Consider the following 115,343-nt stretch of genomic DNA (forward strand, 5'->3'; position numbering starts at 1 on the left):
ACAGGGCCGCCAGCGCCCGCAGCGCCGCCGCCGCATCGGCCGATCCGCCGCCGATGCCGGATGCGACCGGCAGCCGCTTGTCCAGCCGCAGGGCCGCGCCCGCCGTCACGCCGAACGCGTCGCGCAGCGCCACCGCCGCGCGCAGCACGAGATTGTCGGCCGGATCGTCCCCGGCCAGCGCCGCCGCGAACGGGCCGGTCACGGTCAGCTCAAGCCCGTCGGCGGGCGCCGCCGTCAGCCGGTCGCCGTCGGCGGCGAAGGCGAACAGCGTCTCCAGCGCGTGATAGCCGTCCGGCCGGCGATGGCGGACGTGCAAAGCGAGATTGATCTTGGCGAAGGCCGTCTCCTCGACGGTGCCCGGTTCGTCCATCAGGGCGCCGCCACCGCCTGGCTCCACCCGGTATCGATCTTGGCGCGGATGCGCGCGGCATCCTTCTCCTCGGCGAACACCAGCGCCGCGCGCCAGGCGTAGCGCGCCTCGTAACGGCGGCCGATCGTCCAGTAGGCGTCGCCCAGATGCTCGTTGATCGTCGGCTCGGAGGGTTCGGAGGCGACCGCCGCCTCCAGGGTCGCGATCGCCTTCGGCACGTCACCGCGCAGGAAATAGGTCCAGCCGAGCGAATCGGTGATCGCCGCATCGTCCGGCCGCAGCCGGCTCGCCCGCTCGATCAGCTGCTCGGCCGCCGGCAGGTTGATCCGCCGCTCCAGCTGCGCGTAGCCGAGGTAGTTGAGCGCGGATGCCTGGTCCGGCGCGATCCGCACGGCCTCCTCCAGCAGCGCCTTGGCCTGCGGCCAGTCGCCGGCGCGGTCCAGCGCGCCGCCGCGCTGCAGCAGCAGCGACCAGCGATCCTTGTTGCCGGCCGCGTCGTTCAGCGCCAGCGCGCGGCCAAAGGCATCGGCCGCCTCGGCATGATGCTCCAGCTCGTTCTGCAGCTGGCCCACGCGCACCCAATCCTCGGCCGTCGCGTCCGGCGCCTTAGCCTCGACGAGTGCCTCGCCCAGCGCCTTGTCGGTCTCGCCGCGCCGCACCAGCAGCTGCACGCGGGCGAAGCGGGCCGCCTCGGCGAAGGGATCGGTCGGCTTCACCTCGGCCACCGCGGCCAGCGCCGCATCATATTGCTCGGCCGCGCTCAGTATCTCGCTCGTCACCAGCCACGTCTCGGCATTTTCGGGCGCGAGGAAGGTGGAGAGCCGCGCCAGGGTTAGCGACACCGGCGTCACCCGCTCGCGATTGATGTCGATCGCGGTGCGTGCCAGCAGCTCGGCGATGCCGCCCGCCGCATCGGTGATCGCGCCGGGCAGCGGCCGGCCCGCCGCCAGCAGCCGGCGCGCGGCGGTGAGGGCGGTATCGTCGCCGGCGAGCAGCGCCTGCGCGCCCGCGCGGTCGCCGCGCTTCGCCAGGATCGCCGCGGCCGCCAGCCGCAGCCGCACCGCCCGCCCGCCGAGCCCGCCCGCCTGCGCGCGGATCGCCGCGACGCCGTCGGCCGTCCGCCCCGTGGCCAGCGCGATCAGCGCGCGATGCTCGGCCGCATAGGCGATGGCGATGGCGCCGCCGCGCTGCGCCGCATCCAGCGCCGCCACCGGGTCGCCGCTCTTGCTGCTCTGGGCGATCCAGGCGCGCAGCACCGGCACCGCGAAGCCGTAGACGCCCTCCGCCTCGATCCGGTCGATAGCCTGCGTCGCGCCTTTCCAGTCGGAGAGCAGCACCGCCTCGCTCAGCAGCAGCAGCCGCCCGTCGGACGGCAGCAGCCCCTTGGCGTCGAGCATGCGCGCGGTGCGGACCGCGAGCGGCCTGTCGCCGGCCGCGATCGCCTGGCGGAAGGTGCGCAACGCCAGCACCGTATCGTCCGGAGATTCGGCCAGCACCGCCGCATAGCCGCGCGCCGCCGCTTCGGTACGGCCGGCAGCGTCCGCCGCCCGCGCCCGCATGTAGCGCGCATAGGGCGAACCCGCCTCCTCGCGTACCGCCGCCTCGCCGGCGGACGCGATCAGCGCCACGGCGATCAGCCCGAGACCATAAGCCCGCATCGTCACACTCCGTGCCCCGGCGCGGCAGGATAGAGAGGCGCCCGCCTGCCCGCCAGCGCGATGTTCGGGCGCTCGCATGTCCACTCGATCCCGCGTCGGCGGCGATCACATGTTAGGATAGTTCGGCCCGCCGCCGCCCTCGGGCACCACCCAATTGATGTTCTGGGTGGGATCCTTGATGTCGCACGTCTTGCAGTGGACGCAGTTCTGCGCGTTGATCTGCAGCCGCGGATCGCCCGCCTCCTGCCCGACGATCTCGTACACGCCCGCCGGGCAGTAGCGCTGCTCCGGGCTGTCGTAGAGCGCCAGGTTCACGTCCACCGGCACCGAGGCGTCCTTCAGGGTCAGGTGGATCGGCTGGTCCTCCTCGTGATTGGTGTTCGAGAGGAACACGGAGGAGAGCCGGTCGAAGCTGATGACGCCGTCCGGCTTCGGATAGCGGATCGGCTTCACCATGTCCTTGCGGTACAGCTGCTCGCTGTCGCGATGATGCTTGAAGGTGAACGGCAGGCCGATCTTGAAGGTCCGCATCATCATGTCGACATAGGCGATGCCGGTGCCCACCGTCTGGCCGAACTTGGCGACGGCCGGCTCGGCGTTGCGCACCACCTTCAGCTCGGTGGCGATCCAGCTGTCGTGCAGCGTCTCGGAATAGCGCGTCAGCTCGTCGCCCTCGCGCCCGCCCGTCACCGCCGCATAAGCCGCCTCGGCCGCCAGCATGCCCGATTTCATCGCCGTGTGCGTGCCCTTGATGCGCGGCACGTTGACGAAGCCGGCCGAGCAGCCGATCAGCGCGCCGCCCGGGAAGGTCAGCTTCGGCACGCTCTGCCAGCCGCCCTCGTTGATCGCCCGCGCGCCGTAGCTGATGCGCCGGCCGCCCTCCAGGATCGCGCGGATCTCCGGATGCTGCTTCCAGCGCTGGAACTCCTCGAACGGCGAGAGATGCGGGTTGCGGTAGCCCAGGCCCACGACGAAGCCAAGCGCCACCTGGTTGTTGGCCTGGTGGTAGAGGAAGCCGCCGCCCACCGTATCATTGTCCAGCGGCCAGCCCTGGGTGTGGATCACCCGGCCCGGCACGTGCTTGTCGGCCGGGATGTCCCACAATTCCTTGATGCCCAGGCCGTACACCTGCGGCTGGCACTCCGCTTCCAGGTCGAAGATGCGCTTCAGCTCCTTCGTCAGATGGCCGCGTACGCCTTCGGCGAAGAAGGTGTATTTGGCGTGCAACTCCATGCCGGGCATGTAGTCCGGCTTGTGGGTGCCGTCGCGCGCCACGCCCATGTCGCCGGTGGCGACGCCCTTCACCAAGCCCTTGTCGTCGAACAGGATCTCGGCGGCGGCGAAGCCGGGGAAGATCTCCACGCCCAAAGCCTCGGCCTGCCCGCCCAGCCAGCGGCAGAGATTGCCTAGCGAGCCCGTATAGGTGCCCTTGTTGTTCATGAAGCGCGGCATCACCGCGTGCGGCAGCGCGATCTTCTTGCGATCGGTCAGCATCCAGTGGTGGTTCTCCACCACCGGCACCGTGAGCGGGCAGTCCTGCTCGCGCCAGTCCGGGATCAGCTCGTCCAGCGCCTTGGGATCGATCACCGCGCCGGACAGGATGTGAGCGCCCACCTCCGATCCCTTCTCCAGCACGCAGACGGAAATCTCGGTGTCTGTCTCCGCCGCCAGCTGCTTCAACCGAATCGCCGCGGAGAGGCCCGCAGGTCCGGCACCGACGATAACGACGTCATATGCCATCGATTCGCGCGTACTCATGCCGTTTGGTTCCCTTCGATTCCGCAGCGTGCCATCCGGTCGTCGCACGCAGCCAACGGTCCGCCACGTCGCCGATGCCTGTTGATTGACCCGATCGTCAACATCGCAGTCTAACCATTTGAGTGGGGCCGGGGAATATCTTGAACGCGGGCGACGCGGCCGAAGCGGCGACCAGCGCGCTCGACTGGTGGCGCCTCGCCGGTGTCGACATGGTGGCGGCGGACACGCCGCGCAACTGGCTCGCCCGCGCCGCCGCGCCACCGCCACCGATGGTTTCGCCTGCGGAGCCGGCGGATAGCCTGCCCGCCGATCTCGCCGCCCTGCGCCTCGCTCTCGCCGCCCTGCCGGTCGCGGGCGCCGGCGAGGAGCGGCTGATGCCGGAAGGCGATCCCGCCGCGGGCCTGATGCTGCTGCTCGACATGCCGGACGGTGACGACGCGCTCGAAGGCCGCCTGCTCGCCGGGCCGGCCGGTCGCCTGCTCGATCGCATGCTCGGCGCCATCGGGCGCGATCGCGCCTCCGTCTACCTCGCCACGATCCTGCCGGCGCGTCCGGCCGGCGGCCAGCTGGACCGGGTCGACGCGGCGCCCGCCATCCGCCTCGCCGCCCGCCACGTCGCCCTTGCCGCCCCGCGCGCGCTGCTGCTCTGCGGGGATGGGGCGACGCGCGCGCTGCTCGGCACCTCGATGCTCGCGGCGCGCGGGCGTATACACAAGATTAACCATGACGGGGGCACGGTCCCCGCGATCGCGACCTTCCATCCCTGCCGTCTGCTCGAACAACCGGCGCAGAAGGCTGGGGCCTGGGCGGATCTGCGCCTGTTGCTGGGGGAATTCGGATGATTCGCATCCTGTTGACGGCCACGCTGCTGCTCGGCACCGCCCTGCCCGCGCTCGCGGCGACGCCCGCACCCCTCGCGTCGGCCGTCCCCGCCTTGCTCGATGCCAAGGCGCGCGACGATTATCGCGCGGTGTTCGCCGCCATCCGCTCCGGTGACTGGAGCGCCGCCGCCGCCCGCCTCGATGCCCTGCCGGACGGTCTCCTCACCCCGTTTGCCCGCGCCGAGCTGTTCCTCGCCAAGGGCTCGCCGCGGGTGGAGGCGGATCCGCTCGTCGCCCTGCTCGGCCAGGCGCCGGATCTGCCGCAGGCCGCCCAGCTCGCCGGCCTCGCTCGCAAGCGCGGGGTCGAGACGCTGCCGGACCTGCCGGCCGAGAACGCGCTCAAGCGGATGAGCGCGGCGCCCCGCCGCCAGTCCGCCCGCTCGATCCGCAGCGATGCCGCCGCCATGGCGCTCGGCGCGCAGGTGATCCCGCTCATCAAGGACGACCGGCCGAGCGACGCGGAGGGGCTGCTGATCGCCGCCGAGCCGCAACTCTGCGCCGAGGCGCAGACGGAGTGGCAGCAGCGCATCGCCTGGTCCTACTTCCTCACCGGCGACGATGTCTCCGCCCGCCGCCTGGCCGATCGCGCCCGCGTGGGGCTGGGCGAGTGGGCGGTGCAGGCGGATTGGGTCGCCGGCCTCGCCGCCTGGCGCCAGAAGGATTATGACGCCGCCGGCGCCGCCTTCGCCAACGTCGCCGCCCGCGCTCGCGATACGGAGATGACGGCCGCCGGCCTGTTCTGGGCCGCCCGCGCCGATCTGGCCGCCGGCCATCCGGAAAAGGTGCAGGCGCGCCTGCGCACCGCCAGCCGCCTGCCCGAGACCTTCTACGGCCTGCTGGCGGGCGGTGCGCTCGGCCAGGCGCTGCCGGCGCGGCTCGACGGCCCGCAGTTCGTCGCGGCGGACTGGTCCGTCCTCTCGCAGCGGCGCAACATCCGCGTCGCCGCCGCCCTCACCGAGATCGGCGAATATTCGCTGGCCGATACCGCCCTGCGCCACCAGGCGCGGATCGGCGACGCCCGCGATCACGAGGCCCTGCTCCACCTCGCCGCCCGCCTGAACCTGCCCTCGGCGCAGATCTGGCTCGCCCAGAACGGCCCGGCCGGCGCCAGCATGTCGGCCGGCGCGCGCTATCCGGCGCCGGCGTGGAGCCCGCGTAGCGGCTGGCGCGTCGACAGGTCGCTCGTCTTCGCCCACGCCCTCCAGGAATCGCAGTTCCGCGCCGATGCGGTGAGCCCGGCCGGCGCGCGCGGCCTGCTACAGCTGCTGCCCGGCACCGCCCAGCTGATCGATCGCCATCGCGGCTCCAGCTTCGGCAGCAACCTCAACGATCCGCAGACGAACATCGAATATGGCCAGGCCTATCTGGAGGAGCTGCGCGACGGCGGCGGCACCGGCGGCCTGCTGCCCAAGGTGATCGCCGCCTACAATGCCGGCCCCGGATCGGTGATGAAGTGGAACGACCGGCGCCGCGACGGCGGCGATCCGCTGCTGTTCATCGAATCCATCCCCTTCGCCGAAACGCGCGGCTACGTCGCCGTCGTGCTGCGCAATTACTGGATGTACCAGCGCCAGGCCGGCGTGAAGTCGGAGAGCCTGCGCGCCATCGCCCAGGGCATGTGGCCCAAATTTCCGGGCCTGCCCGGCCGCACCGCCGTCCGCTTGGACAGCATCGGCGGCGTCGCCGCGGCGGACTGACGCTACGCCGCGACAGCGGCGGCGTGGCGCATCTTACCCGAATCCGGTTCAGGATGACGGCCGATCCGGCTATCCCGTCCTCATGCCGCTAGACAAATCCCGCATGTTCCTCCCCGTCCGCATCGCCGCGCTCACCGTGTCCGACACGCGCGGCCCGGCCGACGACCGCTCCGGCGACACCCTCGTCGCCCGCCTCGAAGCCGCCGGCCACATCCTCGCCGATCGCGCGATCGTGCGTGACGACGTCGCGCTGATCGTCGCCCGCCTCCGTGCCTGGATCGACGACCCGGCGGTCGACTGCGTCATCACCACCGGCGGCACCGGCGTCACCGGACGGGACGTCACGCCAGAGGCGCTCGCGGCCGTGTGGGACAAGGAGATACCCGGCTTCGGCGAGCTGTTCCGCTGGCTCAGCTACCAGACGATCGGCACCTCCACCGTCCAGTCCCGCGCCACCGCCGGCGTGGCGCGCGGCACCTACATCTTCGCCCTCCCCGGCTCCACCGGCGCGGTGAAGGACGCGTGGGACGGCATCCTCGCCAGCCAGCTCGACAGCCGCCACCGCCCCTGCAACTTCGTCGAACTCATGCCCCGGCTGATGGAGCGGTGATACCTCGGATCGGCGCCGACTGCGGTTCCCAACATGCTCGCTCGCAACAGCAGCCCCGCCTCACCTCTCACTGATCACCCCGCCCCTTGCGGATGATGCGGCACCAGCACCAGCGTCCGCCCCTCCACCCGCCACGATTGCAGGCGCGAGAGGAAGTTCATGCCGATCACGTTCGTCTCGCCGAACGCGGGGGAGACGACCACCGCCAGGTCGCGCGCCACGATGTTGCCCAGCCGCATCTCGCCGATCTCGGAGGATTGCGCCGCGATCGTGCCGTTGGCGGTGCGGATCAGCAGCGGGAACGGCTCCTGCCGCACGGCCAGCCCCGCCTCGCCCGCCGTGGCGGACGAGATCGCGGTGAAGGTCGCGCCGCTGTCCACCAGCATCCGCCGCTCGATGCCGCCGAAGCGCACGTTCGCCCAGAAATGCCCGTCTGGCGCCATGCGGATGCGCAGTTCCCTGCCCACCACCTCCTGCTTGTCGAACAGGCCGGCGATCGATCCGAGATACGGGTCCAGCCGCGCCCGCTGGTCGAGCGCGAAGTAGAGGCCCGCGCCGATCGCCAGCCACACGGCCAGGTTCACCACCGGCCCGACGATCGGCAGGCGGCGCAGCACCAGCAGGACGATGAGCCCGGCCGGAATGAGGATGGCGAGCGGAGCCTCCGCCCAGAGTTTCAGGATGCTGTCGAACATGATCCGCTGATCGCAAGGAAGCGCCTTCTCGGCACAACCCCATGTATGGATGCCGGCCGGCCGATCCAATGGCGTTGGACAGCAGTCATGTTCCTGTTATGTTCGCTCCATGGCGACTCATGGCAGAGGTGCGACGCAGAACGGCGCCAGCCGCCGCTTCAACCTGCCCGCGCGAGGAGGATGGCGACTGGCAGGACGAGCGCGACGCCATCGATGGAGCGGCGCCGCGCCTGCGCACCACCGTCACCATCGAGCAGCCGCGCACGATCATCACCCGCAACCAGTCGCCCGACATCGGTTTCGATCGCTCGATCAACCCGTATCGCGGCTGCGAGCAGCCCCGCAACGGTTGTGCAATGTCTAACTTGAGTGAGAAGCGGACGTTAGCGCCGGTCAGTAGTGTCGGAGTTGAGCCGTTGACGCATCCACAAGCCCCATACGAACTGAACCAGATTGATGGCACCTACGACGCCCAGCAAGGGCCAGAGCCACCGGTCCCATGCAGTGGGGATGCCTCCGAAGACATCGAAGTGGAGAGCCGCCCAGAGCAGTCCGAAGAACGTAAGTCCACCGACCCACAGTTGGATGGAGTTGCGTGTGTCCGTTGTCACTCCCTGCGCTCCCTTCCAGAGCGTTAGGCTGCACAATCTGGGGAATGTCCGCAAGTGGGGCGATAGCTGCAGAACGGCAATTTCGCTCCATTGCGAGTTGGTTCCTTTTATGTTCTGGTCCACGCCATGTCCAAGATCGCTGGCAGAGGCGCAACTGCAAACGCAACGAGCAGACGATTCAACCTGCCCGAGCGAGAAGCTGATGGTGACTGGCTCGATCAGCAGCAATGCGTAGATGGGCTACAGCCGAAGCCTCGCACTACGGTCGGAATTATCACGCCCCGGAAAATTATCACTTATAATCAGTCACCTGACATCGGATTCGATCGTTCGATAAACCCGTTTGCAGGCTGCGAGCATGGCTGCATCTACTGCTTCGCCCGGCCGACCCACGCCTTCCACGATCTCTCGCCCGGCCTCGACTTCGAATCCCGGCTGTTCGCCAAGCCCGATGCCGCCGCCCTGCTGCGCGCCGAGCTCGCCACGCCCTCCTACCGGGTGGAGCGGATCGCCCTCGGCACCAACACCGATCCCTATCAGCCGATCGAAGGCGAGTGGCGCATCACCCGCGCCGTGATCGAGGTGCTGGCGGAATCGCGCCACCCGCTGACGATCACCACCAAGTCCGATCGCGTCGCGCGCGACGTGGATCTGCTCGGCGACATGGGGCGTAGCGGCCTCGCTGCCGTCGTCCTGTCCGTCACCTCGCTCGATCCGGGCACCGCCCGCACGCTGGAGCCGCGCGCGCCGCACCCGCGCCGCCGCCTCGCCGCGATCCGCCGGCTCAGCGATGCCGGCGTGCCCACCTTCGTGTCGCTCGCCCCCGTCATCCCGGCGATCAACGATCATGAGATGGAGGACATCCTCGCCGCCGCGGCCGAAGCTGGCGCGATCGGCGCCTTCTTCCTCCCCGTCCGCCTGCCGCACGAGGTGGCGCCGCTGTTCCGCGCGTGGCTGGAGGCGCACCACCCCGATCGCGCGGCCAAGGTGATGGGCATCATCCAGTCCCTGCGCGGCGGCCGCGACAATGATCCGGATTTCCACACCCGCATGAAGGGGCAGGGGCCATGGGCGGACCTGCTGCGCACGCGCTTCACGATCGCGCGCCGCAAGGCGGGGCTGGCCGGCGCCGGCATCATGCTGCGCACCGATCTGTTCCGCCCGCCCGAGAAGCACGGCCAGCTGCGCCTGCTCTGACCCCGCAGACATACCCTCCCTTCCCCAAGCCCCCTCCCTTTCCCCAAGCCCCCTCCTTCCCCCGAGCCCCTCCCTTTCCCCGAGCGAAGTCGAGGGGCGCGGAGCGAGCGAAGCGTAGCCGGGAACCCTCGCTCTCACACGGCAGCGCAAGGCGTGTCTCGACTGCGCTCGACACAAGGGGTGCATCCCGTGCAGCCAGTTCGCATCGAGGCCGCCGATCAGACCAGAACGACTCGGCACATCCCGGCAGACACCGGCCGCGCCTTCCCCTTACCCCGCCACAGCAGGCGGTCGGGCGCGCCTCAGGCCACCAGTTCCAGCTTCGCCTTCACCGTGGCCAGCCGCGCCATCACGCCGGGCACCCGCTCGATCCGCGCCGCCAGTTCCGCGTCCAGCAGAAAGTCGCGACCCAGCAGCACCGTCGCCTCGCCGCCATCCGGCAGCAGCGCCTTCAGCCGCATCTCGCCGCGCCCGCCGCGCGCCTCGCCCACGATCGCGGCGATCCGCTCCACCGCCGCCGGATCGCGCGTCTCGATGTCCAGCCGCAGGCGGGCGTTGCTCGCTAGGCCCTCGAACGGCTGCACCCGCCGAACCGTGACGCGCGGGGTCTCGTCGCCGTCGCGCCGGTCGAGCTCCACCGACAGCAGGGCGCAGCCACCGAGCTTGGCGGCCACCTCCAGGTCGGCCGAGACATCCTCGTCGAAGCACGTCGCGACGAACTGGCCGGAGGCGTCGCTCAACGTCGCCATCAGATAGCGCCGGCCCTTGGCCGATGCCCGCCAGCGCGCCTCCTCCACCAGCACCGCCATCGTCGCCGTGGGGGAGGCGGGGCGCCCGCTCGCGCTCCACTCGCCGCGCGGCTCGGGCGCGGGCATCGGCAGCGCGCAGATCGCGCCGAAGGTGAGCGCGCCGTGGCTCGCCGCCAGATGCGCGTAGCGATCGGTGGGATGGGCGGAGAAGTAGAAGCCGAACGCCTCCTTCTCCGCCGCCATCCGCTCGGCGATCGTCCAGTGCTGCACCGCCGGCAGGCGTACATGCGCGTCGGCACCGGCATCGCCGCCGAACAGGCCGCCCTGGCCGCGCTCGCGATCGCCCGTCACCCGCGCCGCTTCGGAGAGGATCGTCTCGGCCCCGGCCAGCACCGCCGCCCGCTCGGCGCTGATCGCGTCGAACGCGCCCGCGCCCGCCAGCGCCTCCAGCTGGCGCCGGTTCAGCAGCCGCGGATCGACCCGGCCGGCGAAGTCGTCCAGATCGGCGAACGGCCCCTTCGCCCGCCGCTCCTCCACCAGCTGCTCCATCGCCTTCTCGCCCACGCCCTTCAGCGCGCCCAGGGCGAAGCGCACCGCGCCGTCCTGCACCGCGAACTCCGCCTCGCTCGCATTGATGCACGGGGGCAGCACCGTCACCTCGGCGCGGCGCATGTCGTCCACCCAGATGGCCAGCTTGTCGGTCAGCGCCATGTCGTAGCACATCGATGCGGCGAAGAACTCGGCCTTGTGGTGCGCCTTCATCCACGCGGTGTGATAGGCGACCAGCGCGTAGGCGGCGGCGTGGCTCTTGTTGAAGCCGTAGCCGGCGAACTTGTCGATCAGGTCGAACAGCTCGTTCGCCTTGCCCGGCGCGATGCCGTTCGCGCTCTGGCAGCCCTCGACGAAGATCTGGCGCTGCGCGTCCATCTCCGCCTTGATCTTCTTGCCCATCGCGCGGCGCAGCAGGTCCGCGCCGCCCAGCGTGTAGCCGGCCAGCACCTGCGCCGCCTGCATCACCTGCTCCTGATAGACGAAGATCCCGTAGGTCTCCTTCAGGATCGGCTCCAGCAGCGCGTGCGGGTAGGCGATCTCCTCCTGCCCGTTCTTGCGTCGGCCGAACATCGGGATATTGTCCATCGGCCCCGGCCGGTAGAGCGAGACGAGGGCGATGATGTCCTCGAAGCAGGTCGGCTTCACCGCCGCCAGGGTGCGCCGCATCCCCTCCGATTCCAGCTGGAACACACCCACCGTGTTGCCGCTCTGGAGCAGTTCGTAGACGGCCGGATCGTCCCACTCCAGCCGGTCCAGCGCCACCGCCACGCCGCGCCGCGCCAGCATCTGCACCGCCTTCTGCAGCACGGAGAGCGTCTTCAGGCCCAGGAAGTCGAACTTCACCAGTCCGGCGCCCTCGACATATTTCATGTCGAACTGCGTCACCGGCATGTCCGATCGCGGATCGCGGTACAGCGGCACCAACTTGTCCAGCCGCCGGTCGCCGATCACCACGCCGGCCGCGTGGGTGGAGGAGTGGCGCGGCAGCCCTTCCAGCTTCATCGCCAGATCCAGCAGGCGCGTCACCTGCCGATCATTCTTATATTCGGTGTGCAGCTCGGCCACGCCGTCGATCGCGCGCTTCAGGGTCCACGGGTCGGTCGGGTGGTTGGGCACCAGCTTGGCCAGGCGATCGACCTGCCCGTAGCTCATCTGCAGCACCCGGCCCGTGTCCTTCAGCACCGCGCGCGCCTTCAGCCGGCCGAAGGTGATGATCTGCGCCACCTGGTCGCGGCCATATTTCTCCTGCACGTAGCGGATCACCTCGCCGCGCCGGGTTTCGCAGAAGTCGATGTCGAAGTCGGGCATCGATACCCGCTCCGGGTTCAGGAACCGCTCGAACAGCAGTCCCAGCTTCAGCGGGTCGAGGTCGGTAATGGTCAGCGCCCAGGCGACGACCGAGCCCGCGCCGGAGCCGCGGCCCGGCCCCACCGGAATATCGTGGTCCTTGGCCCATTTGATGAAGTCGGCGACGATCAGGAAGTAGCCGGGAAAGCCCATGCCGACGATCACGTCGATCTCGAACTCAAGCCGCGCGAAATAGGCGGCGCGGTCCACCGCCGCGCCGATCGTCGCCAGCCGCGCCTCCAGCCCGGCACGCGCGTCCCGCCGCAGCAGGTCCGCCTCGGCGTCGCGATCGCCGGCGAGGCTCGGCAGGATCGGCTTGCGGCTGGGCGCCGCGAAGGCGCAGCGCTGCGCCACCACCAGCGTGTTCGCGATCGCCTCCGGCACGTCCTCGAACAGGGCGGCCATCGTCTCGGCCGGCTTCAGCCACGCCTCGGGCGAGGAGCAGGTGCGCCCCTCGGTCTCCAGGTAGGAGGAGCTGGCGATGCACAGCATCACGTCGTGCGCGGCGTGGAAGTCAGGCTCGGCGAAGCAGGCCGGGTTGGTCGCCACCAGCGGCAGGTCGCGCGCATAGGCCAGGTCGATCAGCGCCGCCTCCGCCCGCTCCTCCGCCTCCATGCCGCGCCGCGCCAGCTCGACGTAGAGACGGCCGGGGAACAGCCCCTCCAGCCGGTCGAGATAGGCGCGGGCGGCATCGTGCTGCTCCTCGGCCAGCAGCCGCGTCACCGCGCCCTCGCCGCCGGCGGTCAGCGCGATCAGCCCGTCCGTCCGCCCCTCCAGCGCGGCGAGCGGCACATGCGCCTCCTCGTGGACCGGCCGGTCGAGATGCGCCGCCGAGACCAGCGCGCACAGATTGTCGTAGCCGGTCGCATCCTGCGCATAGAGCGCCAGCCAGTCGAGCGTCAGCGCCTTCGCATCACGGTCGCCGCCCTCGCGCTGCGGCCGGGCGATGGCGAGCATCGTGCCGACGATCGGCTGCACGCCATCCTTCCTGGCCGCATCGGAGAAGGCCATCGCGCCGTAGAGCCCGTTGCGATCGGTGATCGCCGCCGCCGGAAAGGCGAGCGCCCGCGCCTGCTTGGCGATCGCCTTGGGATCGATCGCACCCTCCAGCATCGTATAGGCGGAGAAGATGCGCAGGGGAACGAACGGGGCGTAAGGCATGTGGTGATTATGGGGCGGGATCGGGCGGAGGGGAAGCGTCCGCTACCGCGGCGCCGCTACGGCCGCGACGTCCGGAGCCGGGCGCGGGATGATCCAGCGCAGCTTGCGCGCATAAGTCGATTGCACCGGATTTCCCGCCGCGTCGACCGCAGGCTTGAACTGCCCCGTCCTGGTCAGTTGAACGCAGGTCTGACGATCCAGGTTGACGTTGCCGCTCGTCTCGGTGATCCTGCACCCGACGACCTTGCCGCTCTTGGCGACCTTGACCTCGAAGCCGACCACGCCCTCGATCCCGGCCTTCAGCTCGGCAGGCGGATAATCGAGCTGCACGGACACGAGCTGCGCCAGCGCCGGGGAAGCGATCATCAGCAGCAGCACGCCACCCACCGACCTGATCCAGCGCATCGATCCCTCCCCCCTACCGCAGCACCACCCAGGTCGGCACATGGTCGCTGGCCTTCTCGCGGCCGCGGATCGCCTTGTCGACGCCGGCGTCCGCCAGCCGGTCCGCCGCCGCCGGGCTCAGCAGCAGATGGTCGATGCGGAAGCCGGCGTCGCGCGCCCAGGCGCCGGCCTGATAGTCCCAGAAGGTGTAGAGGCGGCCGCTCGGGTGGCGCGCGCGGATCGCGTCCGTCCAGCCCTGCGCCAGCAGCGCGCGGAAGGCGGCGCGGCTCTCCGGCTGGGTCAGCGCGTCGCCGGCCATCGCGCGGACGGAGAAGGTGTCCTCGTCCTGCGGGATCACGTTATAGTCGCCGGCCAGCACCACTGGCCGCTCTCCGGCGAACAGGCCCTCGGCGTGGCAGCGCAGCCGCTCCATCCAGGCGAGCTTGTAGTCGAACTTCGGCCCCGGCTGGGGATTGCCGTTGGGCAGGTAGATCGATCCCACGGTCACGCCGCCGACCACCGCCTCGATATAGCGGCTGTGGGCATCCTCGGGATCACCCGGCAGGCCGCGCCCGGTCTCCTCCGGATCGCACCCCTTGGCCAGGATGGCGACGCCGTTGAACCCCTTCTGGCCGTGCCACACCGCGCCGTAGCCGGCGTCGCGTATTTCCGCCTCCGGAAAGATCTCGTCGGCGCATTTCAGCTCCTGCAGGCAGGCGACGTCCGGCTTCGCTTCCTCCAGCCACTCGATCAGGCGAGGCAGGCGGCTGCGGATGCCGTTCACATTATAGGTGGCGATCTTCATGGCGCCGACGTTAGCGGCTGCCGGCCGCCGCGTCATCCCGGCGGGGGAGCGACCGCGCTCCGTCAGATCGAGAAGCTGGATCCGCAGCCGCAGCCGGACGCCGCATTGGGGTTCGTCACGCGGAAGGCCGCGCCGCCTAGCGATTCGACGAAGTCCACCGCCGCGCCCTGCACCAGATCGAGGCTCATCGGATCGACCACCAGGGTCACGCCGTCGCGCACCGCCACGGCATCGTCGCCCTCCACCGTGTCGGCCAGGCCGAAGCGGTACTGGAAGCCGGCGCAGCCGCCGCCGTCCACCGCCAGCCGCAGGATCGCCGGCTTGCCCTGCTTCGCCGCGATCGCGGCGACGCGCCGGGCGGCGGATGGGGTCAGATCGATCGGGTGCTCGGACATTGCGTGAAGATAGGCGCTCAGGCGTCCGCCGACAATGGCGGCGGCACCCGCCCGGCCTGCCGCTTCCGCCGGGTTCAGCTCTCCGGGCCGCCCAGCGCCAGCGGCGCGCTCACGCGCGGGCCGGTGCGGTTCTGCATCGCCACGAGATAGTCGGCCGACTGGAGGAACGGCACCGGGTTCACCGCATGCCCGTCCAGCCGCACTTCATAGTGGAGGTGGCTGCCGGTCGATCGCCCGGTCGAGCCCATCAGCGCGATCAGGTCGCCGCGCTTCACCCGATCGCCCGCATGGGCGATGATCCGGGAGAGGTGGCCGTAGCGCGTCGCGATACCGCGGCCGTGATCGATCTCGACGAGGTTGCCGTAGCCGTTGGCCCACTCGCCGCGCGCTACCACGCCGTCGGCCGTGGCGTAGATCGGCGTGCCCTGCGGCCCGGCCAGATCGATGCCGGCGTGCATCGCCGCGCCGCCGCGGAACGGATCGGAACGGACGCCGAAGCCGCTGGTGAAAGCCACGCTCGTGCGGATCGGCTTGGCCGACGGTACGGAGATGGTGCCCTGCTGGATCATGCCCGGCTGGAAATTGTCCTGCTTCTTCCAGGAGAGGAACAGCGAGCGGAACTGCGGATCGGCATCGTTCACCGGCGTCGCGGAGAGCGGCTCGTACGGGCCGCCCTCGGCCAGCATCGGCTTGGCGGCGGACTTCGCCGTGGCGTGCACCCGGCGGCCGCGCGCCTCGGCAGGGTCGCTCATCGCGGCGAAGGGAACGGCGCCCAGCAGCATGGCGATCAGTGCCGGCGTGCCGATCCGGCGGAACCTTTCCGCCACCGCCGACTTTATCCTGTTGATAGCCAACGTCATCAAGTCCCCCAGCGACCGGGTCGGTTCGGCCCATCGCCGGATCCGGCTAAGGCCATGATTATTCGGCCGACTGCGAGACTTGCCTCTCCCGCTACGACGCGGGCTCTTGGTGCTTAACGATGTTCGTCTCAGCAACCCCAAAGTAGAAATCCCGGGTTAGACCGGCTGTCTCGCGCGCTGAGTCGTTGAACGGCGGCTTAACCGCGCCGCGAAAGCCCTGTGCGACGAGGCGCCGCCACGTCGCCGCGGGCTCCTCGCGCTGCACCGCACAAATCGAGTCGAACCAGCGTACCCCGCACGCCACATGGCCGATCTCGTCCGCCAATATCCGTCGCAGGATGCGGCCGGATCGGCTGTCGCCCGCCGCCTCGAAGCGGGCGATCATCGCCGGCGTCACATCCAGCCCGCGCGCCTCCAGCACCATCGGCACGATCGCCAGCCGCGCCTGCGCATCGCCCGCGGTGGCCGCCGCCGCCTCCCACAGCCCGTCATGCGCCGGCAGGTCGCCATAGGCCGCGCCCAGCGCGTGCAGCCGGCGGGCGATCAGCGCGAAGTGCATCGCCTCCTCGGCGCCCACGCGCAGCCACTCGGTCGTGAAGGCGCGGGGAAAGCGATCGCCGAACCGCCCGACCAGATCGAAGGCGAGGTCGATCGCGACATATTCGATGTGCGCCACCGCGTGCAGCATGGCGATGCGCGTGCGCGGGCTGCCCGCCCGGCCGCGCTTGGGCATGCGCGCCGGCGGCAGCAGCGGCGGCCGTGCGCCCCGCGCCGGCGTGATCGGCATCTCCACGTCGAACGCCCAGGCGATCCGGCCCGCCCGCCACTCCCGCGCCGCTGCCCGCGCCGCCTTCACCTTGGCGAGCGGATCGGCGGCGAGCAGCACGCCGCGCGCCGCCGCCGCCACGCTCCTGCCCGGGGCCGGCTCAGCCGGCATGCGGCTCCTGCGATCCCTTCAGCGCGCGCGCCGCCGCCAGCACCTCCTCGGCGTGGCCCGGCACCTTAACCTTGCGCCACGCCCGCGCGATGCGGCCCTCGCCGTCGATCAGGAAGGTCGATCGGTCGATGCCCATATATTTGCGGCCGTACATGCTCTTCTCGGTCCAGGTGCCGAACGCCTCGCACACGCTGTCGTCGCTGTCGGTCGCCAGCGCCACCTTCAGGCCGTGCTTGTCGATGAACTTGCTCTTGCCCTTCGACGTGCCCTTGGAGACGCCCAGTATGTGCGCGCCCTCCATCTCGAACGCCGCCTTCAGGCTGGAAAAGTCGAGCGCCTCGGCGGTGCAGCCGGACGTGTCGTCCTTCGGGTAGAAGAACAGCACCAGCGTGCCGCCGCGCATGGCCGAAAGCGGCAGGCGGCCGCCATCGGGCGTCTCCAGGGTCACGTCCGGCGCCAGATCACCTTCGTTCAGCATCCCGTCCTCCGTCATCGCAGTTCCTCACCGGCCGCCACCCGTGCCCACTCGGCCGAGACGACGGCGCGCGCCGCCTCGTAGTACGAACGCAGCGCGTCCCAATCCGCTGCACCGCAGGCCCGCGCGACCAGCGGCCGCGCCACCGCCGGCGGCTCTGCGGATCCGGGCGCCACCAGCCGCAGCGTCACCAGCATCCGCACCAGCAGCGCATAGGCGCCGGGCAGCGCCGCCGCCGCCAGCCCGGCATCCGCCAGCGCCGCCAGTGCGCGCGGCAGATGCGGGTCCAGCCCGGTGCCGGTCGAGAGCTGCAGCACGTGCGCGGCGAACTCGCAGTCCACCAGCCCGCCTTCCACGAGCTTCACGTCGAACGGCCCGGCCGCCGGCTTGTGCCGCGCCATCTCGCCGCGCATCTTCACCGCATCGGCGCGCAGCACGGCCGGGTCGCGCGGCCCGCGCAGCGTGTCCGCCACGATCGCCGCCACCTCGGCCCGCGCCGCCGCCGATCCGAACACCGGCCGCGCCCGCGTCAGCGCCATATGCTCCCACGTCCAGGCGCTCTCCGCTTGGTAGCGCGCGAAGCTCTCGGTCGATACCGCCAGCAGCCCCTGCCCGCCGGACGGGCGCAGCCGCGTATCCACCTCGTAGAGCGGGCCGGATGCGGTCGCCACGCTCAGCGCGCCCGTCAGCCGCTGGCCCAGGCGGTTGAAATATTGGGTGGCGCCCAGCGGCCGGCGACCGTCCGATTCCGCGCGGTGGTCGCCGGTGAACAGGTAGACGAGATCCAGGTCGGACGCGTGGGTCAGGGCGCCGCCGCCCAGCCGGCCGAGCGCCAGCACCACCAGCTCGGCCCCCGGCACGCGGCCGTGCGCCGTCTCGAACTCGGCGACGGTCGCGGCGCCGAGCGCACCCAGCGCGGCCTCCGCCACCCGCGCATAGCCCTCGGCCACCGCCAGCGGGTCGCTCGCCCGCTCGATCAGCTGCACGCCCAGGGCGAAGCGCCGCTCGCCGACATGCTGGCGGATGCGATCGAGCAGCGCCTGATAGTCGTCGCCCGCCTCGCCGGCGGCAAAGGCCGCCGTCAGCGCCGGCACCGGCTCCGGCGGATCGAAGGCGGTGGCGTCGATCAGCCCGTCCAGCAGCGCCGGTTGCCGCGCCAGCGCCTCGGCCAGCGCCGGCGCGTGGACCAGCACGTCGCCCACCGTGCGCGCCAGCGCGGGCCGCGCCTCCAGCAGGCGGAACAGGTTGATCGCGCTCGGCAGCCGCGCGACGATGTCGTCGAAGCGGTTCAGCGCGCCGTTGGGGTCGGGCGCCGTGCCCAACGCCGCCATCAAACGCGGCAGCACCGCCTCCAGCGCCTCCATCGCCGCCGGCGTGCGCAGCGCCCGCATCCGGCCCGCGCGCCATCCCTCGATCCGCGCCCGCGCCGCGCCCGCATCGGCGAAGCCGGCCGCCGCCAGCGCCTGCTCCAGCAGGTCGGGATCGTGCGAGAGGCCGCCCGGCTGGTCGGCGTCTAGCGCATCGTAGATGCCGCCGATCCGCTCCACATGCGGCCGCAGCAGCGCGATCAGCGCCGCACCGTCCGCCAGCCCGTGCAGCGCCGCGACATTGTCCAGCGCCGCCGGATCGCGCGGCAGGCTGTGGGTCTGCTGGTCCTCCACCATCTGCAGCCGGTGCTCGATCGTGCGATAGAGCTGGTAGGCATCGCCCAGCGCCGCCGCTTCCTCCGCCGGCACGCGCCCCGCCGCCGCCAGCGCCGCCAGCGCGTCCAGGGTGGCGGGCGCGCGCAGCGCCGGTTCGCGCCCGCCGTGGATCAGCTGGTGGATCTGGGCGAAGAACTCCACCTCGCGGATGCCGCCGCGACCCTTCTTCAGGTCGTATCCGGGGCCGAGCCGCTGCACCTGCGCATGATGGTCGCGAATCCGGCGGGAGATCGCCCGCACCTCCCGCACCGCGCCGAAATCGAGCGCCCGCCGCCACACGAACGGCCGCACCGCATCCAGGAACCGCCGGCCCAGCGCCACGTCGCCGGCCGCCGCCCGCGCGCGGATGAACGCCGCCCGCTCCCACGGCAGCGCCGAGGATTCATAATAGGCCACCGCCGCGTCGAACGGCAGCGCCAGCGGCGTCGCTTCCGGCGAGGGCCGCAGCCGCAGGTCGACGCGCAGCACGTAGCCGTCGCCGTCGCGGCTCTGCAGCAGTTCCACCACCCGCCGGGCGATGCGCACCGCCGCCTCCACCGGCTCCTCGCGCGCGCGGCGCGGCAGCGTGTCCGGATCGAAGATCAGGATCGGATCGATATCGGAGGAGTAGTTCAGCTCGCGGCTGCCATGCTTACCCAGCGCCAGCGCGGCGAAACCGCGTGGCTCCGCATCCGGCGCCCGCTCGGCGATGGCGGTGCGGATCGCCAGATCGAGCGCGCGGTCGGCGAAGTCGGAGAGGGCGGCCACCACCGCCTCGAACGGCATCAGCCCGGCCAGGTCGCCCAGCGCGACCGTCAGCGCCAGCGCCTGCCGCTCCCGCCGCAGCGCCCGCGCGACGGGCGCGTCCGCCTCGCGCCCTTCGGCCAGCGCGCCGGCCAGATCGCCCGCCGCGATCCGGTCCAGGATGTCCGGCCGCTGCTCCATCGCGCGCCGCAGGAACGGCGCGTGCGCTCTCGCGCGATCGATCGCGGCGGCCATGGTAAGGCGGGCGTCCATCGTCGCCGCCATAGAGACGCTACCGGACGACACAAGCCGGCAACGAAAACGGAGGAAGGGCAACCAAGCCACGTCTCGGGCGTTCGGACCCCCATGCAGTGGCAGGCCCCCTCTCTACCCCGCGACGGGTCTCCGGCGATTACGGCCCGGCCCGTGCTGGCGCCGCCCGATCATCAGGGCGTCGGCAATGCCTTGCGCAGCGCCTACCTGCCCCGCGTGTCGGACATGCCGCGCGATCTGGCGGACCTGCTCGACAAGCTCGATTGAGCGGCGCGGGTTCCGCGCCGTTTCCACTCCGCCATAATCCGCACTCAAGGCAACGGTGGCACGTCCCAGGCGACGCCCGGCTCGAGTGCGCGGAACCGGCCGGCCGGGATACTCCGCCGGCGCAACGTGTCCGCCAGCAGTAGCGGCGCTTCGTTCAAGCCCTCGTCGGCCAGCTGGAAGGTGCCCCAGTGGATCGCCAGCGCGTTCCGCGCCCTCAGCCGCCGGAACACCTCCACCGCTTCTGCCGGCCCGATATGGTTGCGCCGCATCAGCTCGGCCGGCTTGTAGGCGCCGATCGGCAGGATCGCGAGGCGGATCGGCCCGCCCGCCGCCATCCGGTCGATCCACCTGCCGTCGCCGAAGCCGGTATCGCCGGCGAACACGATGTCCCCGCCGGGCAGGCCGACGCGAAAGCCGGACCAGAGCGCCCGGTTGCGATCGGCGAACCAGCGCGATCCCCAATGGTGGACGGGCAGGACGATGACGTCGATCGGCATGTTGGCGAAACCACCGCAATAGTTCACGCGGTGGCTGACGCGCACACGCTGACCCCAATCGCGCGCCACGGACGAGATACCCGCCTCGCGCAGGATGGCGTCATTGCCGAGGCTGGTTACGATCAGCGGTCGATCCCGTAGCCACAGCCGGCGAAGCGTCGGCAGGTCTAGATGGTCGTAATGATTGTGGCTGATGAGAACGAGATCGATCTTGGGCAGGTCGTCCAATCGAATTCCGGGCGCACGCACGCGCTTTGGCCCGCGCCCGAACGGCCCGGTGCGATCGGACCAGACCGGGTCCGTCAGGATGCTAAAGTCGCCGCTTTGTACGAGCGTCGTAGCATGGCCGATCCACGTCACGCGGAGCGTCAGGTCTTTCAATTGTAGGGGTGACAAAGCGGTATAAACGGGAGGGGGCAGGCAGACCCATCCTGGAGGCAGGTCATCTGCAAATTGCTCCGGCTTCATCTGCCGCACCGCCACGCTCGCTGGCCACGGCGTGCGCCCCGCGCCGGTCATGAAGCGCAGCATCCGCCCTATGGGCAAGCCGCCGCCGTTCCACCCCGCCTCGCCGTCCGGGTTGAAGAAGCGGGTGCCGTCGAAATGGTCGGACACCGGCCCGCGATAATAGATGCGGTCGAGGAACGGGGGCGCCACCACCGGCACCAGCAGCACGCCGATCAGCAGCCAGTAGAGGATCGCGCCAAGGCGACGGAGAGCGGGTTTCACGCGGGCATCAACGCGGCGCGATCACAGACGCACCCGCAATCCCCCCCGGTACGGGGAGGGGGGCCGTCCGCAGGATCGTGGAGGGGGAGAGCGGCGTTGCGCCACTCCAGCAACGTGCGTCCAGCATCGCGCCTCCTCCCCCTTCGGGCAGGGATCAGGCTTTCTCCAGCAGCCGCTCGCGCGCGATCTTCTCGCGCCATACCAGCGGCGCCGTGTGGTGCACGCTCTCGCCCGTCGCATCCACCGCCACCGTCACCGGCATGTCCTGCACGGTGAACTCGTAGATCGCCTCCATGCCGAGATCGGCGAAGCCGACGACCTTCGCTTCCTTGATCGCCCGCGCCACCAGATAGGCGGCCCCGCCCACCGCCATCAGATAGGCCGACTTGGCCTCCTTGATCGCGGCGATCGCGGCCGGGCCGCGCTCCGCCTTGCCGACCATCGCCAGCAGGCCCTGGTCGAGCATCATCCCGGTGAACTTGTCCATCCGCGTCGCGGTCGTCGGGCCCGCCGGGCCGACCACCTCGTCGCGGATCGGATCGACCGGGCCGACATAGTAGATCACTCGGCCCGCGAACTCGACCGGCAGCGGCTCGCCCTTCGCGAGCATGTCCTGGATGCGCTTGTGCGCGGCGTCGCGGCCGGTGAGCATCCGCCCGTTCAGCAGCAGCCGGTCGCCGGGCTTCCACGTCGCCACCACCTCCGGCGTCAGCGTGTCCAGATCGACGCGGATCGACTCCTTCGATGGCGTCCATTCCACCTTCGGCCAGTCGTTCAGGTCCGGCACCGGCAGATAGGCCGGCCCCGATCCGTCCAGGTGGAAATGGGAGTGGCGGGTGGCCGCGCAGTTGGGGATCATCGCGACGGGCTTCGATGCGGCGTGCGTCGGCCAGTCGAGGATCTTCACGTCCAGGATCGTGGCGAGCCCGCCCAGCCCCTGCGCGCCGATGCCCAGCGCATTGACCTTGTCGAAGATCTCGATGCGCAGCTCCTCGATCTTCGTCTGCGCGCCGCGCCGCTTCAGCTGGGCCATGTCGATGTCGCCCATCAGCGATTCCTTGGCCAGGCTCATCGCCTTTTCCGCCGTGCCGCCGATGCCGATGCCCAGCATGCCGGGCGGGCACCAGCCGGCGCCCATCTGCGGCACCATCTCCAGCACCCAGTCGACGATGCTGTCGCTGGGGTTCAGCATCTTGAACTTGCTCTTGTTCTCGCTGCCGCCGCCCTTGGCCGCCACCTGCACGTCGACATGGTGGCCGGGCACCATCTCCACGTTCAGCACGGAGGGCGTATTGTCCTTGGTGTTCACGCGGGCGAAGGCGGGATCGCGCAGGATGGAGGCGCGCAGGCGGTTCTCGGGATGCAGATAGGCGCGGCGCACCCCCTCGTCGATCACCTCCTGCAGCGAGAGGTCGCTGTCCAGCACGCACTGCTGGCCCCATTTGACGAAGACGGTGACGATGCCCGTATCCTGGCAGATCGGCCGATGGCCCTCCGCGCACATGCGGCTGTTCGTCAGGATCTGGGCGATGGCGTCCTTGGCGGCCGGGCCCTGCTCCGCCTCATAGGCGTCGCCCAGCGCGCGGATATAGTCCATCGGATGATAATAGCTGATATATTGGAGCGCATCGGCGACGCTCTCGATAAGATCCGCTTCCCTGATCACCGTCATCGCCATGTACCGAGCCCTTCGCCCATCCGCCTGTGCCTTCGCGCCTTACGCCGATGCGGGGCGCTTTCCAACGGGGCGCGCAACCGCGGCCGCGCTCGCCGGTTGTCCGCCGCATGACAGACCGATCCTCCTCCCGCGCCATCCCGGAATCGAGCATCGTCCTGGGCTTCGGCCCGATGCTGGTGCTGCCGGTGCTGGCGGTGCTGGCGTGGAGCACGGGCGGGTGGTGGGGCGCCTTCTTCGTCGGCATTGGCCAGCTGTGGGCGGGCGTGCTGCTGATCTTCATCGCCGGCGTGCGTCGCGGCCTCAGCTTCGGCATGGCGGATGGGCCGCGCCCGCTGCAACTCGCCACGATGATGTGGCTGTTCGTGCTGGGCCTCGCCGGCGTGGCGCTGCCGTGGCTCGCCGGCTTCTGCGCGCTGCTGATCGGTTATGGCAGCGTCGCGATCCTCGATCCCCGGGCGGCGAAACGCGGTGAGGTGCCGGCCCACTTTGCCCGCCTGCGCCCGCCGCAGATGGCGGTGGCGATCCTCGGCCTCACCGGGCTGCTGCTGCGCGCGCTGACGCTCTGACGGTGGCCCCGTGCAGGAATGACCACGCGCGGAACTGCGTTTTCCGCCGCGCGCAACAGGCGATTCGTCGGAGCAGGTGAAATATACCTCTAGACGACATGAATCCGGTTGAGGCACTAACGGTGGTGTCGGCGCGGGGCGGCCGGCACAAGATTGAGTTTGCACCTGCCGATCCCATATGGGTTTGGCGGCGTCGGTCGACCTGTTGAGGCGGCGGCGTGCGTTCCCGATCGGCCGCTCCTGGTGCTAGGCTGGGGCCATCGCCCGAGTCGAACAGAGCAGGAACGAGGGCTTCATGGATTTCTCCGGCGACAGGGAAGCGGGCAGCGACGTGGCGACAACTCTCGACTCCCCCACCGATACCGCGACCGGGCGGCACGCCCAGGGCGCGCGGCCACAGCCCTACCCGGTCGAGGTCGATCACGGCCGCGACGCGCTCCTCACCGATTTCGGGAAGGAGACGCTGAAGGACCGCTATCTGCTGCCCGGCGAGAGCTACCAGGATCTGTTCGTCCGCGTCGCCTCCGCCTATGCCGACGATGCGGCCCATGCCCAGCGGCTGTACGATTACATCTCCCGCCTCTGGTTCATGCCGTCCACCCCCGTGCTGTCGAACGGCGGCACCGGGCGCGGCCTGCCGATCAGCTGCTATCTCAATTCCGTGCCCGACAGCCTGGAAGGCATCGTCGATACCTGGAACGAGAATGTGTGGCTCGCCTCGCGCGGCGGCGGCATCGGCACCTACTGGGGCGCCGTGCGCGGCATCGGCGAGCCGGTCGGCCTCAACGGCAAGACCAGCGGCATCATCCCGTTCGTCCGCGTGATGGACAGCCTCACCCTCGCCATCAGCCAGGGCTCGCTGCGGCGCGGCTCGGCCGCCTGCTATCTCGACGTGTCACACCCGGAGATCGAGGAGTTTCTCGAGATCCGCAAGCCCAGCGGCGACTTCAACCGCAAGGCGCTGAACCTGCACCACGGCGTGCTGCTGACCGACGCCTTCATGGAATGCGTGCGCGCCGGCGGCGAGTGGCAGCTGCTCAGCCCGAAGGACGGCAGCCCGCGCAACACGGTGGACGCCCGCTCGCTGTTCCAGAAGCTCGTCGAGACGCGCCTCGCCACCGGCGAGCCCTATATCGTGTTCGCCGATACGGTGAACCGCGCCATGCCCCGCTTCCAGCGCGACGTTGGGCTGAAGGTCTCCACCTCCAATCTCTGCTCCGAGATCACCTTGCCCACCGGCAGGGATCAGCACGGGCGGGATCGCACCGCCGTCTGCTGCCTCTCCTCGCTGAACCTGGAAACGTGGGACGAGTGGCACGGCGACAAGCGCTTCATCGAGGATGTGATGCGCTTCCTCGACAACGTGCTGCAGGACTATATCGACCGGGCCGAGCCCGGCATGGAGCGCGCCAAGTACAGCGCCGGCCGCGAGCGGTCAGTCGGCCTCGGCGTTATGGGCTTTCACAGCTTCCTGCAGGCGCGCAACATCCCGTTCGAGGGCGCGATGGCCAAATCGTGGAACCTGCGCATCTTCCGTCACATCTCGGCCCAGGCGAACGAGGCGTCGATGATGCTGGCGCACGAGCGCGGCGCCTGCCCCGATGCCGCCGATCAGGGCGTGATGGAGCGGTTCAGCTGCAAGATGGCGATCGCGCCCACCGCCTCGATCAGCATCATCTGCGGCGGCACCTCCGCCTGTATCGAGCCGATCCCCGCCAACATCTACACCCACAAGACGCTGTCGGGCAGCTTCTCGATCCGCAATCCGTATCTGGAAAAGCTGCTCGCCACGAAGTCCAAGAACTCGGATGGGGTGTGGAACTCGATCCTGGAACAGGGCGGCTCCGTCCAGCACCTCGATTTCCTGTCGCAGGACGAGAAGGACACGTACAAGACCAGCTTCGAGATCGACCAGCGCTGGCTGATCGAGCTGGCCGCTGACCGCACGCCCTATATCGATCAGGCGCAGTCGCTGAACCTGTTCATCCCGGCGGACGTGGAGAAGTGGGATCTGCTGATGCTCCACTTCCGCGCGTGGGAGCTGGGGATCAAGTCGCTCTACTATCTGCGCTCCAAGTCGATCCAGCGCGCCGGTTTCGCCGGCGGCGTAGAAGCGGACAACACCCCCGACCTGCGCCGCATCGAGGTGGAGGCGACCGACTATGACGAGTGCCTCGCCTGCCAGTAGCCCAACGGGCAAGCGGCACGCTCAGCACTCTCCCAAGCCGGCAGCCTGCTGGGCTGTCACCCCGCCCGAACGTATGAGCCGTCATCCGGAACTGGATTCAGGATGACGGGATGGCGAGGTTGCGTTCGGCCCCGCCCGGCGCGACAATCGCGGCCGGCGACGCAGGATCGCCACGCGACAGGAGAATGGATCATGGCCGTCGCGCGGCCGGACGGCTACCAGCCCGGCTTCGGCAACCACTTCGCCACAGAGGCGGTGGCCGGCGCGCTGCCGGTCGGCCGCAACAGCCCGCAGCGCGTGCCGTTCGGCCTCTATGCCGAGCAATGGTCCGGCACCGCCTTCACCGCGCCCCGCGCGGAGAACCGCCGCTCCTGGCTCTACCGCCTGCGTCCGGCCGCGAACCATCCCGCCTTCCGGCCGTATGGGCGCGACAGCCTGATCCGCTCCGCCCCGTTCGGTGAGGTGCCGCTCTCGCCCAACCGGCTGCGCTGGGATCCGCTGCCGCTGCCCGCATCGCCCACCGACTTCGTCGACGGCCTCGTCACCTATGCCGGCAACGGCGACGCGGCGGCGGGCGCCGGCGTCGCCGTCCACCTCTACGCGGCCACCGCGTCGATGGTCGATCGTGCCTTCTTCGATGCCGATGGCGAACTGCTGCTGGTGCCCGAGCGGGGCGCCCTGCGCATCGTGACCGAGCTGGGCGTGATCGAGGTCGCGCCGTTCCAGGTCGCCCTGCTGCCGCGCGGCCTGCGCTTCCGCGTGGAGCTGATCGACGGGCCGGCCCGCGGCTATGTCTGCGAGAATTACGGCGCGCCGTTCCGCCTGCCCGATCTCGGCCCGATCGGCTCGAACGGCCTTGCCAATCCGCGCGACTTCGAGGCGCCGGTCGCCTGGTTCGAGGATCGCGACGGCCCTCACGAGATCGTGCAGAAATTCCAGGGCGGGCTGTGGACGACCACCCTCGGCCACTCGCCGTTCGATGTGGTCGCCTGGCACGGCAATCTCGCGCCCTGCCGCTACGATCTCGGGCGCTTCAACACGATCAACACGGTGAGCTTCGATCATCCCGATCCGTCGATCTTCACCGTGCTGACCGCACCCGGCGACACGCCCGGCACCGCCAATTGCGACTTCGTGATCTTCCCGCCGCGCTGGATGGTGGCGGAAGGCACGTTTCGCCCGCCATGGTTCCACCGCAACGTGATGAGCGAGTTCATGGGCCTGATCCACGGCACCTACGATGCCAAGGAGGGCGGCTTCGCCCCCGGCGGCGCCTCGCTCCACAACCAGATGAGCGGGCACGGGCCGGATCGCGCGAGCTACGAGAAGGCGATCGCCGCCGATCTCGCGCCGCACCGCATCGCCGACACGATGGCCTTCATGTTCGAGAGCCGCGCCGTGCTGCGCCCCACCGCCCATGCGACAGAGACGCCGCTCGCCCAGCTCGACTATGACGAGGTCTGGGCGGACTTCGCCAAGGCATCGCTGCCGGGCTGATCGCGCGCCGCGTCAGCGCATCGGCGAGACGTGGTCCTCCACCCGCCACATGCGCGTGTAGCTTGAATCGAGAAAGTGGCGCTCGTCCTCGCGGATCTGGCGGATGATCTCGGGGTCGGCGAGGTCGCCCAGCCAGCGATCGTAGACGGCCTCGCTCTCGAAGGTCAGCTCGGTCACGACGTCGAAGTCGCTCGTCACCCCCTCGGGGTAGAGGCCGTCGGTCAGGTAGATCCGCCGATAGCCGTAGTAGCGGCCGAGCAGCCGCTCCGCGAGAGGGACATGATGGTCCTCATAATAGCGGATGAACGCCTCGCGGCTCAGATGCGGCAGCCTCCTGATGAACACCAGCACCTTGATCATCGCACCCTCCCGAACGCCCGTTCCGCTTCATCAGGCGCGGCGCGGCGGCCGCCAAGCCGCCGTTAATGCCAGTAGAGCGCGCGGCTCAGGCCGGTGCCCAGAAGGCGGAGAACAGCAGCACGCCGCCGCGCGGCATCACGCCGCCGCCGCCGCCTCGTCGGCCGGCCCCGCCGGCGCGCGGCCGGCGTCGACGGCCCACTCGCCCAGCGTGACATAGTCGGTCTTGCCGGTGCCGAGCACGGGGATCGCCGCCACCACCCGCACGTCGCGCGGCAGCGCCAGCTCGGCCACGCCGTTCGCCCGGCCCCAGGCGCCGAGCGGCCCGGCAGCGGCGTCGGGCCGGGTGGTGAACAGCACCAGCTGCTCGCCCTTGCGCGGATCAGGCCGCGTCACCACTGCGTGGGCGGCATCCGGCCACAGGCTCGCGGCATAGCCCTCCACCGCCGGCAGCGAGACCATCTCGCCGCCGATCTTGGCGAACCGCTTGGCGCGCCCGCGAATGGTGACGAAGCCTTCGCCGTCCAGCTGCACGATGTCGCCGCTGTCGTGCCAGCCTTCGGCCGGTGGCTGCAGCCGGCCCGGCGCATCCACCTTGTAATAGCCGGCCATCACGTTCGGCCCGCGGATCGCCAGCCGGCCGACCGTGCCGCCCTCGTCGTCGATGCCGGGCACCGGCTCCAGCCGTGCCTCAATCGCCGGCATCAGCCGGCCGACCGATCCCGCGCGATAGTGCATCGGCGTGTTGACGGCGATCACCGGCCCCGCCTCGGTCGCGCCATAGCCCTCGAAGATGCGCAGGCCGAAGCGCTCGGCATAGGTCGTCCGGGTCGTGTCGCGCACCTTCTCGGCGCCGGCGAAGATGTAGCGCACGCTGTAGAAATCGTACGGATGCGCCATGCGCGCATAGCCGGCCAGGAAGGTATCGGTGCCGAACAGGATCGTCGCGTTCGCATCATAGGCCATCGCCGGCACGATCCGGTAGTGCAGCGGGCTCGGGTACAGCAACGTCCTGATGCCGTTCAGCACGGGCAGCAAGGTGCCGCCGGTCAGGCCGAAGCTGTGGAACACCGGCAGCGCGTTCAGCACGATGTCGGTCGGGTTGAAGTCGATCCGCGCGGCCAGTTGCAGGCAGTTGGCCAGCAGGTTGCGGTGGCTCAGCGCCACGCCCTTCGGCAACCCCTCCGATCCGGAGGTGAACAGGATCACCGCCGGCGCATCGGGCGAGAGACGCAGCCGCCCGTGCGCCGCTCGCGCGAAACGGGCCGCCACCAGCGCGCGCAGCCTGGCGAACAGGCCGATCTCCGCCGCCAGATCCTCCAGATACACGATCCGCCGCGCGCGCCCCAGCGCCGCCACCAGATCGCCGAGCTTCGCCTGCTCCACAAAGGCGCGCGCCGTCACGATCGTGTTGATCTCGGCGGCGGTGCAGGCCGCCTCGATGTTGGCGGCGCCGGCCGTGTAGTTCAGCATCGCCGGCACGCGGCCGCCGGCCTGCAACGCGAAGAAGGTCGCCACCACGCCGTTCACGTTGGGCATCAGCACGCCCACCGCCTCCCCCGCCGCCGTCCGCCGGGCGAGCGCCCGGCCGAGCGCGAGCGAACCCGTCACCAGCCGCCCGTAGGAGAGCGGCACGCGCTTCACGTCTTCTACCACCTTCGCGTCGCGGCCGTGCAGGTCGGCGGCGTCCAGCAGCGCCGTGAACAGCGTGCGGCCGGTGTCGGAGGTGGCGAAGATCATCGCGCTCATCTCGTCGTACAGCCGCCGTCCGGCGATCGCCCGCCGCTCCCGCGCGGACATTGCGCCCTTGATGGCGAAGCGGCGCGGCGGCAGCACCGTCAGCCTTATCTTGGGGAACCACCGCGTCCGCACCTTGCCGCCCAGCCGCGAGAAGGGGGTGAACTGCGCGCCGTCGATCCGCACCGGGATGATCGGCGCGTCGGCCTTGTCGGCCACCATGCCGGGTCCGTCGAACACCTTCATCAAGGCGCCGGTCACGGTGATCCGCCCCTCCGGGAAGATCACCAGCGTGCGGCCCTCGCGCACCGCGCGCACCATGGCCTTGGCGGACATCGGGTTGGTCGGATCGACCGGGAACACGTCGAACAGCTTCAGGAACGGCCGCAGCCACCATGCCTCGGCGATGCGGGTGTGCACCGCGAACGTGGGCTTGCCGGGCAGGAAGGCGCCCAGCAGCACGCCATCCAGGAAGGAGACGTGGTTGACCACCACCACCGCGCGGCTGCCGGCTGCCGGCATGTTCTCGGCGCCGGTCAGCTCCACGCGGTAGAGCAGTTGCAAGGTCATGCGGATCAGCGCCTTGAACACCGTTTCCGGCAGCAGCACGCAGGCGACCAGCGCCACCGCCAGTCCCAGCACGCCCAGCACGACGAACAGGGTGGCCGAACCCGCGCCACCGCCCAGGATCACCGCGACGACCAGCGAGACGCCCACCATGCCGATGGCGTTGACGATGTTGTTCGCCGCGATGTCGCGCGATCGGTTGGCCGGATCGCCGAGCGTCTGGAGCAGGGCGTAGAGCGGCACGATGAACACGCCGCCCGCAATGGCGATCACCAGCAGATCGACCACGAGGTGCCAGCTGCCGGCGCTGCGCAGGAAGCCGCCGATGTCAACGGTGGCGGCCGCCGGCGCCAGCCCCGCCACGGTGAAGCCCAGATCGATCGTGGCGCCCGCCATCACCAGCGCCGCCGCCGGCACGTAGCGCGCCGAGATCTCGCCCGCCAGCAGCCGGCCGACGAGCAGCGAGCCGATCGCGACGCCGACCGAGAACAGGCCGAGGAACAGCGCGCCCACATCCTGCCCGGCGTTCAGATGGCCGACCAGCGGCACGAACTGCTGGGTGAGCACGGCGCCGAGCGAGAAGAACCAGGTGATGCCCAGGATGACGAGGAACAGCGATCGGCGGGCGGCCGCGCCGCGCACGATCGCCAGGGTGGATCGCACCGGGTTGGGGTCGATCGCGGCACGATCCGCGGCGGGCGGCGCGGCGGGGATGAACAGGCTCGCCGCCAGTCCGATCGCGGCCACGCCCAGCATCGCCCAGATCGCCTGTGACGGCGCCAGCAGCCCGCCGGCGAGCTGGCCGGAGAGGATCGCCAGGAAGGTGCCCGCCTCGATCAGGCCGGTGCCGCCCATCAGCTCGGCCGGCGCCAGATGCTGCGGCAGCAGCGCGTATTTCACCGGGCCGAACACCGTGGAGTGGGTGCCCATGGCGAACAGTGTGACGAACAGCAGCGGCAGCGATCCGCTGGCGATGGCGGCGGCGCCCACCGCCATGATCGCCACCTCGGCGACCTTCACCAGCCGCGCGATCCGCGCCTTGTCGGTCGCGTCGGCCAGCTGGCCGGAGACGGACGAGAACAGGAAGTAGGGCAGGATGAAGACGCCGCCGGCGATCACCGCCACCATCGCCGCGCGGTCCGCATCGCCGGCGAACAGGCGGAACGACACGAGGAACAGCATCGCCGAGCGATAGAGATTGTCGTTGAACGCGCCCAAGAACTGGGTGGCGAACAGCGGCAGGAAGCGGCGGCGGGCGAGCAGGCTGAGGTTCGGCGCGGTCATGCCCCTTCCCCTGCCACATAAAGATTAATCCACGGTCCCGCGACCGGGCCGTCCGTAGCGGCAGAAACAGGCATGGCACGACTCCCCGGAGCTTGCGAGGCGTGGCGTAGCGCGATACTGAGCATCGTTCAATTGTTTTCTGAACATCGCTCAATTAATGCGAGGGGGAATGTCTCGTGGGCCGCCGATCCGATCACAGCCGCGCCGATCTGGAGGCGCTGATCGTCGCCGAGGCGCATCGCCACATGGCGGAGGTGGGCTTCGCCCGCTTCTCCGCGCGGGAGGTGGCGAAGCGGATCGGCTACTCGGTCGGCACGCTCTACAACGTGTTCGGCAGCCTCAACCGCCTGCTGCTGGCGGTGAACGCCCGCACCCTGACGCTCTGGACCGAGGCGATCGAGGCAGCGCTGGCGGCCGCGCCGGACGATCGCCTCGCCACGCTCGTCGCCAGCTACTTCGCCTTTGCCGAGGCGCACCCGCAGAGCTGGTCGGCGATCTACGCGCACCGCTCGCCGCCGGGCGAGACCCTGCCGGAGTGGTACGCCCGCGCCCTCGCCCGCCTGCTCGGGCTCGTCGATGGCGAGGTGGCGGCGGCGCTGCCCCCGCATCGGCGCGGCGAGGCGGCGCGACTCGCCCGCTCGCTGCTCGCGACCGTGCACGGCCACTGCACCTTCGCGATCGACGGCACCTTCGCGCTGCTCGGCGAGCGCGATCCGATGGACGCCGTGCTCGCGCGGATCAGGGAGGCGATCGCCGGGCCGGCCGCCTCATAGGGCCGGCCGGGGCTGGACGCCGCGCCCCGCGCCACTATATACCGCTTGGTATGGATAGCGTCGACACCCTGCCCGCCCCGAAAGGCCGCCCGCGCGAGTTCTGCGTCGATGCCGCCCTGGCGGCGGCCTTGCGCGTGTTCTGGCGCAACGGCTACGAAGCCGCCTCCATGGCGGAACTCACCGCCGAGATGGGGATCACCAAGCCGAGCCTCTACGCCGCCTTCGGCAACAAGGAGGCGCTGTTCCACAAGGCGCTCGATCTCTACGAGCGCGAGAAGCTCGCCTACATGATGTCCGCGCTGGATGCGCCCACCGCGCGCGGCGTGGCCGAGCGGCTGCTGCGCGGCGCGCTCGGCATGCAGACCAGCACCTGCGATCCGAAGGGCTGCCTCAGCGTCATCAGCGTGGGCGCGTGCGGGCCGGAGGCGGAGGGGATCAAGGCCGAGGTGATCAAGCGGCGCGCGTCCTCGCTAGCCGCGCTCGTCCGCCGCTTCGAGGAGGCGGAGGCCGCCGGCGAGCTGCCGGCGGGGATCGATGCCGCCGCGCTCGCCCAGTATCTGCTCACGATAACGCAGGGCCTGGCCGTGCAGGGCGGCGCCGGCGCATCGTGCGACGATCTCAAGCGGCTTGTCGACACCAGCCTGGCGGTCTGGCCGACAAAATAATTACCAAGCGGTACAGAAGCTGGTTGACGCGATGAACGCCAGCTTTATATACCGCCTGGTATCGAAGCTCCCCGCTCAGGTTCGGCGGAGCAGCGGGGAAATGCCCATGACCGGGACGATCACCTGAGCCCACGCGGAAGGCCCGCACCTTCCGCCCTCTCGCCTTCGTGGAAAAGCTGCGGCGCCCCGGCATCGCAGGCGTCTCCGCACATCTCTTCGCGATCCGTTGCACGCCGCAGGCCATTCGCCGGCGGGGCGGATGCGCGCCCGCGCCAAAGGGGATCATCCATGGCCTATCTCGATTCAGACACGCTGTTCGCCGCCGCCGCCACCCGCGCCATCGCCGCGCCGCAGGCGGTGCCCGCCGCCTTCTCCGCCCTGGAATGGAGCGTCATCGCGCTGGCCCGCAACGAATCGCTCGGCAGCCTCAGCCAGCCCGGCCGCATGTCGCGCGCCGTCCGCAGCCTGTTCGGTCTCGGTGAGGCCTCGCCGCTCGCCGATCCCCGGCTGGAGGCGCTACGGCGGATGGCGGTGTGGGCGTGGCATCGCGGCTTCGCCGTGCCGCTGTCCGAGATCGACCGCTTCCTCGCCGCCGGCTTCACCGAGGCGGATATCGAGACGCTCGTCGTCAGCGTCACCGGCATCCGCGTCGGCCGGCGCGAGCGGAGCCTCGCCGCATGAACATGGTCACGACCATCGAGCGACCGGACGAGCAGCGTTCGGCGCCACAGGCGCAGCGCCATCGACGTCCGCTCTGGCAGCGGGGCGGCGTCATCCTGGTGCCCGCTCTACTGCTCGCCGCTGGCGGCATGAAGCTGCTCGATCGGCCCGAGGCGGCCCACGCCGCGCCGCCGCCACCGGCAGTGACGGTCGCGACGCCGCTGGTGCGCGAGGTGAGCGAGTGGGACGATTATGTCGGCCGCTTCGCCCCCAGCCGCACGGTCGAGATCCGCCCGCGCGTGGCGGGCGAAGTCACCGGCGTCCACTTCCGCGATGGCGAGATCGTGCGGCCGGGGCAGCTGCTCTTCACCATCGATGCCCGCCCCTTCGCCGCCGCTTTGGCGGAAGCGCGGGCCAACGCCGCCAGCGCCGCCAGCACCCTCGCCCTCGCCCGCACCGATCTGGCCCGGGCGGAACGGCTGATCGCCGACGAGGCGGTTTCCGCCGGAGAGGTGGATGCGCTGCGCGGCCGACTGAAGGCCGCACAGGCCGCCGTCGCGGCGGCGGACGCGCGGGTGCGGGCGCGGGCGCTCGATCTCTCCTTCACCCGGGTGCGCGCGCCGATCGGCGGCCGCATCTCCGATCGCCGGGTCGATGCCGGCAACCAGGTGGCGGGCGGCGAGGGCACCGGCGGCACGGTGCTGACGACGATCAACGCGCTCGATCCGATCTACTTCACCTTCGACGGGTCGGAGGCGCTCTACCTGAAGGCGCAGCGCGCGCGACAGCCGGGCGCCGCCCCCGCCGCCGTCGAGATCCGCCTGCAGGACGAAACCGCGCACCGCTGGAAGGGCCGGCTCGACTTCACCGACAACGGGCTCGATCAGCGATCCGGCACCATCCGCGGCCGGGCGGTGCTGGCCAACCCGGACTATTTCCTCACCCCCGGCCTGTTCGGCAACATGCGGCTGGCGAGCGCGGGCAAGGCGAAGGCCATGCTGGTGCCTGACGAGGCGGTGATGACCGATCAGGCACGCAAGGTGCTGCTCACGGTGGATGCCGCGAACGTCGTCACGGCGCGGCCGGTGGAGCTCGGCCCGGTGGTGGACGGACTCCGCATCGTCCGCTCGGGCATCGGCCCGGCCGATCGCGTCGTGGTTGAAGGCGTGCAGATGGCGACGGCCGGCGCGAAGGTTTCGCCGCACCCCGGCCGCATCGCCGCCCGCGCCGCCACGGCGCCGGCGGTCGCCATGGCCGCCCCGCCGATCGCCGGCGAAGCGACGCTCGCCGCCAACTGACCGGCCCCGGCCGGTTCCTGCACCCCGCCCAGCCCCGCGCCGGGCGGCGGAGCCCCGCGCCTTCCGCTTTCGAGGATCATCGCCATGCGCTTCTCGCGCTTCTTCATCACCCGGCCGATCTTCGCCGGCGTGATCGCCGTGATGATCACCATCATCGGCGCGATCGCCTATCTGGCGCTGCCGGTCTCGCAATATCCGGATATCGTGCCGCCCACCGTCACGGTGACGGCGACCTATCCGGGCGCCTCGGCCGAAATCGTGGCCGAAACCGTCGCCGCCCCGATCGAGCAGGAGATCAACGGCGTCGATCACATGCTCTACCAGTCCTCGCAATCGACCGGGGACGGGCAGGTGACGATCACCGTCACCTTCCGCATCGGCACCGATCTCGATGCCGCGCAGGTGCTGGTGCAGAACCGCGTGGCGGTCGCCGTGCCGCGCCTGCCGGAGGAGGTGCAGCGCCTCGGCGTCGTCACCCGCAAGACCTCGCCCGATTTCCTCATGGTCGTGAACCTCGTCTCGCCCGATCGCTCGCTCGATCGCGGCTACATCTCCAACTACGCGCTCACCCAGGTGCGCGATCGCCTGGCCCGCATCGACGGCGTCGGCGACGTGCGGCTGTTCGGCGCGCGCGACTATGCGATGCGCGTGTGGATCGATCCCGGCCGCGCCGCCGCGCTGGATCTGACGGCGGGCGAGATCGTGGCGGCGCTGCGCGCGCAGAACGTGCAGGTCGCCGCCGGCACGCTCGGCCAGCCGCCCTATTCGCAGGGCAATGCCTTCCAGCTGAACGTGGAGACGCAGGGGCGGCTGACCGATCCCGCCCAGTTCGCCGACATCGTCATCCGCACGGATGGCGCGGGGCGGCAGGTGCGCGTGGCCGATGTCGCGCGTGTGGAGCTCGGCGCGCAGGATTATGCCACCAACACCTATCTCAGCGGCGAGCCGACGGTGATCGCCGCCGTGTTCCAGCGCCCCGGCTCGAACGCGCTGGCGGCGGCACAGGCGGTGTCGGCGGAGATGGCGGCGATGTCCGCGCGCTTCCCGAAGGGCCTCGCATACCGCGTCATCTACAACCCCACCGAGTTCATCGCCCAGTCGATCGACGCGGTGAAGCACACGCTGGTCGAGGCGATGATCCTGGTCGTGCTCGTCATCCTCGTCTTCCTGCAGAAATGGCGGGCGGCGATTATCCCGATCGTCGCCATCCCGGTCTCGCTGATCGGCACCTTCGCTGTGCTGGCGGCGGCCGGCTACTCGCTGAACACGCTCTCGCTGTTCGGGCTGGTGCTGGCGATCGGCATCGTGGTGGACGATGCGATCGTCGTCGTCGAGAATGTCGAGCGCAACCTGGAGCACGGCCTCTCGCCGCTGGAGGCGGCGCGCACCTCGATGGACGAGGTCGCCGGCGCGCTGGTCGCGATCGTGCTGGTGCTGTGCGCGGTGTTCGTGCCGACGATCTTCCTCAGCGGCCTCTCCGGCGCCTTCTACCGTCAGTTCGCGGTGACGATCTCCACCGCGACGGTCATCTCGCTGCTGCTCTCGCTCACCCTCTCGCCGGCGCTCGCCGTGCTGCTGCTGCGGCCGACCGCCCAGTCCGGCGGCGGCAACCGCGTCACCCGGCTGCTCCGCGCCCTCGGCGAGCGCTTCAACCGCGGGTTCGAGCGGATGAGCGACGGCTATGCCCGCCTCACCCGCCGGCTGGTGGGGATGCCGCGACGCATGATGGCCGCCTATGCGGGGCTGATCGCGCTCACCGCCGCGGTGTTCGTCGCGACGCCGACCGGCTTCGTGCCGGCGCAGGACCAGGGCTATTTCCTCACCGCCATCCAGCTGCCGCCCGGCGCATCGGTGGCGCGGACCGACGCGGTGATGCAGCAGGTGGCCAGGCGCATCCTGCCGCTGGCCGGGGTGAAAGGGGCGGTGATGCTCGCCGGCTTCGACGGCCCGTCGCAGACGCTCGCGCCCAACACCGCCGCCGCCTACATCCCGCTCAAGAGCTTCGAGGAGCGGGCGAAGCTCGGCGTCACCTATGCCGGCATCATGGATGCCGCGCGTCAGGCCACCGGCGACATCCGCGAGGCGCGCATCTTCGTGCTGCCGCCACCCTTGATCCAGGGGCTCGGCTCGGCCGGCGGCTATCGCCTGATGGTGAAGGACGAGGGCGATCGCGGCTATGCCGCGCTCGATCGCACCGCCACCGGGCTGATCGGCAAGGCCAACGGCACCGATGGGCTGGCGCAGGTCTACACCTTCTTCGAAACGGCCACGCCGCGCGTGTTCGCCGATGTCGATCGCGCCAAGGCGAACATGCTGGGCGTGCCGCCGGAAAGCGTGTTCGAGGCGCTTCAGGTCTATCTCGGCTCCGCCTTCGTCAACGACTTCAACCTGCTGGGCCGCACCTACCGGGTGACGGCACAGGCCGACGCGCCGTTCCGCAACACCACCGCCGATGTCGCCAACCTGAAGACGCGGTCCAATTCCGGCGCGATGGTGCCGCTCGGATCGGTCTCCACCTTCCGCGACAAGACTGGGCCGTACCGCGTCACGCGCTACAACCTGTTCCCGGCGGTGGAGGTGAACGGCGATACCGCGCCCGGCTACTCATCCGGCCAGTCGCTGGTGGCGATGGAGCGTCTGGCCGACGCCGCCTTGCCCGCCGGCTACACCCACGAATGGACGACGATGGCCTATCAGCAGAAGGCGGCCGGCGGCACGGCGGCGATCGTGTTCGCGATGGCGGTGCTGTTCGTCTTCCTGGTGCTGGCCGCGCAATATGAGAGCCTCACTCTGCCGCTCGCGATCATCCTGATCGTGCCGATGTGCCTGCTCGCCGCGATGACGGGGGTGAACCTGCGCGGCATGGACAACAATGTCCTGACGCAGATCGGCCTCGTCGTGCTGATCGCGCTGGCCGCCAAGAACGCGATCCTGGTCGTCGAGTTCGCCCGGCAGGCGGAGGCGCAGGACGGCCTCTCGCCGGCGGAGGCGGCGGTGCGCGCCGCCAGGGACCGGCTGCGGCCGATCCTGATGACCAGCCTCGCCTTCATCCTGGGCGCGGTGCCGCTGGTGATCGCCACCGGCGCGGGCGCGGAGCTGCGCCAGGCGCTCGGCACCGCGGTGTTCTTCGGGATGATCGGCGTGACCGGCTTCGGCCTGCTCTTCACGCCCACCTTCTACGTCGTCACCCGCGCGCTGGCGCAGCGGTTCGAGCGTCGCCGGCCCGCGACGGCCCCTGCGCTCCAGCCCGCCGAATAGGAGCGATCCGCATGAAGCCCGCCTTTCTCGCCACCCTTCCCGCGCTCGCCCTGGCCGCCTGCGCCGCCGGGCCGGACTATGTCGCGCCGGTGGCGCCGCCGGCCGCGACCGCCGGCTTCGCGACGGCGAACCCCGCCACCGTCGCCGCGCCGGCCGACGATCGCTGGTGGCGGATGTACGAGGATCCGGTGCTCGACGGCCTCGTCGCCGACGCGCTCGCCGCGAACACCGATGTGCGCGTCGCGGTCGCGCGGCTGGACCGTGCCCGCGCCACCCTGCGCGAGGCGAAGACCGATCGCGAGCCGCAGGCCGCCATCGGTGCGGGCGGCAGCTACGGCCGGACCGCGCAGATCCAGTCGCTGCCCGGACTGGATCGGGAGCGGGCGACCTACGATGCCGGGCTGGACGTGCGCTACGAGGTGGATCTGGCCGGCCGCGTCCGCCGCAACGTGGAGGCGGCGCGCGGCGACGTGGGCGCGGCGGCGGCCGATGCCGATGCCGTGCGCGTCGCCATCGTCGCCGCCACGACCCGCGCCTATGTCGACGCCGCAGCGGCGGCGGAACGGCTGGCGGTGGCCACGCGCATCGTGGCGCTGCTCGATCGATCGGCCACGCTCACCATGAAGCGGGTCGAGGCGGGCCGCGCCGCGAAGCTGGATGCGGTGCGCATCGCCGCGCTGCGCGATCAGCGCGCCGCCCTGGTGCCGGCGATCGCGGCGGAGCGGCAGGCCGCCCTGTTCCGCCTCGCCACCCTCACCGGCCGCACGCCGCAGGATCTGCCGCCGCAGGCGGCGATGCGCGCCACCACCCCCCGGCTGGCACGGCCGATCCCGATCGGTGACGGCGCCGCCCTGCTCGCCCGCCGGCCGGACGTGCGCGCGGCCGAGCGCCGCCTGGCCGCGGCCACCGCGCGGATCGGCGTCGCCACGGCCGAGCTCTACCCGCAGATCTCGCTCGGCGGATCGATCGGCGCCACCGCCACCGGCCTGAGCGATATCTTCACCGGCGGCGCGTTTCGCTGGCTGCTCGGCCCGCTGCTCAGCTGGACGGTCAACCAGTCCGCCGCCCGCGCCCGCATCGCCGGGGCAGAGGCGGACATGCGCGGCGCCCTCGCCACGTTCGACGGCAGCGTCCTGATCGCGCTGGAGGAGACCGAGACCGCCCTCTCCACCTACGCCCGAGAGCTCGATCGGCGCGCCCGCCTGCAATCCGCGCGGGACAATGCCGCCAGCGCCGCGCGCGTCACCCGCGCCCGCCAGCGCGAGGGGCAGATCGACTTCCTTGAGGTGCTGGATGCCGAGCGCACCTTCGCCGATGCCGACGCCGATCTCGCTTCCGCCGACGCCCGCATCGCGGCCACGCAGGTCGATCTGTTCCGCGCGCTCGGCGGCGGGTGGCAGGCGGCGGGTGGCGGGGCAGGCGACCTGTCCGGATCCGCCGGTCAGAACCGCAGCCTGGCGCCCACCTGAACCGAACGCGGCGCACCGGGCGCGTAGAAGGTGGAACCCAGCAGCGGCCGCTCGCCATCCACCACCGGCCCGGCGAAGGGCCGCGCCACGAAATTGCCGGCGGCATCGAAGCCGGTCGATCCTAGCTGCGCGGCCGTCTCATACGCCTTGTCGAACAGATTGTTCACCTGCGCGAACAGTGTGACGCGCCGCACCGGCCGCACCTCCGCGCCCACGTTGAACACCGCATAACCGCGCGTCCGGCCCCGCCCGAGATAGTAGACGCCGTCGGGCTCGTGCGCGCCATTCTCGTTACCGCGGGCGTACACGCCGGAGACGGCGATCATGTCGAGGCTCAGCGACACGCGCTCCACCGGATCCCAGCCGATCGTCGCCTTCAGCAGGTGGCGGGGGATCAGCGGGATGCGATCGCCCTTGGCGATCTCGATGTCGCCCTCGAAGCCGGGCGCCGGCCCGTCGTTCGCGCTGTTGCCCTGTCCGCCCACGCTCTCCTCGCTGCGATAGGTCGCGTCGAGGAAAGTATAATAGAGCGACAGCCGCAGCGTGGCGGTGGCGTAGCGCGCGTCCAGATCGACGCCCTGCCGCCGGGTGCGGCCGAAGTTGCGGAAATAGCCGAAGCCGGCCGTATCGTCGGCGACGAAGAGGATGTCGTCGCGATTGTCGATGCGGAACGCGCCCAGCCGCCACGTCAGCCGCCCGGCGCCGCCATGCACGCCCGCCTCGAAGGTGGTGGCGACCACCTGGTCCAGCGGCGGATCGCCGGCCAGCGCGTTCGGCAGACGGCACGGGCTCTCCGGATCGGCACAGCCGAGCTCGATCGCGGACGGCGCCCGGCTGGTCTGCGCGACCGCCGCGTCCAGCCCGATCGCGCCGGCGGGATCCCACGCGATCGAGACGGCCGGGTTCAGCCGATCGAAGCGGTGATCGCCGTCCAGCGAGCCGGTGCCGCCGCCGGGCGTGATCCCGTCGCGATTATGCACCGTGGTGCGATCGTAGCGGGCGGAGAGATCGATCCGGAGCGTGGCGGTGGGGTGCAGCGTATCCAGCCCGTAGAGGCCGAAGCTGGTCGTGCGTCCGGTGAGATCGACGCGCGCGTCGAACGCGGTCTCCGAATCCTGGCTGCCGTCGGCGAACGCGCCCGGCCCCGCCACCGGCACCACGCCGCGATCGGCCGTCAGGTAGCCGAACTGGGAGGTCTGGCCGAACACGGCCTTGCTGCGGACGTAGCTGCCGCCCAGGGTCAGGCGATTGTCCAGCCCGCCAAGGGGCGCCGCCAGCGCCAGTTCCAGCGTGCCGCCGGCTTCGTGCTGGCGGGTGGCGGAACGGTTGATCAGGCCGTTGCATTTCTCGTTCGGCTCGCTGTTCAGCAGCACGTTGGCGATGCAGCGGACGCGCGGAAAGGGCGTGTCGGCCTGGCTCTCGCCGCTCGCCGGAACGCCGGTGATGCCGGCGGCCGCCAGCGCGGCGCGCTCGGCCGCGCTCGGCTGGTAGACATTCTCGCCCAGCGCATCCTCGTTGATGTCGCCGTTGAAGGTGCGCGTGCGGATGCGGCGATAGAAGGCGTTGCCGGAGAGCGTGAGCGCCCCAGACAGATCGTGCGTGCCGGTGAGGTTCACCAGCACCGCGCGGTTCCGCGTGGTGTCGGGCTGGGTGTAGACGCTGTCGCGGTCGCGTTGCAGCAGGCGCTGCTCCTGCAGGCCGTTGCCGTTGAGATCGGTGTCGGCGAAGCTCGTCGAGAGCGCGATCCGCGTGCCCGCGGCCGACCAGCCGAGCTTGCCGAACAGCTGGTAGGCCTCGGACGGCGAGAAATCGCGCCAGCCCCGCTCGGCGAAATAGTCGCCGCTCGCGAACCAGTCGAACGCGCCGGCCTTGCCGCCCGCCTGCCCCTCGAAGATGCGCCGCCGGAACGAGCCGTAGCTGCCCTCCAGCGCCACGCCCGGATCGGAGAGGCCGTCCTTCGTCCGCACCGAAAGCGCGCCGCCCAGCGAATTGCGCCCGAACAGCGGGTTCGATCCCGGCACGAGGCTGACCGATCGGATCGCCGACTTCGGGATCAGATCCCAGCTCACGACGTCGCCGAACGGCTGGTTCACCCGCACGCCATCGACGTAGACGGACAGGCCCTGCGGCGTGCCCAGCAGCGGCGACGCGGTGAAACCGCGATAGTTGATGTCGGGCTGCAGCGGGTTGTTCTGCACGTCGTTGACGAAGATGCCGCCGGTCATCCGCTTCAGATAGTCGGTCAGGTCGGTCGCGTGCGCCGCCTCGATCTGCTCGTCGCTCGCCGCCTGCGCCGGGAAGGCCGGCGCACCCGTGCCCGTGTCGCCGAGCGGCGTCTGGCCGATGACGACGATGTCGGCCGGCGCGGCCCGCGCCGGCCCCGCGCCGGGCGCCGCCATCGCGGCTACGCCGGCAAGCAGCACGCTGCGGATCATCACCGTCTCCCACCCGTTCACTATGCTTCCCTATGATCGTGCGCCGCCGGCCCGAGAGGAGGCCCGGTACGGCCCTCGCCATCGCGGGGCCACCCGGAGCGTTCCGCGCAACGGCATGGGCCGGGGCCGGGTGCGCGGCAATTATCCCTTTGTGCAATGGCCGGAGCACGCGGAGGGCATGGAGCGGCACCGATGAGAGGGCGCGGGCGAGCGATCGTCCAGGTGCGCGCAGCATTGCCGGCATGGTTTGTGATCCACGCGGCGCTACCCGACGGCATGCGAGGCATGGCCGCCGGCTGCGCCGCATCGCCGGCGTGCCGCTGATCCCGATGGTGCGAGCGCAACGCCCGCCCCGCGCCCTGATCGCCGTGTCCGGCCACGAAAAAACCGCCGGAGCGCGAAGCTCCGGCGGCCTTTTACATGGTCAGCGGCCGGAAGTGCCGGCCCGGGAGACCCATGCTACCACAAGGGCTAAGCCCTCAGGCGCGCATCCCCCGAACGGACTGAACCGACCTCATTACTGAACCATGAGACATCGGATCACCTCCTTTCGCTAAGTTGTCGACACGACGGAATGTGCGTGATCGCGCTGCGCTGCGCAAGAGTCCGCGATCATTTTTTCGCCCGCGCCTGCTCAGCCGCGGCAATCCTCGATCACCCGCGCGAATTCGGGCCATGACGGGATCACCAGGCGGGCCGTGCCGCTCACCGCGACGACGAAGCGGCCGCGGCTGAACGCCATCCTATCGAAGAAAGGGTCGCGCGCCGGCACCGCGATGCCCAGCGCCGCGCCGCCATCGGGTGCGACCGCGAAGGCGCGGTTCCCGGCGGAGGTGGTGATCGCCATCGTCGCGGCGGCCACGGGCGTGGCGACGGAGCGGGCGAGCGTCACCGTGCGCGTCGCCGTCGCGCAGCGCACCGTGAAGTCCGCCGTGGCGCCCGCCCGGCCGAAGCGTGCGGCCGATCCGCCTGCCTCCGCGGCGTAGCGCCAGTCGCCGGGGGTCAGCGGAATATCGCGCCAGTCGGTGGTCGCCGGCGGCGGCGGCGCCACCACCGGCACCGGCACGCGCGGCGGCGGGGCCTGCACCACCTTCGGCGCCACGCAGGCCGAAGCGAGCAGGCCTGCCGCAAGCGCGAAGCGACGGCGGGCGGAGCGGGCGTCTGTCATGCTGCCGGGCATGGTCGATCCGACCGCGAGAGGAAAGGGCCATCCGTCGCGGCGCGCCGTGAGCGGGACGGATCGGCGGATGCGCATGCGCGCGCGACCAGCGTGGCGGCGCGGCGCCACATTGGCCGCCGCGACTTACGGCACCAGCGCGATACGGGCTGCCCGGCGCGTCGCAATCCACCAAGCGCAGGCGGAGAGACGTCCGGCGCGTCCGGCATCCCCGTCCCGCGACCGCCGCACTTTCCGCTCAGCCGCGTCCCCGCGCGCGCTTCTCCGCCCGCGCGGCCTTGGCCTTGCCGTAGCGCGTGGTGCGCGTGCCGGGCTTGCCGCTGATCGCATGGCCCTTCACCGGCGCCCTGTGCTCCTTCACCGGCAGGCCCAGCTCCTCCTGCTCCAGCTTGCGGATCTCGTCGCGCAGCCGCCCGGCCTCCTCGAACTCCAGGTCGGCGGCGGCGGCGCGCATGCGGCCCTCCAGCTCCTCAATATAGCCGCGCAGATTGTGGCCCACCATGTGCGGCCGGTCCTCGATGCCGGTCTCCACCGTCACCTGGTCGCCCTGCGAGAGATGGCCGACGATGTCGGAGATGTTGCGCCGGATCGTGGCGGGCGTGATGCCGTGCTCGGCATTATACGCCTCCTGCTTCTCGCGCCGCCGCTCGGTCTCGGCGATCGCCCGCTCCATCGATCCGGTCATGCGATCGGCGTACAGGATCACCCGCCCGTCCACGTTGCGCGCGGCGCGGCCGATCGTCTGGATCAGCGACGTTTCCGACCGGAGGAAGCCTTCCTTGTCCGCATCCAGGATCGCCACCAGCCCGCACTCGGGGATGTCGAGGCCCTCGCGCAGCAGGTTGATACCGACCAGCACGTCGTACACGCCCAGCCGCAGATCGCGGATCAGCTCGATCCGCTCCAGCGTCTCCACGTCGGAGTGCATGTAGCGCACCTTCAGGCCCGCCTCGTGGAGATATTCGGTCAGGTCCTCGGCCATGCGCTTCGTCAGCGTCGTCACCAGCGCGCGGTAGCCGGCCTTCGCCGTCAGCTTGCACTCGTGCACCAGATCGTCGACCTGGCTCTCGATCGGGCGGATCTCCACCGGCGGATCGATCAGCCCGGTGGGGCGGATCACCTGCTCGGCAAAGGCGCCGCCGGTCTGCTCCATCTCCCAGTCACCGGGCGTGGCGGAGACGTAGACGGTCTGCGGCCGCATCGCCTCCCACTCGTTGAAGCGCAGCGGGCGGTTGTCGATGCAGCTCGGCAGGCGGAAGCCATATTCGGCCAGCGTGATCTTGCGGCGATGGTCGCCGCGCGCCATGCCGTTGATCTGGCCGATCGTCTGATGGCTCTCGTCGACGAACAGCAGGGCGTTCTCGGGCAGATACTCGAACAGCGTCGGCGGCGGCTCGCCGGGCAGGCGGCCGGTGAGGAAGCGGCTGTAATTCTCGATGCCGGCGCAGCTGCCGGTCGCCGCGATCATCTCCAGGTCGAAGTTCGTGCGCTGCTCCAGCCGCTGCGCCTCCAGCAGCCGGCCCTCGCCCACCAGCTCCTTCAGCCGCTCGGCCAGTTCGAAGCGGATCGCGTCGGCCGCCTGCTTCATCGTCGGGCCGGGCGTCACATAGTGCGAATTGGCGTAGATGCGCACGGAGGGCAGGGTCGCCACCTTCTTGCCCGTCAGCGGATCGAACTCGATGATCTCCTCGATATCGTCGCCGAAGAAGCTGATGCGCCAGGCGGCATCGTCGTAGTGGGAGGGGAAGATCTCCAGCGTGTCGCCGCGCACGCGGAAATTGCCGCGCGCGAATGCCTGGTCGTTGCGTTTATACTGCAGCGCCACCAGCTTCCTGATGATCTCGCGCTGATCGGCGCTCTGCCCCTTCTTCAGGTCGAAGATCATCGCCGAATATGTCTCGACCGAGCCGATGCCGTAGAGGCACGAGACCGAGGCGACGATCAGCACGTCGTCCCGTTCCAGCAGCGATCGGGTGGCGGAGTGGCGCATCCGGTCGATCGCCTCGTTGATCGAGCTCTCCTTCTCGATATACGTGTCCGATCGGGGGACGTAGGCCTCCGGCTGGTAGTAATCATAGTAACTGACGAAGAACTCGACGGCATTGTCGGGAAAGAAGCTCTTGAACTCGCCGTATAGCTGCGCGGCCAGGATCTTGTTCGGCGCCAGCACCAGCGCCGGCCGGTTCAGCGTCTCGACCACCTTGGCCATCGTGAACGTCTTGCCCGATCCGGTGACGCCGAGCAGCACCTGATCGCGCTCCCCCTCCTCCGCCTGCGCCACCAGTTCGGCGATGGCGGTCGGCTGGTCGCCCGACGGGTCATAGTCCGATACGATGCGGAAGGCCTTGCCGCCCTCGCTCTTGGGCGGCCGCGCCGGGCGATGCGGCACGAAGCCCTGACCGGTCTCGGGCTCGTCTAGGCTGGTGCGAATCTGGATGGCCATCGCCTTTCGATATGGGAGGCCTGCCCGCATGGCGCAACGCCGCGGAGCGTGGCGATGCCGTCTAGGTCAATGCCCAAGGGTCGTAGGGCAGAGCCCGGATCCAGCGGGTCGCCAGCCACTTGGCGCCGCGCGTCACCGGCAGGCCGGCATGCTGCGCGGCGGGATCGGGCGCGCCATCCGGCCGGACATTGGCGAACATCAGCACGTCGCCGGCCCGGCCGCGGACGATCGGCCCGTTAGGCGTGAACCGGGTTTCGCCACCTTCATAGCCCTGGTTGAGGTAGGCCAGCATCGTCAAGACACGCTGGTTGCCGCGGGCGATCTGCGGCGGCAGCGCATCGTGATGCGGGCGATATTGCTGGCCCGGCGCATAATGCAGCACCGTCAGCGGCTCGCCCTGGGTCACGTCCGTGCCGCTCGCCGCCGCCAACCGCCGGTTGATCGCCTGGACGACCAGCGTCTCCCGCGCAGGGCCGATGACAGCGCTGTGCGACGTGCGCACCGGATGCGCGACGAAGCGGCCGGTGGCGGGATCGACGACCGAGGCGGGCTCCAGCATGTCGCGCGCCGTCGTGGCGATATGGGCGCATTCGGCAGGCGTCAGCAGCGCGCGGAACAGCCGCGCGTCGGGCGACGCGGAAACCGGCTCGGCTGTCGCGCCCGCCATGGGCGCGCCGCACGCATCGAGCGCCATCGCCTCGATCAAAGCGAGATGCTCGGCGGCCAGCGGATCGTTGGCAGCCGCCATGCGCAGTAGCGCCACCGCGCGCCCCCAGTCGGCCTGGCCGCCGCCGCCATTGGCGGTCAGCGCGATCTCCATCAGCGCGGCATCGACGTGGCCGATCGCGATCGCCTGTCTCAGATAATGCCTCGCGGCGAAGAGATCGCGCCGCACCCGCTCGCCGATTAGGTGCCAGACCGCGAGGGCATAGAGCGCGTCCACGTTCCCGCGCCGGCCGGCATCCTTCAGCAGGCGCAGCGCATCCTGCCGCCGCCCGCTCGTGGCAAGGCCTTCCGCCCGTTCGGCGATCGTCCCGGTCATGTGCCGGCTATACCTGCCCCGGCGCATAAAAAAAGGGCCGGCGCATCGCGGCGCCGGCCCTTCAGTCAAAGACGGAGTGCGATCAGAACTTGGCCCGCACGCCCGCGTAGAAGGAACGGCCCTTATTCTCGTACAAGCCGGTGTTGCCGATATTGTCCGTGCTGGCGCCGATGCCGGTCGAGCCGAACGGACCGAAGCGGTTGGTCAGGTTGTCGACGCCGCCATAGATGCCGAACTGGTCGTTGACGGCATATTCGCCGCGGATGTCGTGATAGAACACGTTACCGTAGAAGCGCGGATCCGAATAATCGGGATTCTGCGGATCCTGCCCATTCACCGAATAGGTATTCTCCGCAGCGCCGAATACCTGCTTGCCCACCCAGCGGAGCTGATAGCCCAAGGTGAATTTGCCGGCGGTCGCCTCGGCATTGGCGGTCAGGCGGTTCTTGGGCGTGCCGGCCTCGCTCAGGCGACGGTCCGCGAAACTGGCATCCGTCGGATCGGTGAAGTCGTCACGCTGCAGCACGCGGGTGTAGTTCGCCCGAAAGCTGGCCGCGACGGTGCCGAACGTATGGCGATATGCCAGCTCCGCATCAATCCCGCGCGCCTTCAGCTTGGCGAAGTTGAAGGTGGACGCCAGCAGCGACCCTTCGAGCACCTGGAACGGGATCTCGCCCTGCGGGCCACCCGCCGCACCGGCACGGGTGAAGAGGTTGCAGAACGGATTGTTCAGGTCAGACGAATCGTAGCAGTTGTTCAGGATGGTCTGCGCATCGATCGAGGAGATGACCTTGTTCACGGTGATGTCGAAATAGTCGACCGTCAGCGACAGGCCCGGCACGAAGCGCGGCGTCAGAACGCCGCCGATCGTGTAGTTGTCCGACGTCTCCTCGGTCAGGTCTGGGTTGCCGCCGGACAGGATCGAGAGCGATTGCGTGTAGACGAAGTCGTAATTGGACGGGCGGCCGGCGGCCGCGCAATTGGCCGGGCGCGTGGACGAACCGGCGTTCAGGTTGCGGGCGGCGCAGGGATCGTTCGGCGCGGGTGCGAAATTCTGCCCCTGGGCCTGATAGAGTTCGAGCAGGTTCGGCGCGCGGATGGCGCGCTGGTAGCTGCCACGGAATTTGATGTCGTCGATCGGCCGCCACTCGACCTGGCCGCCATACGAATAGACGGTGCCGGTCGCACCCTTATAGTCGGAAATCCGGCCGGAGCCCGTGAGCGTCAGCTCCTTGAAGAACGGCCGGTCCTTGAGCAGCGGGATCAGCAGCTCGCCGAACGCTTCCTTCACCTCGAACGCCGGCCCGCGGAACGATGGGATCGCGTTGTAGAAGGCGTAACCCTGCTGGGTCAGGTCATCCAGCTCGTACTTCAGCGTCTCGCGGCGATATTCGCCACCGAGCGAGAATCGGACCGGGCCACCGGGCAGCTCGAACAGCTGGCTGGAATCGCCCGAGACGAAGCCGTTGGCGACGAACTGGGTGATCTTGCCGCTCGCCCGCGAGTTGACCTGCACATAATCGCGCGCCGCCTGGCTGCTCGTTCCGTAACCGAACGGATTGATGGGCACGCAGGCCGCGATGTCTTGCGCCAGATAGGGATCGTTGGCGACAGTGCGAGGATCGCCGTTCGCATCGGTGAGCGCGCCCAGCGCGGCGGCCGGGTCGACCTGCGAGCGGCAGACGATCTGCCCGGCGCTGTTGCGCACGGTGTCGAGGCCCAGCAAATAGCGCTGGACGTTCACGTTCGAGATGATGAGGTTCTTCTCGTGATGCTCGCCATAATTGGCCGAGACCTCGTAGTTCCAGTCGTCGTTGAAGTCGCCGCGCACGCCGATGACGCCGCGATAGGTCTCGCGGGTGATCTTCTCGTCACGGATGCCGAAATCGAGCCAGTTGTGCCGCACGATCACGCGGGTGGCGTCCGTCGATGCCTGGCCGTTCGCCGCTCGCAATGCGGTGATCTGCGCACGCGCCTGGGCGGTGAGGAAAGGATTGTCCAGACGGACGGCTTCACGGTTGCCGATGGCCGTGGAGGTCGCCGGATCGCCCAGCGTCGTTCCCGACGAGAAGAAGGGGCCGCTCTGCGAACCCTGAGCGACCGAATGGACGTACTTCGCCTCAAAGAACGGCACGAACGCATCGGAGACGTCGAAGTGGCCGAGCAGATTGACCGAATACCGCTCAAGCCGCGGCGAAAGCAGGCTAAGTTCGCCCTCTCGGCCCGAATAGCCGTTGCCGCCGAGGAAGCTGCCGTTCGGCGCCAAGCCGACGCGCTGCCCGGTCTGCGGTATCAGCGTTCCGTCCGGCTGGAAGAGGTACACGCAGTTATAGGCCGCGCCCACCCCATCGCGGCCGCACGCGCCATTGCGGCTGCCGACCGTGTAGAGGCCGCCGAGGGCCGTCGTCGTCGACCGGGTATTGCGCAGGAAGACGCGATCCGGGATGCCATCCGAGCTGACGAGTGAGTCGGAATCGACCGTCACGATCCCGTCGGCGTTGCGCAGCTTTGGCCGGGCAGCCGAGAAGAACTTGCTCTGGTGCGCATATTCGACGTTTGCGGCGATGTTGCCGCGACCACCGGCAAAGTTCGTGCCGGCCAGTGCAGAGATATACTGGTTCCCGCCGTCGCCATACTGGCTGACGCCCGACTGGCCGCGCACCTGCACGCCCGAATAGTCCTGCTTCAGCTTGAAGTTCACCGCGCCGGCGATCGCGTCCGAACCGTAAACAGCCGAACCGTAGCCGGTGATGACGTCCACGCTCTCGATCAGGTCGGTCGGAAAGGTGTTCACGTCGGGCGAGACGCCGGTGTTGAGCACGTCGCCGGCGACATGACGCCGGCCGTTGACGAGCACCAGGGTACGTTGCGTGCCCAGATCGCGCAGTTCGAGAAGGTTCAGGCCGCGCGTGCCGAGAAAGCGGGTCGACTGCTGCTGGCTGAAGGTGGTGGAGAGCTGCGGCAGCTCGTTCAGGATGTCGCCGACCGAGACCTTGCCGGTCTGGAAGAATTCGGCGCCTGACACGGTGGTGATCGGCGCGCCGGAATCGATGTTCGGGCGACGGATGCGCGAGCCGGTGACGACGATCGTGCCGTTGTCGCTCGCCTCGGCGCCGTCCGCGCCCACTTCCGGCAGGTTGTCGGCCGTGGTGGTGACGGACGGACCGGCCGGCGGCGGGGTGCCTGCCGGTGCGGTCGTCTGCGCGAAGGCAGCCACCGGCAGGAGCGCAAGCGAGCCGACGAGCGCGCTCGCGGCGAAAAGACTGTTTCTGGACATGGAGTTCCCCACAAAGCGATCGTGCGCATCCGGTGCGCTCATGGAGCCATGTTTTCGCCGGAGTGGGCTGTTGCACAATGTTAATGTGACGTTCAGTCCACCAGGGTGCGCGTTTTCATATCAGTGTAACCGATAAGCCACACCGCTTAGGCCCTCCCCTCAGCGCCGCAGCACGAAGCGCACGCGGCGGGCGCGGAAGTCCAGGGATACGCGGCGGAACGCCTGCAGCGTGTCGCTGCCCAGCAGTAGCGCGGGCTGTCGGTCGAGGCCGAACAGGGCGAAGGGCGGCACGTCGGCGAAGGCGGCTGGCACGCCCCTCAGCGTCACCGCGCCGATGCGGATCTCCGGCAGCAGCGCCTGCTGCGCCGCGATCGTCTGGCCGGTCACGCTCACCAGCGTCACCGGCGTCGTCGGCCGGTGGCGGCCCAGCCTTGCCAGCAGCGCCGAATTGCCGATCGTCACCTGCGATCCGGTGTCGATCACCGCGTAGATCGGCCGATCGGCCACGCGCACCTGCGTCAGGATGAGCTGGCCGTGGCGGCGGCGGGCGGTGACGACGATCTCGCCGGCGCTCGCCGGCGGCGGCTTGCGCGCATCCTGCACGGTGATCGTGCGCTTCTCGAAATCCAGCATCAGCCGCTGCTCGGCCAGCGCGTCGATGCCCAGCAGCCCCTGCGCGCCCAGGTGCCGCTCGGCCAGAGCGGGCGCGACGATGTCGGGTATGTCGCTGGCGCCAACGGTCAGCCGGTCGATCCGCACGGTGGCGACGCGGCTGGCGCCGGCCATGCCGTGCAGCGTCACCGCCGCCTCGGGCGGCAGGGCCAGGCGGCGGGCGAGGTCGGCGCCGATCACGCTGCGGTCGGCGCCGCTGTCCACGACGAAGCGGTAGGGGCCCTGGCCGTTCACCCGCACCGCCACCGTCATCCGCGTCTCGATCTGGCGCGCGTCGATCGCGTCGCCGCTCACCTCCAGCGTGTCGTCCAGCGCGGCGGGGGGGATCGTCGGCGGCGGCATCGGCACCGGCGCCGCCGCCAGCAGCAGGGCGAGCGCGTGCGGACTCATCCCGCCCGCCGCCATCGCGCGCGGCCGATCGCGTCGACCGCATCGATCCGTCGTCTCGCCATGGCGCCTTCATAGCCGCGTTCGCGCGTCGGCGGTATCGCGGCCGCGCGCTTGGCGGCGGCATCGGCGGTGGCTAAGGCTGGGCCATGAGCACCCCCGTTCCGGTCGCGCGGATCGTCCGCGATCCGGCGTGGCTCGCCCACCGCTACGATCCGCCGGCGGATGCCGTGCATTTTCGCTACGTGCCGCGCGTGACGCACCGCGCGGCGACCTTCCTCACCGACGAACATCTGCCCGCCGGCGATCCCGTCGTGCTGCCCTTGGCGGACAGCATCGCCGCGATGCCGCCGCCGGCGCCCGTCCACTTCCTGTTCCACTCCGCCTTCTGCCTCTCCACCCTGCTGGCGCGCGCGTTCGACGTGGAGGGGCTGGCGACCGGCGTGCCGGAGCCGGTGATCCTCAACGACCTCGTCGGCTGGAAGCGGCGCGGCGCCGATCCGCGCGGCGTGGCGCGCGGGCTTGACGGGGCAATGGCGCTGCTGGCGCGGCCGTTCGCCGCCGGCGAGGCGGTGATCGTCAAGCCGTCCAACATCGTCAATCCGCTGGCGCTGGCCATGCTGGCGATGCGCCCGCAGGCGAAGGCGCTGCTGCTGCACGCGCCGCTGCGCACCTTCCTCGGCTCCGTGGCGCGCAAGGGCATGTGGGGGCGGCTGTGGGTGCGGGAGCTGTTCGTCGGCCAGCTGCAGGACGGCATCGTCGATCTCGGCTTCGCGGCCGACCGCTATCTTGAGCAGACCGACCTCCAGATCGCCGCCCTCGGCTGGCTCGCCCAGCAGGCGCTGTTCGCCCGGCTGGTGGAGCGCGTCGGCCCGGCCCGCGTCCGCACGCTGGACAGCGACAGGCTGCTGGCGGCGCCGCGGGATGCGGTGGCGGCGCTCGCCCGCCTGTTCGGCCTCGCCTGCGATGCCGGGGCGATCATCGCCGGCCCCGCATTCACCCGCCACTCCAAGACCGGCGCGTCATTCGGCCAGGATGCCCGCGCGGAGGAACGACGCACCGGCGAGCAGCCGCATGCCGACGAGATCGAGAAGGTGGCGATCTGGGCGGAGGCGGTGGCCGCCGGCGCCGGCGTACCGCTCCGCCTGCCGGCGCCGCTGCTCGGCTGAGACATTCCGCTTGTCTGCCACCCGGCCTTGTCTATCGTCCGGCCCCCCGGCCAGCTGATGGCGCAACGAGAGACGGCATGACCCTTCCGCAGATCCTCGCCGGCCGGCTCTCGGTGCCCATCGTCGCCTCGCCGATGTTCATCGTGTCGCAGCCCGAACTCGTCATCGCGGAATGCCGGGCCGGCGTGGTCGGCGCCTTTCCGTCGCTCAACGCCCGGCCGTCGGGCATGTTCGAGCAGTGGCTGCTCCGCCTGCGGGCTGCGCTGACCGAGGCCGACGCGCCGTTCGCGGTGAACCTGATCGTCCACCGCACCAACACGCGGCTGGAGGAGGATCTCGCCCTCTGCGTGCGCTACCAGGTGCCGATCGTCATCACCTCGCTCGGCGCCCGGGCGGACGTGAACGCCGCGATCCACAGCTATGGCGGCATCGTGCTGCACGACGTGATCGACGATCGCTTCGCCCGCAAGGCGATCGAGAAGGGAGCCGACGGGCTCATCGCGGTGGCGGCGGGCGCCGGCGGCCATGCCGGCACCCTCTCCCCCTTCGCGCTGGTGCAGGAGATCCGCCGCTGGTTCGATGGCCCGCTCGCCCTGTCCGGCGCCATCGCCACCGGCGGCGCGGTGGCCGCGGCGCGGGCGATGGGGGCCGACCTCGCTTATATCGGCTCCGCCTTCATCGCCACGGAGGAGGCGAACGCCGCCGCCGCCTACAAGCAGATGATCGTGGACGGGGTGGCCGGCGACATCGTCTACACGAACCTGTTCACCGGCGTGCACGGCAACTACCTGAAGCCCAGCATCGCCGCGACCGGCCTCGATCCCGATGCGCTCGCCACGGCCGATCCCTCGAAGATGAACTTCGGCGGGGACGAGGCGAAGGCGTGGCGCGATATCTGGGGCTGCGGCCAGGGCATCGGCGCGGTGGAGGCGGTGGTGCCCACCGCCGATCTCGTCGCCCGCCTGCGCCGCGAATATGACGCCGCTCTCACGCGGCTGGCGGCCTGAGCGCGCTCACTCGCCGCGGAACACCGGCGCCCGCTTCTCCAGAAACGCCGCGACCCCTTCGGCATGGTCGGTGGTGCGGCCGGAGACGCGCTGGTTCGCCCGCTCCAGCGCCAGCGAGTCGCCGAAAGAGGAATCAAGCCCCGCCGCGATCGCATGGCGCATCAGCGCGTAGGTCGTCGTCGGTCCGGCAGCCAGCCGCGCGGCGATGGCGCGGGCCGCCGGCATCAGCTCGGCATCGTCCACCGCGCGGTGGATCATGCCCCACTCTTCGGCCTGCTCGGCCGGCACCCGCTCGCCCAGCATCATCATCGCCGTCGCCCGCGCCTTGCCGATCAGCCGCGGCAGCAGCCAGGTCGCGCCCACATCGGGCACCAGCCCGATATTGGCGAACGGCTGGAGGAAGTAGGCGGATCGCGCCGCCACCACGATGTCGCCCGCCAAGGCGAAGCCGCAGCCGCCGCCGGCCGCCACCCCGTTCACGGCGTTCACCAGCGGGATGGGCAGCGCGCGCAACCGCTCCAGCACCGGGTTGAAGCCCTGCTCCAGCCCCGCGCCGCGATCGTTCCCGATCGTGCCCCCGGGCGAGAAGGCGGCAAGGTCCGCGCCGGAGCAGAAGGCCCGGCCGGTGCCCGTCAGCAGCAGCACGCGCGCCGTACCGCCGTCGCGCACCCGGTCCAGCGCGACGATCATCTCGCCCAGCGTGTGCAGGGTCACGGCGTTCAGCACCTGCGGCCGGTCGATCGTCAGCGTGGCGATGCCGTCCGCCTCGTGCAGCAGGATATCGGTGAAGGCGGTCATGTCACTCTCCCCGGCGGGGCATCGTGCCGCCGTCCGCCCCTTCTTGGCGGAGAGAGCCGGCGTTCGACAAGCTCAGCCACCCGTCCCCTCCTCCAGAAACCCTCGCAGCGCCGCCAGGAACGCCGCGAAGCGATCATGGTGCAGCCAGTGGCCGGCATCGTCGAACAGCATCACGCGGGCGTTTCGGAAGTGGGCGGCGCGGCCGTCCTCGGCGGGGTTGGAGGCCCAGCTGTCGCGCCCATAGGCCAGCAGCACCGGGCATGTCACGGCGTGCCACAGCGCATGCAGTTCGGCATCCGTCACCTCCAGCGGCGCGGGCACCCGCAGGTGATTGTCATATTTCCACACGAAGCCGCCATCCTCGGTCCGCCGCAGGCCGTGAACGGTCAGGTGGCGGGCCTGCTCCTCGCTCAGCTGCGGGAACTGCGCCCGCATCCGGCCCAGCGCCTCCTCCACATCGCCGTAGCGGCGCGGCGTGCGGCCGCTCAGCGCCCGCCGCTCGGCCATCCACTCGCGCCACCGCGCATCGATCGGGCGCGCCGCCTGCCTCAGCGCCTCGTCCGGGGCGTAGCCCAGCCCCTCGATCACGACGAGTTTCACCACCCGCTCCGGATACAGCGCCGCGTAGCGCAGCGCGATCGCGCCGCCCAGCGAGTGGCCGACGATCGTCACCGGGCCATCGCCCAGCTGGTCGATCAGCTGCGCCAGATCGCAGGCATAATAGGGCATCAGATAGGCGCCGTCGGGCGACCAGGCGCTGTCGCCATGGCCGCGCAGATCGGGCGCGATCACGTGCCAGTCGCGCCGCAGCGCCCGCGCCGTCCAGTCCCAGCTGCGCGCATGGTCCAGCCCGCCATGGACCAGCACCAGGGTCGGCGCGCCGGGATTGCCCCAGTCGAGATAGTGCAGCCGCAGCCGCTGCGACACGAAGACGCGCGATTCCGGCACGTGCGGTTCCGGCGCGGTTGCGTCACTCTCGTCTGCGGGCATGATCCCTCCTGGCCGGTTTGCGGAGATCCGCATTATCTTCCATCCTCGCGGCGACAAGGGAGCATCGGATGGCGGAGCGGGTGACGATTGCGGTGGAGGCCGGCGTCGCGGACGTGCGACTGAACCGGCCGGACAAGATCAACGCGCTCGATCCCGCGCAGTTCGCGGCGATCGCCGCGGCGATCGATCGCCTGTCCGCCATGGCCGGCGTGCGCGCGGTGGTGCTCTCGGGCGAGGGGCGCGGCTTCTGCGTCGGCATCGATCTGGAGAGTCTCTCCGCCGGCGGCGATCTCGCTCGTCTCGGGCCGCGCACGCACGGCGATGCCAATCTGGTGCAGCAGGTGGCGTGGGGCTGGCGCACGCTGCCGATGCCGGTGATAGCGGCCGTGCACGGCTTCGCCTTGGGCGCCGGCTGCCAGATCATGCTGGGCGCCGACATCCGCCTGTGCGCGCCCGACACGCGGATCGCGCTGATGGAGGCGCGGTGGGGTCTCGCCCCCGACGTCGCCGGCATCGCCCTGCTGCGCGGGCTGGTGCGCGACGATCTCGCCCGCGAACTCGCTTATACCGGGCGGCAGGTCGGCGGCGGGGAGGCGGCGGCGATCGGCCTCGTCACCCGCGTCGCCGCCGATCCGCGCGACGAGGCGCTGGCGCTGGCCCGCGCGATCGCCGCGCAGAGCCCGGCGGCGATGCGCGCCGACAAGCGCCTGTTTAACCTGGCGCGAGAGGCGGACGCACCCGCCATCCTGCGCGCCGAATCGGCCGAGCAGGAGGCGCTGCTGGCCGGCCCCGACCATGCCGAGGCCCTGCGCGCCGCGCGCGAGAAGCGGCCGCCCGTGTTCCAGGATTAGCCCGGCGGGATCGGCGCCGCCGCGCCCGATCGCTCAGCGGCCGGCGAAGTCCGGCGCGCGGCGGTCCAGGAAGGCGCGAATCCCCTGCTGCGCATCGTGGGTAGCCATCGCGCGTTCGATCGTCTCGGCCTCGGCATCGAGATGGTCCGACAGGGTGGCACGATCGGCACCGGCGAGCAGGCGCTTGATCGCGCCATAGGCCGCGGTCGGCCCGCGGGCGATGCGCGCGGCGAGCGCGCGCGCCTCGTCGGCCAGCGCCGCATCGTCGACCACGCGGGTGACGAGGCCGTACCCGGCCGCTTCCGCCGCGTTCAAGCGCCGGCCGGTGAAGGCCAGTTCCTGCGTGCGGCGCAGGCCGATCACGCGCGGCAGCAGCCACGTGGCGCCGCCGTCCGCCGTCAGGCCGATCGCAGGATAGGCGAGGGTGAAGGTGGCGCCGGCGCCGGCCAGCACCACATCGCCGCTCGCCACCAGGCTCAGCCCCGCCCCGGCCGCCGCACCCTGCGCGGCGACGATCACCGGCGCCGGATGGGCGACGAGGTGCCTGATCCCGTCATGCAGCCGGCGCGCGAGGCGGCCGATGAAGGCGGCCGGATCGGCATCGCCGGCGAAGCTGCGGATATCGCCGCCGACGGAGAAGTTGCGGCCTTCCGCCTCGATCAGGATCGCGCGCACCGACGGATCGGCCGCCACCCGCTCGGCGCCGGCGGCGAATGCGTCGAGCAGCGCCCAGTCCATGGCGTTGCCGGCCTCTGGCCGGGCCAGCGTCAGCGTGGCGACACCATCGGCGATGGCAAGGCGAACGGGCGGGGCGGGTTGATCGGGGCTGGTCATCGGTCCTCGCTTGCAGGGGAGTCGGGTGGCGATCGGCCTGTCACGGCAGCAGCACGATCGATCCGGTCGTGCGCCGCGCTTCCAGATCGGCGTGGGCGCGCGCCGCCTCCGCCAGCGGATAGGTGGCGGGCGGCGCGATCCGCACCGCGCCGCGCGCCACGGCCGCGAACACCGCCTCGGCCGCCGTCCGCAGTTCCTCGGGCGTGCGCGTATAGGCGGCCAAGCTCGGCCGCGTGACGTACAGCGATCCCAGCGCGTTCAGCCGCTGCAGGTCGAGCGGCGGGATCGGGCCGGATGCGGCGCCGAAGGCCACCACCAGCCCGCGCGTGCGGGCGCAGGCCAGCGATCCCTCGAACGTGTCGGCGCCCACCCCGTCATAGACCACGGCGACGCCCTCGCCGCCGGTCTCCTCGCGCACGGCGGCGACGAAGTCCTCCTCGTCCGTCACGATCACGCGGGCGCAGCCGCAGCGTTCGGCGATCGCGCGCTTGGCGGCGCTGCCGACGGTGCCGATCACGCGCGCGCCGATATCGGCCGCCCACTGGCAGGCGATCTGCCCGACGCCGCCGGCCGCCGCATGGACGAGGATCGTGTCGCCCGCCTGCACCGGATAGGTGCGGCGGATCAGATATTCGGCGGTGATGCCCTTCAGCAGGATCTGCGCGGCGGTCACGCTGTCCAGCGCGTCTGGCAGCGCGATCAGCTGCGCCGCCGGCCGCACCAGCCGCTCGGCATAGGCGCCGGGCGGCCCGACATAGCCGACCCGGTCGCCGACCGCGAAGCCGGCGACATCCGGCCCCACCGCCTCGATCACGCCCGCGCCCTCATTGCCCGGCACGAACGGCAGCGGCGCCTTGTAGAGGCCGTTGCGGAAGTAGACGTCGATGAAGTTGAGGCCGATCGCCTCGTTGCGCACCACCACCTCGCCGGCGCCGGGCGCGGCGACGTCGATCTCCTCCCAGGAGAGCGCCTCCGCCCCGCCCGTCGCATGCACGCGCATCGCCTTCGTCATCTCGCCCTCCACGGCCATTGGGCGCGTGTAGCGCAGCCGGCGACGATGCGCGACAGGCGCCGTGTCAGCGCGCCTGCCACACCGGCGCGCGCTTCTCGGCAAAGGCGCGCGGCCCTTCACGCGCATCCTCCGATCGCATGACGACGGCGATCTCGGCCTGGGTGCGCGCCCAGAAGAAATCGTCGGCGGCGATGCGGCCGTCCTCCATGCCCAGCGCCATGCGCTTGGATGCCTGGACGGAGAGCGGCGCGTTCACTGCGATCCGCTCGGCCAGCGCCAGCGCCGCCGCCATCAGCCCGGCACGCGGCACCACCTGGTTGACGAGGCCCAGTTCCTGCGCGCGCCGCGCATCGATGGGATCGCCGGTCAGCAGCACCTCCATCGCCACCTTCTTCGGCAGCTGCTGCGCGATGCGGAAGGCGCCGCCGGCGCCGGCCACGATGCCGCGCTTCACTTCCGGCAGGCCGAAGCGCGCCTCCTCCGCCGTCACCACCAGATCGGCGGCAAGCGCTATCTCGGTGCCGCCGCCCAGCGCGGTGCCGTTCACCGCGGCGATCACCGGCTTGCTGATCGGATGGCTGACGAAGCCGGCGAAGCCCCAGGCCAGCTGCTCCGGATCCTCCGGCATCAGCGGCTCCCCGCGCGAGAGCGCCTTCAGGTCCGCGCCTGCGCAGAAGGACTGCTCGCCCGCGCCGGTGATGATGACGACGCGGACCTCGGGATCCTTGTCGGCCGCCTCCAGCGCATAGCCGACGCCCAGGTGGGTCTGCAGGTTCACCGCGTTCCGCGCCTCCGGCCGGTTCAGCGTGATGATCATCACATGGCCGTGCCGCTCGACCAGCACCACGTCGTTGCCCAGTTCCGTATCGTTCATGTCCGCTCCTTCTGATGTCATGCGACGGCGGCGACCGCCGGCCGCTCCGTTCCGATCACGCCGGCCTGCGCCAGCGCCGCGATGTCGTCCTCCGGCAGATGCAGCCAGTCGCGCAGGATCTCGGCGCTCTGCTCGCCCAGCATCGGCGCCGGCCGCTGCGGGGGATCGGGCAGGTGGCGGGAGCGGACGGGCCGCGTCTCCTGCAACAGCGGCTCCGCCACCATCGGGTGCCGCACCGCCGTCAGCAGGTCGCGCGCGCGAAAATAGGGCGATCCGGGCAGTTCGGACACGCGCCGCATCGCGCCCGCCGGCACCCCCGCCGCCTGCAACCGCGCCATCGCCGCATCGGGCGCGAGTTCCTGCGTCCAGGCGGAGACGGCGGCGTCGATCCGCCCGCGCGCGGCGATGCGGCCGGCGCGGTCGGCCAGCGCCGGATCGCCGGCCAGGTCGTCGCGGTCGATCGCGGTGCACAGCCTTGCCCAGTCCGCATCGTCGCGCACCGTGACCGCGCACCATTCGTCGTCGCCGGCGCAGGGGAAGGCATCCCACGGCGCATCCGGCTCGCCGCCGGCAACGGCGTGGCCAGCCGCCTCCAGCGACAGCGCCGCCACCTCCGGCGCCATGTGGCTCAGCATGATCTCCGCCTGCGCCACGCTCACGGTGCCGCCCGCGCCGGTGCGCCACCGGCGGATCAGCAGCGCCAGCACCCCCACCACGCCGATCCGCCCGGCGGCATGATCGGGATAGACGGTGATCGCGTCGGAGAAGCTCTCCGCATCGTCCGGGTAGCGCCAGCGCTGGGTGAGCCCGGCGGAGGCGCGCACGAGCGGCCCGTAACCGAGCCGCCGGCTCCACGGCCCGCTCGCGCCGAAGGCGGAGCTCTCCGCCACGATCAGCCGCGGGTTGATCGCGCGCAGCATGTCGGCGCCCAGCCCCAGCGACTCCATCGTGCCGGGCTTGAAGTTCGAGAGGACGATGTCGGCCTCCGCCGCCAGCTTCAGGAACAGCGCCTTGCCCGCCGGCGCGCGCAGGTTCAGCGACAGGCCGCGCTTGTTGCGGTGCCCGGCGGCGAAGGTGATCGAGAGCGGCACGTTGCCGCGCGTCTGCCGGCTGCCGTCGGGGAAGTCGGCATTCTCCAGCTTCACCACGTCGGCGCCGTAATCGGCCAGCAGCCGGCTCTGCTCGGCACCGACGACGATCACGCCCAGATCGAGCACCCGCAACCCGGCGAGCGGCGCGGCGCCGGCGGCGAGGTCCGGATCGGGGAAGGGCGCGCGCGGCTGCACCGCCGGCTGCGGCACGCCGGCGCGCGCGCCGTCCAGCTCCAGCGCGCCATCAGGGAAGGGCGCGAAGATGCCGCGCGCGATCTCCACCGGGCGGAACGCCCCGCGCGCCGCCATTTGCGGGCTGTGCTCCGCCTCGGCCAGATCAAGCAGCCCGGCCGCCGGCACGCCGTGGCGCTGCCCCTCCGCCTCCAGCTCGGCCCGCGTCCGCCCGGCGAACAGGCGGGCGATCGCGGGCACGAGCGTGGGGGAGGAGAAGCGCGTATCCAGCCGGCTGTAGGCGGGATCGGCGAACGCCTCGGGCCGGCCCATCCACTCGAACATGCCCTGCCACTGCCGCGGCGAGAGCACGCAGAGCCGGACGAACCCGTCGGCGCACGGGATGATCGGATATTGCGCGCCCACCGTCGGCCGCCCGCGCGGCAGCTGGCTGGCGGGGATGCCGGCGGTGGCGCTGCCGGCGATGCCGTAGCCGGGATCGAGCGCCAGCGACGCGCCGTCCAGCACCGAGAAATCGAGGTGATCGCCGGTGCCGCCGCGCAGCCGGGCGTAGAAGGCCAGCAGCAGCACATAGGCGCCTTGCGCGACCGCGCAGTCATAGGCGAGATCGCCCGGCGGCAGCAGCGGCGGCCGCCCGGCGATGCCCGATCGGGAGAGTTCGCCGCTCAGCGCGTGCAGCACCGGATCGGTCGCCTGCCAGCCGGCGAACCCCTCGGTACGGCCGAAGTCGCTGGCGGAAAGGATCACCAGCGCCGGATGGCGGGCGGAGAGGCCCGCCGCATCGAGCAGCGCCGCCGCGTCCGATCCCGGCGCCGTCGTCTCAATCAGCATGTCGGCATCGGCGACGAGATCGTCGAACGCGGCGCGATCGTCCGCATCCGCCAGGTCCAGCCGCGCGCTCCGCTTGCCGCGATTGGCGGCGAGATGATCGAGGCTGACGCCGGCCACGATCCGCCCCTGGCGCCGGTCGGCCGCGCCGTCGCGCGGCTCCACCCGCACCACGTCCGCGCCGAGCTCCGCCAGCAGCCGGCCGATCGCCGCCAGCGGCCCGACCGCGAGATCCAGCACGCGAACGCCGGCGAGCGGCGCCGGCGGTTGCGGCGTTTCCGCAGGCTGCTCGCTCATCCCCGTCTCTCCCCTCATCGGGCGCGCCGGCCCGCTTGTTTCCATGTCGCGACGCTGAGTCGCGGATGCGGCGGATACGGTCAACCTGACCTTCTGGCTGGCGCCGGAACCGGCTTTGCCGCATCGCCGGCTGGATGCGACGCGACGTCGATCGGGCGGAAACGGAGGGAGAGGCGCATGACAGGATCGGGCAGGGTCGCCGGCAAGAAGGCGCTCGTCACGGGCGCGGCGCAGGGGCTGGGCGCGGCGATGGCGCGCATGCTGGCCGCGCACGGCGCCAAGGTGGCGCTGGCCGACATCAACCGCGCGGGCGCCGCAGAGATCGCCGCCGAGATCGACGCCGCGCACGGCGCCGGCACCGCCACCGCTTTGACCCTGGACGTCACCGATGCCGATGCGTGGCCGCACGCGATCGACGACGCCGCGCGGGCGATGGACGGGCTCTCGGTGCTCGTCAACAATGCCGGCATCGCCACGCTCGGCTCGATCGAGGACATGCCGGTCGAGGCATGGCACCGCATCATGGCGGTGAACGTGGACAGCGTGTTCCTGGGCAGCAAGGCGGCGCTGAAGGTGATGCGCGATCACCAACCCGGATCGATCATCAACATCTCGTCGATCGCGGGCATCGTCGCCAGCCACGCCTTTGTCGGCTACAACACCTCAAAGGCGGCGGTGTGGATGCTGACGAAATCGATCGCGCTGCACTGCGCGCGGGAGAAGCTGGCGATCCGCTGCAATTCCGTCCACCCGAGCTTCGTCGATACCCCGCTGATCGAGGGGCTGGCGCGCGGCACGGCGGAGGAGCGCAATGCCAAGCTCGCCCGCCAGATCCCGCTCGGCATGATCGCCGCGCCGGACGACGTCGCCTACGCCGTCCTGTACCTGGCCTCGGACGAGAGCCGGATGATGACCGCGTCGGAACTGAAGCTGGATGGCGGCCTCTCCGCGATGTGAGAGCCGTTGAAATGGACCAGTGGATGGTCTACTTCGAATGTCGGAGGAGCTTGACGATGGACGTCTCCGTCACCGCCGCCAAGGCGCAGCTTACCGATCTGGTCCGCCGAGCGGAGGCAGGGGAGGATGTGGTGCTGACCCGGCATGGTCAGCCGGCAGTGCGCCTCGTACCCGTCGCCGCCAAGGTTGATCCGGAACGGCGCGCGGCGCTGATGCGACAACTGGCCCGCGAGGGTGGCGCGAAGGCGTTGCCCGGGCCGTGCGCGGCGAGAAGCCAAGACTTTCTCTATGGCGACGACGGTCTGCCTGCGTGAAGGCGATCGACACGTCGGCCCTGCTTACGATCGCACTCGACGAGCCAAGGGCATCCGATTGTATCGAGGCCATCAAGGCGGAAACGCACTGGATCATATCCGCCGGCACGGTGGCCGAAGCACTGATCGTGGCGCGGAGACGGGATGTCGGCGACATCGTTGAGGGGGTGATAGGCGCCGGGGGCGTCGAGATCGTTCCCGTCACCGCCGCCTCCGCCCGTCTTGCCGCGGACGCCTATGATCGCTGGGGCAAGGGCGTTCACCCCGCTGCGCTCAACCTCGGCGACTGCTTCGCCTACGCGCTGGCCAGGGAGCGCGCGTGCCCGCTGCTCTATATCGGCGACCATTTCACCCGGACCGATATCGTACCCGCGCTGTCGGCCGGCTGAGCCTCAGCGCGCCCCCGCCCGCTCGGCCTGCTCCCAGGCCAGCCGGGCGAGCGCCGGGAAGGCATCGGCGCGCAGCTTGGCCTCGGCATTGGCGGCGGTGCCGCGCAGGTAGCGGCCCTTGATGCCGTGGATGATCGCGGCGAAGCGGAAGAAGTTGAACGCCATGTAGAAATCGTAGCCGGGCACGGAGTCGCGGCCCGTCCGCCGGCAGTAGGCGGCCAGATACGCCTCCTCGCTCGGGATGTTCAGCGCCGTAAGATCGGCCCCGGCGAGGCCCGGCACCACCAGCGGCGGCATCCGGTACATCATCGCATGATAGGCGAAGTCGGCCAGCGGATGGCCGAGGGTGGAGAGCTCCCAGTCCAGCACCGCCAGCACGCGCGGCTCGGTGGGGTGGAAGATCATGTTGTCGGCGCGGAAATCGCCGTGGACGATGCTCGTCTCGTCGCCCGGCGGCACGTTCGCCGGCAGCCACTCGACCAGCCGATCCATGTACGGATCGCGCCCGGCCTCGTCGTCGGCCACATACTGCTTGGACCAGGTGCCGATCTGGCGCTCGATATAATTGCCCGTGCGGCCGTAGTCGCCGAGGCCGACCGCCTGATAGTCGATGCCGTGCAGGTGGGCGATCGTGGCGTTCATCGCGTCGAAATAGGCCGGTCGCTCGTCCCGGCTCACGTCGGGGAAGGTCGCGTCCCACATGATGCGGCCCTCCACCATGTCCATGACGAAGAACCAGGTGCCGATCACCTCGTCGTCGGTGCACAGGCCGTGGACGTGGGCGACGGGCAGGCCGCCCTGCTCCACGCCGCGCAGCACCCTGGCCTCGCGGTCCACCGCATGGGCGCCCTTCAGCAGCTGGCCCGGCGGCTTGCGCCGCAGCACATAATCGTGGCCCGGCGTGCGCAGCTTGTAGGTGGGGTTCGATTGCCCGCCCTTGAACTGCTCCACCGTCAGCGGCCCGGCATAGCCGGCGACGTTCCGCTCCATCCACCCCGCCAGCGCCGCCTCGTCGAAGCGGTGCTGGTCGCGCACGGCGGTGGTGCCGGTCTGGCTCTCGGTATCGAAGCTCAAGCGGGCTTCTCCGCGAGGAAATCGCGCTTCACCTTCTTGGCGAGCGACCATTTGTGCACCTCGGTCGGCCCGTCATAGATGCGGAAGGCGCGGATCTCGCGGTAGAAGGCCTCCACCGGCGTGTCGCGCGTCACGCCGGTGCCGCCCATAACCTGCACGCAGCGATCCGCCACGCGGGAGAGCGCCTCGGACACCGCCACCTTCGCCATCGAGCTCTCGGTCGTGCCGAGCGCGCCCGTGTCGAGCACGTCGGCGCACCAGTCGATCATCAGCTCGGCCTGCTTCAGGTCGATCAGATTCTCGGCGAGCATGAAGCCGACGCCCTCATGATCCACCAGCAGCTTGCCGAACGCCTTGCGGCGGCAGGCATAAGCGGTGGCCTCCTCGTGCGCCCGCGTCGCCACGCCGTGCCAGCGCATGCAGTGGGAAAGGCGCGCGGGGGAGAGGCGGATCTGGGCATATTTGAAGCCCTCGCCCGACTGGCCGAGCATCTGGTCGGCCGGCACGCGCAGGTCGACCAGGTCCAGCTCGGCGTGGCCGCCGGTCATCCCGTCGTCGATCGTGTCGAGCAGGCGGACGAGCCGGATCGCCGGATCGGGCAGGTCGACGAGGAACATGCACGCCCCGTCCTCCGACTTCGCCATGACGATGCCGACCTTGGCGCCCTCGTAGCCGGTGATGAACTTCTTGCGGCCGTTGATCACCCAGTGGTTGCCGTCCAGCCGGCACGTCGTCTTCATCATCGAGGGGTCGGAACCGGCGCCCTCCTCGTCGGCCGGCTCGGTCATGAAGAAGGCGGAGCGGGCGCGGCCCTCCACCAGCGGCTTCAGGAAGCGCTCCTTCAGCTCGGGGCTGCCCACCTTGCCGATCAGGTACATGTTGCCCTCGTCGGGCGCCGTGGTGTTCACGGCGCTGGGGCCAAGGATCGACAGGCCGGACTTCTTCAGCACCGTCGCCGTCTCGCGCTGGCTCAGGTGGCTGCCGTCGGGAAGGATGTGCGGCGTCAGTACACCGGCCGCGCGGGCCAGCTCCTTCAGCTCCTGCACCATCTCCTCGCTGGGGCCGTGGGAGTTGCGACGCGGATCCTTCTCGTACGGGAACACCACCTCGCGGACGAACTTCTCCACCTTGGCGGCGATCTCCGCAGTCTTCTCGGGGCCGACCCCGGCGTCCGCGCCGCTCATCGCGGCGCCATCCGGATCGCGCCGTCCAGGCGGATCGTCTCGCCGTTCAGCATGGGATTGGCGATGATCGATTCGGCGAGCATGGCATATTCCTCCGGTCGCCCGAGACGGCTCGGGAAGGGGATCTGGCGGCCGAGCGAGTCCTGCGCGTCCTGCGGCAGGCCCGCCATCATCGGCGTCCAGAAGATGCCGGGGGCGATCGTCACCACCCGGATGTTCCAGCGGGCCAGCTCGCGTGCGGCCGGCAACGTCAGCGCCATCACGCCGCCCTTGGAGGCGCCGTAGGCGGGCTGGCCCACCTGCCCCTCATAGGCCGCGACTGAGGCGGTGTTGATGATGACGCCGCGCTCCCCGTCCGGCCCGATCGGCTCGGCGCCGTGCAGCCGCGCCGCCATCTTGGAGAGGACGTTGAACGTGCCGGTGAGGTTGATCGCCACCACCCTGGCGAAGCGATCGAGCGGCAGCGGCTTGCCGTCGCGATCGATGATCTTCTCGGCGGTGGCGATGCCGGCGCAGTTCACCAGCACCCGCGCGACGCCGTGGCGGGCCTCCGCCTCCTCGATCGCCGACTGCACGTTCGCCTCGTCGGCCACGTCGACGCGGACGAAGTGCCCGCCCAGCTCGGCCGCCTTGGCGTTGCCCTGATCGACGTTGAGATCGAAGATCGTCACCTTCGCGCCGCCGCGCGCCAGCATCTCGGCCGTGGCCGCGCCGAGGCCGGAAGCCCCGCCGGTCACGATCGCGCCTACCCCCTGAAGATCCATGCCGATAGTCTCCCGAAAATCCTCAGACCAGTTCCACCGCGATCGCCGTCGCCTCGCCGCCGCCGATGCAGAGCGCGGCGACGCCACGCTTAAGCCCGCGATTCTTCAGCGCCGCAACCAGAGTCGCGATGATCCGCGCGCCCGATGCCCCGATCGGATGCCCTAGAGCCGTCGCGCCGCCGTTCACATTGATCTTTTCGTGAGGGATGGCGAGATCGCGCATCGCGATCATCGTCACGGCCGCAAAGGCCTCGTTCACCTCGAACAGGTCGACGTCGGCCACGCTCCACCCCGCCTTGTCCAGCACCTTGCGGATCGCCGGCACGGGCGCGGTGGTGAAGTCGGCGGGCGCGTGCGCGTGCGCGGCGGTCGCCACGATGCGCGCCTCCTGCGTCATGCCGTTGGCCTCGGCCACGCTCGCCCGCGTCATCACCAGCGCCGCCGCCCCGTCGGAGATGGAGGAGGCGTTGGCCGCGGTGATCGTGCCGTCCTTGGCGAAGGCGGGCTTCAGGCCGGGGATCTTCTCCGGCCGGGCGTTGCCGGGCTGCTCGTCGGTCGTCACCACCGTCTCGCCGCGCCGGCCGGCCACGGTGACGGGCACCACCTCGCTGGCGAAGGCGCCGCCCTCGATCGCCGCATTGGCGCGGGCGAGGCTCTCCACCGCATAGGCGTCCTGCGCGGCACGGGTGAACTGATAGTCGCGCACCGCATCCTCGGCGAAGGCGCCCATCGGCTTGCCCGGCGTATAGGCGTCCTCCAGCCCGTCCAGCATCATCGAATCGTAGATCATGTCATGGCCGATACGCGCGCCGGCGCGGTGCTTCTGCATCAGGAAGGGCGCGTTCGTCATGCTCTCCATGCCGCCCGCCACGATCACGTCGGCGGTGCCGGCGGCCAGCGCCTCGTGCGCCATGATCGCCGCCTGCATGCCCGATCCGCACATCTTGTTGACCGTGGTCGCCTCCACCGAGGTGGGCAGCCCCGCCTTCAGCGCCGCCTGCCGCGCCGGCGCCTGGCCGAGCCCGGCCGGCAGCACGCAGCCCATGTAGATACGGTCGATCGCGTCCGGCGACACGCCCGATCGCTCGACCGCCGCCTTCACCGCCGTCGCGCCGAGCTCGGTCGCGGTGGCGCCGGCGAGCGCGCCCTGGAAGCCGCCCATCGGCGTGCGCGCGAACGAGGAGATGATGACGGGATCGGCGGTGGACATAAAGCTGCTCCAGCATGGCCGGGCGCGACCGGGCACGGGCGCGCGGCCGGCTTTCTTTACTCGCGAGTAGTTGCTCCTATCTTCGGTATATGTCAACAAGCCCCATGAACGAGCCGCCCCCCGCCTCCCCGTTCCGCACGCCGCAGGAGCGCGCGGAGGAGCGGGCCCGCAAGCGCGAGGTGCTGCTGGTGGCGGCGGTGCGGATGTTCAACGAACGCGGCTTCCACGCGACCTCGCTCGACGATGTCGCGGCCAGCGTGGGCGTGACCAAGCCGGTGATCTACCATTATCTCGGCAACAAGGATCAGGTGCTGTTCGAATGCGTCCGCATCGGCCTGGCGCAGCTGACGGCGGCGACCCACGCGGCGCGCGAGCAGCCCGGCACCGGGCTCGATCGGCTCAGGCAGTTCCTCCGCCGCTATGCCGAGGCGAACATGGCCGATTTCAGCCGCTGCGTGATCCGCACCGGCGACGAGGCGCTCTCGCCGGAGAGCGCCGCGCAGTTCCGCGCGCTGAAGTCGGAGCTCGATCGCGCGATGCGGGCCATGCTGGCGGAGGCGGCGGCAGACGGATCGGCGCGGGTGGACGACATCTGGCTGACCGCCTTCACCTTCGCCGGCGCGCTCAACTGGCCCGCCCGCTGGCACCGGCCGGACGGCAGGCTGAGCCCCGCCCAGATCGCCGAACGCATGGTGGACCTGCTGGTGGAAGGCATCGCGGCGTAGCACGGCTTGCCGGCAGTTGGCATCCTTGCCGGCTCGAACACGCGCAGCAGCGGAACCCGAAGCGCCTGCCGCTACCGCGCGCTCACCACCATCGGCGCGTTCGGCACGGCGGCGCGGATCTCGGGCGAGTACATCGCCTCCACCCGGCTCGGCGGCAGCTGGAAACGGCCCTCGCCGTTCAGCCGCAGCGTATATTCCACCGTCGCCCGGCCGCGCGGCAGCCAGGCGAAATAGCCGCGCCACGCATCCTGGCCGCGCTCGACATAAGCCGGCTGCGCGCCCTCGCCGCCCTGAGCCGCCGCCAGCTGCGCCGATTGGCCGCCCAGCCCGCCGACGATGGTGGCGCCGGCGGGGATCGGATCGCTCACCACCACCCAGTTGCGCTCGGCGGAGGCGTCCACCGTCAGGCGGACGCGCAGCACGTCGCCGCGGGTCAGCCGGTCCGGGTGCCGCCGCTGCACCACCGATACGGCGCGCGACAGCCGGTAGCCGGCGAACAGCGGCCGGGCGAGCGGCACGGCGGCCGTCAGCGACACCTGCGCCCACGGCCCGGCCCCGCCGGCATGGGCCAGCAGCAGCGGTGCCGGGCCGGCCGGCAGCGGCAGGCGCAGCAGCGGCGCGTCGGCCGCCGGCCACGATGCCGTGCGCGTGGTGGCGCCCAGCCGCACCGTCGTCGCGCCCGTCACCGCGCCCGGCGGGTAGAGCGCGGCGAAGCGGCGCGCGGCGAGCGTGCCCCAGGCGTTGGCCGGCGTCGTATCCCAGCGCCCCTGCCGCTGGCGCAGCGCCACGCCTACCATCATGCGCGGCGCCTCCTCCTGCCAGCCGGGCCGACCGAGGCTGGCGAGCAGCGCCTTGATCGCCATCTCGTCGCCGCTCGTCATCATCCACCACGGCGCGGCGGCGGCATCGGTCAGGTCCAGCCGCGATCCCTCGTAGACCAGACGCGCGCGCAGAGCCTGCTCGGCGGCGGCGCGCGCGGCGGGATCGGTGCCGGGCGTGGCGGAGAGCGCGACGAGCCAGTCGGCCAAGGCGGAGGTGGGCATGTCGCGCGGCGCCATCCCGATCTGGCCGAACATCGCCGGCGTCGCCGCGCCGTTGCGCGCCAGCGCGGCCAGGGCCGCCAGCCGCTGGAGCCGCTGGTCGCCGCGCCCCTCGCCCTCGCGCGCCAGCCGCCCCTCGGCCACGGCCGCCAGCGCCGCCAGCATCCGCGCGCGCGGGCCGGCCGGGATCGCCAGCCCGGCCTCGGCGGTGATCGCCATCGCATAGGCGGTCAGCGCCTCGCTGCCCTCGGCGCCCTCGTCGGGGAAGTAGCGCAGCAGGCCGTCGCCATCGAGATAGGCGGGGATCTCGCCCGCCAGCCGCGCCCAGCCGGCCATGTCGCCGGTGGCGATCGCGCGGGACAGTCGCTGCTCGAAGCAGTCGTAGGGATAGGCCAGCATATAGCGCCGCACCCCCTCCAGCGGCGGCGCCAGCGCGGCGGTGAGCCGCACCTGCACTTCGCCCCGCCCCGGCAGCGCGCCGGCCGGCGGGGCCAAAGCGATGCGCGTCTGCGGCCCCACGCGGGCCAGCGTGGCGGCCCATGTCTCCAAAGGCACGGCGGGGACGATCGCCTGCGCCACCGTCACCCGGTCGGCCGCGCGGCCGTCGGCGGTGCGGGCGGAGACGGTCCAGTCGAGCCGGTCGATCCCGGCGGGGGTGGGCAGGTGCCACGTCACCGGCACCGCGCCGCCCGCCGGGATCGTCACGGTCAGCGGCGCGGCGCGGCCGATGCGCGGCATGGTGGTGGCGCTGGCCGTCACCGTCATCGCTCGGTCGCTGCCGTTGCGCAGCGTGAAGCTGGCGCCATAGACGTCGCCGCTGCGCACCAGCGGCGGCACGCCGGCATAGAGCGTCAGATCCTGCGTCGTGCGGATCGTCGCCTCGCCGGTGGCGAAGCGGTCGGCCCCGGCCGTCGCCACCGCGACCAGGCGGAAGGCGGACAGTGAATCGGCCAGCGGCACCGCCACCCGCGCACGGCCCTGCGCGTCCAGCGGCACCCGCCCGCGCCACAGCAGCACCGGGCGGAAATCCTCGCGGTTGACGGCGGAGAGGTCGCCGCCGCCGCCGCCCGCCGCCACCGCCTTGCGGCCATAATGGCGCTTGCCGACGACCTGCATCTGGGCGGTGGAGGTGAGGACGGAGAGCGGCCGCTCCGCCATCATCGCGTCGATCAGCTGCCAGCTGGGATTGGGCGAGAGCTGGAGCAGCGCCTCGTCCACCGCGGCGAAGGCGATCTCGGCCGATCGCGGCGCGCGGCCGGCGGGATCGCGCACCCGCACCGCCACCTGCGCCACGTCCCGCACGCGATAGATCGCGCGGTCCGCCTTCACCTCCACGGCCAGCCGGCTCGCCTCCCAGCCGACCGCGATCTTGGCCGTACCCAGCCGGAAGCCGGGCTTGGCGAGATCGACGAGCGCCGTCGGCCGGGCGCCCTCGCGGCTGAAGAAGGGCAGGTGCCAGCGCCGGGCGAAGTCCGCCAGCCACAGCCGCCAGCCGGCGATCCGCCCGCGCACCGCCAGCACCGAGACGTAGACGTCGGGCGCGTAGCCGGCGCCGAGCTTCACCGAGACGACCGGATCCCTGCCCGAGAGCTGCGTGACGTAGCTGGAGAGCACGCCCTCCCGCTCGACGGTGACGAGGGCGGTGGCGGCGCGGAACGGCATCCGCACCTGGAAGCGCGCGGTCTCGCCGGCGCGATAGGCCTTGCGCTCCGGCACCAGATCCATGCGGTCGCCATTGTCGCCGCCGAACCACCACTCGTCCTCGCCCGCCAGCCATACCGATCGCACCGCGCGCGAGACGTTGCCGGCATCGTCCTCGGCGGTCGCCACGGCATACACCTCGCCCGACACGCCCGGCGCCAGCGCGCAGGCCGCCTGCCCCTGCGCGTCGGTGCGGGCGGCGCAGGCGGCGTCGATCCGCGTCACCCGCGCATTGTTGTCGAAGGCGTAGAAGCCGCCGATCAGCCGCCGCCTCGCCGAGATCACCTCCCGGCTGTAGAGCGTCACGGAGACCCGGCGGCCCTTCACCGGCCTGCCCTCCGCATCCAGCACCACCAGCTTCAGCCGCAGGTCGTCGTCGCGCATCAGCCAGCCGTCGGTCTTCAGCCCCACGCGCACGGCGGAGGGCAGGATCGGCACCCGGCTCGCCGCCGTCAGCACCTCGCCATTGGCGTCCTGATAGTCCATCTCCACCGCCAGGATCGTCGGCGTGTCGATCGTGCGCGGCAGGTCGATGGCGGTGCGCGCGGTGCCCTGTGCGTCCAGCGTCACCGGCAGCGTCTGGGCGGGCGGCAGCGGCGGCGCGATCGCCTCGCCGTCGCCGTCCAGCGGGGTCACGCCCTCGCGAATGGCCGTGCCGCCGAAGGTCCAGCCGTCCCACCCCTTGGGCGTCGAATCGTCGCCCTCGAAGGCGGTCCGCACGCTGACCGGCATGTGCGCCGCGCCGCCGCCGCTCAGATAGCCGACATACAGGTTCAGCGGCAGCCGCTTCGGCCGCACCGCCGCCTCTTTCGGGCCGGCGATCGTCGCGCGCATCGTCGGCAGGCGATACTCGTCCACCCGGATCGACTGGCTGGTGAAGATCGTCTTCTCGCCGACGATCAGGCGCAGGTCGTAATCGCCCTGCGGCGCGCCCTTCGGCGCGGTCCATTCCGTCTCGCCGATGCCGTCGGCGCCGATCGCCAGCGGCAGATCGAACTGCGTGTCGGATCCGCGATGGACGAGCCGCAGGGTGCCGTCGACCTCCCCGGTGAAGGCGAAGCCGCGCGCCACCGGCCGGCGCAGCACATGCTTCATGTGCACGGTCTCGCCGGCGCGCATCAGCGTGCGATCGAAGATCGTGTGGAAGATGTCGTCGGGCGCGCTCCAGCCGAACGGCAGGTCGAAATCGTAGGGCCGGATGCCTTCGCCCCACGTCGTCATCGTGAAGCTGAAGTCGCCGCCGCTGCGGGCCGAGACCATCAGCGGGTGCGAGTCGCCGTCGCACCCGCCATAGGATACCGGCTCCGGCAGGCCGCGCACCGGCAGCCGGCCGGCCGCGTCGCTGGTGCCGCCGGCCAGCAGGCGGCCGGAGCAGCTGTCCGTCACCAGCACCTCGGCGCCCGCCACGGGGCGGCCGCTGTCCAGCGCCGTCACCCAGGCCAGCGAGACGCCGCGACCCCATTTGAAGTGCACCGCCATGTTGGTGACGAGCGCGCCCGCCGCCACGTAGCGCGGCGCGTTCCGCCCGAGCAGCGCCCGCCCGAGCGTCGGGCTGGCCAGTTCGACGACGTAGAAGCCCGGCTTCGCCAGCGGGATGCCGACCACCTCGAACGCCTTGCCGCCGCCCGGCAGCGGCAGCGACAGCGGGGTGGCGCCGGCCGCGCCGGCCAGGATCGGGGTGGCGCCGGTGTGGTTCACCGTCACCTCCGCCTTGCCGCGCTTCTCCTCGCGATAGTCGTTCGCGGCCGCCTTCTCGATCCGGCGCAGCCACCCGGCGACCGCGCCGTCTCCGGCCTCGATGCGGGCAATCTGCCCGCCCACAGCCAGGGTCGATCCGCGCAGGCGCGGCTCCACGGCGCGCACCGTCACCGGCAGCACGCCGCCCTCCGCGGCCTCGACGATGCCGAAATCGGCGGCGAACTTCACCAGCGGCGGCGGCGCGTCGATCCGCACGTCGAGCGGGAAGCGCCGGGCGTTGGCGAGCGGCCGGCCGCTCTCGTCGATCACGCCGTCCGGCAGCACGAGGCGGCCGGCGCTCGCCGCCGGCAGCGGCGCGGCGAAGCGCACCTCCGTCACCGTGGCGGAGGCCGGCTTCTCCGTTACCGGGGCGATCGCCCGGCCCGCGATCTCCAGCCGGATCGCGCGGGCGGTGGCGATCGGCACGGGCGCGGTGAAGCGCACATAAGCGGGCTCCACCGGGCTGCACCCGGCCTGCGGGTTCACCCGCGCGCATTCGAAGCGCGCCTCGAAGCTCTTGCGCACGGTGAAGTCGAAGCGGCGGTCCGCGCCCGCCGTCCGCCCGCCGCCGGCGATGTCCCGGCCCCATACCAGCGCCATGTCCCGCCCTGGCGGCAGCGGGCGGCGGCACTTCAGCGCCATGACGGTCCGCAGCACGGCGGCGCGCGCGCGCGGGTCCGCCTGCTGCGGCTCCGGCAGGCCCGCCTCGGCCAGGAAGCCCCTCACCTCGTAGCGGTCGCGGCCCAGGCCGGCGATCAGCCGCGCCGGCAGGTCGGCCGGCAGCAGATCGACGGCGATCTTCTCGCCCAGGCCATCCACCGCGCAATAAGCGTGCGCCGCCACCGATGCGCGATCCGGCGCGACGTTGGCGGCGACGAGGAAGACCTGCCCCTCCTCGATCTCGTCACCGCCGCCGCCGGCCAGGATCGCCCGCGCCGCCGGCCCGCCGGTATCGACGACGAAGCGCCGCTGGCCGGCGATCGCGATGCCGCGCAGGCTCTTCAGATCGTCGCGCAGGGCAAGGCGGCACGTCACGCCGCCGGGCAGGGGACGGGCGAATTCGTGGACGAAGGTCTGCTGGTCCACCCATCGGCCGGTGCCGCCGATCGGGCAGGCGACCGTCACCGGCGCGCCGGCGCGCGGATCGCCGAGCGGCACTATCGCCTCGGAAAAGCGCAGCGTGAACCGCTCCACCACGCCGCCGCCCTCGCCGGGCGAGGCCAGCACCACCTGCGGGCTGGTATCGCCGGATGCCGATGCCGAGAGGAAGCCCAGCGCCAGCGCGGCTACCGCGAGCGCCGCCGCGCCGATCCGTTTCCGCATTCCCCGCCCTCTCTGCCCGACCGCAGACTGCCCTCAAATGTGTCCCAAATCCAGTATTCCGCGTCCCGCCAAAGTCATTGCCGCGCAGTATGGCGATGTGCTTAGTCCGTTTCGGGGGAAATGTTCAGTGGCTGCACTTGACGTGCTGATCTGGCTGGCGGCGGGCATCACGCGCGAGCTGATGCTGTTCGCCGCCGTCGGGCTGCTGATCGGCGGCATCGACGATCTGGCGATCGACCTGCTCTATCTCGTCCGTTCCGGCTGGCGCAGCGCCGTCGTCTACCGGCGCCACCGGGCGGCGACCGCCGAATCGCTGCCGCCGCCGGACCGGCCCGGCCGCCTGGCGATCTTCATCGGCGCGTGGGACGAGAGCGGCGTCATTGCCGCCATGCTGCGCGCCGCCCTCGCCCGCCTCGATCACGGCGATTACCGCATCTACGTCGGCGTGTACCCGAACGATCCGGCGACGATCGCCGCCGTCCGCCACGTGCGCCGTCACGCGGCCGGCGGGCGGCGCGTGCGGATGGTCTCCGGCGCGCTCGCCGGCCCCACCACCAAGGCGGAGGCGCTGAACCGGCTCTGGCGGGCGATGCTGGTGGACGAGGCGCGGGAGGGCGTGCCGGTGAAGGCGATCGTGCTGCACGACGCCGAGGATGTCGTGCATCCGTGCGAACTGCGCGTGTTCGATCGGCTGATCGAGCGGTTCGATCTGGTGCAGCTGCCGGTGCTGCCGCTGATCGTGCCGGGATCGCGCTGGGTTTCCGGCCACTATTGCGACGAGTTCGCCGAGGCGCACGGCAAGCAGCTGGTGGTGCGCGAGGCGCTGGGCGCGGGCATGCCGTCCGCCGGCGTCGGCTGCGCGATCTCGCGCGCGGCGATGCAGGGTATGGCCGATCGCGCCGGCGGACGGCCGTTCGACGCGGCGAGCCTGACCGAGGATTACGAGATGGGGCTGCGGCTGGGCGACCATGGCGGGCGCGGCGTGTTCGTGCGCCTGCCAGCGGCGGCGGGGCGCGGCCCGGTGGCGATCCGCGCCTACTTCCCCGCCACGATCGACACGGCGGTGCGCCAGAAGGCCCGCTGGATGACCGGCATCGCGCTGGCCGGATGGGTTCGGCTCGGCTGGCGCGGCGGCCTGGCCGAACGCTGGATGCGGCTGCGCGATCGCCGCGCCGTGCTGGCGGCGATCGTCCTGGCGGCGGCCTATGCGGGGCTGGTCTGCGCGGCGGCCACCTTCGCCCTGTGCTTCGCGATCGGCCGGCCGATGCCGGAGGTGCCGCCGCTGCTGCAGGGGCTGACGGCGATCAACGCCGGCCTGATGCTTTGGCGCGCCCTGGTGCGCTTCGTCATGGTCCGCGCGACCTATGGCTGGCGGGAGGGGCTGCGGGCGATCCCGCGCATGCTGGTCGCCAACCTGATCGCGATGATGGCGGCGCGGCGGGCGGTGGCGGCCTATGTCCGCAGCGGCCGGCCGGGCGGCGCGGCGGTGCCGTGGGACAAGACGAGCCACGCCTTCCCGACCATCCTGCCCGCCGAATGAACACGCCGCTGCGCTTCGTCTCCGGCATACTCGGCCTGTGGATCGCCGGGCGCATCCTGCTGCTGGCGCCCGGCCTGACCCCGCCGAGCGCGGACGCGGACCCGACGGTTCCGGCCGGCGCGGTCAGGCCGGATCGGCCGGGCGGCGACGATCGCATCGCCGGCACGGCAGGCCCGGCCGTCGAGCCGGTCCGCCGAAACGCCGGCGCGGTGCGCCTCGCCGGCCGAGTCGCCCGGCCGCGACGCGCGGAGGCGGTTGTGCCCGGCCACGAAAGCGCGAGCGCGGCGCTGGCGACTCCGCCGTCACCGGTCGACGCGCGTAGCGCATCCCTCGTGCCGGATCTCTCGCCCACCGGGCTGGTCGCGGCCGCGCCGCCGGCCACGCTGCCCGCGACGGCACCGGCCGGGATCGCGGCATCGCGCTGGTCCGGCAATCTCTACCTGTACCGGCGCGGGGACGGCGATGCCGCGCTGGCGACCGGCGGGCAGCTGGGCGGCAGCCAGGCGGGCGGGCGGATCGCCTACCGGCTGAACGCCGCCGGCCCCACCCGCATGGCGGCCGCGGCGCGGATCTCCTCCCCGCTCGACGACGGCCGGGCTGCGGAGGCGGCGGTGGGGCTGGACTGGCACCCGCTGCCGGCGCGGCCGCTGCGCGTCTCGATCGAGCGGCGGATCGATGTCGGCGGCAGGGGGCGCAACGCCTGGTCGGCCTATGCCGCCGGCGGCTTCTGGCGGCAGCTGCGGCCCGGCCTGGTGGTGGACGGCTACGGCCAGGCCGGTGTCGTCGGTGCCCGGCGCGGCGATCTGTTCGCCGACGGGGCGCTGCGCGCCGGCCACCGCCGCGAACTCGGCCGGGCGCGATCGCTGACGGTGGGCGCCGGCGTGTGGGGTGCGGCCCAGCCCGCCGTCGCGCGGCTGGATGTCGGGCCGCGCGTGGCGCTCGGCCTGCCGGTCGGCGGCACCGCCGCCACGCTGGCGGCGGAATGGCGCGTCCGCGTCGCCGGAGAGGCGCGCCCGCGCTCCGGCCCGGCCCTCACCCTGGCCGCGGATTTCTGATCCGGCCGCCGGCGCGGCTGACGGGCGGAGCGAAATGCGGTAGCCGGGCGGCATGGACCTGTATCTGCCCATCGCCGGCCTGTCGGTGAACGTGCTGGTGATCGTCGGGCTCGGCGGCCTGGTCGGCATCCTGTCGGGCATGTTCGGCGTGGGGGGCGGCTTTCTCACCACGCCGCTGCTGATCTTCTACGGCATCCCGCCCGCCGTCGCGGTCGCCTCCTCGGCCACGCAGATCACCGGCGCCAGCGTGTCGGCGGTGCTGGCCCACCAGCGCCGGCAGGGGGTGGATTTCCACATGGGCGGGGTGCTGGTGGCGGGCGGCGCGGTGGGCGCGGTGGCCGGCGGCATGCTGTTCCGCTGGCTGCAGCGGACCGGCCAGATCGATACCGTCGTCGGCATCCTCTACGTCGTGCTGCTCGGCTCGATCGGCCTGCTGATGGCCAAGGAAGCGGCGCAGAGCATCGCCGTGATGTGGGGCAAGGCGCCGCCGCCGCCCGCGCCGCGCCGCCACCATCCGCTGATCGCGGCTCTGCCGATGCGCTGGCGCTTCTACCGCTCCGGCCTCTACATCTCGCCCCTGGCGCCGCTGCTGCTGGGCTTCGGCACCGGCCTGCTCACCGTGCTGCTGGGGGTCGGCGGCGGCTTCGTGCTGGTGCCGGCGATGATCTACCTGCTCGGCATGTCCACGCGGGTGGTGGTCGGCACCTCGCTGTTCCAGATCCTGTTCGTGACGGCGGCGACAACGCTGGTCCACGCCACCACCACCAAGGCGGTTGATATCGTGCTGGCCGGGCTGCTGCTGATCGGCAGCGTCACCGGCGCGCAGCTGGGCGCGCGACTGGCGCAGCGGGTGCGCCCGGAATGGCTGCGCTTCGCTCTGGCCGGCATCGTGCTGGCGGTGGCGATCCGCATGGCGCTGGGCCTGGGCTGGCGGCCGGACGAGATCTACACGGTGCAGCCGCTGTGAGGATGGCGTGGCTGCTGCCGCTGGCCATGCTGCTGGCCATGCTGCTGGGCGGCGCGGCACGCCCCGGCCCCGCCCCGCCGAAGCTGGTGCCTGATGTGTCGCAGCGGCGCATCGACATCATCTACAGCTTCACCGGCGCCGAGCTGCTGCTGTTCGGCGCGATCGTCTATCCCGGCGGGCGGATGCCGGCGCGCCCGGCGGACGTGGTGGTGGTCATCAAGGGCCCGGCCGAATCGATCCTGCTGCGCGAGAAGCAGAAGGTGGCCGGCATCTGGGTGAATGCGGAAAGCGCGCGCTTCCGCTCCGTCCCCTCCTTCTACGCCGTCGCCTCCTCCCGCCCCGTCGCGCGCGTCGTCGATCGGCGGACGGCGGCGATCTACGAGTTCGGGGTCGACAACATCCAGCTCTCGCCGGCCAGCAGCGCGCTGCCGGACGTGCAGAAAAGATTCGAGCACGGCCTCGTCGATCTCAAGCGTCGCATGGGCCTGTATGTCGAGACGCCGGACGGGGTGGAGGTGAGCGAGGGCGTGCTCTACCGCGCGCGCATCAGCCTGCCCGCGCGGGTGCCGGTGGGCGACTATACGGCCGAGACCTTCCTGGTGCAGGACGGGCGCGTGATCGCCGCCGCCGTGCGCGACATCGCGGTGGATCGCCGCGGGTTCGAGCGGATCGTCGCCGGCTTCGCGCAGACCTGGTCGCTCGGCTACGGGCTGATGGCGGTGGCGCTCTCGGTGCTGCTCGGCTGGCTCGCCGGCGTGGCCTTCCGCAAGCGGTGATCGCCGGGCGCACGCCGCCTCTCGCCTGATCGCCGCATCCGTGCGTAGATGGCGCGCGGCGGCACCCGCCGCATCGTCAGGGAGAGCGAGATGGACTGGATGCTGCTGCCGCTGCGCCGCTACGCCTTATTCACCGGGCGCGCGCGGCCGAAGGAATATTGGATGTTCGCGCTGTTCATCGCGCTCGCCACGATCGTGCTGGCGATCGTGGAGAGCGTGCTCGGCATCGGCAGCGGCGAATCGGTGCGGACGATCGGCGACGGCAGCCTTTCCGTCTACTCGCAGCACAATTTCGGCTGGCTGACCGGGCTGTTCTCGCTCGCGATGCTGGTGCCGTCGCTCGCCGTCGGCGTGCGGCGGCTGCACGACACGGACCGGTCCGGCTGGTGGCTGCTGATCGGCCTGATCCCGCTGGCGGGCGGCATCGTGCTGTTCGTCTTCTTCGTGATGAGCGGCACGCGCGGGCCGAACCGCTTCGGCCCCGATCCGATCGAGACCGGCGAGGGCGGCGCGTTGCGATAGCGCGCCGGGTCCCCGCCGCGCCTCAGTAGGCGTTGCGGTGTACCAGCACCTTGAACGTGCCGAGCAGGATCGAGACGTCGCGCCAGATCGTCCAGTCCTTCAGATATTCCAGGTCGGCGCGCAGGCGGTTGGTGAGATCGATGCTCTCGTGCGTGGCGCCGCGATAGCCGCGGATCTGGGCCAGGCCGGTGATGCCGGGCTTGGATGCGTGGCGGTGCCAGTAGCGCTGATCCACCTCCCAGAACAGCTGCATCCCGGCGAGCGAGCCCAGCGCGTGCGGCCGCGGGCCGACGAGGCTCATGTCGCCCTTCAGCACGTTCAGCAGCTGCGGCAGCTCGTCTATGCTGGTCGCGCGGATGAACTTGCCGACGCGGGTGATCCGGTCGTCGTCGCGGCGGGTGGACTGGTTGCCGTTCGCGTCGCACATCTCGCTGCGCATGCTGCGGAACTTGTACATGGAGAACAGCCGGTTGCCGCGGCCCAGCCGCTTCTGCACGAAGAATACCGGCCCCTTGCTGTCCAGCCGGATGGCCAGCGCCGTGACGAGCAGCAGCGGCGCCAGGCCCAGCAGCACCGGCACGGTGAGCGCCAGATCCAGCACCCGCTTCTTGGCCCGGCTGCGCATGGAAAGCGGGCCGCTCGACACGAGCATCGTGTCATGCCCCTCGAACGAGCCGAAGCCGATGGCGCCAAACTCGTTATACTGCGAGGCGATCACCTCGCCGCGCACGTTGGCCCCCTTCAGCAGCATCGCCCAGACATGGCGCCGCTCCGGGCTGCATGCGACGACTACGCGGTCATAATCCTTGATCATCGCGCCCAGCCGATCGAGCATGTGCGGATCGTTGACGTTGGGGCGCAGGTTGAACAGCGCCGCCTCGATCACCGCAGCGCCCGGCGGGGGGGTGAACGACACGTCGTCGACGATCACCATCTCGTTCAGCGGATTGCCGCCGGTGATTCGCGCGGCATAGCGGGCGAAGGCGAGTCGCGTGGCGGTGAGGGCCAGGATGCCGCCGCCCGTGCCCAGGCCCAGCACCAGGCGCGAGATCGACTCGGTGGAGCGCAGGAAGAAGGCGATGAACAGGATCGTCGCGACGGTAAACAGGAAGGAGGTGAGCGCGCGCATGATCCCGGCGATCGGGTTGCGCAGCACGTCGATGCTGTACGCGTTGCTGTTCAGCGCGATGCCCGCGTAGATCGGCACCGTCAGCAGCGCCACCTCCACGCCGAAGCCGTGGAACAGCGAGCCCGTGCGCGCCAGCGCGGCCAGCAGGAAGGCGACGACCAGCGCCGCGCAATCCAGCGCCAGCAGGCCGCCATACAGCCGCAGCCGCAGAACCTGCTTGGAAACACTCTTCTCGCCGAGGGCATAATGGCGAGAGTCGAAGCCGATCTGGGTGTGTATTGCGTTCACGTCCGTCCCCATCGTGCATCGCGATCTAAGCTTGCGAAACCCGCGACGATTAACGACCCGTAGACGCAATCTACGACTCACCATTGTGCGACGCAACACATAAAGCGGACCTAATTTCCCGCCGAATCGGAGCTTACGATCCCATATCGGGAATGTTCAGATCAACAGCCAGATCAACCCCGCCACGCCGGTCACGGCGGCGAAGGCCGCGCCCAGCGACAGGGCATGCACCACCTGCTCGATACCGCCGCGCGGCTCCGGCGGCAGCAGCCAGGCCTCATATTCGCCCGCGGTGAGTCGCGCCGCGAGATCCGCTTGGATCGTGCCCACCGGCCCGCTTGCGCGGGTGCGCGTCCGCTCCGCCGGCACCCGTACGTAGCGGGGCTCGATGTAGGGGATCGGGTGGGAGACCGCGAGGTTCGATGTCATCGGAGTGCCTTTGCTGGAACCGTCCGGCATCTACCCCGCCAGGCATAAGCATCCGGTAAAGGCGGATGCTTGACGAACCACGAACGCGGCGAGTCGCGCCGCCGGCGTGGAGAGCAAAGCCTTAACCTACTCGGTTTACCAAACGGTCCGGATGACGGGGACCGAGAGCATGAACGACATGGCTAGCCTTCGGGGGGCGAGCGATCAGGGCGCGCAGGGAATGACGCCGGCGACGGCGCTTCCGGCGGCCGACGCGATGGAGATCGGCCGGCTGCTGGAGGTGAGCGGATCGACCTCGCAGATCGCGCTCGACGGCACCCTGCTCGCCTCGCTGGCGGACGATCCCGATCCCGGCGTCGCCATGGCCGGGCAGATCGGCAGCCAGGTGAAGCTGCGGGTCGGCCAGCGCTGGCTGCTCGCCAACATCCGCACGATGCGGCTGGCGGCGACCGATACCGACGTGGTGATCGCCAACGTGGATTTCCTGGGCGAAGGCGATCGCGATCCGTTCACCGGCCGCATGTCCAACTTCCGCCGCGGCGTCACCCGCTATCCCGCGCCGGGCGCCTCGGTGCAGCCCGTCACCTCCGGCGAGATGCAGCAGATCTACGCGGCCGACGATCGCGCCCATGTCGAGATCGGCACCGTCTACCCGACCAAGGATATCCGCGCCGCGCTCTACGTCGATGCGCTGCTCGGCAAGCATTTCGCGCTGCTGGGCTCCACCGGCACCGGCAAGTCCACCTCCGCCGCGCTGATCCTGCACCGGATCTGCGACATGGCGCCGGAGGGGCATATCGTGATGATCGATCCCCACGGCGAATATCCCGCCGCCTTCAAGGGCACGGGCGAGATCTTCAACGTCGACAATCTGGCGATGCCCTACTGGCTGATGAACTTCGCCGAGCATGTCGAGGTGTTCGTCACCTCCACCGGTGCCGACCGGCAGCATGATTCGGACATCCTGGCCAAGTGCCTGCTCGCCGCCCGCGCGAAGAATCGCTGTGCGGAAGGGATCACCAAGCTGACGGTGGACAGCCCGATCCCGTATCTCCTCTCCGATCTGCTGGCCATCATCCAGGCCGAGATGGGCAAGATGGACAAGGCCGGCGGCACCGCCCCCTACCAGCGGCTGAAGACGAAGGTTGAGGAGATCCGGGCCGATCCGCGCTACGCCTTCATGTTCTCCGGCATGCTCGTCAGCGACAGCCTCTCGGCCTTCCTAGCGCGGATCTTCCGCCTGCCGGGCTACGGCAAGCCGATCTCGATCGTCGACGTCTCGGGCGTGCCCAGCGACATCACCAACGTGGTGGTGGCGGTTCTGGCGCGCATGGTGTTCGACTATGCCGTGTGGGCGCGTGGCGAGATGCAGCGCCCGATCCTGCTCGTCTGCGAGGAGGCGCATCGCTACATCCCGTCGGATCGGGTGACGACCGGCTCGGCGGTGCGCGGCATTCTGGAGCGGATCGCCAAGGAGGGCCGCAAATACGGCGTCTCGCTGGGCCTCATCACCCAGCGGCCGTCCGATCTGGCGGAGGGCGTGCTCTCCCAGTGCGGCACGATCATCACCCTGCGGCTCAACAACGATCGCGACCTGGGCTTCGTGCGCGCGGCCATGCCGGAAGGATCGCGCGGCTTCCTCGACACGATCCCGGCGCTGCGCAACCGCGAGTGCATCGTCAGCGGCGAGGGCGTGTCGATCCCGCTGCGGGTGACGCTCGACGATCTCGAACCGAACAAGCGGCCCGCCTCAAACGATCCGGTCTTCTCCACCCTCTGGCGGCAGACCGGCGGCGAGCAGGCGCTGATCGAACGCGTGATCCACCGCTGGCGCAGCCAGGGGCGATAGGAGCCCCCGCCCCGTTCCTTGTGCCGAGCGAAGTCGAGGCGCGAGCGAAGTCGAGGCGCGAGCGAAGTCGAGGCGCGAGCGAAGTCGAGGCGCGAGCGAAGTCGAGGCGCGAGCGTAGTCGAGGCGCGCCGCACCGCGATCCAGCCCCTCGACTTCGCTCGGGGTAAGCGAGTCGCGCGGCACGGGGGATTGCGGGTTCAGTCCTCCGTGATGCGGCTGTGCCGCTTCGTGTCGCACATCAGCAGCGCGGTGACGAAGCTGACCGCCATCAGCACGATTGCATACACGTAGAAGCCGCGCTCGATCCCCTCGCTCTTGAACCACAAGGCGACATATTCGGCCGTGCCGCCGAACGCCGCATTGGCCACCGCATAAGGCAGCGCCACGCCGAGCGCGCGCACATGGGTGGGGAACAGCTCCGCCTTCACCACCGCGCCGATCGCGGTGTAGCCCGCCTGCAACGCCAGCGAGACGAGGATCAGCGCCAGCGCGGTGCCGATCCCGCCGCCTTCGGCGATGCCGCTCATCACCGGCCACAGCGCCAGCGCGCCGCCGCCGAACGCCACCAGCAGCATCGCCCGCCGCCCGACCAGATCGGAGAGCCAGCCCGCCAGCGGCTGGAACAGCATGAAGGCGATAAGGCTGACGGCACTCGCCTCTGACGCCTCGGCCTTGCCGTAGCCGGCCGTGTTCACCAAGAACTTCTGCATGTAGGTGGTGAAGATGTAGAAGCCCAGCGATCCGCCGGCGGTGAGGCCCACGATCGTCATCACCTCGCGCGGATGCTCGCGCAGCAGCGCCATCGTCGTGCCGCCGCGCGCGCCGGCCGCCTCCGCCTTCACGAAGGACGGGCTCTCGTCCAGCCCGCGGCGGATCCAGAACACGATCACCGCCAGCATCGCCCCGATCACGAACGGCACGCGCCAGCCCCACGCCTCCAGCGCCTCCTTCGGCAGGATACGCTGGAGCAGGATCAGCACGGCCAGCGCGATCAGCTGCCCGCCCACCAGCGTGACATAGTGGAAGCTGGACCAGAAGCCGCGCCGCCGCGCGCCGGCCACCTCGCTCATGTACGAGGCCGAGGCGCCATATTCGCCGCCCACCGACAGCCCCTGCACCACCCGCGCCAGCAGCAGCAGCACGCCCGCGCCGGCGCCGATCGCCGCGTGCGACGGGATCAGCGCGATCATCAGCGATCCGGCGCACATCATGCCGACGGAGAGGCTCAGCGCCGCCCGCCGGCCGGCGCGATCGGCGTAGAGCCCCATCGCCCACGCGCCCACCGGCCGCGCCGCGAAGCCGACGGCGAACACCGCCGCCGTCTGCAGCAGCTGCGTCGTCGGATCGCCCTTTGGGAAGAACGCCGGCGCGAAATAGAGCGCGAAGACGGCATAGGCGTACCAGTCGTACCATTCGACGAGGTTGCCGGCGGCCCCGCCCAGTATCGCCCGCAGCCGCGCGCCGTTGCCCATGCCTGCCTGCCCGGCCATCCGCGTCTCCCTCGCGCACGGCCTAGCATGTCGGCGCGGGGAGACGGTAGCGCCACCGCACCCCGCCGGCCGGGCGCGGCCGGTGGCAATATCTGCCGGCAGCCGCTATCGGCGACCGGCCATGGACATCATCGACCACGCCGCGGACCGCCCGACCACCCGCCCGGATCGCCGCACGTTCGCCATCATCTCCCACCCGGACGCCGGCAAGACGACCTTGACGGAGAAGCTGCTGATCGCCGGCGGCGCGATCCACATGGCGGGCGAGGTGAAGGCGCGCGGCGCCGCCCGCCGCGCCCGATCGGACTGGATGAAGATCGAGCAGCAGCGCGGCATCTCCGTCACCTCGTCGGTGATGACGTTCGAATATGACGACATCGTCTTCAACCTGCTCGACACGCCCGGCCACGAGGACTTCTCGGAGGACACCTACCGCACGCTGACGGCGGTCGATTCGGCGGTGATGGTGATCGACGCCGCCAAGGGCATCGAGCCGCAGACGCGCAAGCTGTTCGAGGTGTGCCGCCTGCGGTCCGTGCCGATCATCACCTTCGTCAACAAGATCGATCGCGAGGGGCGCGACGGCTTCGCCCTGCTGGACGAGATCGCCGACCAGCTGGCGCTGGACGTGGCGCCGATGGAGTGGCCGGTCGGCATGGGCGGCCTGTTCGAGGGGCTGTACGACCTGCGCGGGCACCGGCTGCTGCTGCCCGACGCCAATCGCGGCTTCTCCGGCCATGTCGAGCAGCTGGCCGGGCTGGACGATGCGCGGCTGGACGATCTCGTCTCCGCAACCGCCGCCGCCGCCCTGCGCGAGGAGGCGGAGCTGGCGCTCGGCGGCTATGCCGCGTTCGATCTCGCCGCCTACCGCCACGGCGACCTGACGCCGGTATATTTCGGCTCCGCGCTCAAGGATTTCGGCGTCGCCGAGCTGATCGCCGCGCTGCGCGATCTCGCCCCCTCGCCGCGCGCGCAGCCCGCCACGCCGGCGCCGGTGGAGCCCGATGCGCCCCAGGTCAGCGGCTTCATCTTCAAGATGCAGGCCAACATGAACCCGCAGCATCGCGACCGGGTGGCCTTCATGCGGCTCTGCTCGGGCCGGTTCCGCCGCGGCATGAAGCTCAACCAGTCCGGCACCAACAAGCCCATCGCGGTGCACAGCCCGATCCTGTTCTTCGCCCAGAGCCGCGAGGTGGCGGACGAGGCGTGGCCGGGCGACATCATCGGCATCCCCAATCATGGCACCCTGCGCGTGGGCGACACGCTGAGCGAGGCGAGCGGCATCACCTTCACCGGCCTGCCGAACTTCGCGCCGGAGATATTGCGCCGCGTGGCGCTGGTCGATCCGACGAAGACGAAGCAGCTGAACAAGGCGCTCGACGATCTCAGCCAGGAGGGCGTGGTGCAGGTGTTCCGCCCGTCGCTCGGCGCGCAGCTGATCGTCGGCGTCGTCGGCCAGCTGCAGCTGGAGGTGCTGATCTCCCGGCTGGAGCACGAGTATAAGGTCGACGCCCGGCTGGAGCCCTCACCCTACGCCACCGCCCGCTGGATCGCCTCCGACGACGCCGCCGCGATGAAGACCTTCGCCGCCGACCACCGCGGCGCGATGGCCGCCGATCACGACGACGAGCCCGTCTTCATGGCGAAGGACGACTGGGAGCTGAGCTACGTGGCGCAGCGCAACCCGAACATCCGCTTCACCGCGACGAAGGAGCGGGTGTGAGGTGAGCGGCTGCGCAGAGTAATGGCCGGCGGCATGCCTATCCCCGATCCCCGAACAGTGCCGTCCCCACACGCACGCATGTCGCGCCCAGCATCGCCGCCGTCTCATAGTCGCCGGACATGCCCATGCTGAGGGCGGCGAGGTCGTGCCGCCGCGCCAGCTTTGCCAGCAGGGCGAAATAGGGCGCGGCCTCGGTGTCGGCCGGGGGCACCGCCATCAGGCCGGCGACGGGCAGGCCGGCGGCGACGGCCGCGTCCAGCAGCGCGGGCAGGTCGGCGATGGCGCAGCCGCCCTTCTGCGGTTCCTCGCCGATGTTGACCTGCACGTAGCAGTCGGGGCGGCGGCCGGTCTTCGCCATCGCGGCGGCCAGCGCCGTCAGCAGCGAGGGGCGGTCGAGCGCGTGGATCGCATCGAACAGGCGCACCGCCGCTTCCGCCTTGTTCGATTGCAGCTGGCCGACCAGATGCAGGCGCAGGCCGGGCGTCGCCGCCCGCAGCGCCGGCCATTTCGCCTCCGCCTCCTGCACGCGGTTCTCGCCGAAGCTGCGGTGGCCGGCGGCGATCAGCGGAGCGATCTCCTGCGGCGTGCGCGTCTTGGAGACGGCGACCAGCTCGATCGCGTCGGCCGGGCGGCCGGCCAGAGCGGCGGCGCGGGCGATCGCGGCCTGCACGGTGACGAGGCGGACGGCGGCGAGGCGGGCGGCGGCTTCGGTTTCGCTCATGCGGGCTGCTATAGGCAGGGCCATGCGGCCCCGCCATCCTCTCCCCACCCGCTGGCTGATGACCGACGAGCGGCTCGGCGAGCGGCTGTGGGCGGCGCTGGAGCGGCTGCCGCGCGGCGGCGGCATCGTGTTCCGCCACCATGCGACGCCGGCAGCGGCGCGGCGCCTGCTGTACGATCGGGTGCGGCGGGTGGCGCGAAGGCGTGGGCTGGTGCTCGTGCTCGCCGGGTCGCCACGGCTGGCGGTGGCGTGGCGGGCGGACGGGGCGCACGGCCGCTCGCCGCACGCCCGCGCCGCGCGCCCGCTGCTGCGGACCGCGCCGGTGCATGACGCGCGCCAGATGGCGGCGGCGCGTCACGCCGACCTGTTGTTCGTCTCGCCGGTGTTCGCCACCCGCTCGCATCCGGGCGCGGGCGGGCTCGGCCCGCTGCGCTTCGCCCTGCTCGCCCGGCGCGCGCGCCGGCCGGTGATCGCGCTGGGCGGCATGGACGCCGTCCGCGCACGGCGGATCAGGGCGGCGGGCTGGGCGGCGATCGATGCGTGGAGTGCGCCTCAGAGCTGAGCGCGCACCGCCGCCATCGCCTCGTCCACGCCGATCGAGCGGATGCAGACGGCGTCGCGCCCGCAGAGCTGGACGTCGTTGAGGCCGCAGCCGACGCACGGCACCCGCTTCGACAGGATCGTGCCCGCGCCGTCCTGGCCCCACTCGTTCCAGTTGAGCCGGCCGACGTGCAGGCTCACGGTCGCCACCCCGCGCGTGGCGGCAAGGTGCTTCGGCCCCGAATCATTGCCCACCATCACCCGCGCGCTGGACAGGATGGCATCGAAGGCGTCGGCATCCAGCAGGTCGAACACCCGCACGCGCGGGTTGCCGCGCAACGCCGCCAGCCCGGCGATCATGTCCCCGCCGAACATCACGACATTCAGCGGCGTCTCCGCCAGCACCCGCTCGGCCAGCGCAATGAAATGTTCGGCCGGCCAGCAGTTGATCGGGTGGCGCGCGCCCGTGTGCAGCACGACATGGCCGCGTGGGGTGAGGCCGTGCTCGGCCAGCACCGCATCGACCGGCGCAGCGCGCGGCACGACCGGCCGGCGCGGCGCCACCGCCACCGCCAGCGCCTCCACCAGGGTCATCACCGCGGCGGCGTGCGACAGCTTCTCCAGCTGGTTGACCTTGTCGCGCGATCGCAGGCCGATGCCGTAGTCGAGGAAGGTGAAGCGATCGGGGTTGAACCCGACGAGGTGGGTCGCGCCCGTCAGCAGCAGCAGCGGCCGCGTCTCGTCGCCGGGGCTGAGATCGATGGCGAGGTCGAACGTCTCGTCGCCCAGCAGCGCCCGCACCCGCGCCTCCTCGGCCGGCGGCAGGTGGCGCCGCTCGGTGAGCGGGCTGTAGTCGAGCGCGATCGGCAGCACCCGATCGGCGATGCCCGATGCCTCCACCACGGCCCGCACGCCCGGCTGCACCAGGGCGGTGAGGGTGGCGCCGGGGAACAGCCCGCGCAGCCGCGCCATGGCCGGCAGCGAGGCGGACACGTCGCCCAGCTGGTCGACCCGGATCGCCAGGATCGAGCGGACCGGCCCTTCCAGCACCGATCGGGCGGCGGCGCGCACCTGCGCGGGGGCTGCGACCACGAACGCGGCGGGATCGGCCGTGCCGGGCGGGGGGGACGGCACGAAGGCGTCCGATCCGGCCAGATCGGGCAGCGGCCCGCCCGCCTCCGCCACGTTGACGAACAGCCCGGCCGATGGCGCATGCTTGCCGGCGCGCAGGCTCAGCCAGTGGCGGCCGGCGGGCAGGCGGGCGCTATCGATCCAGATGTTGGCCACGTGCAGCCGGATCGGGATCATGCCCCGCTCGACGAAGCGGACCGGCGCCGCCTCCAGCCGCACCGCCGCATCGCCCTCGCCCAGCCACAGCTCGACCGTGTCGAGCTGGGCGAGCGAGAAGATGCGGGCGCGCACCGCGATCATGCCGGCGAACAGCGGCTCGATCGCGCCGTCGCGCACCATCGACAGCGATCCGACCTGATCGAACATGATCGAGGGATAGTTGTTGCCCTTGCGGCGGACGGCCTGATTGTCGTCGCGGCCCAGCGAGCCCAGCCAGCGGCGCGGCTCCTCCGATTCCACCTGCACGCGGTTCGGCAGGTCGCGCGCGGTGGGCGACGGCATCACGACCGGGCCGTTGCCGGCAGGGGCGACCTGATCCGGACGCTCGGTAATCACGTAGGCGAGAAGATCGGTGCCGGCGCGACGGCTGGCATCCGCTATCTGCTTCAGCGCCTCCGGCCGGTGCATACCGCCCACCACGCCGCTGTAGCTTCTTACTGCGGCACGATAGTCGCCATATTCCTTCAGGCAATTGCCGATCTGGATCTTCAGATCCTCGCGCCAGGGCATCCAGTCCAGCGCGCGGCGGTAGCCGATCACCGCCTCGATCCACTCCGATCGGTTGCGCAGCGCGTTGGCGTGCTGGACATAGGGGCGGCCCAAGCGGAAGCGCACGGCCTTGATCGCCATCTTCACGATGTTCGCCATCGGTCAGCCGTGCCTCGCCGTGCGGCAGGGCGTCGGTCGTGTTCGGCGGGTGAGGAGAGGGGGCATGTCGTTCCAGCGCAGGCAGACGGCGATCTGCGGAGGGCCATAGCGGAAAGCGAACGGGTTTGGCGATGCCGGCCGGGCAGGGAGGGGCCCGGCGACCTTGCCAGCGCCCGGCCGACGACCTATCCGCCCCGGCCGGAGAGGCAGCAGGATTGACCGCGCTGAGGATCGGGATCGACGGCTTCAATCTCGCCATGCCGCACGGCACGGGTGTCGCCACCTACGGACACGTGCTGGCCGAAACGCTGCACGCCGGCGGCGACGAGGTGACGGCGGTGTTCGGCATCGGTGGCGGCAGTCCGGCCGCGCGCGGAACGCGGCTGCGGATCATGCTTCGCGGCATGGCGCCGTTCCTCTCGGCAAGAGCGGCGGAGACCGATCGGGCGTGGCTGCACCGCGCCCTGGCCGCGCGCGCGGCGCCGCCGTTCGCGCGGAGCGTGAACGCGCCCGACCTGTTCGCGCTGGCCCACCGCCACTTCCGCCACCACGATCGCTTCTTGCCGCTGCGGATGACCGATCCGCCGACGATCATGCACTGGACCTATCCGCTGCCGGTGCGGCTCGTCGGCGCGCGCAACGTCTACACGCTGCACGATCTGGTGCCGCTGCGGCTGCCCTTCGCCACGCGGGACGACACGCGCTATTATGATCGCCTGGTGCGCCGCTGCGTCGCCACCGGCGCGCATGTGTGCACCGTATCGGAGGCGAGCCGGGCGGATATCCTGCGCCTGCTGGGCGTGGCCGCCGATCGGGTGACGAACACCTACCAGGCCGGCCCGCCCCCGCCGGATCTGTCCGCAGAAGCGATCGCCGCCGATCGCGACATGGTGGCGCGGCTGTATGGCCTCGCGCCGCAGGGCTATTTCCTGTTCGTCGGCACGATCGAGCCGAAGAAGAATGTCGCCGCCCTGATCGACGCCTATCTCGCTACGCCCCCCGGCATCCCGCTCGTGCTGGTCGGCGCGCGTGGCTGGGGCAGCGCGGCGGCGCTTGCCGCGCTCGACCGGGGGGATGCGGACGGCCGCGTGATCCATCTCGATTACGCGCCGCGCGCGCAGCTGCTCGGCCTGATCCGGCTGGCGCGCGCGCTGCTGTTCCCGTCGCTGTGGGAAGGCTTCGGCCTGCCGGTGCTGGAGGCGCTGCAATTCGGCACGCCGGTGCTGATCGGCGACCAGGGCGGCCTGCCGGAGGTGGCGGGGGACGCCGCCGTGATCGTCGATCCGCACGACGGCGCGGCGCTCTCCGCCGGCATCCGCGCGCTGCACGACGATGCGGCGCTGCGCCTGCGCCTGTCCGCGGCCGGCCCGGCGCGGGCCGCCCTGTTCTCGCGGGCGCGATATTTGACCCGGCTGCACGCCATGTATACGCGCATCCTCGCCGGGACGCTGCCCGGAGGGGATGACGTACCGTGACCAGCGCGACCCTGTTCGATCCAGCGGCGAACATCCTCGTCGTCGGCGATGTCATGCTGGATGGCTATGCGAGCGGCGCGGTGGAGCGCATCTCGCCCGAGGCGCCGGTGCCGATCCTGAAGCATATGGCCCATCTGGAGGTGCCGGGCGGCGGCGCCAACGTGGCGACCAACCTCGCCGCGCTCGGCGGCCGCCCGCACCTGATCGGCGTGATCGGCGACGATGCCGAAGGCCGCCGACTGGATGCGCTGCTGCTTGGCGCGCGCGTCTCCACCCGGCTGATCGTCGCGGCCGAGCGGCAGACGACGTTCAAGCAGCGCATCCTTGCCGGCAACCACCAGATGCTGCGGATCGACAAGGAGGATGCGACCCCGCTCGATCCGGCGATCGCGGACGCCGTGATCGCCGCGGTGGACGATGCGATGCCCGCGATGCAGGCAATGATCCTCTCCGATTATGCCAAGGGCTGCCTCGGCGATCGCGTGCTGGCGGCGATCATCGCCCGCGCCCGGCGGGGCGGCGTGCCCGTATTCGTCGATCCCAAGCGGGCCGATTTCGCTTTCTACGCCGGGGCCGACTTCATCACCCCGAACCGTGCCGAGCTGCGCGCCGCGACCGGCATCGTCTGCGATACCGACGATGCGTGCCGCCGGGCCGCCCGCGCGGCGATCGCGGCGACGGGCGCCACCATCGTCCTCACCCGATCCGAACAGGGCATGTCGCTCTACCCGGTGGCGGGCGAGGAGATCGTACTGCCGACGGAGGCGCGCGAGGTGTTCGACGTCTCCGGCGCGGGCGACAGCGTGATCGCGAGCTTCGCCCTCGCCATCGCCAGCGGCCACGCCGTGCCGCAGGCGCTACGGCTGGCCAATCTCGCCGCCGGGCTGGTGATCGCCAAGGCGGGCACCGCCACCATCTCGGAAGCGGAACTGATCGAGGCGCTGGCGCGCGAGCATCAGGCGCCCGACACGGACGGCGCGGTGGGGTGGGACGAGGCCGCCCGCCGCCGGGCGGAGTGGAAGCGGCAGAAACTGCGCGTCGGCTTCACCAACGGCTGCTTCGATCTGCTGCACCCCGGCCATATCGCGCTGCTGCGCGAGGCGGCCCGGCAGTGCGACCGGCTGATCGTGGCGCTGAACAGCGACGCCTCCGTCCGCCGGCTGAAAGGCCCCGCCCGCCCGATTCAGGGCGAAGCGGCGCGGGCCGAGGTGATGGCCGCGATCGGCCACGTCGATCTCGTCACCCTGTTCGATCAGGATACGCCGCACGCGCTGATCGACCTGCTGAAGCCCGATCTGCTGGTGAAGGGCAGCGACTATGCCGAGGACGCGATCGTCGGCGCCGATATCGTCAAGGCGCATGGCGGCGCGGTGCTGCGTGTCGATCTGCGCGCCGGCCACTCGACCACCAGGCTCGTCGCCCGCAGCCTGGCATCCCCGGACGCGGTGGGGTGAGCGGGGCGGCGACGGCCGCGTCGCTGCGTCCCCTCGCGGCGGAGGCGCAGGCGTGGCTCTACGGCAAGGCGCTGCCGCTGTGGCTGGCGCACGGGGTGGATCGCGCGCGCGGCGGCTTCCACGAAACGCTCGATCCGGATGGCCTGGCTTGCGCGGTGCCGTACAAGCGGCTGCGCGTCACCACCCGCCAGATCTACGCCTTTGCCGAAGGCGCGCGCCACGGCGTACCCGGTGCCCGCGCGGCGGTGGAGCATGGCCTCGCCTTCCTGCTCGGCCCGCTGCGCCACCCCGAGGGCGGCTTTGCCCGGAGCTGCGATCGCGACGGCCGCATCGTCGATCCGGCACGGGATCTCTACGATCTCGCCTTCACCCTGTTCGCGCTGGGCCACGCCTATCGCCTCACCGCCGACGCCGCCCTGCGCGACGAGGCGATCGCACTGCTGGCCTTCATCGACGCCCATCTGCGGCACCCCGCCGGCGGCTATGCGGAAGGGCTGCCCGCCGCGCTGCCGCGCCGGCAGAACCCGCACATGCACCTGCTCGAAGCCGCGCTCGCCTGCGCCGAGCTGATGCCGCACCCACAGTTCGATCGCCTGTGCGACGATCTCGCCGATCTCGCCGCGCGCCGCTTCATCGACGTGCCGGCCGGCGTGATCCGCGAATATTATGCCGACGACCTGGTGCCGGAGGGACCGTTCGGCGGCGCGCTGGTGGAGCCGGGCCACAATCTCGAATGGGCCTGGCTGCTCACCGAACTGGTGCGTGTGCGCGGGCGCGCCGTGGCGGGCGGCGCCCGCCTCGCCAGCTTCGCCCTGGCGCGCGGGCTGGACGCGGACACCGGCCTGCTGCGCGGCGCCTTGTTCGACGACGGCGCCGTCGCCGACGCATCGGTCCGCCTGTGGCCGCACTGCGAGTGGCTGAAGGCGGCGCTGGCCTATCCCGACTTCGCGGCCGGTTCGCCGGCGGTCGCTTGGGCCGCGCTCCGCCGTTTCCTGGCCGGCCCGCAGCCGGGCCTCTGGTGCGAGCGGTGGGACGGGCGGGGCTTCGTCGCCGCGCCGGCGCCCGCCAGCACGCTCTACCATCTCGTCTCGTGCATCACCGCGCTCGCCCGGCACGCGGCGTGAACGGCGCGGTCTTCTTCGATCGGGATGGCGTGCTGAACGAGGATGTCGGCTATCTGCACCGCATCGCCGATTTCCGCTGGATGCCGGGCGCGCGCGCGGCGCTGGCGCGGGTGCGGGCGGCGGGGCTGCTGGCGATCGTCGTGACCAACCAGTCCGGCGTCGCCCGCGGCCTGTACGGCGAGGCGGACGTCGATCGGCTGCATGGCTGGATGCAGGCGGATCTGGCGCGGGACGGCATCGCCATCACCGCCTTCTACGCCTGCCCGTTCCACGCCGACGCGGTGGAGCCGCGCTACCGCATCGCCGACCATCCCGATCGCAAGCCGAACCCCGGCATGATCCTGCGCGCCATGGCGGAGTGGCGGATCGATCCGGCCCGCGCGGTGATGATCGGCGACAGGCCGAGCGATCTGGTGGCGGCGGCAGGCGCCGGCATCGCCGCCGCGCTGTTCGACGGCGTGGACCTGGAAGAGAGCGTCGCACCCTGGATCGCCCGCCTCACCGCCGGGTGAGCGGATGCCGCTACCGCGCCCGGTAGGCGTCGATCTCCGCCGTCGCGTTCCGCCGCAGCAGTTCGGCCACGCGCGCATTGCCGGCGGCGGCGTCCCGGTCGCACAGCACGAAACCCAGCACCATCAGCGACGCCGTGCATTGCCGCGCCGATCCGCCGATCGGCATGAGCAGGCTCTCCTGCGCGTCGCCGACGATCACGAACGCGAGATCCTCGTCCGCGGCTGCCGGCAGGTCGCACGCGAACCAGCCTTCCGCCCCTTGCGCGATCGCATCCTCGTGGATCGTGAGACCCTGGAGCCGGATCGCGAACCGGCAGTCCCCGTTCGCCAAGCCGCGTAGCCGCAGATACAGCCGCAGCGGCCCGGCCGGATCGCCCGCCACGCGCATCCGCAACTCGCCGCCGGCTGGGCGGGTGCGGCAGCCGTTGGTCTCCAGCCACAGCCAGCCTTTGCCCGTGCGGAACACCTCGCCGCTGCCAAGGCCGGGCCAGATGCGCTGCGCGCGCGGCAGGCGCAGCGGATAATAGAGCCCGCGCTCCACCTCGTGCGGCCGGGTCGCGTCATGGTCGAGCGGCAGCCGCGCCACCGCCGACAGGATCTGCGCCGCTACCGCCCGCCACGATCGCGGGTGGAAGCCGGCGGCGATCGCCGCCTCGCGCGATCGCCGCCAGTCGGCATCGAACGCCACCTGCTCCACCGCCGCGACGAGCGACTCGACCGATCCGCTCTCGAACATCAGCGCGAAGCCGGCGCCCGCCTCCGGCAGTGAGGAATTGTCCGCTACCACCGGCACCCGGCCGTGGCTGAGCGACTCCGTCACCGGCAGGCCCCACCCCTCGTAGAGGCTGGGGAACACGGTGAAGCCGCTCTGCCGGTACAGCAGCGCCAGCTCCGCATCGGAGACGCGGTGGATGATCGTCACCGCCGCCTTCAGCAGCGGATCGGCCTCCAGCCGGGCGAAGACATGGTCGTTGAGCCACCCGTCCCGCCCCACGCACACCAGGCGCGGCATCGCCGCCCCGTGGCGGCGCAGCAGCACCGCCCAGGCATCGAACGCCAGCACGTGATTCTTGCGCGACTCGATCGTCGAGACGATCAGCGCGAACGGCACCCCCTCCAGCCCCCATGCAGCCAAAGCGGTCGCCGGCAGTGACGCCTCGCCGCGCCGGAAATCGGCGTCCAGCGGCACCACCTCGATCGGGGTGCCGTCCAGCGGCGCACCGATCACGTCCGCCACGTGCAGCAGATCGTCCCGGGTCGCGCGCGAGATCGGCAGAAAGGCATCGGCGTGGGCGAGCGCGCCGAGCGTCCAGCCGATGAAATCCTCCGCCAGGCCGGGCACGCAATGCTCGGCCGCCAAGATCGGGATGAAATCGTAGACGGCGGGCACGTAGGCGATGCCGTGCCGCGCCTTCTGGTTGCGCACGAACAGGAAATAGTCCCGCACCCACCAGGACGTGCCGAGGTTCAGCAGCACGGCGCGCGGGGGCATCGCGAACGGATCGGCGAAGGCGATGTGGAAGATCAGCCGCGCACGGGCCGCCTGCCACGCGGCATCGGCCGTGTCGGTGCCCGCCGTCGCCAGGCGGGCGACATCGTGGAACACCGCGGGCGCGATGCCGATCCAGTCCTGCCGGGCGGGCACGAAGCAGCAGATGCCGATCGCGTCGTCGCCATGCAGCGCCAGCGCGGCCGCCAGCACCTCGATCTGCACGCGCTCGATCCCGTTGGGCAGGCGCTGGCTGCCGAAGTGGGAGATCAGGTCCGTGATGTCGAACACGGGCGGGCGGGCGGGCGCGGCCGCGGAGCCCGGCCCGGCCCGGCCCTCGCCGGCGCCAAGCAGCCGCATGGCATCCGGATCGTCGATCAGAGCGCCGATCCGCTCCGCCGGTATCGTACCGACGGGCTCGATCAGGTCGCGCAGCTCGGCCGTCGCCGCGGCATCGTCGCGATGGCCGCGCAGATACTCCGCCAGATGCGCCGCGGCGGTGCGCGGCCGGTCGCGCTGGCGGGCGAGGCGGGCGCGATGCAGCACCGGCTCGGCATCGTCGGGCCGCAGCCGCGCGGCGGCGGCATAAGCGGCGTCCGCCTCGTCCAGCCGTGCCGCCTCCTTCAGCATGTGGCCCTGTTGCAGCTGGATGTGCGCCAGTTCGGGCGCGCGCCGCAGCGCCTCGCCATAAGCCGCCACAGCGTCGCCCCAGCGGCCGGCGGCGCGCGCCTCGTTCCCCTCGGCGATCAGCCGGTGCACGGCGCGCGTCACCCGCACGCCGGCCGATTTGCGCGTCTTGAAAGCGAATATCATCGCTGGGCCATTAGGCTCCGGCGGGCGGCAGCGCCAGACGCGAGGACCGGAAGGCGGCCGCCGCGATCAGAACTTGAAGGCGGTGCCGACGTAGACGGATTGGGAATCGCGCCGCGTATCGCTGAACGCCTCCAGCCGGTCGCGCTGGGTGCGGTAACGCAGGCCGCCCGTCACTTCCAGGTTGCGCGTGAGCGTATAGGAGCCGCCGAGATCCACCGAATAGGCCTCGTCATTGCCGACCAGCAGCGGCTGCTCTCCGGCGCTGCGCTCGGCACCGAATTGCAGGCGGGTGCGCCACTTGTTGCCGCCGTAGCTGAGGCCGAGGTCCATCGCCTCGCGGCTGCCCGGCATCAGGCCGGTATCGACATGCGCGACATCGCCGGAAAGCGCGAACCGCTTCCAGCCGACCGCCACGCCGAGATTATAGGCGCTGGGCATGACGGCGGGCGTGCTGGCGGCCAGCCGCTCGGCAGCGGTACGACCGGCCGTGCGGGCGCGCACCGCCACCGTGACAGACCGCCGCGTGCCCGGTACCGAGGACGGCGTGAAGCGGAACCCGCCGGCAAAGCCGTTGCGGGCGAAGCTGGCCGCCATCTTCGGATCGGACGAGGCGGGCGTGAAGGAGCCGAGGCTGCCGGGCGCGCTGAGCGACACCGCCGGCGCCTTGCGCACCGCCCGCGTGGTGGCGGCGAAGGATGCCGAGCACAGAACGGCGGAGAGGCAGATCGCCGCCCCCGTTCGTACCGCCCTGCCCCGATGCCCGACCATGATTCTCAGATGTCCCCTGCTGCCAAGGCGCCTACCATATAGGCGGCGCCAAGTTCCACCGCGCGCATCCGATTTCACCGGCCTGTTGCACGATGCCCACAGATCAGCGGGGCCGCTTGCGGGCGGTGCGGGACGATCTATAACGGCCCCAAACGTCTACCCGCCGAGGAACATCATGGCCCGTCTGCTCTCCCCCGCGCCGCTCACGGTGGCCGCCCTTGCGCTGGGCCTCGCGCTCGCCGGCTGCGGCCACAAGGAACGGCCGGCCAAGACGGCCGATCTCGCCGCCTCGCGCGTCACCACGATCGGCGTGAACTCCTATCTGTGGCGCGCCGCGCTGGATACGCTCAGCTTCATGCCGATGGCGCAGACCGACAGCAACGGCGGCGTCCTCGTGACCGACTGGTACGTCAACCCGGCCACGCCGAGCGAGCGGATGAAGGTGACGGTGACGATCATCGATCAGGATCTGCGGGCCGATGCGGTGCGCGTCGCCGCCTCCCGCCAGACGCTGCAGAACGGCCAGTGGATCGAGGCGCCGGTGCAGGCCGCCACCGTGCAGAAGCTGGAGGAGATCATCCTGGGCAAGGCCCGCGATCTGCGGCGCAACGCGGTGGCCGGCTGAGGCCAGATGAGCGAGCGGTTCAACCACGAGACGGTCGACGCGCGCTGGCAGCAGGTGTGGGACGAGCAAGGCAGCTTCCACGCGGCGGACGACAGCGCCAAGCCGAAGAGTTTCGTTCTTGAGATGTTCCCCTATCCTTCGGGGCGCATCCACATGGGCCACGTGCGCAACTACACGATGGGTGACGTGCTGGCGCGCTACCGGCGGATGCAGGGCTTCGAGGTGCTGCACCCGATGGGGTGGGACGCCTTCGGCATGCCGGCCGAGAATGCGGCGATGGAGAAGAAGGTCCATCCCGGCGACTGGACCCGCGCCAACATCGCGGCGATGCGCACCCAGCTGAAGCGCCTCGGCTTCGCGCTGGACTGGAGCCGCGAACTCGCCACCTGCGAGCCCGATTATTACGGGCAGGAACAGGCGCTCTTCCTCGATCTGTACCAAGGCGGCCTCGTCTACCGCAAGGAATCGGCGGTGAACTGGGATCCCGTCGACATGACGGTGCTCGCCAACGAGCAGGTGATCGACGGCAAGGGCTGGCGATCCGGCGCGGCGGTGGAGCGGCGCAAGCTGAGCCAATGGTTCCTCAGGATCACCGATTTCGCCCAGGACCTGCTCGACGGCCTCGCCACGCTGGACCAGTGGCCCGAGAAGGTCCGCACGATGCAGGAGAACTGGATAGGCCGCAGCCAGGGCCTGAAGTTCCGCTTCCAGATCGTCCCTGGGAGCGGTGGGGCCTCGCCGCTGGACGGGCCGCCCGCGGGCGGCCCCTCCACCATCCTGCGGATGGTCCCCCTCCCCATGCTGGGGAGGATCTGGCGACCCTCGACGTCTTCACCACCCGGCCCGACACGATCTTCGGTGCCTCCTTCGCCGCGGTGGCGGTCGATCATCCGCTGGCGTTGGCGCTCGCGGCGCGCGACCCCGCCCTCGCCGCCTTCGCCGAGGATTGCCGCACGACCGGCACCGCCGCGGCCGAGATCGAGACGGCGGAGAAGAAGGGCTACGACACCGGCCTGTCGGTCATCCACCCGCTCGATCCCGAGTGGAGGCTGCCGCTGTTCGTGGCGAACTTCGTGCTCATGGATTACGGCACCGGCGCCGTGTTCGGCGTGCCGGCGCATGACCAGCGCGACTTCGATTTCGCGACCAGGTACATGCTGCCGATCACTCGCGTGGTCGCTCCCTCGGCCGAGGACGCCGACGCCCCGATCGGGAGCGAGGCCTATACCGGCCCGGGCCGGATCGTGAACTCCCGCTTCCTCGACGGGATGAGCGTGGACGAGGCGAAGGCCGCCGTCATCGCCCGCGCCGAGGCGGAGGGGTGGGGCGAAGGCACGACCGTATGGCGGCTGCGCGACTGGGGCGTTTCCCGCCAGCGTTACTGGGGCACTCCGATCCCGATCATCCACTGTGAGGGCTGCGGCCCGGTGGGCGTACCCAGGGACCAGCTGCCGGTGCTGCTGCCCGAGGACGTCTCCTTCGACGTGCCCGGCAACCCGCTGGACCGGCATCCGACATGGAAGCACGTGCCCTGCCCGGCCTGCGGCGCACCGGCGCGGCGGGAGACCGACACGCTCGACACGTTCGTTGATTCGTCCTGGTACTTCATCCGCTTCGCCTCCGCCCCTGCCGACCGGCCGTTCGACGAGGGCGTGGCGGCGCAGTGGCTGCCGGTGGGCCAGTATATCGGCGGCGTCGAGCATGCGATCCTGCATCTGCTCTACGCCCGTTTCTGGACGCGGGCGCTGAAGCATATCGGCCGACTGCCGTTCGATGAGCCGTTCACCGGCCTGTTCACCCAGGGCATGGTGACGCACGAGACCTACAAGGCGCCCGACGGCCGCTGGCTGGCGCCCGACGAGGTGGAAGACCGACGCGGCGATCTCGTCGAGGTGGCGACCGGCGATCCGGTGACGCTCGGCCGCGTCGAGAAGATGTCCAAGTCGAAGAAGAACACCGTCGATCCCGGACCGATCGTCGACCGCTACGGCGCGGACGCGGTGCGCTGGTTCATGCTCTCGGACAGCCCGCCGGAACGCGATCTGCCGTGGAGCGAGGCGGGCATCGAGGGCGCGTGGCGCTTCATCCAGCGGCTGTGGCGCCTCTCCGGCTCGCGTTCGGGCGTGGCGGGCGTGAATGGCGATCTGGACCGCAAGCTGCACCGCACGATCGCCGGCGTGGCGGCGGATATCGAGGCGCTGTCGTTCAACAAGGCGGTGGCGAAGCTGTACGAACTGTCGAGCGCGATCGAGAAGGCGCCGCCCTCCGCCTCGCGCGATGCCGCCATCGCCGTGCTCGTCCGCCTCGTCGCGCCGATGGTGCCGCATCTGGCGGAGGAGGCGTGGGCATCGCTCGGCGAGGCGGGGCTGATCGCCGATGCGCCGTGGCCGGTCGTCGACCCGGCGCTGCTGATCGACGACGAGGTGACGATCGCGGTGCAGGTGAACGGCAAGCTGCGCGATACGCTCGTCGCCCCCAAGGGGATGGCGCGCGACGCGGTGGAAGCGATGGCCCTCCGCGCCGACAAGATCAGCCGCCTGCTCGACGGCAAGACGCCGCGCAAGGTGATCGTCGTGCCCGATCGCCTCGTGAACATCGTCGCATGAGGCGGGTTATCGGCCTTTTCGCGGTGGCGACTTTGCTGTCCGGCTGCGGCCTGCGCCCGCTCTACGCCGGCGGCAGCAAGGGCGTGGTGGCGCAATCGCTGGCGGCGGTGGAGGTCGCGCCGATCCCGCAGAAGGCCGGATGGCTGGTGCGCAACGCGCTTGTCGACAGGCTGGCGACGGCCGGCAGCGTGACGCCGCGCTACCGCCTGGAGGTGGAGCTGGACGATCGGATCACCGGCTTCGGCGTGCGCACGGACAATGCCGTGACGCGGGAGCGGCGCATCCTGCGCGCGCGCTACCGCCTGCGCGATGCGGGCGCGGCCGGCACCGTGCTGCTGGACGCCACGGCCGGCAGCGATGCCGGCATCGACGTCGTCAGTTCCGAATATGCCACGATCGCCGCCGAGCAGACCGCGCTGGAGCGGCTGGCGAAGGAAGTGGCCGACCAGATCGTCGCCCGCATCGCGCTCTACGCCTCGCGCACCGCGGCGCGTTAGCTCTCGGCCATGAAGGCCAACCGCGCGCAGGTGGAACGGGCGCTGGACGGGGCAGGCGGCGAGGTGCGTTTCGTCCTGCTGCACGGCCCCGACGAATCGCAGTCCCGCGCGCTGGCGGATCGGCTGGCACAGCGCTTCGGCGGCACGGCCGAGCGGATCGATCTGAGCGGCGCCGCGCTGAAGGCCGACCCCGCCCGGCTGGCCGACGAGGCCGCCGCGATATCGCTGTTCGGCGAACCGCGCTTCATCCGCGTCGAGCCGGCCGGCGACGAGGCCATCGACGCGATCGAAGCGCTGCTCGAATCGCCCGCCGGCGGTAATCCGGTGGTGCTGGTGGCCGGCACCCTGCGCAAGGATTCGAAGCTGCTGAAGCGCGCGCTGGCCGAAGCCGATGTCGCCGCCTTCGCCAGCTACCTGCCCGAAGGCGGCGATGCCGACAAGCTCGCCTGGGCGATCGCCCGCGATCACGGCCTGAGGCTTGAGCCAGAGGTGGCGCCGATGCTGGCGGCGGCGACCGGTGGCGATCGTGCGCTGCTGGCGCGCGAGCTGGAGAAGTTCGCCTGCTTCCTCGATGCCTCCGTGGATCGGCCCGCGACCTTGGATACCGCCGCGCTCGACGCGCTTGGTGCGGACGCCGGCGAGGGCAATCTGTCGCGCCTCGTCGATCATGTTCTCGGCGGGCGCGGAGACCAGGCGGCGGCGGAGATCGGCCGACTCGCGGTGGAGGGGGTCGAGGGCATCGCCCTGTTGCGCCCGCTGCTCCGTCGCCTGCTGCAACTGGCGGCGATGCGCGCGCAGGTGGAAGCCGGCGACTCGGTGGAGAGTGTGATGGGGGGAGGCGCCGGGCGCGGCGTGTTCTGGAAGGACAAGGCCGCCCTCTCGGCTCAGTTGAGCCGGTGGAATGCCGCCAAGCTTGCCAAGGCTATCAGCCGCCTCGGCCATGCCGAGCGGGCAGTGAAGAGCAGCGGCAGCGCCGGTCCGCTGATCGTGGAGGCGGAGCTACTGGCGATTGCGCGCGAGGCGACGCGCCTGCGATGAACACGAGGTTCGCAGAACGGCAAGACTACAAACTCAGCTGATGTTCCACGTGGAACGTCAGATCGGCTCGCCGCTCAATCGCTGGCAGATCATGTCGAGCTGGTCGAGCGTGGAGTAGGCCAGCGTTACCGCCCCGCCCTCCTCGCCGTGCGCGATCCGTACCTTCAGCCCGAGCATGTCGCCGAGTTGACGCTCCAGCGCGGCGATGTCGGCATTGCCGGACGGATCGGCCACTCCGGCCTCGCTCTTGCGCGACGCGCGCGTGGTGTCGCCGGGCTTGGCCGCGCGCGCCAGTTGCTCGGTGTCGCGTACCGACAGGCCCCTGCGCGTAACCTCCCGCGCCAGCGACTCGGGATCCTTGGCCGTGATAAGCGCGCGGGCATGACCCATCGACAGCTCGCCGGTGGCGACGGAGCCGCGCACCGGCTCCGGCAACTCCAGCAGCCGCAGCAGGTTGGCGATGTGGCTGCGGGACTTGTTGACGAGCCGGCCGAGTGCCTCCTGCGTATGGCCATACTCTTCGGCGAGCCGCTTATAGGCCTCCGCCTCCTCGATCGCGTTCAGATCCTCGCGCTGGATATTCTCGACGAGCGCGACCTCCAGCGTCTCCGCATCGCTGAACTCGCGGACGATGACGGGCACCTCGTGCAGCCGCGCCCGCTGGGCCGCGCGCCAGCGCCGCTCGCCCGCGACGATCTGCCAGCCCTCCGCCAGCGGACGCACGACGATCGGCTGGATCAGGCCACGCGCGGCGATCGACGCGGCGAGATCGTCCAGCGCGTCCTCGTCGAAATGCCGGCGGGGCTGGCCCGGGTGCGGGCGGATCGCCGCCACCGGCAGCACCTGCACGCCCGCCGCGCGCGCATTCGCCCCATCCACCGACTGCTCGCGCGCCGTCTCACCGAGCAGCGCCGCCAGCCCGCGCCCCAGACCCGACGGACGCTTCGGCGCCGCCTCGCTCATGCGGCCCTCGCCAGGCGCGGCAGACGACCGATCAGCTCCCTCGCCAGCGCGATATAGGCCTCCGATCCGGAGCAGCGATGATCATAGATCAGCGCCGGCAGCCCGTGGCTCGGCGCTTCGGAGAGGCGCACGTTGCGCGGTATAACCGTCTCGAACACCACCTTGCCCAGGCATGCGCGAACATCCTGCGCTACCTGCTCGGAGAGGCGGTTGCGGCGATCGTACATCGTCAGCGCGACGCCCAGAATCGTGAGGTCGCTGTTGAAGCGCGTGCGCACCCGCTCGATCGTGGTCAGCAGCTGGCTCAAGCCCTCCAGCGCGAAGAACTCGCACTGCAGCGGCACGAGCAGCGAGCGTGCCGCCACCAATGCATTGATCGTCAGCAGGCCGAGCGATGGCGGGCAATCGATCAGGCACACGTCCCAGCGGCCGGCTGGCACCGCGTCCAAGGCGCGGTCGAGCCGGTGGGTGCGCTGCTCGATATCGATCAGCTCGATCTCTGCGCCGGAGAGATCTACCGTCGCGGTGACGAGATCGAGGCGCGGCACCTTGGTGCCGATCGCCGCCTGCTGGATGTCGCACTGCCCGGTCAGCACCTCGTAGCTCGACCATTCGCGCGCCGACCGATCCACGCCAAGGCCGGTGGAGGCGTTGCCCTGCGGATCGAAGTCGATCAGCAATACGCGCCACCCGGTCGCCGACAGCGCCGTCGCCACGTTGATCGCGGTCGTCGTCTTGCCCACGCCGCCCTTCTGGTTCGCGACTGCTATCCGGATCACCGCATGCTCCCAGCCCTGCGTCCGCCACCGACGGGGCGGACCTGCTCGGCGATGATGATCGCCGCATCCGGATCGGTGATGCTCGGCACGATCCGGAATTCACCCTGCCACGATCCGCGCACCGCATCCAGTTCGGCATACGCCCCACGCCCCTTCGGCAGCACCCATTTCGTCGCAGGTGACGAAAGGTGGAGCGCGCTGGAGAGGAGTCGATCGAGCGGCGCAAAGGCGCGCGCGCTGATGATATCGAAGGGCTCTGGCGGATGCGCCTCGATGCGACCGCCCCAAACACTTGTCGTCGAGCCGAGACCGAGCCGATCGATTGCATCGCGAAGAAAGGCGATGCGACGCGTCCTCGACTCCGCCAACGTCACCACATGGCGCCCGATCATGGCGACGACCAGTCCGGGGAAGCCGGCGCCCGATCCGAGATCCAGCCACCGTCCGGATGCGGGGGCATAATCCAGCAACTGGGCCGAGTCTAAGACATGACGGCTCCACATCGCCGCCAAGGTCGAGGCGGCGACGAGATTCTGCTGCTGGGCTTCCGACTGGACGAGTTTGATCAGAATCTCGAGCTTCGCCATCGTTTCACGTGGAACACGAGCCGAGAGCCATGCCCGCGCGTCCGCTTCGGTCACGCCGCGGCCCGGCGGCTGTGGACCAGCACCGCCGCCAGTGCCGCCGGTGTAATTCCGCGGATCCGGGAAACTGCGCCGAGTGTGTCGGGCCGCGCCCGCTCCAGCCGCTCGATCATCTCGTGCGAAAGGCCGGCCACGCAGCGATAATCGAGTGCCGGCGGCAGTTGGAGATGCTCGTCCGCCTGCGCGCGCGCGATCTCGGTTGCTTGCCGCTCCAGATAGGGAGCGTAGCGTGCGTCCGTCCCCAGCTTATCGAGCAGGGTAGCCGGGAGGGCGGCGAGACGAGACTCCACGGCCGTCACATGGTTGAGCTCGACAGCCGGAAACCGCAACCAGTCGAACAGCGAGCGGCGCACGCCATCGTCGACCAGTGATGCACCTGCGGCGATCAGATCCCCCGGCCGAACGACGTGCGCTAACAGGTCGCGGCCGATCGCCGTATCTCGCTGCCTCGCCGCAAACTGTTCCCGCCGCGTCGCACCAATTACTCCTGCTGCGAGCGCGAGCGGCGTCAGGCGATCCATGGCGTTGTCGGCGCGGAGACGGAGGCGATACTCGGCCCGCGCCGTCAGCATGCGGTACGGCTCCGTGACCCCCTGCAAGGTTAGATCGTCGATCATCACGCCGATGTAGCTCTCCCGGCGATCGAACAGGACCGGCCCCCTGCCCTGTGCAGCAGCGGCAGCATTCATGCCTGCAACGAGGCCCTGCGCGGCGGCTTCCTCATAGCCGGTGGTGCCGTTGATCTGGCCGGCCAGATACAGGCCGGGCACCGCGCGAAGCATCAGGGTCGCGTCCAGTGCGCGCGGATCTATGTGGTCATACTCCACGGCATAACCCGCCTGCACGATCTCGGCCTGCTCCAGCCCCGCCATCGATCGGACGAGCGCGACCTGCACGTCCAGCGGCAGCGAGGTGGAAATGCCGTTCGGGTAAACTACCGGATCGCCCAGCCCTTCGGGCTCCAGGAACACCTGATGGCCGTCTCGGTCGCCGAACCGCACGACCTTGTCCTCGATCGAGGGGCAGTAACGCGGGCCGGTGCCCTCGATCACACCGGCGAACAGGGGCGAGCGGTCGAGGCCTTGCCGGATGATCGCATGGGTCGTCGCATTGGTGCGCGTGATCGCGCAGGCGACCTGCGGCACGTACCGGCGCTCCGTCATCGGCGACATCGTCCACTGCTCTTCGTCGCTCGCCTGGCGGTCCAGCCGGCTCCAGTCGATCGTGCGGCCGTCAAGACGTGGCGGCGTACCCGTCTTCAGCCGACCCATCGGCAGCCCAAGCGCGCGCAACTGTCCGGCGAGGGAAATCGCCGCGCCCTCGCCAACCCGGCCACCGGACCGGGCTTCCATCCCGCAATGAAGCTTGCCGTTCAGGAACGTGCCCGATGCGAGCACCACGGCCTGCGCCCTCAGCTCACGCCCGTCGGCGAGGTTCAATCCTTCGACCCGCCCGTCCGCGGCAAGGATAAGCGACGCCGCTTCCCCTTCGACGATCGTGAGACCCGCCTGCACGTCAAGCAAGCGGTGGATCGCCGCCTTGTAGAGCGCACGGTCGGCTTGGACACGTGGCCCATGCACCGCCGCTCCCTTGCTGCGGTTGAGCATGCGATAGTGGATCGCCGCCGCATCCGCAGCCCGCGCGATCAGCCCATCGCACGCGTCGACCTCGCGCACGAGGTGGCCCTTCCCCAGCCCGCCGATCGCGGGATTGCACGACATCGCGCCGATCATGTCGCGACGCATGCTGACCAGCGCGACGCGCGATCCCATGCGCGCGGCTGCGGCCGCCGCCTCGCAGCCGGCATGCCCACCGCCGACGACCAGAATATCGAAGTCGCAGGTCATCCCTTCGCGCTAGGAGCGCTGGCGCGCCGAGTCAAAGCTGTTCCACGTGGAACATCCGCGTTCGCTGGTTCGCTGGTGGATGCAACCTCGTTGCGAGCGCTGCAGTCGGCATCACTTCCCTATGCAGAAGCGACCGAACAGCGCGTCCAGCATATCCTCGACTCCGCTGCGGCCCGTAATCCGGTCCAAGGCCTCGCGCGCACCTCGAAGCGAATCGGCAACGAGGATCAGGTCTTGTTGCATTGCCGTATCGCGCAATGCTGCATAGCAGCAGCCGAGCGCTTCACGCTGCCGCAGGTTGAGCGCCAGCTCTCCCTCCTGCGGCAGTAACGTGCGGGCGCGCTCCGTCAGCAGTCCGGTAAGCTCGTCCATCCCGGCTCCGGTCAACGCCGACACGGCCACGTCGCACCGAACATCCACCGGGCTTTCCAGATCGCTGCACGCATGCACCAGGATCGATCGCGCGCGATCCGGGCAATCATCTACCGCACCCAGCCAGAGGATGAGGTCCGCTTGCGCCAGCGCGGCCTCGGCGCGGGCAATGCCGATTCCCTCGATCTCATCGCCGCTCTCGCGCAGGCCCGCCGTGTCGCTGAGCAGGAAGGGGATGCCGCCCAGCGCCACCGGCGCCTCGATCACGTCGCGCGTGGTGCCCGCCGTGGCGGAGACGATCGCCGCCTCACGGCCGATCAGCGCGTTCAGCAGCGTGGACTTGCCCGCATTGGGCGGCCCGCCGATCACCACCCGCACACCGTCGCGCAGCCGCTCGGCCGGCGGCGCGGCCAGGGTGGTCGCCAGCTCGTCGGTCAGGCACCGGATCGCCTCGCGCAACGATCGCTCGTTCGGCGGCACATCCGCCTCGTCGGCGAAGTCGAGCATCGCCTCCACCTGCGCGGCGATGTCCAGCACCGCCCGCCGCCACGCCTCCACCCGCCGGCTGAGCGCCCCGCCGGCCTGGGCGAGCGCGGCCCGCCGCTGGCTCTGCGTCTCGGCGGCGAGCAGATCGGCCAGACCTTCCGCCTCGGCGAGATCGATCACGCCGTTGGCAAAGGCGCGGCGGGTGAACTCGCCCGGCAGCGCCGCCCGCAGGCCGGCCACATGCCCCAGCGCCCCGAGCAGCGCCGCCGCCACCGATCGCCCGCCATGGATGTGCAATTCGGCCAGATCCTCCCCGGTGGCCGTGCGCGGACCGGGGAACCACAGAGCGAGCCCGCGATCGAGCCGCTCGCCATCGCGCGGATCGCGGAACCAGGCGAGGGTGGCGCGGCGCGGCTCCGGCAGGCGGCCCGCGATCGCGCGCAAGGCGCCGGCGGCATCCGCCCCGCTGATCCGGATCACGCCGATCGCCGCCGGCGGGGCGCCGCTGGAGAGCGCGAAGATCGTGTCCCCCGGCACTGCTTGACCGCTATTTCTTGGTGAGGCCGCCGCTCAGCTGCTCGAACACCTGGCGCCACATCGACATGCTCGCCTCGCCCATCGGCGACCAGCTGCGCATCAGCGTTTCGATCGTGTCCGGGGTTATGCCCTTGTCAATCGTCTCGCGGATCTTGCCCAGATACACTTCGTGCACGCTGCTCATGTCCGGCAGGCCCATCAGGCGGCGCGCTTCCTCGGGGGTGCAGTCCACGTCCATCGTAATCTTCATGCCGCACTCCCGGTCGCTTGAGCAGCCTCTCGGCTTGCTGGTAGAGGGATGGCGGGAAAGGATCCATGTCGCAATCTCTGCTGCCCAGCCCTATCGGAAACATCAGCCTGGCCGGCGACGGCACGGTGCTGACGGCGATCCGCATCGGCGCCGACGGTATGCCGGACGAGGATTGCGACGATCCCCTGCTGCGTGAGGCGCGGGCGCAGCTCGCGGCCTGGTTCGATGGGCGGCTGACCGCCTTCGATCTTCCGCTCGCCGCCTCTTCCACACCACGCGGGCCGGCGCATCGCGCCGCGATCATGGCGATCGGCCACGGCGAGACGGCGAGCTATGGGTCGATCGCGCGGGCGATCGGCTCCAGCCCGCGCGCGGTGGGTCAGGCGTGCAGGGCCAATCCGTTTCCGATCCTGGTGCCGTGCCACCGCGTGCTCGGCGCCGGCCGGTCGATCGGCCATTATTCCGCCGGCAGCGGCGTCGAGACCAAGCGCTGGCTGCTGGATCACGAGAGAGAAAGGAACAGCTTATGGCCGAGATGATCGAGATCGAGACGCTGACGCACGACGGCCACTTTCCCGCTTACTGCGCGGCGCCCGCCGGCGCGGCGAAGGCCGCGATCGTGGTGGTGCAGGAGATCTTCGGGGTAAACCCCGGCATCCGCGCCAAGTGCGACACGCTGGCGGCGCAAGGCTATCTGGCGATCGCGCCGGATCTGTTCTGGCGCACGCAGGCCGGCGTGCAGCTCGATCCCGACGTGCCGGAGCAGTTCCAGCAGGGCTTCGGCCTGATGCAGAAGACCAATCTCGATCTGGCGATCCGCGATGTCGAGGCGGCGATCAGGGCGGCGCGTGGGCGGCTGGGCGATGCCCACGCCAAGGTGGGCGTGGTCGGCTACTGCTTCGGCGGCCGTGTCGCCTATCTGGCCGCCACGCGCACCGATGCCGATGCCGCAGTCGGCTATTATGGCGGCGGCATCGATCATTTCCTCGGTGAGTCCTATGCCATCGGCAAGCCGCTGCTGCTGCACTTCGCCGAGCAGGATCACTTCATCGATGCGGAGACGCGCACCCGCATCCATGCCGCGCTGGACGGCAACCGCCACGTCGAGATAGTCGAGCATCCCGGCGTCGATCACGGTTTCGCGACCGAGCATGGCAAGCGCCGTGACGATGCCGCCGCCGAGCGTGCCGACGCACGGACGGCGGCGTTCTTCGCCGAGCATCTGGGCTGACGGCGGCCGCCGCTGCCTCCGTCAGAAGAGCAGCGGCGCCACCTCGTGCCAGCCTTCCCAGATCATCTTGCCGGCGACGTAGACGATCACCGCCAGACCGAAATAGGCGATCCAGCGATATCGCTCGATATAGCGGGCGAGCAGGTTGGCGGCGATGCCCATCAGCGCCACGGAGAGCAGCAGGCCGACGACCAGGATGCCCGGATGCTCGCGCGCGGCGCCGGCCACCGCCAGCACATTGTCCAGGCTCATGCTCACGTCGGCAAGAGCGACCGCCCAGGCGGCCTGCGCGAAGCTTTTGGCGGGCGCCACGCCCGAGTCCGCATGGTCCGCTTCCGCGCCGCCCGCCGGCGCCTTCGCCGGTTGCAGTTCGCGGTACATCTTCCAGGCCACCCACAGCAGCAGCAGCCCGCCCGCCAGCACCAGGCCGACGATCTGGAGCAGCTGCGTCACCGCCAGGGCGAAGATGATGCGCAGCACCAGGGCCGCGCCGATGCCGATCAGGATCACCTTGCGGCGCTGTTCGGCAGGCAGCCCGGCCGCCAGCGCACCGACGACGATCGCATTGTCCCCGGCCAGCATGATGTCGATCATCAGCACCTGACCGAAGGCCGCCAGCGCGGTGGGCGAGCCGATATTCGAGAAGTCGGCGACGATGTGGTTCCAGATGTCGGTCATGCAGGTGCCTTAGACACGAAAGCGGCGCGGGCAAAGCCCACGCCGTCGGCCGGGTCGGAGACCCGCCGGCCGAGCCGGTGCGAGTCCCGCGGCAACATGCCACGGGCCGCACACAGCTACTGGTTCATCGAGTCGAAGAAGTCCTCGTTCGTCTTCGAATCCTTCATCTTGTCGAGTAGGAACTCCATCGCGTCGATGGTGCCCATCTGCATCAGGATACGGCGCAGCACCCACATCTTGCTGAGCTTGCCCTTGTCGACCAGCAGCTCCTCCTTGCGCGTGCCGCTCTTGCCGACGTCCATCGCCGGGAAGATGCGCTTGTCCGCCACCTTGCGGTCGAGCACGATCTCGGAATTGCCGGTGCCCTTGAATTCCTCGAAGATCACCTCGTCCATGCGGCTGCCGGTGTCGATCAGTGCCGTCGCGATGATGGAGAGCGACCCGCCCTCCTCGATGTTGCGGGCGGCGCCGAAGAAGCGCTTCGGCCGCTGCAGGGCGTTGGCGTCGACGCCGCCGGTCAGCACCTTGCCCGATGACGGCACGACCGTGTTGTAGGCGCGGCCCAGGCGCGTGATGCTGTCCAGCAGGATCACCACGTCCTTCTTGTGCTCGACGAGGCGCTTGGCCTTCTCGATCACCATCTCGGCCACCTGCACGTGACGCTGCGCCGGCTCGTCGAAGGTGGAGGAGATCACCTCGCCCTTCACCGATCGCTGCATGTCGGTGACTTCCTCGGGCCGCTCGTCGATCAGCAGCACGATCAGGAACACCTCAGGGTGATTGTCGGTGATCGCGCGCGCCATGTTCTGCAGCAGCACCGTTTTGCCGACGCGCGGCGGCGCCACGATCAGAGCGCGCTGGCCCTTGCCCTGTGGCGCCACGATATCGATCACGCGGGCCGACTTGTCCTTCACGGTGGGGTCGTGCGGATCGAGCGTCAGCTTGCTCTCGGGATAGAGCGGCGTGAGATTGTCGAAGTTGACCCGGTGGCGCACCACCTCGGGATCGTCGAAATTCACCGAGATCAGCCGGGTCAGCGCGAAATAACGCTCGCCATCCTTCGGTCCGCGGATCTCTCCTTCCACCGTGTCGCCGGTGCGCAGGCCGAACTTCCGCACCTGGTTGGGGCTGATGTAGATGTCGTCCGGCCCGGCGAGATAATTGGCTTCCGGGCTGCGCAGGAAGCCGAAGCCGTCAGGCAGCACCTCGATCGTGCCGAGGCCCAGGATCTGCTCGCCATTGTCGGCCTCCTGCTTCAGGATGGCGAACAGCAGATCCTGCTTGCGCAGCGTGGAAGCGCCCTCGACGCCCAGCTCCTCGGCCATGCTGACCAGTTCGGCCGGCTTCTTCTTCTTGAGGTCTTTCAGATGCATGGAAGATTCCTGGGGAAATGCGGGCTTCGATCGGGCGTGGGGAACGCTGGAGCCGGAATACGGCGCCCTGCACGAATGGCGGGCGCCTGCCGCGCGGCGTAGGCAGGCGGCAGGATCAAGTCAAGCCGGGATGGGAAAGTGGTGCCCGGCCAGCGAGAATCTCAGAACGGCCGCACGATCACTAGAATCACGATCACCGCCGTGGCGATGCCGGGCACCTCGTTCATCAGCCGCAGCGCCGTATCCTTGGCCGGGCGATAGCCGCGCGCCATCTTCCTGCCATAGCCCACCGCCCAGCCATGATAGCCGGAGAGCGCCAGGACGATCGCCAGCTTGGCGTGCAGCCATCCTTGCGAGAGGATGTCGCTGCCGTTCGCCTGGTTGATCCAGATCAGCGCCAGCCCCAGCACCCACACCGCGATCATCGCCGGCGTCAGGATGATCGATCGCAGCCGCCGCTCGCGCTCGATCCACAGCCGGTCCTCGGCGGATCCGGGCGCTACGGGCTGGTGGTAGATGTAGAAGCGCGGCAGCATGAACAGCCCGGCGATCCAGAAGATCACGAAGATCAGGTGGGCGGCCTTCACCCAGAGATAGCTCGTCACCAGCATCCACTCCAGCGTGTCCATGCGGCCCTCAGGATCGCACCAGGTCCAGCAGCCGCTCGACATGCGCGATCGACGCGTCGGGCAGGATGCCGTGGCCCAGGTTGAAGACGTGCGGCCGCGCCGGGAAGGCCCAGCGGATCGCCGCCACCGCCTCCTCCAGCGCCCGCCCGCCAGCGATCAGCGCCAGCGGATCGAGATTGCCCTGCACCGGCAAATGCTGCGGCAGCACGCGATCCGCCCAGTCGGGATCGACCGTCTCGTCCAGGCCGATCGCGCTCACCCGCGTCTCGGCGGCATAGGCCGGCAGCTTGGCGCCGGCGCCCTTCGGAAAGCCGATGATCGGCGTGTCCGGATGCAGCGCCCGCAGCCGCTCGACAATGCGGGCGGTGGGCGCGATCACCCACCGCTCGAACTCGCGCGGGGCGAGGCTGCCGGACCAGCTGTCGAACAGCTGCACCGCATCCACGCCGGCATCGATCTGGCCGGAGAGATAATCCACCGTCGCATCCGCGATCGCATCGATGATCGCGCCGAAGCCGGCCGGATCGCGATAGGCATAGCGGCGCGCCTCCGCCTGCTCCTTCGATCCCTGCCCCGCCACCATATAGGTCGCCACGGTCCAGGGAGAGCCCGCGAAGCCCAGAAAGGTCGTCTGCGGGGGCAGGGCGGCGGCGACCCGCCTGACCGTCTCGTAGACCGGCTCCAGCCGCCCCGGCACCGCCTTCAGCGCGGCGAGGCTGGTATCGACCAGCGGCGGCGCCAGACGCGGCCCCTCGCCCGCCTCGAACGTCAGCTCCTGCCCCAGCGCATGCGGGATGACGAGGATGTCGGAGAACAGGATCGCCCCGTCGAAGCCGAAGCGGCGGATCGGTTGCAGCGTCACCTCCGCGGCGGCGGCGCTGTCGTGCACCAGCTCCAGGAAGCCGCCCTTCTCCGCCCGCAGCGCGCGATACTCCGGCAGATAGCGCCCGGCCTGGCGCATCAGCCACACCGGCGGCGGATCGCGCCGTTCGCCGCGCAGCACCGCGAGCAGGGGGCGATCGACCGTTCCGCGCGTCAGGCCCGGCTTCGTCGCGACGCTCGCATCGTGCACCATATCATTCCTTAAGAGAGATTCTTAGAATCTGTAGAGGCTAGTAGGGGGCCGGCGAAGCGGGGTTTATTCGCCCCGCCGGAACTTGCCAACAGCTTGACTCCCCACACCATGCGGCCCGCCCCGGAGTCGCACAGGCCGCCCCCATTATCCACAGGCTGGGGACAATGCGCGGAGCCTGTGGAAAGCTCCGCCGGCCAAACCGGGCCAGCGGGGACGAAACCGCCGCTTGTGCCGGCACGGCGGATTCCGCTAGCCCCGTCCCCATGCTTGTCCACAGGAACATTCGCGGGATTTCGGGAACCGCAACGGCCTCTGTCATCTGCGTGCAGGCAGCCGTGCCTAAGGCGGCGCCATGGACCACAGCCCCTATTTCGCGTCGCGCGGCTTCCGCGCCGCCGAGATCGACGGCGGATGCGCGATCGGCGGCGCCGCGCGCATGATCCGCCTGCACCTGCACCTCATGTCCGATTCCACCGGCGAGACGCTGGAGAATATCGCCAAGGCCGGCCTCGCCCAGTTCGACGGGGTGGAGACGATCAAGCATTTCTGGCCGATGGTCCGCTCCGAAGGCCATCTCGACCGGGTGATGCTGGAGATCGCCGCCCGCCCCGGCCTCGTCATCTACACGCTCGTCAATTCGGAGGTGCGGCGGCGGCTGGAGACGCGTTGCCATGCGCTGGGCCTGCCCTCGGTCTCGGCGCTCGATCCGGTGATCGATGCGCTGTCCTCGGTGCTGGGGCAGGTGGCCAAGGCGCGGCCGGGGCGCCAGCACATGCTGAACGCGGCCTATTTCGCGCGGGTGGAGGCGATCCAGTACACGATCGCGCATGACGACGGCATCGCGGCGGAGGATTGGGAGGAGGCGGACATCATGCTCGCCGGCGTCTCGCGATCGTCCAAGACGCCGACGTCGATCTACCTCGCCAATCGCGGCTACAAGGTGGCGAACATTCCGCTGGTGGTGGAATCGCCGCCGCCGCCGTCGCTGTACGGCCTGCGCCATCCGCTGGTCGTCGGCCTCACCACCAGCCCGGACCGGCTGATCCAGATCCGCCGCAACCGCCTGCTCTCGCTCGCCCAGAGCCCGGAGACGGCCTATGTCGATCAGGAGGCGGTGGCGGCCGAACTGTCGTTCGCGCGGCGCATCTTCTCCGACAATGGCTGGCCGGTGATCGACGTGACGCGCCGCTCGATCGAGGAGACGGCGGCGGCGATCATCAACCTCGTCAACGAACGGCGCAGCGCGCAGGAGAAGGACGCCGGCGACACGGAGGCGGGCGGCGCCGCATGAGGCTGATTCTCGCCTCGCAATCCGCCGCGCGCCGGGCGATGCTCTCGGTCGCCGGCGTGCCGCACGAGGCGATGGCCGCCGGCGTGGACGAGGAAGCCGCCAAGCAGGCGCTGAAGGCGGACGGTCTCGACGCGCGCGCGCTCGCCGATGCGCTGGCGGAGCTGAAGGCGACCAAGCTCTCGCGCCGCCACCCGGCCGATCTGGTGCTCGGCTGCGATTCCACCGTCGTCACCGCCACGGGCGCGCTGCTGGACAAGGCGGGCAGCCGCGATGAGGCAGAGGCGCAGCTGCGCGACCTGCGCGGCACCACTCACCGCCTGGCGAGCGCCGCCGTGATCTGCGAGGGCGGCGTGCCGGTGTGGCGCCACGTGGACGTGGCGAAGCTGACGATGCGGCCCTTCTCCGACGCATTCCTTGCCGCTTACCTCGATGCGGAGTGGCCGGCGATCGGTGGTTGCGTCGGCGGCTATCGGCTGGAAGGCCTGGGGGCGCAGCTGTTCGCGCGGATCGATGGCAGCCACTTCACCATTCTCGGCCTGCCGCTGCTGGCGCTGCTCGACTATTGCCGCGTGCGCGGGGTGATGGCGGCATGACACCGCGCTCGGTCCGCCCGGCGGGAACCGCCTGTCTGATGCGCGCAGAGACGCGGAGGCGCGGAGATGTGTCGGGTGCGGCAACACCGCATCAATTTCACGGAGAGATACGGGTGCCTGCGGCACGGCACGCGGCCTCTGCGCCTCCGCGTCTCTGCGCGCATGAGAAAGCATCTCGTCGGCCGGAACGGCGACCGTGATCCCCTATGCGGAGGTGATCGGCGATCCGATCGCACATTCCAAGTCGCCGCTGATCCACGGCTTCTGGCTCGACCAGCTGGGGATCGAGGGCGCGTATCGCCGGGCACATGTCCGCGCCGCCGACCTGCACGATTATTTCGCCGCACGCCGGGCGGATCCGCTGTGGCGCGGCTGCAACGTGACGGTGCCGCACAAGCAGGCGGTGCTGGCGCACTGCGACTGGATCGATCCGAACGCCGCGACGATCGGCGCGGTGAACACGATCGTGCCGGAGAATGGCGTGCTCGCCGGCTACAATACCGACGGCATCGGCTTCCTCGAACCGCTGCGGCCGCTGCTGCTGCGCCCGCATCTGTTCCGCATGGCCCGCATCCTGGGCGCGGGCGGCGCGGCCCGGGCGATCGCCCACGCGCTGGCGGGCGAGGGGTTCGAGCCCGTCATTCTCGCCCGCACGGCGGAGAAGGCGCGCGCCTTCCTCGACAGCCTCGGCATTTCGGGTGGCCACGCGGCGGCGCTGGAAATGTTCGCCGCGCCGACCGACTTCGCCTTCGACGATCGCGCCGGCCTGCTCGATCTGGTGGTGAACACCACGCCGCTTGGCATGGCCGGCCAGCCGCCGCTGCACCTCGATTTCAGCCATGTGCCGCCCGGATCGGTGGTCTACGACATCGTCTACGCGCCGCTTGAAACGCCGCTGCTGGCGGAGGCGCGGGCGCGGGGCCTGCGCACGATCGACGGGCTGGAGATGCTGATCGGCCAGGCCGCCGCCGCCTTCGCCCGCTTCTTTGGCGCCGCCGCCCCGCGCGAGCATGATGCGGCGCTGCGCGTGCGGCTGGTCGCCTGATCGTGCCCGTGCGATGATGATCCTCGGCCTGACGGGCTCGATCGGCATGGGCAAGTCCACCGTCGCCGCCATGTTCCGGGCAGCCGGCGTGCCGGTGTTCGATGCCGATGCGGAGGTGCATCGCCTGCAGGGGCCAGGCGGACGCCTGCTCGCCGCGATCGAGGCGCTGCATCCCGGCACCACCGGCCCCGGCGGGGTCGACCGCGTGGCGCTGGGCCGCGCCGTGTTCGGCGACGCGGCGGCGCTCGGCCGGCTCGAACGATTGATCCACCCGCAGGTGGCCGCCGGCCAGCGCGCCTTCCTGCGGCGGCATCGCGCCCGCCGGCTGGTGGTGCTGGATATCCCCCTGCTGTTCGAGAAAGGCGGCTGGCGCCGCGTGGATCGCATCGCCGTCGTCTCCGCCCCGGCGTGGATGCAGCGCCGCCGCGTGCTGGCCCGGCCGGGCATGACGCAGGCGCGCCTCGCCCGCATCCTCGCCCTCCAGACGCCCGACGCGGAGAAGCGCCGTCGCGCCGATTTCGTAATCCCGACGGGGCGCGGCATGGCGACGACGCGCGCCCGGGTGCGCCACCTCGTCGCTTGCCTAAGCCGGACGCCGGGTCGATATGAGGGTGATGCGTGAGATAGTCTTCGATACCGAAACGACTGGCCTCAGCCCGCTGGACGGCCATCGACTGGTCGAGATCGGCTGTGTCGAGCTGGTCAACAAGGTGGAGACGGGCCGCACCTTCCACGGCTATTTCAACCCCGCGCGGCCCATGCCGCCGGAAGCGGAGGCGGTCCACGGCCTCTCCTCCCGCTTCCTCGCCGACAAGCCGGCCTTCTGCGATTCGGTGGGCGAGCTGATCGCCTTTCTCGGCGAGTGCAGCCTCGTCGCGCACAATGCCGCCTTTGATTTCGGCTTCCTCAACCACGAGCTCGGCCTCGCCGGCCACGGCGTGATCTGCATGACGCGGATGGTGGACACGCTGGCGATCGCCCGATCGCGCCACCCCGG

Annotated in this window: 93 protein-coding genes and 2 pseudogenes (2 of these 95 only partly in view); 45 read left to right on the plus strand and 50 right to left on the minus strand. The window is 70.8% G+C overall.

Translation table 11 applies throughout. From position 1 onward, the window contains the following. The 3 genes from GNT64_RS16545 to GNT64_RS16555 all read right to left on the minus strand — a co-directional run. Positions 1–370: the start of a 4-(cytidine 5'-diphospho)-2-C-methyl-D-erythritol kinase gene (locus GNT64_RS16545; protein ID WP_156680512.1), read on the minus strand. The gene continues 488 nt to the left of window position 1, outside the view; only the first 370 of its 858 coding nucleotides appear in the window; its start codon is at positions 368–370; the stop codon falls past the left edge of the window. Then, positions 370–2,028 carry a tetratricopeptide repeat protein gene (locus GNT64_RS16550; protein ID WP_156680513.1) on the minus strand — a complete coding sequence of 553 codons (1,659 nt, stop codon included), beginning with the start codon at positions 2,026–2,028 and terminating at the stop codon, positions 370–372. The genes GNT64_RS16545 and GNT64_RS16550 overlap by 1 nt, the downstream gene beginning before the upstream one ends. Before the next feature lie 105 nt (positions 2,029–2,133). Further along, complete coding sequence (locus GNT64_RS16555) at positions 2,134–3,786, minus strand: electron transfer flavoprotein-ubiquinone oxidoreductase (protein ID WP_156680514.1); 1,653 nt, start codon at positions 3,784–3,786, stop codon at positions 2,134–2,136. Between the two features lie 140 nt (positions 3,787–3,926). Here GNT64_RS16555 and GNT64_RS16560 point away from each other — a divergent pair, with 140 nt between their 5' ends. The 3 genes from GNT64_RS16560 to moaB all read left to right on the plus strand — a co-directional run bounded on the left by GNT64_RS16560 (position 3,927) and on the right by moaB (position 6,974). Next, complete coding sequence (locus GNT64_RS16560) at positions 3,927–4,628, plus strand: uracil-DNA glycosylase family protein (RefSeq protein WP_231639058.1); 702 nt, start codon at positions 3,927–3,929, stop codon at positions 4,626–4,628. Next, entirely contained in the window at positions 4,625–6,364 is a 1,740-nt protein-coding gene (locus tag GNT64_RS16565; protein ID WP_156680515.1) for a lytic transglycosylase domain-containing protein, read from the plus strand. Before GNT64_RS16560 ends, GNT64_RS16565 begins: the two co-directional genes overlap by 4 nt. 82 nt (positions 6,365–6,446) lie before the next feature. Then, entirely contained in the window at positions 6,447–6,974 is a 528-nt protein-coding gene (moaB, locus tag GNT64_RS16570; RefSeq protein WP_156680516.1) for a molybdenum cofactor biosynthesis protein B, read from the plus strand. A gap of 74 nt (positions 6,975–7,048) precedes the next feature. Here the strand turns inward: moaB and GNT64_RS16575 are convergent, their stop codons facing one another. Then, the gene (locus GNT64_RS16575) at positions 7,049–7,669 is read right to left on the minus strand and encodes a retropepsin-like aspartic protease family protein (RefSeq protein ID WP_156680517.1); all 621 of its coding nucleotides are present in this window, start codon (positions 7,667–7,669) and stop codon (positions 7,049–7,051) included. Between the two features lie 109 nt (positions 7,670–7,778). On the opposite strand from GNT64_RS16575, the pseudogene GNT64_RS21620 reads away from it, so the two are divergent. Beyond that, positions 7,779–8,022, plus strand: a pseudogene (locus tag GNT64_RS21620) (PA0069 family radical SAM protein); the annotation flags it as partial. Positions 8,023–8,406: 384 nt separating this feature from the next. Then, positions 8,407–9,477 (plus strand): PA0069 family radical SAM protein, encoded by a 1,071-nt coding sequence (locus GNT64_RS16585; protein ID WP_156680519.1) that lies wholly within the window; start codon positions 8,407–8,409, stop codon positions 9,475–9,477. Positions 9,478–9,779: 302 nt separating this feature from the next. Here the strand turns inward: GNT64_RS16585 and dnaE are convergent, their stop codons facing one another. From dnaE to GNT64_RS16625, 8 genes are all read right to left on the minus strand, one after another. Then, positions 9,780–13,286, minus strand: a complete 3,507-nt coding sequence (dnaE, locus tag GNT64_RS16590; protein ID WP_156680520.1) for a DNA polymerase III subunit alpha — start codon at positions 13,284–13,286, stop codon at positions 9,780–9,782. 42 nt (positions 13,287–13,328) lie between these two features. Continuing rightward, a complete protein-coding gene (locus GNT64_RS16595; protein WP_197277047.1) occupies positions 13,329–13,691 on the minus strand; it encodes an energy transducer TonB in 363 nt (120 codons plus the stop codon). A gap of 13 nt (positions 13,692–13,704) precedes the next feature. After that, positions 13,705–14,475: an exodeoxyribonuclease III gene (gene xth, locus GNT64_RS16600; RefSeq protein ID WP_156680522.1), complete on the minus strand. Its 771-nt coding sequence runs from the start codon at positions 14,473–14,475 to the stop codon at positions 13,705–13,707. A 62-nt stretch (positions 14,476–14,537) separates the two neighbouring features. Continuing rightward, a complete protein-coding gene (gene erpA, locus GNT64_RS16605) occupies positions 14,538–14,870 on the minus strand; it encodes an iron-sulfur cluster insertion protein ErpA (protein WP_156680523.1) in 333 nt (110 codons plus the stop codon). Positions 14,871–14,944: 74 nt separating this feature from the next. Further along, a complete protein-coding gene (locus GNT64_RS16610; protein WP_156680524.1) occupies positions 14,945–15,730 on the minus strand; it encodes a M23 family metallopeptidase in 786 nt (261 codons plus the stop codon). Positions 15,731–15,821: 91 nt separating this feature from the next. Continuing rightward, positions 15,822–16,667: a ferritin-like domain-containing protein gene (locus tag GNT64_RS16615; protein ID WP_156680525.1), complete on the minus strand. Its 846-nt coding sequence runs from the start codon at positions 16,665–16,667 to the stop codon at positions 15,822–15,824. Then, positions 16,657–17,145: a peroxiredoxin gene (locus GNT64_RS16620; RefSeq protein WP_156681711.1), complete on the minus strand. Its 489-nt coding sequence runs from the start codon at positions 17,143–17,145 to the stop codon at positions 16,657–16,659. The genes GNT64_RS16615 and GNT64_RS16620 overlap by 11 nt, the downstream gene beginning before the upstream one ends. Positions 17,146–17,156: 11 nt before the next feature. Next, on the minus strand, positions 17,157–19,853 hold the full coding sequence (locus tag GNT64_RS16625) for a bifunctional [glutamine synthetase] adenylyltransferase/[glutamine synthetase]-adenylyl-L-tyrosine phosphorylase (protein WP_156680526.1): 2,697 nt from the start codon (positions 19,851–19,853) through the stop codon (positions 17,157–17,159). Positions 19,854–19,934: 81 nt separating this feature from the next. Here GNT64_RS16625 and GNT64_RS16630 point away from each other — a divergent pair, with 81 nt between their 5' ends. After that, positions 19,935–20,108 carry a hypothetical protein gene (locus GNT64_RS16630; protein ID WP_156680527.1) on the plus strand — a complete coding sequence of 58 codons (174 nt, stop codon included), beginning with the start codon at positions 19,935–19,937 and terminating at the stop codon, positions 20,106–20,108. Positions 20,109–20,152: 44 nt separating this feature from the next. On the opposite strand, the gene GNT64_RS16635 is transcribed toward GNT64_RS16630, so the two are convergent. Together GNT64_RS16635 and GNT64_RS16640 are read right to left on the minus strand one after the other, a co-directional pair. Beyond that, complete coding sequence (locus GNT64_RS16635; protein WP_156680528.1) at positions 20,153–21,334, minus strand: MBL fold metallo-hydrolase; 1,182 nt, start codon at positions 21,332–21,334, stop codon at positions 20,153–20,155. A 154-nt stretch (positions 21,335–21,488) separates the two neighbouring features. Continuing rightward, positions 21,489–23,006 carry a fumarate hydratase gene (locus tag GNT64_RS16640; protein ID WP_156681712.1) on the minus strand — a complete coding sequence of 506 codons (1,518 nt, stop codon included), beginning with the start codon at positions 23,004–23,006 and terminating at the stop codon, positions 21,489–21,491. 113 nt (positions 23,007–23,119) lie between these two features. Here GNT64_RS16640 and GNT64_RS16645 point away from each other — a divergent pair, with 113 nt between their 5' ends. From GNT64_RS16645 to hmgA, 3 genes are all read left to right on the plus strand, one after another. Beyond that, a complete protein-coding gene (locus GNT64_RS16645) occupies positions 23,120–23,578 on the plus strand; it encodes a DUF3429 family protein (protein WP_156680529.1) in 459 nt (152 codons plus the stop codon). A gap of 295 nt (positions 23,579–23,873) precedes the next feature. Further along, positions 23,874–25,766 carry a ribonucleoside-diphosphate reductase subunit alpha gene (locus GNT64_RS16650; RefSeq protein WP_156680530.1) on the plus strand — a complete coding sequence of 631 codons (1,893 nt, stop codon included), beginning with the start codon at positions 23,874–23,876 and terminating at the stop codon, positions 25,764–25,766. Between the two features lie 192 nt (positions 25,767–25,958). After that, entirely contained in the window at positions 25,959–27,263 is a 1,305-nt protein-coding gene (hmgA, locus tag GNT64_RS16655) for a homogentisate 1,2-dioxygenase (protein WP_156680531.1), read from the plus strand. A gap of 12 nt (positions 27,264–27,275) precedes the next feature. Here the strand turns inward: hmgA and GNT64_RS16660 are convergent, their stop codons facing one another. Together GNT64_RS16660 and GNT64_RS16665 are read right to left on the minus strand one after the other, a co-directional pair. Further along, positions 27,276–27,623 (minus strand): EthD domain-containing protein, encoded by a 348-nt coding sequence (locus GNT64_RS16660; RefSeq protein ID WP_156680532.1) that lies wholly within the window; start codon positions 27,621–27,623, stop codon positions 27,276–27,278. A gap of 135 nt (positions 27,624–27,758) precedes the next feature. Beyond that, positions 27,759–31,208, minus strand: a complete 3,450-nt coding sequence (locus tag GNT64_RS16665; RefSeq protein ID WP_197277048.1) for an acyl-[ACP]--phospholipid O-acyltransferase — start codon at positions 31,206–31,208, stop codon at positions 27,759–27,761. A 176-nt stretch (positions 31,209–31,384) separates the two neighbouring features. Here GNT64_RS16665 and GNT64_RS16670 point away from each other — a divergent pair, with 176 nt between their 5' ends. From GNT64_RS16670 to GNT64_RS16695, 6 genes are all read left to right on the plus strand, one after another. After that, positions 31,385–31,981, plus strand: a complete 597-nt coding sequence (locus GNT64_RS16670) for a TetR/AcrR family transcriptional regulator (RefSeq protein WP_156680533.1) — start codon at positions 31,385–31,387, stop codon at positions 31,979–31,981. A 50-nt stretch (positions 31,982–32,031) separates the two neighbouring features. Then, on the plus strand, positions 32,032–32,646 hold the full coding sequence (locus tag GNT64_RS16675; RefSeq protein WP_156680534.1) for a TetR/AcrR family transcriptional regulator: 615 nt from the start codon (positions 32,032–32,034) through the stop codon (positions 32,644–32,646). A 288-nt stretch (positions 32,647–32,934) separates the two neighbouring features. Next, positions 32,935–33,327 carry a hypothetical protein gene (locus GNT64_RS16680; protein ID WP_156680535.1) on the plus strand — a complete coding sequence of 131 codons (393 nt, stop codon included), beginning with the start codon at positions 32,935–32,937 and terminating at the stop codon, positions 33,325–33,327. Beyond that, positions 33,324–34,604 carry an efflux RND transporter periplasmic adaptor subunit gene (locus GNT64_RS16685; protein ID WP_156680536.1) on the plus strand — a complete coding sequence of 427 codons (1,281 nt, stop codon included), beginning with the start codon at positions 33,324–33,326 and terminating at the stop codon, positions 34,602–34,604. Before GNT64_RS16680 ends, GNT64_RS16685 begins: the two co-directional genes overlap by 4 nt. An 84-nt stretch (positions 34,605–34,688) precedes the next feature. Then, complete coding sequence (locus GNT64_RS16690) at positions 34,689–37,862, plus strand: efflux RND transporter permease subunit (RefSeq protein ID WP_156680537.1); 3,174 nt, start codon at positions 34,689–34,691, stop codon at positions 37,860–37,862. Between the two features lie 11 nt (positions 37,863–37,873). Beyond that, on the plus strand, positions 37,874–39,331 hold the full coding sequence (locus GNT64_RS16695; RefSeq protein ID WP_156680538.1) for an efflux transporter outer membrane subunit: 1,458 nt from the start codon (positions 37,874–37,876) through the stop codon (positions 39,329–39,331). Here GNT64_RS16695 and GNT64_RS16700 read toward each other — a convergent pair. The 6 genes from GNT64_RS16700 to GNT64_RS16725 form a co-directional block, all read right to left on the minus strand. Further along, positions 39,304–41,787 (minus strand): TonB-dependent receptor, encoded by a 2,484-nt coding sequence (locus GNT64_RS16700; RefSeq protein WP_231639061.1) that lies wholly within the window; start codon positions 41,785–41,787, stop codon positions 39,304–39,306. The two genes, GNT64_RS16695 and GNT64_RS16700, sit on opposite strands and share 28 nt — an antisense overlap. A 613-nt stretch (positions 41,788–42,400) precedes the next feature. Then, the gene (locus tag GNT64_RS16705) at positions 42,401–42,934 is read right to left on the minus strand and encodes a hypothetical protein (protein WP_156680540.1); all 534 of its coding nucleotides are present in this window, start codon (positions 42,932–42,934) and stop codon (positions 42,401–42,403) included. A 247-nt stretch (positions 42,935–43,181) separates the two neighbouring features. Further along, positions 43,182–45,386, minus strand: a complete 2,205-nt coding sequence (gene uvrB, locus GNT64_RS16710) for an excinuclease ABC subunit UvrB (RefSeq protein WP_156680541.1) — start codon at positions 45,384–45,386, stop codon at positions 43,182–43,184. Between the two features lie 61 nt (positions 45,387–45,447). Further along, entirely contained in the window at positions 45,448–46,428 is a 981-nt protein-coding gene (locus GNT64_RS16715; protein WP_156680542.1) for a 2OG-Fe(II) oxygenase, read from the minus strand. 82 nt (positions 46,429–46,510) lie between these two features. Further along, positions 46,511–49,783, minus strand: coding sequence for a TonB-dependent receptor domain-containing protein (locus GNT64_RS16720; protein WP_338420390.1), 3,273 nt, complete (start codon positions 49,781–49,783; stop codon positions 46,511–46,513). Between the two features lie 81 nt (positions 49,784–49,864). Then, positions 49,865–50,767, minus strand: a complete 903-nt coding sequence (locus tag GNT64_RS16725) for a retropepsin-like aspartic protease (RefSeq protein ID WP_197277049.1) — start codon at positions 50,765–50,767, stop codon at positions 49,865–49,867. Between the two features lie 146 nt (positions 50,768–50,913). On the opposite strand from GNT64_RS16725, the gene GNT64_RS16730 reads away from it, so the two are divergent. Further along, positions 50,914–51,933, plus strand: a complete 1,020-nt coding sequence (locus GNT64_RS16730) for a hypothetical protein (RefSeq protein ID WP_156680544.1) — start codon at positions 50,914–50,916, stop codon at positions 51,931–51,933. Between the two features lie 77 nt (positions 51,934–52,010). Further along, complete coding sequence (locus GNT64_RS16735) at positions 52,011–52,940, plus strand: NAD(P)H-dependent flavin oxidoreductase (RefSeq protein WP_156680545.1); 930 nt, start codon at positions 52,011–52,013, stop codon at positions 52,938–52,940. A gap of 6 nt (positions 52,941–52,946) precedes the next feature. Here GNT64_RS16735 and GNT64_RS16740 read toward each other — a convergent pair whose 3' ends face one another. Both GNT64_RS16740 and GNT64_RS16745 read right to left on the minus strand, forming a co-directional pair. Continuing rightward, complete coding sequence (locus tag GNT64_RS16740; protein ID WP_156680546.1) at positions 52,947–53,738, minus strand: enoyl-CoA hydratase-related protein; 792 nt, start codon at positions 53,736–53,738, stop codon at positions 52,947–52,949. A 72-nt stretch (positions 53,739–53,810) separates the two neighbouring features. Next, positions 53,811–54,728, minus strand: coding sequence for an alpha/beta fold hydrolase (locus GNT64_RS16745; RefSeq protein ID WP_156680547.1), 918 nt, complete (start codon positions 54,726–54,728; stop codon positions 53,811–53,813). A gap of 68 nt (positions 54,729–54,796) precedes the next feature. Here GNT64_RS16745 and GNT64_RS16750 point away from each other — a divergent pair, with 68 nt between their 5' ends. Then, positions 54,797–55,579 carry a crotonase/enoyl-CoA hydratase family protein gene (locus GNT64_RS16750; RefSeq protein WP_156680548.1) on the plus strand — a complete coding sequence of 261 codons (783 nt, stop codon included), beginning with the start codon at positions 54,797–54,799 and terminating at the stop codon, positions 55,577–55,579. A gap of 33 nt (positions 55,580–55,612) precedes the next feature. On the opposite strand, the gene GNT64_RS16755 is transcribed toward GNT64_RS16750, so the two are convergent. Genes GNT64_RS16755 through GNT64_RS16770 form a run of 4 tightly spaced genes read right to left on the minus strand, consistent with a single transcriptional unit; the run spans position 55,613 to position 60,707 of the window. After that, complete coding sequence (locus GNT64_RS16755; protein ID WP_156680549.1) at positions 55,613–56,413, minus strand: enoyl-CoA hydratase/isomerase family protein; 801 nt, start codon at positions 56,411–56,413, stop codon at positions 55,613–55,615. Positions 56,414–56,453: 40 nt separating this feature from the next. After that, positions 56,454–57,443, minus strand: a complete 990-nt coding sequence (locus tag GNT64_RS16760; RefSeq protein WP_231639062.1) for a quinone oxidoreductase family protein — start codon at positions 57,441–57,443, stop codon at positions 56,454–56,456. Positions 57,444–57,489: 46 nt separating this feature from the next. Further along, positions 57,490–58,299, minus strand: coding sequence for a crotonase/enoyl-CoA hydratase family protein (locus GNT64_RS16765; RefSeq protein WP_197277050.1), 810 nt, complete (start codon positions 58,297–58,299; stop codon positions 57,490–57,492). A 17-nt stretch (positions 58,300–58,316) separates the two neighbouring features. After that, entirely contained in the window at positions 58,317–60,707 is a 2,391-nt protein-coding gene (locus GNT64_RS16770; RefSeq protein WP_156680551.1) for a CaiB/BaiF CoA-transferase family protein, read from the minus strand. Between the two features lie 177 nt (positions 60,708–60,884). Between GNT64_RS16770 and GNT64_RS16775 the strand changes: the two genes are divergently transcribed. The 3 genes from GNT64_RS16775 to GNT64_RS16785 are packed head-to-tail and all read left to right on the plus strand — an operon-like array spanning position 60,885 to position 62,367. Beyond that, positions 60,885–61,664: an SDR family oxidoreductase gene (locus GNT64_RS16775; RefSeq protein ID WP_156680552.1), complete on the plus strand. Its 780-nt coding sequence runs from the start codon at positions 60,885–60,887 to the stop codon at positions 61,662–61,664. A 56-nt stretch (positions 61,665–61,720) separates the two neighbouring features. Next, positions 61,721–61,978 carry a type II toxin-antitoxin system Phd/YefM family antitoxin gene (locus GNT64_RS16780; protein WP_156680553.1) on the plus strand — a complete coding sequence of 86 codons (258 nt, stop codon included), beginning with the start codon at positions 61,721–61,723 and terminating at the stop codon, positions 61,976–61,978. Next, positions 61,975–62,367: a type II toxin-antitoxin system VapC family toxin gene (locus GNT64_RS16785; protein ID WP_156680554.1), complete on the plus strand. Its 393-nt coding sequence runs from the start codon at positions 61,975–61,977 to the stop codon at positions 62,365–62,367. The genes GNT64_RS16780 and GNT64_RS16785 overlap by 4 nt, the downstream gene beginning before the upstream one ends. A gap of 3 nt (positions 62,368–62,370) precedes the next feature. Here GNT64_RS16785 and GNT64_RS16790 read toward each other — a convergent pair whose 3' ends face one another. Genes GNT64_RS16790 through GNT64_RS16805 form a run of 4 tightly spaced genes read right to left on the minus strand, consistent with a single transcriptional unit; the run spans position 62,371 to position 66,599 of the window. After that, positions 62,371–63,492 (minus strand): phosphotransferase, encoded by a 1,122-nt coding sequence (locus GNT64_RS16790; RefSeq protein ID WP_156680555.1) that lies wholly within the window; start codon positions 63,490–63,492, stop codon positions 62,371–62,373. Beyond that, entirely contained in the window at positions 63,438–64,625 is a 1,188-nt protein-coding gene (locus GNT64_RS16795) for an acyl-CoA dehydrogenase family protein (RefSeq protein WP_156680556.1), read from the minus strand. Before GNT64_RS16795 ends, GNT64_RS16790 begins: the two co-directional genes overlap by 55 nt. Beyond that, on the minus strand, positions 64,622–65,389 hold the full coding sequence (locus GNT64_RS16800; RefSeq protein WP_156680557.1) for an SDR family NAD(P)-dependent oxidoreductase: 768 nt from the start codon (positions 65,387–65,389) through the stop codon (positions 64,622–64,624). The genes GNT64_RS16795 and GNT64_RS16800 overlap by 4 nt, the downstream gene beginning before the upstream one ends. A 22-nt stretch (positions 65,390–65,411) precedes the next feature. Further along, positions 65,412–66,599, minus strand: a complete 1,188-nt coding sequence (locus tag GNT64_RS16805) for an acetyl-CoA C-acyltransferase (protein ID WP_156680558.1) — start codon at positions 66,597–66,599, stop codon at positions 65,412–65,414. Positions 66,600–66,703: 104 nt separating this feature from the next. Between GNT64_RS16805 and GNT64_RS16810 the strand changes: the two genes are divergently transcribed. Continuing rightward, positions 66,704–67,324 carry a TetR/AcrR family transcriptional regulator gene (locus GNT64_RS16810; RefSeq protein ID WP_156680559.1) on the plus strand — a complete coding sequence of 207 codons (621 nt, stop codon included), beginning with the start codon at positions 66,704–66,706 and terminating at the stop codon, positions 67,322–67,324. Positions 67,325–67,395: 71 nt separating this feature from the next. On the opposite strand, the gene GNT64_RS16815 is transcribed toward GNT64_RS16810, so the two are convergent. Next, complete coding sequence (locus GNT64_RS16815; RefSeq protein WP_156680560.1) at positions 67,396–73,125, minus strand: alpha-2-macroglobulin family protein; 5,730 nt, start codon at positions 73,123–73,125, stop codon at positions 67,396–67,398. A 127-nt stretch (positions 73,126–73,252) separates the two neighbouring features. Here GNT64_RS16815 and GNT64_RS16820 point away from each other — a divergent pair, with 127 nt between their 5' ends. From GNT64_RS16820 to GNT64_RS16840, 5 genes are read left to right on the plus strand one after another with little or no spacing between them, the layout of a single operon-like run. Further along, positions 73,253–74,665, plus strand: a complete 1,413-nt coding sequence (locus GNT64_RS16820; RefSeq protein ID WP_277873240.1) for a glycosyl transferase family protein — start codon at positions 73,253–73,255, stop codon at positions 74,663–74,665. Beyond that, positions 74,662–75,720, plus strand: coding sequence for a hypothetical protein (locus GNT64_RS16825; RefSeq protein WP_156680562.1), 1,059 nt, complete (start codon positions 74,662–74,664; stop codon positions 75,718–75,720). The genes GNT64_RS16820 and GNT64_RS16825 overlap by 4 nt, the downstream gene beginning before the upstream one ends. Positions 75,721–75,772: 52 nt before the next feature. Further along, complete coding sequence (locus GNT64_RS16830) at positions 75,773–76,687, plus strand: sulfite exporter TauE/SafE family protein (RefSeq protein WP_156680563.1); 915 nt, start codon at positions 75,773–75,775, stop codon at positions 76,685–76,687. Between the two features lie 2 nt (positions 76,688–76,689). Continuing rightward, positions 76,690–77,463, plus strand: a complete 774-nt coding sequence (locus tag GNT64_RS16835) for a TIGR02186 family protein (RefSeq protein WP_156681716.1) — start codon at positions 76,690–76,692, stop codon at positions 77,461–77,463. A 48-nt stretch (positions 77,464–77,511) separates the two neighbouring features. Continuing rightward, positions 77,512–77,985, plus strand: a complete 474-nt coding sequence (locus tag GNT64_RS16840; RefSeq protein WP_231639064.1) for a DUF805 domain-containing protein — start codon at positions 77,512–77,514, stop codon at positions 77,983–77,985. Positions 77,986–78,007: 22 nt separating this feature from the next. On the opposite strand, the gene GNT64_RS16845 is transcribed toward GNT64_RS16840, so the two are convergent. Continuing rightward, a complete protein-coding gene (locus GNT64_RS16845; RefSeq protein ID WP_231639065.1) occupies positions 78,008–79,402 on the minus strand; it encodes a sugar transferase in 1,395 nt (464 codons plus the stop codon). Positions 79,403–79,558: 156 nt separating this feature from the next. Then, complete coding sequence (locus GNT64_RS16850; RefSeq protein WP_156680565.1) at positions 79,559–79,831, minus strand: hypothetical protein; 273 nt, start codon at positions 79,829–79,831, stop codon at positions 79,559–79,561. Positions 79,832–80,051: 220 nt separating this feature from the next. Between GNT64_RS16850 and GNT64_RS16855 the strand changes: the two genes are divergently transcribed. Beyond that, positions 80,052–81,680: an ATP-binding protein gene (locus GNT64_RS16855; protein WP_231639571.1), complete on the plus strand. Its 1,629-nt coding sequence runs from the start codon at positions 80,052–80,054 to the stop codon at positions 81,678–81,680. Between the two features lie 197 nt (positions 81,681–81,877). Here the strand turns inward: GNT64_RS16855 and GNT64_RS16860 are convergent, their stop codons facing one another. Then, positions 81,878–83,170: an MFS transporter gene (locus GNT64_RS16860; RefSeq protein WP_156680567.1), complete on the minus strand. Its 1,293-nt coding sequence runs from the start codon at positions 83,168–83,170 to the stop codon at positions 81,878–81,880. 121 nt (positions 83,171–83,291) lie between these two features. On the opposite strand from GNT64_RS16860, the gene GNT64_RS16865 reads away from it, so the two are divergent. After that, positions 83,292–84,893: a peptide chain release factor 3 gene (locus GNT64_RS16865; protein WP_156680568.1), complete on the plus strand. Its 1,602-nt coding sequence runs from the start codon at positions 83,292–83,294 to the stop codon at positions 84,891–84,893. A 37-nt stretch (positions 84,894–84,930) separates the two neighbouring features. On the opposite strand, the gene GNT64_RS16870 is transcribed toward GNT64_RS16865, so the two are convergent. Then, entirely contained in the window at positions 84,931–85,614 is a 684-nt protein-coding gene (locus GNT64_RS16870; protein ID WP_156680569.1) for a YggS family pyridoxal phosphate-dependent enzyme, read from the minus strand. Positions 85,615–85,636: 22 nt separating this feature from the next. Here GNT64_RS16870 and GNT64_RS16875 point away from each other — a divergent pair, with 22 nt between their 5' ends. Beyond that, on the plus strand, positions 85,637–86,176 hold the full coding sequence (locus GNT64_RS16875) for a thiamine phosphate synthase (protein WP_156680570.1): 540 nt from the start codon (positions 85,637–85,639) through the stop codon (positions 86,174–86,176). Here the strand turns inward: GNT64_RS16875 and GNT64_RS16880 are convergent. After that, entirely contained in the window at positions 86,167–88,152 is a 1,986-nt protein-coding gene (locus GNT64_RS16880) for a glycosyltransferase family 9 protein (protein WP_156680571.1), read from the minus strand. The genes GNT64_RS16875 and GNT64_RS16880 overlap by 10 nt on opposite strands. A 215-nt stretch (positions 88,153–88,367) precedes the next feature. Between GNT64_RS16880 and GNT64_RS16885 the strand changes: the two genes are divergently transcribed. The 4 genes from GNT64_RS16885 to GNT64_RS16900 are packed head-to-tail and all read left to right on the plus strand — an operon-like array spanning position 88,368 to position 92,717. Then, entirely contained in the window at positions 88,368–89,627 is a 1,260-nt protein-coding gene (locus GNT64_RS16885; RefSeq protein ID WP_156680572.1) for a glycosyltransferase family 4 protein, read from the plus strand. Next, complete coding sequence (gene rfaE1, locus GNT64_RS16890) at positions 89,624–91,081, plus strand: D-glycero-beta-D-manno-heptose-7-phosphate kinase (protein WP_231639066.1); 1,458 nt, start codon at positions 89,624–89,626, stop codon at positions 91,079–91,081. The genes GNT64_RS16885 and rfaE1 overlap by 4 nt, the downstream gene beginning before the upstream one ends. Next, a complete protein-coding gene (locus tag GNT64_RS16895; RefSeq protein ID WP_197277051.1) occupies positions 91,078–92,205 on the plus strand; it encodes an AGE family epimerase/isomerase in 1,128 nt (375 codons plus the stop codon). Before rfaE1 ends, GNT64_RS16895 begins: the two co-directional genes overlap by 4 nt. Further along, positions 92,202–92,717, plus strand: a complete 516-nt coding sequence (locus GNT64_RS16900; protein ID WP_197277052.1) for a D-glycero-alpha-D-manno-heptose-1,7-bisphosphate 7-phosphatase — start codon at positions 92,202–92,204, stop codon at positions 92,715–92,717. The genes GNT64_RS16895 and GNT64_RS16900 overlap by 4 nt, the downstream gene beginning before the upstream one ends. Before the next feature lie 10 nt (positions 92,718–92,727). Here the strand turns inward: GNT64_RS16900 and GNT64_RS16905 are convergent, their stop codons facing one another. Both GNT64_RS16905 and GNT64_RS16910 read right to left on the minus strand, forming a co-directional pair. After that, positions 92,728–95,019 carry a glycosyltransferase family 4 protein gene (locus GNT64_RS16905; RefSeq protein WP_156680575.1) on the minus strand — a complete coding sequence of 764 codons (2,292 nt, stop codon included), beginning with the start codon at positions 95,017–95,019 and terminating at the stop codon, positions 92,728–92,730. 66 nt (positions 95,020–95,085) lie between these two features. Next, the gene (locus GNT64_RS16910; protein ID WP_156680576.1) at positions 95,086–95,787 is read right to left on the minus strand and encodes a porin; all 702 of its coding nucleotides are present in this window, start codon (positions 95,785–95,787) and stop codon (positions 95,086–95,088) included. 175 nt (positions 95,788–95,962) lie between these two features. Between GNT64_RS16910 and GNT64_RS16915 the strand changes: the two genes are divergently transcribed. The 4 genes and pseudogenes from GNT64_RS16915 (at position 95,963) to holA (ending at position 100,553) form a co-directional block, all read left to right on the plus strand. Next, positions 95,963–96,412 carry a DUF3576 domain-containing protein gene (locus GNT64_RS16915; protein ID WP_156680577.1) on the plus strand — a complete coding sequence of 150 codons (450 nt, stop codon included), beginning with the start codon at positions 95,963–95,965 and terminating at the stop codon, positions 96,410–96,412. Between the two features lie 6 nt (positions 96,413–96,418). Then, positions 96,419–99,018 (plus strand): annotated as a pseudogene (gene leuS, locus GNT64_RS16920) (leucine--tRNA ligase). Continuing rightward, positions 99,015–99,515, plus strand: a complete 501-nt coding sequence (lptE, locus tag GNT64_RS16925; RefSeq protein ID WP_156680578.1) for an LPS assembly lipoprotein LptE — start codon at positions 99,015–99,017, stop codon at positions 99,513–99,515. Before leuS ends, lptE begins: the two are co-directional and overlap by 4 nt. Positions 99,516–99,524: 9 nt before the next feature. After that, positions 99,525–100,553, plus strand: coding sequence for a DNA polymerase III subunit delta (gene holA / locus GNT64_RS16930; RefSeq protein WP_156680579.1), 1,029 nt, complete (start codon positions 99,525–99,527; stop codon positions 100,551–100,553). 57 nt (positions 100,554–100,610) lie between these two features. Here the strand turns inward: holA and GNT64_RS16935 are convergent, their stop codons facing one another. From GNT64_RS16935 to GNT64_RS16960, 6 genes are all read right to left on the minus strand, one after another. Next, positions 100,611–101,516: a ParB/RepB/Spo0J family partition protein gene (locus GNT64_RS16935; RefSeq protein WP_156680580.1), complete on the minus strand. Its 906-nt coding sequence runs from the start codon at positions 101,514–101,516 to the stop codon at positions 100,611–100,613. Further along, entirely contained in the window at positions 101,513–102,295 is a 783-nt protein-coding gene (locus GNT64_RS16940) for a ParA family protein (protein ID WP_156680581.1), read from the minus strand. The genes GNT64_RS16935 and GNT64_RS16940 overlap by 4 nt, the downstream gene beginning before the upstream one ends. Further along, a complete protein-coding gene (rsmG, locus tag GNT64_RS16945; RefSeq protein ID WP_156680582.1) occupies positions 102,292–102,936 on the minus strand; it encodes a 16S rRNA (guanine(527)-N(7))-methyltransferase RsmG in 645 nt (214 codons plus the stop codon). The genes GNT64_RS16940 and rsmG overlap by 4 nt, the downstream gene beginning before the upstream one ends. Beyond that, positions 102,933–104,786 (minus strand): tRNA uridine-5-carboxymethylaminomethyl(34) synthesis enzyme MnmG, encoded by a 1,854-nt coding sequence (gene mnmG / locus GNT64_RS16950; RefSeq protein WP_156680583.1) that lies wholly within the window; start codon positions 104,784–104,786, stop codon positions 102,933–102,935. Before mnmG ends, rsmG begins: the two co-directional genes overlap by 4 nt. A gap of 111 nt (positions 104,787–104,897) precedes the next feature. Beyond that, positions 104,898–106,181: a tRNA uridine-5-carboxymethylaminomethyl(34) synthesis GTPase MnmE gene (mnmE, locus tag GNT64_RS16955; RefSeq protein WP_156680584.1), complete on the minus strand. Its 1,284-nt coding sequence runs from the start codon at positions 106,179–106,181 to the stop codon at positions 104,898–104,900. Between the two features lie 10 nt (positions 106,182–106,191). Further along, positions 106,192–106,431 carry a DUF6489 family protein gene (locus tag GNT64_RS16960; RefSeq protein WP_156680585.1) on the minus strand — a complete coding sequence of 80 codons (240 nt, stop codon included), beginning with the start codon at positions 106,429–106,431 and terminating at the stop codon, positions 106,192–106,194. Between the two features lie 65 nt (positions 106,432–106,496). On the opposite strand from GNT64_RS16960, the gene GNT64_RS16965 reads away from it, so the two are divergent. Next, positions 106,497–106,970 carry a methylated-DNA--[protein]-cysteine S-methyltransferase gene (locus tag GNT64_RS16965; protein ID WP_156680586.1) on the plus strand — a complete coding sequence of 158 codons (474 nt, stop codon included), beginning with the start codon at positions 106,497–106,499 and terminating at the stop codon, positions 106,968–106,970. Next, complete coding sequence (locus GNT64_RS16970) at positions 106,958–107,662, plus strand: dienelactone hydrolase family protein (protein WP_156680587.1); 705 nt, start codon at positions 106,958–106,960, stop codon at positions 107,660–107,662. The genes GNT64_RS16965 and GNT64_RS16970 overlap by 13 nt, the downstream gene beginning before the upstream one ends. A 21-nt stretch (positions 107,663–107,683) precedes the next feature. Here GNT64_RS16970 and GNT64_RS16975 read toward each other — a convergent pair whose 3' ends face one another. From GNT64_RS16975 to hemE, 4 genes are all read right to left on the minus strand, one after another. Then, positions 107,684–108,340 carry a YjbE family putative metal transport protein gene (locus tag GNT64_RS16975; RefSeq protein WP_156680588.1) on the minus strand — a complete coding sequence of 219 codons (657 nt, stop codon included), beginning with the start codon at positions 108,338–108,340 and terminating at the stop codon, positions 107,684–107,686. A gap of 116 nt (positions 108,341–108,456) precedes the next feature. Beyond that, entirely contained in the window at positions 108,457–109,713 is a 1,257-nt protein-coding gene (rho, locus tag GNT64_RS16980; protein ID WP_156680589.1) for a transcription termination factor Rho, read from the minus strand. A gap of 161 nt (positions 109,714–109,874) precedes the next feature. Next, on the minus strand, positions 109,875–110,342 hold the full coding sequence (locus GNT64_RS16985) for a CopD family protein (protein ID WP_156680590.1): 468 nt from the start codon (positions 110,340–110,342) through the stop codon (positions 109,875–109,877). A gap of 7 nt (positions 110,343–110,349) precedes the next feature. After that, a complete protein-coding gene (gene hemE / locus GNT64_RS16990; RefSeq protein ID WP_231639573.1) occupies positions 110,350–111,381 on the minus strand; it encodes a uroporphyrinogen decarboxylase in 1,032 nt (343 codons plus the stop codon). 472 nt (positions 111,382–111,853) lie between these two features. Here hemE and GNT64_RS16995 point away from each other — a divergent pair, with 472 nt between their 5' ends. The 5 genes from GNT64_RS16995 to dnaQ all read left to right on the plus strand — a co-directional run. Continuing rightward, positions 111,854–112,708 (plus strand): pyruvate, water dikinase regulatory protein, encoded by an 855-nt coding sequence (locus GNT64_RS16995; RefSeq protein WP_156681719.1) that lies wholly within the window; start codon positions 111,854–111,856, stop codon positions 112,706–112,708. Continuing rightward, positions 112,705–113,301: a Maf family protein gene (locus GNT64_RS17000; RefSeq protein ID WP_156680592.1), complete on the plus strand. Its 597-nt coding sequence runs from the start codon at positions 112,705–112,707 to the stop codon at positions 113,299–113,301. The genes GNT64_RS16995 and GNT64_RS17000 overlap by 4 nt, the downstream gene beginning before the upstream one ends. 196 nt (positions 113,302–113,497) lie before the next feature. Then, positions 113,498–114,346: a shikimate dehydrogenase gene (aroE, locus tag GNT64_RS17005; RefSeq protein WP_156680593.1), complete on the plus strand. Its 849-nt coding sequence runs from the start codon at positions 113,498–113,500 to the stop codon at positions 114,344–114,346. Between the two features lie 13 nt (positions 114,347–114,359). Continuing rightward, a complete protein-coding gene (gene coaE / locus GNT64_RS17010) occupies positions 114,360–114,968 on the plus strand; it encodes a dephospho-CoA kinase (RefSeq protein WP_156680594.1) in 609 nt (202 codons plus the stop codon). Continuing rightward, positions 114,961–115,343, plus strand: partial view of a DNA polymerase III subunit epsilon gene (gene dnaQ / locus GNT64_RS17015; RefSeq protein WP_156680595.1) — the 5' portion only. It continues 331 nt past the right edge of the window; 383 of the gene's 714 nt are visible here — the first part of the coding sequence; it begins with the start codon at positions 114,961–114,963; the stop codon falls past the right edge of the window. The genes coaE and dnaQ overlap by 8 nt, the downstream gene beginning before the upstream one ends.

Source organism: Sphingomonas profundi, assembly GCF_009739515.1.
Lineage (GTDB): Bacteria > Pseudomonadota > Alphaproteobacteria > Sphingomonadales > Sphingomonadaceae > Alterirhizorhabdus > Alterirhizorhabdus profundi.

What these genes read in the sequence shown, in the direction of transcription:
- xth (WP_156680522.1), bottom strand. Translation starts at nt 14,475, where the DNA reads ATGAAGATCGCCACCTATAATGTGAACGGCATCCGCAGCCGCCTGCCT.
- GNT64_RS16810 (WP_156680559.1), top strand. Translation starts at nt 66,704, where the DNA reads ATGAACGAGCCGCCCCCCGCCTCCCCGTTCCGCACGCCGCAGGAGCGC.
- GNT64_RS17000 (WP_156680592.1), top strand. Translation starts at nt 112,705, where the DNA reads ATGAGGCTGATTCTCGCCTCGCAATCCGCCGCGCGCCGGGCGATGCTC.
- rho (WP_156680589.1), bottom strand. Translation starts at nt 109,713, where the DNA reads ATGCATCTGAAAGACCTCAAGAAGAAGAAGCCGGCCGAACTGGTCAGC.
- GNT64_RS16780 (WP_156680553.1), top strand. Translation starts at nt 61,721, where the DNA reads ATGGACGTCTCCGTCACCGCCGCCAAGGCGCAGCTTACCGATCTGGTC.
- coaE (WP_156680594.1), top strand. Translation starts at nt 114,360, where the DNA reads ATGATGATCCTCGGCCTGACGGGCTCGATCGGCATGGGCAAGTCCACC.
- GNT64_RS16755 (WP_156680549.1), bottom strand. Translation starts at nt 56,413, where the DNA reads ATGACCAGCCCCGATCAACCCGCCCCGCCCGTTCGCCTTGCCATCGCC.
- GNT64_RS16665 (WP_197277048.1), bottom strand. Translation starts at nt 31,208, where the DNA reads ATGACCGCGCCGAACCTCAGCCTGCTCGCCCGCCGCCGCTTCCTGCCG.
- GNT64_RS16795 (WP_156680556.1), bottom strand. Translation starts at nt 64,625, where the DNA reads ATGAGCGGCGCGGACGCCGGGGTCGGCCCCGAGAAGACTGCGGAGATC.
- GNT64_RS16970 (WP_156680587.1), top strand. Translation starts at nt 106,958, where the DNA reads ATGGCCGAGATGATCGAGATCGAGACGCTGACGCACGACGGCCACTTT.
- GNT64_RS16645 (WP_156680529.1), top strand. Translation starts at nt 23,120, where the DNA reads ATGACAGACCGATCCTCCTCCCGCGCCATCCCGGAATCGAGCATCGTC.
- GNT64_RS16555 (WP_156680514.1), bottom strand. Translation starts at nt 3,786, where the DNA reads ATGAGTACGCGCGAATCGATGGCATATGACGTCGTTATCGTCGGTGCC.
- GNT64_RS16705 (WP_156680540.1), bottom strand. Translation starts at nt 42,934, where the DNA reads ATGACAGACGCCCGCTCCGCCCGCCGTCGCTTCGCGCTTGCGGCAGGC.
- GNT64_RS16550 (WP_156680513.1), bottom strand. Translation starts at nt 2,028, where the DNA reads ATGCGGGCTTATGGTCTCGGGCTGATCGCCGTGGCGCTGATCGCGTCC.
- GNT64_RS16735 (WP_156680545.1), top strand. Translation starts at nt 52,011, where the DNA reads ATGACCCTTCCGCAGATCCTCGCCGGCCGGCTCTCGGTGCCCATCGTC.
- hmgA (WP_156680531.1), top strand. Translation starts at nt 25,959, where the DNA reads ATGGCCGTCGCGCGGCCGGACGGCTACCAGCCCGGCTTCGGCAACCAC.
- GNT64_RS16760 (WP_231639062.1), bottom strand. Translation starts at nt 57,443, where the DNA reads ATGGCCGTGGAGGGCGAGATGACGAAGGCGATGCGCGTGCATGCGACG.
- GNT64_RS16775 (WP_156680552.1), top strand. Translation starts at nt 60,885, where the DNA reads ATGACAGGATCGGGCAGGGTCGCCGGCAAGAAGGCGCTCGTCACGGGC.
- dnaE (WP_156680520.1), bottom strand. Translation starts at nt 13,286, where the DNA reads ATGCCTTACGCCCCGTTCGTTCCCCTGCGCATCTTCTCCGCCTATACG.
- lptE (WP_156680578.1), top strand. Translation starts at nt 99,015, where the DNA reads ATGAGGCGGGTTATCGGCCTTTTCGCGGTGGCGACTTTGCTGTCCGGC.
- GNT64_RS16745 (WP_156680547.1), bottom strand. Translation starts at nt 54,728, where the DNA reads ATGCCCGCAGACGAGAGTGACGCAACCGCGCCGGAACCGCACGTGCCG.
- GNT64_RS16575 (WP_156680517.1), bottom strand. Translation starts at nt 7,669, where the DNA reads ATGTTCGACAGCATCCTGAAACTCTGGGCGGAGGCTCCGCTCGCCATC.
- mnmG (WP_156680583.1), bottom strand. Translation starts at nt 104,786, where the DNA reads ATGACCTGCGACTTCGATATTCTGGTCGTCGGCGGTGGGCATGCCGGC.
- GNT64_RS16565 (WP_156680515.1), top strand. Translation starts at nt 4,625, where the DNA reads ATGATTCGCATCCTGTTGACGGCCACGCTGCTGCTCGGCACCGCCCTG.
- GNT64_RS16690 (WP_156680537.1), top strand. Translation starts at nt 34,689, where the DNA reads ATGCGCTTCTCGCGCTTCTTCATCACCCGGCCGATCTTCGCCGGCGTG.
- GNT64_RS16815 (WP_156680560.1), bottom strand. Translation starts at nt 73,125, where the DNA reads ATGCGGAAACGGATCGGCGCGGCGGCGCTCGCGGTAGCCGCGCTGGCG.
- GNT64_RS16805 (WP_156680558.1), bottom strand. Translation starts at nt 66,599, where the DNA reads ATGTCCACCGCCGATCCCGTCATCATCTCCTCGTTCGCGCGCACGCCG.
- GNT64_RS16770 (WP_156680551.1), bottom strand. Translation starts at nt 60,707, where the DNA reads ATGAGCGAGCAGCCTGCGGAAACGCCGCAACCGCCGGCGCCGCTCGCC.
- GNT64_RS16765 (WP_197277050.1), bottom strand. Translation starts at nt 58,299, where the DNA reads ATGAACGATACGGAACTGGGCAACGACGTGGTGCTGGTCGAGCGGCAC.
- GNT64_RS16865 (WP_156680568.1), top strand. Translation starts at nt 83,292, where the DNA reads ATGGACATCATCGACCACGCCGCGGACCGCCCGACCACCCGCCCGGAT.
- erpA (WP_156680523.1), bottom strand. Translation starts at nt 14,870, where the DNA reads ATGTCCGAGCACCCGATCGATCTGACCCCATCCGCCGCCCGGCGCGTC.
- GNT64_RS16855 (WP_231639571.1), top strand. Translation starts at nt 80,052, where the DNA reads ATGACGCCGGCGACGGCGCTTCCGGCGGCCGACGCGATGGAGATCGGC.
- GNT64_RS16725 (WP_197277049.1), bottom strand. Translation starts at nt 50,767, where the DNA reads ATGAGTCCGCACGCGCTCGCCCTGCTGCTGGCGGCGGCGCCGGTGCCG.
- GNT64_RS16835 (WP_156681716.1), top strand. Translation starts at nt 76,690, where the DNA reads ATGGCGTGGCTGCTGCCGCTGGCCATGCTGCTGGCCATGCTGCTGGGC.
- GNT64_RS16680 (WP_156680535.1), top strand. Translation starts at nt 32,935, where the DNA reads ATGGCCTATCTCGATTCAGACACGCTGTTCGCCGCCGCCGCCACCCGC.
- GNT64_RS16650 (WP_156680530.1), top strand. Translation starts at nt 23,874, where the DNA reads ATGGATTTCTCCGGCGACAGGGAAGCGGGCAGCGACGTGGCGACAACT.
- GNT64_RS16905 (WP_156680575.1), bottom strand. Translation starts at nt 95,019, where the DNA reads ATGATATTCGCTTTCAAGACGCGCAAATCGGCCGGCGTGCGGGTGACG.
- moaB (WP_156680516.1), top strand. Translation starts at nt 6,447, where the DNA reads ATGCCGCTAGACAAATCCCGCATGTTCCTCCCCGTCCGCATCGCCGCG.
- GNT64_RS16860 (WP_156680567.1), bottom strand. Translation starts at nt 83,170, where the DNA reads ATGGCCGGGCAGGCAGGCATGGGCAACGGCGCGCGGCTGCGGGCGATA.
- GNT64_RS16610 (WP_156680524.1), bottom strand. Translation starts at nt 15,730, where the DNA reads ATGACGTTGGCTATCAACAGGATAAAGTCGGCGGTGGCGGAAAGGTTC.
- GNT64_RS16965 (WP_156680586.1), top strand. Translation starts at nt 106,497, where the DNA reads ATGTCGCAATCTCTGCTGCCCAGCCCTATCGGAAACATCAGCCTGGCC.
- GNT64_RS16585 (WP_156680519.1), top strand. Translation starts at nt 8,407, where the DNA reads ATGTCCAAGATCGCTGGCAGAGGCGCAACTGCAAACGCAACGAGCAGA.
- GNT64_RS16640 (WP_156681712.1), bottom strand. Translation starts at nt 23,006, where the DNA reads ATGACGGTGATCAGGGAAGCGGATCTTATCGAGAGCGTCGCCGATGCG.
- GNT64_RS16695 (WP_156680538.1), top strand. Translation starts at nt 37,874, where the DNA reads ATGAAGCCCGCCTTTCTCGCCACCCTTCCCGCGCTCGCCCTGGCCGCC.
- GNT64_RS16935 (WP_156680580.1), bottom strand. Translation starts at nt 101,516, where the DNA reads ATGAGCGAGGCGGCGCCGAAGCGTCCGTCGGGTCTGGGGCGCGGGCTG.
- GNT64_RS16985 (WP_156680590.1), bottom strand. Translation starts at nt 110,342, where the DNA reads ATGGACACGCTGGAGTGGATGCTGGTGACGAGCTATCTCTGGGTGAAG.
- GNT64_RS16750 (WP_156680548.1), top strand. Translation starts at nt 54,797, where the DNA reads ATGGCGGAGCGGGTGACGATTGCGGTGGAGGCCGGCGTCGCGGACGTG.
- GNT64_RS16875 (WP_156680570.1), top strand. Translation starts at nt 85,637, where the DNA reads ATGCGGCCCCGCCATCCTCTCCCCACCCGCTGGCTGATGACCGACGAG.
- GNT64_RS16840 (WP_231639064.1), top strand. Translation starts at nt 77,512, where the DNA reads ATGGCGCGCGGCGGCACCCGCCGCATCGTCAGGGAGAGCGAGATGGAC.
- GNT64_RS16675 (WP_156680534.1), top strand. Translation starts at nt 32,032, where the DNA reads ATGGATAGCGTCGACACCCTGCCCGCCCCGAAAGGCCGCCCGCGCGAG.
- GNT64_RS16915 (WP_156680577.1), top strand. Translation starts at nt 95,963, where the DNA reads ATGGCCCGTCTGCTCTCCCCCGCGCCGCTCACGGTGGCCGCCCTTGCG.
- GNT64_RS16975 (WP_156680588.1), bottom strand. Translation starts at nt 108,340, where the DNA reads ATGACCGACATCTGGAACCACATCGTCGCCGACTTCTCGAATATCGGC.
- GNT64_RS16660 (WP_156680532.1), bottom strand. Translation starts at nt 27,623, where the DNA reads ATGATCAAGGTGCTGGTGTTCATCAGGAGGCTGCCGCATCTGAGCCGC.
- GNT64_RS16825 (WP_156680562.1), top strand. Translation starts at nt 74,662, where the DNA reads ATGAACACGCCGCTGCGCTTCGTCTCCGGCATACTCGGCCTGTGGATC.
- GNT64_RS16880 (WP_156680571.1), bottom strand. Translation starts at nt 88,152, where the DNA reads ATGGCGAACATCGTGAAGATGGCGATCAAGGCCGTGCGCTTCCGCTTG.
- GNT64_RS16715 (WP_156680542.1), bottom strand. Translation starts at nt 46,428, where the DNA reads ATGACCGGGACGATCGCCGAACGGGCGGAAGGCCTTGCCACGAGCGGG.
- GNT64_RS16595 (WP_197277047.1), bottom strand. Translation starts at nt 13,691, where the DNA reads ATGCGCTGGATCAGGTCGGTGGGTGGCGTGCTGCTGCTGATGATCGCT.
- uvrB (WP_156680541.1), bottom strand. Translation starts at nt 45,386, where the DNA reads ATGGCCATCCAGATTCGCACCAGCCTAGACGAGCCCGAGACCGGTCAG.
- GNT64_RS16730 (WP_156680544.1), top strand. Translation starts at nt 50,914, where the DNA reads ATGAGCACCCCCGTTCCGGTCGCGCGGATCGTCCGCGATCCGGCGTGG.
- GNT64_RS16630 (WP_156680527.1), top strand. Translation starts at nt 19,935, where the DNA reads ATGCAGTGGCAGGCCCCCTCTCTACCCCGCGACGGGTCTCCGGCGATT.
- GNT64_RS16685 (WP_156680536.1), top strand. Translation starts at nt 33,324, where the DNA reads ATGAACATGGTCACGACCATCGAGCGACCGGACGAGCAGCGTTCGGCG.
- GNT64_RS16620 (WP_156681711.1), bottom strand. Translation starts at nt 17,145, where the DNA reads ATGCTGAACGAAGGTGATCTGGCGCCGGACGTGACCCTGGAGACGCCC.
- GNT64_RS16830 (WP_156680563.1), top strand. Translation starts at nt 75,773, where the DNA reads ATGGACCTGTATCTGCCCATCGCCGGCCTGTCGGTGAACGTGCTGGTG.
- GNT64_RS16870 (WP_156680569.1), bottom strand. Translation starts at nt 85,614, where the DNA reads ATGAGCGAAACCGAAGCCGCCGCCCGCCTCGCCGCCGTCCGCCTCGTC.
- GNT64_RS16615 (WP_156680525.1), bottom strand. Translation starts at nt 16,667, where the DNA reads ATGCCGGCTGAGCCGGCCCCGGGCAGGAGCGTGGCGGCGGCGGCGCGC.
- GNT64_RS16800 (WP_156680557.1), bottom strand. Translation starts at nt 65,389, where the DNA reads ATGGATCTTCAGGGGGTAGGCGCGATCGTGACCGGCGGGGCTTCCGGC.
- GNT64_RS16995 (WP_156681719.1), top strand. Translation starts at nt 111,854, where the DNA reads ATGATCCGCCTGCACCTGCACCTCATGTCCGATTCCACCGGCGAGACG.
- GNT64_RS16790 (WP_156680555.1), bottom strand. Translation starts at nt 63,492, where the DNA reads ATGGTCGCTCGCCAAGAAGGTGAAGCGCGATTTCCTCGCGGAGAAGCC.
- GNT64_RS16625 (WP_156680526.1), bottom strand. Translation starts at nt 19,853, where the DNA reads ATGGCGGCGACGATGGACGCCCGCCTTACCATGGCCGCCGCGATCGAT.
- GNT64_RS16850 (WP_156680565.1), bottom strand. Translation starts at nt 79,831, where the DNA reads ATGACATCGAACCTCGCGGTCTCCCACCCGATCCCCTACATCGAGCCC.
- holA (WP_156680579.1), top strand. Translation starts at nt 99,525, where the DNA reads ATGAAGGCCAACCGCGCGCAGGTGGAACGGGCGCTGGACGGGGCAGGC.
- GNT64_RS16740 (WP_156680546.1), bottom strand. Translation starts at nt 53,738, where the DNA reads ATGACCGCCTTCACCGATATCCTGCTGCACGAGGCGGACGGCATCGCC.
- GNT64_RS16960 (WP_156680585.1), bottom strand. Translation starts at nt 106,431, where the DNA reads ATGAAGATTACGATGGACGTGGACTGCACCCCCGAGGAAGCGCGCCGC.
- GNT64_RS16910 (WP_156680576.1), bottom strand. Translation starts at nt 95,787, where the DNA reads ATGGTCGGGCATCGGGGCAGGGCGGTACGAACGGGGGCGGCGATCTGC.